Here is a 97,659-nt window from a genome sequence, read left to right as displayed (position 1 = left end):
ACCCGTTCGCCGCTCGAGTACCCCGAAGGGCCTTTCCGCTCGACTTGCATGTGTTAAGCACGCCGCCAGCGTTCGTCCTGAGCCAGGATCAAACTCTCCAACAAAAACTTGAAGAAACATCCCAGCAACAAAATATTTGCTGCCAAATCCAGCCCAAGCCAACCCACCAAACAGCAGGCCAACCCAGACCAAAACGGCACTGGCTTTCCAAACACCCTGTTGAGTTCTCAAAGAACAACCACACACCATCAGAACCCCAAACCAGGGCCCCTCCAGAGGCAACCGCTCCAGCCCGCCACTCTCGCGCCAGGCACTTTTACTACTTTACCTCACCGTCTCCGCCGTGTCAAACCGTTTGTCCCGGTCTGTCGTGCTTCGCACGGTTCAGCACCCGTTGAGCGCACACGACGTTGCCGTGCGTGCGATCCTCGGATTTGGCAGACCGGCCGCCCGCGGTTTCCCGCTAGCTCGCCCGGTTCCTGCCGGCCGTTACCTTACCCGGTCGGTTTCGCCGCACCAAATCGGCCTCTCGGCAGACTCGGCGGGCACCGCCCGCCCGGCGACTCAAAGGCGAAACCTTCTTGGCGCCGGTGCCGCTTGGATCGGGCCTCAGGACTTTCATCCTGTTTGCCCCGTTCCGCGCTGGCAGAGAGAAAGTTACGCGGATTCGGGTTCGCTCGTCAAATCGAGGGGGTGCGGCCCCCGTCACACCGCCATCCCGCACCCGCGACAGCCCGGTCAGTCCGACTGCCCACCGCCCTCGGTGGCAGCCCGGTAGAAGACGTACCCACCCAGTCGGGCCCGGCCGTAGCCGTTCTCCCGCGCCCCGCGCAGACCGGCCTCAGCAAGCGCCGCCAGCACCTGCTCGGGAGAGCTTTCCGCGGTATGGCCGAAGCGGTGCGGACGGCCCCCGTTCTGTCCGGACTGGCTCCAGCCAAGGTCAACCAGGTGCAGCTCGCCACCGGGACGCAACACCCGCCGGGCCTCCCGCAACATCGACACCCACTCGGCTACGGGGATGTGATGCAACACGAACGAGGAGAGCACCCGGTCGACGCTGTCGTCCGACTGCGGTAGGTCGTCGGCGAACGCGTGCTCGTACCGGATCTGCAGCTTGCCCCGGGTCGCCTTGCGACGAGCGCGGCGCAGGGCGCTCAGATCCGGATCAATGCCCAACGCATCTACGTCCGGATACCGTTGCTTGAGCGTCCCCAGCAGTTCGCCGGTGCCGCAGCCGACCTCCAGGACTCGTTGTCCCGGCTGCAGGTTTGCCCGATCCAGCAGCTTCTCATGAGCCCGCCTGATGCCCATGAACCGGGCAAACGGATCGTAGATGGGCAGTAGCCATTGCCTGCCCATGGCGGACAGATAGCCCCGACCCTCGGAATGGAAGTTGTGGTGTCCGGTCATGGCACGCTCCGGTATTCGAGTGAAACTCGGTCGTACCCTCAGCCTCATGGCGGGTGAAGCTGCGGACAATGGCGGAACTGTGGACGGAGTACGACGAAACTTGGCTCTCACAGGTCCAGCCGCAGCGCGCGCAGCCCACCATGTCGGCGTCACCGGGCAGGGCGTGCCGGTCTTCGGCTTCGACCATGTGCCTGGCATCGTCCCGGTCGCGGTCTCCCATCACCGCCGTGGCGAGCCGGCCCCCAACCTCGGCGCCGTCGGCACCCACACCCATGACTTCCTGGTGCTCTTCTACGCCCACCGGGCCCACGGGACGGTACGCATCGACGACTACACCTGGACCGTGAACGACGGAGACCTCTTCGTCATCGCACCGGGACAGGTAGTTTCCGCCGTTGACCCGTTCGAGGAGGCCACCACCGACGGCTGGACCGTGTGGTTCCCGGCCGACGTGGTCCGGCCCGGGATGCCCGGCGCCTATTCCTCCTGGCGGACGCACCCGCTGCTCTTCCCGTTCGCCCAGGGCCTCAACCGGGCGCAGCGGCTACCGGTCCCGCCGGTCGACCAGGCCAGCCTGGTGGAGCGCTTCGCCGCGCTCGACGCGGAGCTCCGGGCCCGACGCGACGGTCATCAGGAGGCCGCCCTCGCCCACCTGACCCTGCTGCTCGTGACCGTGGCCCGGCTGTCGACCGACCTCGCCGATCACCTACGTTGCGCCGACGAACCGCTGCTGGCAGCCGTCTTCGAGGCCATCGAAGAGCGCTACCACCAGCCCATCTCCCTCGCCGACATCGCCGCGGACCTCGCGCTCACCGCCGGTCACCTCACCACCGTGGTGCGTCGCAAAACCGGCCGAACCGTCACTCAATGGATCACCCAACGGCGGATGCAGCAGGCCCGCCTGCTACTCGCTGAGACCGACCTAACCGTGGGCACGATCAGCCGCCGGGTCGGCTACCCCGACACCAGTTACTTCAGCAAACGCTTCCGCGCCCGCCATGGGGTCACCCCCACCCAGTGGCGGGACGGAGCACCGCCCACCGGGTGAGGTCAACCCGCGTGGCAAGACCCCGCTGCGGTGGCTACCAGGGTCACGCGTCGTCCGACGACGCCAAGACGACCGAATCGATCCAGCCCAGCGCCGCGACGGCGGTGGGAAAGCCACAGGTGGTGATGGCAGCGAGCGCAACGGCTCGCACCTCATCCACGGTCGCCCCGTGCTGGAGCGCCTTGCGGACATTGGAACGTACCGCTCCCTCCGCCTCGGCACCCACAGCCACCGCCAGTTTGATCAAACGGTCGGTTCGGTCGTCAAACGAGTTGCGCTCCCGCACCGTCCGCGCCAGTACTCCCTGTGCCTCCGCGATCTCCGGAAAGCGTTCCAGGAACTTCACGTAGATATCCGGAAGATACTGCTGCTGCATATCACCCTCCGCTACTGACCGATATTCACACATTAATCATCGCGCCATGCTCACGTGGTTCGCGGAGGCATCTGGGAAGAATTCACACCTCGGCCGCCGTCGCGTCGGTAGGGGCTGCGGTCGGCGGTAGCCACGCTGGGTGAGTCCCACCGGTCGGCCCCGCGGCGGTCACCGCCGGACCGACGGCTCCCGGGCAGCGTCCCGTACCTGGTTCGGCGAGGCCGTTGGCGACGGAGCCGGACCGCGGCGAGCGCGGTAGACGACGTACGGACGCCACAGGTACGCCAGTGGGGCCGACCAGACGTGCACCAGACGGGTGAACGGCCAGAGCGCCAAGAAGAGGAACCCACCGATCGCGTGCAGCTGGTAGACCAGGGGAGCCCCACTCATCAGCGCGGCATCGGGCTGGAACCAAAAGACCCCACGGAACCAGACGGCGACCGTCTCCCGGTAGTCGTAGCCCCCGCCGAGCAGGTTGACCCCGACCGTGGCGATCATGCCGAGTAGCGCCATGCCGGCGAGCGCGGCGTAGAGCACCTTGTCCATCCCGGTGGTGACCCGACGAACCCGCCCGTTGATCATGCGCCGGATGATCAGCAGGACCAATCCGGTCACCAGCATCAGGCCGGTCACCGTGCCGCCCCAGACCGCGATGAGGTGGTAGGCGTGCTCGCTGATACCGATCTTCTCGGTCACCGACGCGGGTACGACCAGGCCCATGAGGTGCCCGCCAGCAACCCCGAGAACGCCGAGGTGGAACAGGGGTGAGCCGAGCCGCAGAAGGCGGTTCTCCAGTACCTGGCTGGTGTGCGTGGTCCAGCCGAACTGGTCGTGGCGCCACCGCCAGACGTGGCCGGCGACGAAGACCGCGAGGCAGAGGTACGGCAGGACGGTCCAGACGAAGTTGGTCATCGCGACGCCTCCGACGGGGAGCAGGCGGGGTAAGGGGCAAGCGCGGCAGCGTGCAGGTCCGGACCGTCGCCGAGAGAGTCCAGCCCGACGGTCTCCACCGGCGGTCCGTCAACGGCGAGCGCCGCGATGGCGGCCCGGTCGGCGTCGGTCAGCGCAGGCAACACCGCGCAGACAACGTCCAGCAGTAAGCGGTAGGGGGTGCCGCATTCGGTCAGCGCAGCGCGGAGTAGCTCGATGCCCTGCCGATGCTGGCGTAGGGGCGCCTCTCCCTCGCCGGGACCCACCATGGCGGCGAACTCGAGCACCACCGGTAGCAGGTCCGGCAGCTGGCCATCCACGAGCCGCAGTCCGTGCGCCCGGTAGCGCTGCTTGAGCACCAGCAGCGCCATTCCCCGCTTACGGGTGTCTCCGTGCAGGTAGTAGGTGAGGTACAGGCCGGAGCGGCGGCGCAGGTCAAAGGTCTGTACGAAGTGCTGCTGTACGTCGATCAGCGTGTTGCCCAGCAGCCAGTCCAGGAATCCGTCGATCCGCTCCCGTGCGTCCGGTGCCGCGATCTGCGCGGCGGCGCCGCGCAGATCGGCTCCGGCACCGAGCAGCTCGTCGTCGGGGTAGGTGAGCAGCAGCGAGACCAGCTCGAAGATGCGGGTCCGATCGGTCGCGGCGGTCATGCGCCGCCTCGCAGCGGGTTGATCGTGAAGCCACGCCGCCCGTCGGCGCGACGAGAGAAGAGTCCGGGCCGGCCGGGACGAACCTGCTCGCCCTCAACGAGGTGGAAGCTCTCCGCGGAGGCCTGCGTGGTCATTCCCGGGCCGCCCTCGCAGTCCAGCGCGCAGTCCTGGTTTGCGGTGGCCTGCGCTTCCAGCGCGGCGGCGTCCTTGCTGTAGGCGACCGGGATCACGTAGCGCTCGTCGTACTTGGCGATGGCCAGCAACCGGTACATGGCCTCGACCTGGTCCGCGGTCATCCCGATTCCGTCGAGCAGATCGTCGGCGACGGTTCCGTCGAGGGTGCGAGCGCGCATGTAGGAGCGCATGGCCGCCAGCTTCATCAGGACCCCGGCGGTCGCCTCCACGTCCCCGGCGGTGAAGAGCTCGGCCAGGTACTCCACCGGAATCCGCAGCTCCCGGATGGTGTGGAAGATGTCGTCGGCGTCGGTGTCGTCGCGGCCGGCCTCCCCCACCGCGTCCAGCACCGGCGACAGCGGCGGGACGTACCAGACCATAGGTAGCGTCCGATACTCCGGGTGCAGCGGCAGCGCCACCTTGTACTCGCTGATCAGTCGCCACACCGGGGACCGTTCGGCGGCGTCCAGCCACTCCTGTGGCATGCCGGCGGCCCGGGCGGCCTCCTGCACGGCCGGATCGGTCGGATCGAGGAAGACCGCCCGCTGCGCCTCGAGCAGGTCATGCTCGTCAGTCACCGAAGCGGCAGCGAGCACAGCGTCCTCGTCGTAGAACACGATGCCCAGGTAACGCAGCCGACCCACACAGGTCTCGGAGCAGATCGTCGGCTGCCCCGCCTCAATCCGCGGGAAGCACAGGGTGCACTTCTCCGCCTTACCGGTGCTGTGGTTGACGTACACCTTCTTGTACGGGCAGGCGGAGACACACATCCGCCAGCCCCGGCAGCGGTCCTGGTCGACCAGGACGATGCCGTCCTCCTCCCGCTTGTACATCGCGCCGGAGGGGCAGGCCGACACACACGCCGGGTTGAGGCAGTGCTCGCAGATGCGCGGCAAGTGAAACAGGAAGGTCTTCTCGAACTCGAACTTCACCCGCTCCGCGGCCTCCGCCGACATCTTGGCGAGGTTCGGGTCACCGGTGGCGTGCTCGTGGGCCCCGCCGAGGCTGTCCTCCCAGTTGGCCCCCCAGGTGAGGGCCATCGGCTCGCCGGTCAGCGCGGAGTGGGGCTGCTGCACCGGGGTGTCCTTGAGCCCGGCGGGGGCGTTGACCAGGATGTCCTTGTCGAAGGCCGCCGGCTCGTAGTAGTCGTCGATCGAGGGCAGATCCGGGTTGACGAACAGCCGGCTGAGCCGCTTGACCCGGCCGCCGGAGCGCAGCTTCAGCCGGCCCTTCTCGTCCAGCTGCCAGCCCCCGTGCCAGCGGTCCTGATCCTCGTAGTGCTTGGGGTAGCCGATGCCCGGCTTGGTCTCGACGTTGTTGAACCAGACGTACTCGGTGCCTTCCCGGTTGGTCCAGGTCTGCTTGCAGGTTACGGAGCAGGTGTGACACCCGATGCACTTGTCCAGGTTCATCACCATGGCGACCTGCGCTCGGATCCTCATCAGTACTCCACCTCCTGGTCGCGGCGGCGGATCACCGTGATCTCGTCGCGTTGGCTGCCGATCGGGCCGTAGTAGTTGAAGGCATAGGTGAGTTGGGCGTGTCCGCCCGCCAGGTGAGTGGGCTTGACCAGCAGCCGGGTCAACGAGTTGTGGTAACCACCCCGGCGACCGCTCTTCTCGGCCTTGGGCACGTTGATCGTCCGCTCCGGCGAGTGGTACTGGAACACCGTGCCCTCCGGCATCCGGTGACTGACCACCGCCCGGGCCACGATGACTCCGTTGCGGTTGTGCGCCTCAACCCAGTCGTTGTCCCGGACGCCGACCTTAGCGGCGTCCGGCACACTCATCCAGATCACCGGCCCACCTCGCGACAACGCCAACATCAATTCGTTGTCGTGGTACATCGAGTGGATAGACCACTTCGCGTGCGGGGTCAGGAAGCGTACGGTGACGCCGCCGTCGACCAGCTCACCCGGCGTACCGAAGTGCCGGGCCATGTTCAACGGTGGCCGGAAGCCCGGCAACTGCTCGCCCAACTCCGCCACCCAGTCGTGCTCCACGAAGAAGTGCTGCCGACCGGTGATGGTGTGCCACGGCTTAAGCCGCTCCACGTTGAGGGTGAAGGGCGAGTAGCGACGGCCGCCCTTCTCCGAGCCGGACCACTCCGGGCTGGTAAAGACCGGCTGCGGTGCCTGCTGGGTGTCCGCGTACGTGATGTGGTCGGTCTCGTGCCCGGCGATCAGATCCGTGAACGGCTGCCCGGTCCGCTGCTCCAGCGCCGCGAACCCGGCCGCGGCGACCCGACCGTTCGTGGTGCCCGAAAGGGCCAGGATCGCCTCACACATGCGGTCGGCGGTGGCCACCGACGGCCGGCCGGCGAACGGCCCCTCGGTGACAGCCCCGTTTCGCTCCCGCAGGTACTCCACCTCCGCGGTCACGTCCACGGTGAGTGCCTTCGTGGTGGTGCCGAGCCGGTCGAGGAGTGGACCTACGGCACGCATCTTCGCGCCGATCTGGGCGTAGTCCCGCTCGATCTCGATGAGCTTCGGCATGGTGGAGCCGGGGACCGGCTCGCACTCGCCGGCCTTCCAGTCCCGCACCCGCCCGCTGGGCATGGCCAACTCGTCCGGGGTGTCGTGCTGCAGCGGTGCGGCCAGCACGTCCCGCCGCACCCCCAGGTGGTCGACGGCCAGTTCACTGAACCGGTCGGCGAGCGCCAGGAAGGTGTCGTAATCGGAGTGGGCGTCGGCGGGCGGCTCCACCGCCGGGCTGAACGCGTGCACGAACGGGTGCATGTCCGTGGTGGAGATGTCGTGCTTCTCGTACCAGGTTGCGGTCGGCAGCACCACGTCGGCGTGCAGGCCGGTGTTGGTCATCCGGAAGTCGATCGCCGTGAGCAGGTCCAGCTTCCCGGTCGGCGCCTCATCTCGCCACACCAGGTCCCGGGGGCGGTGCTCCGGGTCGCACTCCGAGGCCGTGGTGGTCGAGTCGATCCCCAGCAGGTGGCGCAGGAAGTACTCGTTGCCCTTGCCCGAGGAGCCGAGCAGGTTAGCCCGCCACAGGGTGAGGCAGCGCGGGAAGTTCGCCGGGTCGTCCGGGTCCTCCGCCACCGACCGCAGCCGGCCGGCCTTCAGCTCGGCGACGACGTGCTCCTGCACTGTCACCCCGGCCGCCGCCGCCTCGTCGGTGAGGTCGAGGGGGTTGCGGTTGAACGACGGGTGGCCGGGGCTCCAGCCCATCCGCTGCGCGGCGGCGACGGTGTCGGCGAAGGCCATCCCCGCGAACCGGCCGGTGCCCAACGGGGAGGAGAGCTCATCGGCCGGGACCCGCTCGTACCGCCACTGGTCGGTGTGCAGGTACCAGAACGGGGTACTCGCCTGATGCCGCATCGGCCGTTGCCAGTCGAGCCCGAAGGACATGTGCTGCTGGCCGGTAATCGGTCGGGCTTTCTCCTGCCCCACGTAGTGCGCCCAACCACCGCCGTTGACGCCCTGGCAGCCGGTCAGGGTGACCAGGGAGATGAGCGCCCGATAGGTCATGTCGGAGTGGAACCACTGGTTCGCGCCGGCGCCCAGGACGATCAACGACCGCCCCTGGCTACGCTCGGCGTTGCGGGCGAACTCCCGGCCGATCCGGGCCGCCACCGTGGCCGGCACCCCGGTGATCCGCTCCTGCCAGGCCGGCGTGTTCGGAGAATCCGCGTCGTCATAGCCGGTCGGCCACTCCCCCGGTAGGTCGCCGCGGCGCACCCCGTACTGCGCCAGCACCAGGTCGTAGACCGAAGTGACCAACTGCTCGCCGACCCGCATAACCGGTACGCCGCGGCGGATGGTGGACCCGCCCTCGGTCTCCCCGACATCGAAGCGAGCCAGCTCGACCTCGATCGCCTCGTCACTGCGGTCGAGCAGCCCAAGGGCGGGAAGCACGTCGCCCAGGTCGAGGTTCCAGCGCCCCTGGCCGGCCTCGCCGTACCGGAAGCCCAGCGACCCGTTCGGTACGACCAACTCACCGGTGCGCTCGTCCACCAGGACGGTCTTGTGCGTGCCGTCCTCCTGGCCCAGGTCCGCCGCGGTCAGGAACCGGTCCGCAGCCCACCGGCCGTCCGCGGCAGGTCGGAGCGTGACCAGGAACGGCAGATCGGTGTAGCGGCGAATGTAGTCGGCGAAGTAGTCGACCGTGCGGTCCCGGAAGAACTCGGTGAGCACGACGTGGCCCATCGCCATCGCCAGTGCGCCGTCGGTACCCGGATGCGGGGCCAGCCAGTCGTCGGCGAACTTGACGTTGTCGGCGTAGTCCGGGCTGACCGCAACGACCTTCGTTCCCCGGTAGCGGGCCTCGGCCAGGAAGTGGGCGTCCGGCGTACGGGTGACCGGAATGTTCGAGCCCCACATCATCAGGTAGGTGGAGTTCCACCAGTCGCCGGCCTCGGGCACGTCGGTCTGGTCGCCCCAGATCTGCGGCGAGGCGATCGGCAGGTCGGCGTACCAGTCGTAGAAGCTCAGCAGGGTGCCGCCGAGCAGGGCGTGATAACGGGTGCCAGCGGCGAAGGACGCCATCGACATCGCCGGAATCGGCGAGAAGCCCACCACCCGGTCCGGCCCGTACGTCTTCGTGGTGTGGACGTGCGCGGCGGCGACCATCGTGGTCACCTCGTCCCAGCTGGCGCGGACGAAGCCGCCCCGTCCCCGCTGGGTCTTGTAGGCACGCGCCTTGAGCGGGTTCTCCACGATCTCCGCCCAGGCGGACACCGGATCACCCAGGCGCGCAAGCCCGTCGCGGAACATCTCGGCCAGCACCCCCCGTACATAGGGGTGGCGCACCCGGGAGGGCGAGTACTCGTACCAGGAGAAGGAGGCACCGCGGGGACAGCCACGCGGCTCGTAGTCCGGCGAGTCCGGCCCGGTCGTCGGGTAGTCGGTGGCCTGGTGCTCCCAGGTGATCAGGCCGTCCTTGACGAAGACGTTCCACGAGCACGAGCCGGTGCAGTTGACGCCGTGGGTGGAGCGCACCACCCGGTCGTAGCGCCACCGGTCACGGTAGAACCGGTCCCAGTCGCCGTCGGCGATCTGGTGCAGCGTCCGACCGTGGTCACCGACCGACTCCCGGCGGAGGAAGCGCCGAGCAGCCAGCAACGGCGCCGCACCGGGGACCTGGTCCGTCGCAGGATCATGAACTTCTGGCGGGCGGTGCGCTGACACGTGGGCACTCCTCCGGCGGCGAGCGACAACGCGAGGGCTGTCGGCGGCACACGGCAGTGCGCCACGCATACCAGGATTCGCGAAGTCAACCGTCAGATCGGGAGGCCGCGGTCCCGACCCGTCGGGACCAAGGTCCCGGCCATCCCGCCATTCCACCGCGTGGAGCACACCCGACGGGACCTGCTGCCGGCCAGACGGGGGAGAAGGTCCCTACCCGCTGCCGATAAACGACAGCAGCCTTGGGTAGACAGTCGCGCCAGTGACGCTAGCGCCGACCTCCGTCTACCGCGGATCGAGGAATTTGCTGTGCACGTCAAACCCGCTCCAGACGACCCGACGCCGGACGAAGCGGCGGCCGGACAAAACAGCCATAGCGATCGTGGGCGGACCCGGGTCCTGACCCTGTCCACCATCGGATTCACCGTCATGTTCGCGGTGTGGCTTATGTTCGGCATCCTCGGCAAGCCGATCAGTGAGGAGTTCGGGCTCTCCGAGGTGCAGCTGTCCTGGATCATCGCCGCCGCCGTGCTGAACGGCTCGCTCTGGCGGCTCCCCGCCGGCATCGTGGCGGACCGGATCGGCGGACGCCGAGTGATGACCGCGATGCTCCTCGTGACCGCGGTCGCCTCATTCCTGGTATCCCTCGCCAACTCGTACGCGATGCTGTTGGCGTTGGCGTTCCTGGTCGGTTTCGCTGGTAACTCCTTCACCGCGGGTATCGCCTGGAACTCCGCCTGGCAGCCGCGGGAGAAGCAGGGCTTCGCGCTCGGCCTCTTCGGCGCCGGTAACGTCGGCGCCTCCGTCACCAAGTTCATCGGCCCGCCGCTGATCGCCGGGACCGCCGGTGCCACCTACCTCGGCGTCATCGAGGGCGGCTGGCGGCTGGTCCCCGTCGTCTACGCGGTGTTGCTGCTCATCCTTGCGGCGGCTACCTGGTTCCTCACGCCGCACCGGGATCGGGTGCCGAGTCACGGCACCCCACTGCGGGCACAGCTCGAACCGCTCAAGCAACTGCGAGTGTGGCGGTTCAGCCTGTACTACGTGGCGGTGTTCGGTGCCTACGTGGCGCTCGCCGCGTGGCTGCCGACCTACTACATGAACAACTACGATGTCTCCCTGCAGACCGCGGCCTACCTGACCGCCCTGTACATCTTCCCCGCCTCGCTGCTGCGACCGGTCGGTGGATCGCTCTCCGACCGGCTGGGCGCCCGTCGGGTCATGTACTGGACGTTCGGCATGATGCTGCTCAGCACGGGCATTTTGATGATGCCCCCGGGCCACATCGTCGTTAACCACCCCGACGGCACCCAGACCACCCACCTTGCCTACCAGCTCGGCATCGTTCCCTTCACCCTGCTGGTCGTCCTGCTCGGCTGCGCCATGGGCATCGGCAAGGCCGCGGTCTACAAGCACATCCCGGAGTACTTCCCAAGCCAGGTGGGAGCGGTCGGCGGTCTGGTCGGCATGCTCGGCGGTCTCGGCGGCTTCTTCCTGCCCCCGCTGTTCGCCTACACCAAGGCCTGGACCGGGCTCCCGTCGAGCACCTTCCTGGTCCTGTTCGTGCTCACCCTCATCTGCGCGATATGGATGCATCTCACCGTCGTGCGCATGCTGCACGGTGAATCACCGCAGCTCGCTGACCACTTCGAAAAGCCCGACTTCACGAACCGATCGGCCACGCCCGCTTCGGCGGCGACCCGGGCGCCCAAGGAGGCCCACGAATGAACACCACGAGTTCCACCCGGAGATCCGGGAACCGCGAGTGGCTGGAATCCTGGAACCCGGAGGATGCGGACTCCTGGGACAAGGGCTTGGCGTGGCGGACCCTCTGGATCAGCACCTTCACGCTGACCCTCTGTTTCACATCGTGGTTCCTCGCCTCGGCGATCGCCCCGAAGCTGACGAACCTCGGCTTCGACCTCAGCACCAGCCAGCTCTACTGGCTCACCGCCATGCCCGGCTTGGCCGGCGGTCTCATGCGCCTGATCTGGATGGTGCTGCCGCCGATCATGGGCACCCGCAAGATGGTCACCCTGACCACCGTGCTCCTGCTCCTGCCCGTCCTGGGTTGGGGAATCTTTGTTCAGGACCCGTCCACGCCGTACTGGGTGCTGCTGTCGCTGTCATTCCTCTCCGGTATCGGTGGCGGAGCGTTCTCCGGGTTCATGCCGAGTACCTCCTACTTCTTCCCCCGCCGACTCCAGGGCACCGCGCTGGGCATCCAGGCCGGTATCGGCAACTTCGGCGTCTCGCTGGTTCAGCTGCTGACCCCGTGGGTCATCGGCTTCTCGCTGATCGGCTTCCTCGGCAGCTCCCGGCCGATGGCCACCTCGCCCGGTGAACCCGCCCGGGACGTTTGGTACCAGAACGCGGCGTACATCTACATCCCATTCATCATCGTCGGTGCCGTGCTCGCCTGGACCATGCTGCGGTCGGTTCCCGTCAAGGCGAACATTCGGCAGCAGTTCGACATCTTCCGCAACGTTGACACCTGGTGGATGACGCTGCTCTACATCATGACCTTCGGCACCTTCGCCGGGCTGTCCGCCCAGTTCGGGCTGCTGATGAAGAACCTCTACGGTGCCGGCAACCCCGACATCGTGCAGGGCACCGGGGCCGCCGCACAGCTTCTCGTGGACGGCTACTCCGTACCCGACCCGGTCAAGTTCGTCTTCCTCGGCCCGCTGGTCGGTGCCGCGGCCCGCGTCGCGTTCTCGCCGCTGACCGACAAGTTCGGCGGCGCCCGGTGGACCCTGATCTCCGGAATCGGCCTCGTCGTCTCCATCGCCTTCACCATCACCGCACTGCGACCCGACACCACCTCGGCCGCGGCGCTGGATGCCGGCTTCGACCGGTTCCTTTGGGGAATGCTCGCGATCTTCCTGTTCAGCGGGATCGGTAACGCGTCCACCTTCAAGCAGATGCCGATGATCTTCGAGCGCCGGCAGGCCGGTGGCGTCATCGGTTGGACCGCGGCGATCGCCGCCTTCGGCCCGTTCTTCTTCGGAATCGGCCTGACGCTCATGTCCCCGACCGCGTTCTACCTCATCGGGCTGGCATTCGCCGTCCTCTGCGTCGTCATCACCTGGCAACGCTACGCCCGCCCGGGAGCGCCCAAACCCAGCTGACCGTCCTGGTCCCGCTCCGACCGACTGTGGATCCGGGGCGCGGTAACGGCCGGGCTGACCTCGTTGAACCGGCAACGAGGTCAGCCCGGTTTCCTGTTCCGCACCCGGTCGTCTCACGCGCGGCACCCGGGCTGACACCGACCGGGCCCGCGCCACGCTGCTCGAGTACGACCCACGGAACATCGTCGCGGCACAGGCCCGAGCAGCCGCGGCGAACCTCGAATCGGTGACCGTCCGCCAGGTCTGGTCGTAGAGCAGGAACTGGTCGAGGACCGCCGACGGCGGCGATCTGATCTTCTATCGGGGACGCCGTACCCGCCGACCTCGTCCTCATGGCCGGAGTCCTGGGCACCATCAGCGACGCCGACATCCGTGCAACTGTCCGCATGCTGTCGCAGTTCTGCGCGGCCGGCGCCACGGTGATCTGGACCAGGACCGGAACCGCCGGGTCCGGCTCGGGCGCCGCGACGGCCTCAGATCAGGGTGCTCCAGTAGTCCCAGAAGCGGTGCAGGATCGCGACGACGATGAACGCGAACCAGATGACGAGGACCAGGCTGTGGTAGAGGGCGACCTGTTCCGTTACCCGCCGCAGCGCCCGCGGCAGTACGGTCGCGTTGTCCCGCAGGGTCTGCAGCGTGGTGTAGAGGAAGATCGGAATGGTGACCGCCCAAACCACCATGCAGTACGGGCAGAGCGCGCCGATCACATAAAGGCTCTGGTAGATGAGCCAGTGCACAAAGACGACACCGAAGGTGACGCCCCCCTGCAGGCCGAGCCACATCCACCGGGGGAGGCCTCCGGTGGCGAGCAGGACGACGCCGAGCGTGGTGACCACGGCGAATCCCGCGATGCCGAGCAGCGGATTGGGGAATCCGAAGACCGCGGCCTGCGCAGTGTTCATCACCGAGCCGCAGGACAGGACCGGGTTGATGCTGCAGGTGGGGACGTACCCAGGGTCAGCCAGCAGGTTGATCTTCTCGACGGTGAGGGTGGCGGCGGCAAGTAGGCCGACGCCACCGCCGACGGTGAGGATCCACGCCGTGACGACAGTCAGGAAGTGGCGCTCAGCGGGGGCGGTGACGGGCCGGTCGGCGGTGGCGGTCGTCACCGGGCCAGGGCAGTGTCGATAATGGCGATCAGATCGTCCTTGCTGCGCAGGTCGGAGAGGGGCTCCCCGTTGAGGAAGAAGGTCGGGGTGCCCTGCACACCGGCGGCCTCACCGTCGGTCCGGTCCTTCGCCACCCGGGCAGCCGTGGCGGGGTCGTCCAGGTCGCGCTGGAAGCGGTCGATGTCCAGACCGAGGGTACGGGCGTAGTCGACGAAGACCTCGGTCTGTGGCTCTTCCTGGTGACCCCAGACGTCCTGGTTCTCGAAGAGCAGCTGGTACATCTCGGCGAAGCGGTCCTGGTTGGCCGCGGACTCCGCGGCGCGGGCAGCGAGCTCGGCGTTGGGGTGGCTGGAGATGGGGAAGTACCGCACCACGAAGGTGATCTTGTCCTCGTAGTCGGCGAGGATCTCCTTGACCGTCGGGTACACCGCCCCGCACGCCTCACACTCGAAGTCGAGGAACTCCACCAGGGTGACCCTGCCGTCGGAGGCGGAGGTCAGTCGGTGGCTGTCCTCCCGGACCAGCACCGCAGGTTCGACCGTGCCGCCGGTCGTCTCCGCGCTGGGAATCGCGTCCCGCCGGTTGAGCGCCAGCACGCCGACCACCACCAGAATCAACGCCACGACCGCGGCGAGGGTCAGCCGGATGTTCCTCGTCATATCTCCGTCTCCTGTCGGTCTATCCGATCCCGCGGCGACCGCCCTGAGCAGGCAAGGCGCCGGACGCAAAGGTACCGGGCGCACCACCGCAGAGCACTGCGAATCATCTGTTCAGCGCGGAACGGGCCGGGCCGCACTGAGCGACGCGGCCGGCATCCGGCTCGCTGACGCCCGCGGACGGGCGAGCCAACCGCCCACTCACCGACGGACCTGCCGATCGCGGTCGGCCAGATCCGCCAGCATCCGGTTGTACGCGGCCAGCTCGGCGTCCTCGCGCCCTTCGGCTTCGGCGCGGTCGGCGGCCCGGTCCCGGCGGCGGGCCTCCCGCTCGTCGGCCTTCATCCACTGGCGCATCAACGCGCCCAGCACGACGACGGTGGGCAACTCACCGAAGGACCAGGCGATGCCGCCAGCGGTGCGTTGGTCCTCCAGCGGGGTGGCGCCCCAGGGTCGGTCCAACGCGATCCACCAGGTCTCTGCGATCAAGGTGGTGGACTGCATGAGCGTGACACCGAGGAAGGCGTGCAGCACCATGCTGATCAGGACCAGGATCAGCTTCAGCGGATGCGGGATACGACGAGGCGCCGGATCAATACCGATGACGACCCAGAAGAACAGATAGCCGGCGCCGAGGAAGTGTCCGACCATGGCCAGGTGCGCGGCGTGCGAGCGCAGTGCCAGCTCGTACAGGCCGGTGAAGTACATCAGGTAGAGGCTGGCGACGTAGATCACCAACGCGACCACCGGGTTGGTGAGGACGCGCGAGAGCCGCGAGTGCAGCGCCACCTGCAGCCACTCGCGGGGGCCCGGCCAACGCGGGTCGGTCGACGGGGCCAGGGCGCGCAGCGCCAGGGTGATGGGCCCACCAAGCGCGAGCAGAATCGGGGCGATCATCATCAGCAGCAGGTGCTGAATCATGTGGATCGAGAACAGCAGCGGCCCGTAGCGGGCCAGGCCGCTCGAGGTGGCCACGATGATGAGGGCACAGCCCACCAGCCACATGGCGGTACGGGAGACGGGCCAGGCGTCGCCGCGGCGGCGGAGCCGCCACACCCCGGCCAGGTAGAACCCGGCGGCGACGAGCGCGGCCGTCATGATCAACGGCTCGGGCAGCCACGCGGTGGCGAGGTTCTCGATGGTCATCGGCGGCGGCATCGGGAAGCCGAGTAGCGCGGTGGCGAGGTCGTCCGTGTCCTCACCAAGGGGTGCCGGGGTGCGGGACAGGGCGACCGAGGTACCGATCGCAGCGGCGAAGAGCAGTGTTTCGACGACCGCAACCCGCAGGAACGGCCCGCGTCGACCTGCCGCCAGGGCCGGCAGCGCCCGACGACGGTGCGCCAATCCCGCGGCGGCGATCGCGACGAGCGCAGCAGCCTTGATCAGAAGCACCTGCCCGTAGCGGGTGCCCAGCAGGTCGGCGGTGCTCGGGAGCCGAACAGCGGCCGACAGCAGCCCAGACAGACCCACTGCCGTCAGGCAGCAAACGGCGAGCGGGGAAAACCTGCGCACGGCCCGCGCCAGGTCGGCGGTCGTGCCGCGACTGGTAACGGCCAGGGCGAGCAGGCCACCGGCCCAGATGGTGACCGGCAGCACGTGCAGAAGCAGACCGGAGACCGCCAGCTGGTGGTCGCCGCTGGCCGCGGCGTGGCCGGTGAAGACCGGCGGCACCAGGGCACCCAACGCCAGCAGCAGGGCGGCCAGCGCGCCACCGGGTCGCAGGCTGGTCGCGGCGACCACCGCCGCGGTCAGGGCCAGAACGCCGCTCAGCGCCAGGGACTGCCCGAGCGAAACTGTGGTGGCGAAGTTGAGCACCGCCCGCAGGGACAACACCTGCGAGGCGGGAAGGCCGAAGAGATCGACCAGGGTGTAACAGACCGCAACCGCAGACGCCGCAGCCCACACCGAGGCCGCACCGGCGGCGGCGCGCATGCGCCGGTAGCCGACCGGGGACAACCGCCCACCGCTGTCCCGGGGCGAGAGCACCACCGCTGCCAGCAGCAGACCGACCGTGGCGACCGCGCTGACCTGCATGCCCAGCCGGGAGGCTGGCAACAGCCAGGCCGTGGTTGGTCCTGGGTCCGGAAGCCCGGGCGGGGCCTCCGCGACGGCACCGCCACCCCACCACAGCAGCACCGCACCAACGGCCGCGGCCACCAGCACCGTCCCCGCCGACAGCAGAAACGGCCGGCGCCGAAGAGCGGCGAGACTCATCACCGGGTCGCCAACCGACGCGGGTGGCGGGGGAGCGGCCGGAGACCGGCGACTACCCGCCAGACGGGGGCGCGGCGGGTAGTCAGGCTGGATGGGCGGTTCACGAACAGCTCCCAGATAGAGGGCGAAACATCAGGTAGTCGGCCTGTTGCGCCCGCTGGTTCCCAGGAGCGACGCAGGTCACCATCCGCTCCCGTGGCAGACAGCGTCCGCGTCGGCCGGCTCCGCCGGTTCGGCTTGCAGGGTGGCGTGCTCGATTGCGAAACGATCCTGCAGCAGCCGCCGGGACCGGGCCAGCACTGCGGCAAGATCGGCATCACGCTCGAGAACCAGGTGCGCCGAAGCAACGTCCATCCCTGAGGTTAGCGTCCATACGTGCAGGTCGTGCACATCGGCTACCCCGTCCTCGGCGAGTAGCGCCGCCCGTACCGCGGAGATGTCCAGATGTGCCGGCGCGGCCTGCACCAACACCCGCAGCGCAGCGCGACCCAACTGGTACGCCCGGGGCAGGATGAACAGCCCCACCGCCACCGCGATCAGCGGGTCGGCGTACCACCAGTCGGTCACGGCGATCACGACCGCGGCGACGATCACGCCGACGGAGGTGAACAGGTCTCCCAGAACCTCCAGGTAGGCGCCCCGTACGTTCAGACTCTCCCGCGAGCCCGCGCGCAGGAGGAAGAAGGCGACGACATTGGCCACCAGGCCCGCTACCGCCACCGCCAACATCGGCCCCGCCAGCACCTCCGGCGGTTGACTGAACCGACGCACCGCCTCGACCACCACGTAGCACGCCACTCCGAACAGCAGGACGGCGTTGGCCAGCGCTGCCAGCACCTCCATCCGATAGAGCCCGAAGGTGCGCTGGCCAGACCGGGACGCCCTGCTGGCGGCGGTGATCGCGGCCAGGGCCATGCCGATACCGAGGACGTCGGTAAACATGTGGCCGGCATCGGAGAGCAGTGCCAAGGAGCCAGTCATAACCGCTGCGACCGCCTCTACCACCATAAAGGTGAGGAGCAGCCCGAAGGCCGCCCAGAGCCGACCCCGGTGCTTCTCACCGGCCCGCGCTGCATGTTGACCGTGATCGTGCCCCGCACCCATCCGCTTCTCCCTCCTCGTCCATCAGTGCCGTCATGAACATATGCTCACATCGCTATACATGCAAGTGTGGCGGGCACCACCAGCAACAGCCTGAGAGCCACATCGGGCAAACGAGCATCCATCCCCCGGAGCGGACCGCACCCAGAAGTGACAAGTGCCAGAACAGCCGCCACTTTTGATCAACCTGGATTGATTTCGTAAGGCGCGGTAGCACCAGACATTTCTTCACGCAGTCGTACACCCTGCGCCGACAAATGGCGATATACCCGCTGAAACCCGCCTCCGGATTAGACAGCAGCGAACCCCCGCACGCGACGCAGCGTTGAACTCCGGCACGAAAGGTAGGGAGAACCCCAAGCCGGAAGTAGGGATAGCCCTGCCGGATTTCGGCGGGCTGACCGCCATGGACGAACGCCTTTCGCCGCCACCAGAATAGGCCCGAAGCCAGGGGCCAGCACATTTTGCGAGGAGTTGAACGACATGGGCGGTGGCGCCACACAGAACCGGCCGGGTCCACCAAGGCAGCGACCCAGCACATCCGCCCTGGCATCGACCGATCTGCCGGCGCAGTACTCGCTTGCGAAAATCCTGGGAATCTGGGCGGCCGCTGCCCTACCCATGGGACTGGGGTATTGGGTAATTACTCCCGCAGTCGCGGACGGCCCCTACGACACCGTGGTGCTGGCGACCATCACGCTAGCGGCCGGCCTAATCTGGCAGTTCGTGCTGGCAATGTTGATCCTCTGGCGCGAGGAGGGGACGGTAAGTCTCTCCGCCATGGCTCGCCGGCTGTGGCTACAGGTCCCCAGAGACCCGGTAAACGGCCGGCCACGCAAACGTCTCCTCTGGCTGTTGGCGCCACTGGGGATCGCGTTCGTGCTCAACATGATGTACGTGGCACCGGTGTTTGAGAACCTGCAGCAGCACCTGCTACCCGGACTAACTCCGCTGCCCTTCCAGAACGCCGAGACGCTTTTCTCGGCCGAAGTTGCCCCACAGATGGAAGGGGCATGGTGGTTCCTCGCGCTATTCCTGACGCTCAGCATCTTCAACGTCTTCCTCGGTGAGGAGTTCATCTTCCGCGGAATCCTCCTACCCAGGATGCAAGGCGTGTTCGGGTCAGCGGACTGGTTCGCCAACGGCGTTTTGTTCGGCCTGTACCACCTACATCAGCCCTGGACTATTGGTGGCATCATGCTGACCAGCGGACTAATCATGTCGCTACCGGTGAGGCGCTACCGGAGCATGTGGCTCGCGGTCATTCCGCACTCGATCCAAACGGTGATCGTGTTTGGGATGCTACTCGGCCTCATGCGGGGCACGGTGTGACACCGCCGGCGCCGCCGGGGAAGCTCAACGCCCGTCACCAACACCACATCTACCTGGGGGAGGCTTGGGGAGTGCTGCCCCGACGCGGGCAGCACTCCCCAAGCCTCAATCTCACGCCGTAGTATCCTGGAATCGACCGGCAGAAGTCACAGCAACCGTGGTCCAGCAAGCCCGGCGGACGCTCTCGCCCGACTCATCCAACGCACCCCAGCACAGCGTTGACGAGGCCGAGGACAGAGTCGACTTAGTTAGCTGGAATGGTCACCAGGTCTGCCAGCGACTTCTCTGTTGCATCTTTCCGCGGCCGCGAGAGGTAGAAGTCGGCGTACAAATATCCCGCGCTCTCCATGTCGGCTGGGTCGACGCCCCGCGCCGCCAGCTCCGCCATTGCCCACTCCCGTTCGGTATCGTCGATAAAACGCCGCTGCCGAACCGCCTGGTCCGCCTTCTCGGTAACGAGCCCGTACTGCGCGAGCACGTCTGAAATCGGCTCATAGTCGTACGTCCGAAGGCAGAACGCGGCAACCCAGGGCGGGGCTTCGGTGCAGGTGAGTAGCCGCTCAAACGTCCGCTCGGTGACATAGCCAATGCCACCCGTGGTCGTGATGAGATCAACCTCCGACATCTTCTTGGCCAATTCTGACGACGGCTCTGTCGCCTCCAGGTTCTCGACAAAGGCATCGTCGAGCGCACCGACTGCTACACCGTGCCGGGCAGCATTTTCGGCGACGTCCAACCCGATGACGTGCGGAGCGTCTGGCCGGGCCCGCTGGCCCAGAAATTCGTTCTCGGCGCGGCGCACCTGGTCCACGGTACGCCCGTCGTCACTGGCACCCTGGTAGTACGTGTACACGTCGTCCAGCTCAAGATCGGTCTTGGTGAGCACCCCAACGATGCCGTAGGAACAGCACACGTCGAGCACGGTGGGACGATAGCCGTCGCCCCATGGCTGAGCATCGATCAGCTGGTTGAATACCGTAGCCCCATGCTGCGGGATCTCGTATTTCAACCGTCGCAGGTTAGCGTAATACGCGCACGGCGTCTCCTGGTTGTAGATTCCACTGAAGTTGGCCTTACCGGACTCGTCGGTCAACGCTTTGACTCCCTTTACTCCGGATGCAAACTCAGGGCCCAAACACAGCCTCCGACCTGCGGCGGCCGGAGGCAACGGGTGCTACACCAGTAGGATATGGTGAATTTGTAGATTAGCCAAGCCGGCAAAACAGACAACCTACTCCAGCCACGGGGGCTGCGTAGTGCGCTGATCCCGCGAGATCGCAGGCAGGGAACGGGAGGAGCACGAGTACGCCGCACTGTGTTGCTGATTGTGATCGGGTGACAGTGACGCGCTGCAGTACTCTCCGGCGTCACTGTCCGGCGCTCTTTCCACCGGGCGAAACCGCGGACGTACGGACGCCCGGCGCCCCGAGGCGCGGCCACGACGTGCGGACGCCCAGCGCCCCGAGGCGCGGCCACTCGGTGCCGCTGGTGTTCTAACTCGCCGAGTCTAAAAGCGTGTTGATCCTGGCAACCGCGTTCGCGACACCATCCTCGGCCGCGAGGCTCCTGCCCAGACTGGCCGCGGTGGCCCGGATGTCGGCGTTGGTGGTGACCGTACGGATCGCGGTCGCCAGCCGCTGCGGGGTGAGCTTCCGCTGCGGTAAGGGCGCACTACCCGCGCCGAGCGCGAAGACCTGCCGACCCCAGACGAATTGGTCCAGGAGGAACGGGCAGACCACCGAGGGTTTGCCAGCGCGTAGCGCCGCCGCGGTGGTGCCGGCCCCGCCGTGGTGCACAACGGCGGACATCTGCGGAAAGAGCCAGTCGTGTGGGGCCTGCGTGAGGTGCCAGATTCTGTCTGACGATTCGGTCTCCGCCAGACCACCCCAGCCGGCGGCGATGATGCCCCGGACGCCGGCCCGGCGCAGCGCCTCGCTGACGAGACTGGCGAGTCGGCGCGGGTCACGCCCGGCCATGCTGCCGAAACCGACGTACACCGGTGGGTCACCAGCCGCTATGAAGTCGACCAGGTCGGCCGGGGGCTGCCAGTGGGCGGCGTCGTCAAGGAACCAGTAGCCGGTGAGGTGCGCGTGCCCGGGCCAGTCGGCGGGGCGCGGCAGGACGTGCTCGCTGATGCCGTGCAGCACCGGGATCGGCCGCCCGTCGGGGAGCCGGGTGGTCAGCGCGGCACCGCTGGTCTTCGCGAGTCCGAGCGTATCGCGACGAAACGTGTTCACCATGCCGTCGTACATTCGATATCCGGCACCGGCCAGGCGGTAGGTCAGTCGGTTGTACCAACGGCCGAGCGGCAGTTGGGGCAGCCCGACGAGGGGGAAGTCACCGGTCGGTACGGCGACCGGCACCGGCAGCGCCAGCACTACGGGCACGTCTAGCTTCTCGGCGATGTGCGGACCGGCCAGCACCTTGGGGTGATAGATGACCAGATCCGGCTTGGCCTGCCGGGCTACCGTCCAGGCGTCGGAGAGCAGCCTCCGGTTGATCGGATTCGCCTGACGGGCCAGCTTGATGTTGGTCTTGACTGCGCCGAGCACCCCGGTGGCGTCTTCCATCGCGGCCCGACCCGCTGCCGAGTCCAACAGCAGCAGGATGTCGTCGCTGAGCTGGCCGTACGCCAAACCTTGATCGGTGACGAACGACTGGAACCGGGCGCAGGTGGCCAGGGTGACGTCATGACCGGCCAACTGGAGGCCCTTACCGAGGGCCACGTACGGCTGGACATCCCCGCGAGACCCCACGGTGATCACCAGGATTCGCATCCTAACTGTCCTTTCGTGCTTGTCGGCGAAACTCCTCCATCAGGGCCGGTGTGCGCTCGACCATGAAGCTGTAGAAGTCGCGGGTATGCCGTAGCCGGCTGGCCTCAGGTGCCGCCGCGTCGCCGAGCAGGTCGATCCCGCGCTGCATCAGATCGATGAAAGCCCGCATCCTCTCAGTTGGGTCGATGGCGCGGGCGAAGGCGTCCGGATGCATCTCATACGCGTGTCCCCGGCCCTGGCTCGGCACCCGTCGAACCAGGCCGGACTGTTCCAGCACCCGCATGCCAGTGGACACCGAAGCCTTGGACAGCCCCATCGCCTCGCACAACTGCGCGGTGGTCTGTTTCGGCGGTTCGCAGATGAGCAGCCAGCCCAGCAACTTGCCGAAGGCGGGGGTGGTGCCCATCTGAGCCAGGACGACGCCGACCTCCTCGGCGTACCGCCGGCCAGCCTCCGGGTCCATAAACTCCCCTTCCTGACGCAAAAGTCTCGAACGTTCAGAACTTTCTAAACGAAAATATTAAGCCTTGACCGGAAACCAGACCAGAGCGAAATACGAAAATTTCCACTACGGATACATCCACGATGGAGATGTTGACGGTCCGCCCCGTCACCTGAGCTCCGTAAAGCACTTGAGATCGAGCACCTCGCAATGCTCCACCGGCGAGCATCAGCCGGTATGGTCCGGGCTTATGGGACAGGAGATGATCGATCCCGTCGATGTCCGGCAGGATTTCGCACGGTTCTCGCTCCGCAGCTCGCTCCTCGTTCCCGCCTCGGCGCAGCAGGCATTTGAGGTTTTCACTGGCGCGATAACGGACTGGTGGGTCATGGAGTACACCTGGTCCGGTCCCGGCCTACTAACCACGCTGGGGATGGAACCACGGGCCGGCGGGATGCTGTACGAAATCGGCCCGCACGGCTTCCGCAACGACTGGGGCCGAGTACTGACCTGGGCCCCGCCCCGCCGACTCGTCTTCACCTGGCAAATCGGGGCAGACCGCGTCCCAGCACCCGATCCGGCCCAGGCCAGCGAGGTCGAGGCGCTCTTCCGGCCCGACCCGTCGGGGCAGACCCGGGTAGAGGTGGAACACCGACACTTCGATCGGCATGGCCCGGCAGCGGAGGGCTACCGCCGGGCGCTGACCACTGGCTGGTCCGAACTCCTCGCTCGCTACGCGAGCGTAGTCTCGCAGCGGGCCGTCGATTAGGACACTAACTTGACCATTCCCGCCGCTATTGCAACACCTTGTATCACCAACTACCTGCGGATAGCGATACAACCCGGGCCCCAGGCGCGGGCAGGGCGAGCTACTCGCAGCGCAATCTTCACCTGAGGAAGGACTGCGATGCTGATCTCACGCGCCACGCGAGCTGCCGCCCTGGCCGCCTGCGCGACGTTTCTGCTCGCCAGCAGCGCCTGCGGAACCGACGAATCGGACGAACCCACTGCTACCTCGGTGCGCCTCTACGGCACCGACGGCAATATGCTCAATTCCTTTCCCACCGAATTGGGGGACCGGGCCGACCTAGTCGATGGGATGAAGGGCACCACACCGCTGACCCCGCTGCCGGCGGACTTCAAGGACCGGTTGCGGTCAATCGACCCCGACCTGACCAGCTTCGTCTATGCGGCAGAGGCCTACGATGCGGTGCTGATCAGCGCGCTCGCCGCGCAGCTCGCCGGCACCACTGATCCGGCAGCTGTGGCAGCACAGATCATCGGAGTCACCAACGGTGGCCAGCGGTGTGAGACCGCCGTGGCCTGCCTCGCGCTGGCCCGAGACGGGCGGAACATCGAGTACCGCAGTGTCTCGATCACCCGAAGTGGGTTCACTGCAGCCGGCGAGCCCTCCACCGCCAGCTACGCCACCCTGCACTTCGATGGGACGCAGATCAACGACGCCAAGACGGAGTTCGTCGGTGCGGGCTCCGAGTCCACCGCGAGCAGTGCGCCCCCACCGGGCGCCGGGGCGGCCGAACAGAACGACGACGCCCCGCTGGTCCTGGGCGGCCTGCTGCCACAGACCGGTGACCTCGCGCTGTCCAATCCGCCCCTCGCCGCCGGCGCTGCCCTCGCAATCCAGGAGATCAACGCCGCCGGTGGCGTCCTTGGCGCCCCGGTAACCTGGATCGACGGCGATGATGGCACCAATCCGGCGGTCGCCAAGGCGACCGTGGCGAGCCATGCCGCCGCCGGCGTCCACGTCATCATCGGTGCCGGAGCGTCGGGAATCTCCCGGGCGGTGCTACCCGACGTGGTGCAGGCCGGACTGGTGCTGTTCTCCCCGTCAAACACCGCCGCGAGCCTCACCGACCTGAACGACGAGGGCCGCTACTTCCGAACCGCGCCACCCGACAGTTTGCAGGGCCGGGCGCTGGCCGACGTCATCCTCCGGGATGGCCCGCAGCAGATCGCCATCGTGGCCCGGCAGGACTCGTACGGTGCGGGCCTACAGGAGATCGTCCGGTCCGAGCTGGAACGGGCTGGCCTCGGCGCGGACCAGCTCAACCTGAGCACCTATCAGCCACCGGAAGACGCCGAGGCGGCACCGGTCGACTTCACGTCCGTGGTCCGCGAGATCAAGGAGTCGGGGGCCGACGCTGTCCTGATCATCGGATTCAGTGAGTCAGCCGGGCTGATCCGGGCCCTCACCGACGCAGGGGTGCCGCTGCACCACTGAGCCACAATCGGGTGCTGGCCAGACCGGAGGCACGGTGCGGCCCGCACCGGAACATGGCGCGGGCCACCAGCCGTCTACGCACCTCTCACCGCTGCCGACATCACCCGGTTCAGGACCGGCGCCGTCGCTCGAGAAAGTCGGTCATTCGCCGGTGCTTCTCCTCGTCTTCGAAGAGCACCGCCTGACTGACCAGATCCAGGTGGGGGTGCGCGGCGGCGGGAGCGTCCACGGCCAGCTTGGTCAGCCGCAACGCGAGCGCGGAGCCCTTCGCCACCTCGTCGAGCAGGGTATGCGCTGCCGGCAGCAGCTCGGCGGGCTCGGCGACCACCTGGTTGACCAGACCGATCCGCAGGGCCTCTGCAGCGTCCACCCGCCGGCCGGTGAAGAGCAGTTCCTTCGCCCGCGCCTCGCCGACCAGCGCCGGTAACCGGTGCGTCGCCCCCGCCCCGGCCAGGATGCCGAGCCGCACCTCGGGCTGTCCGAAGACAGCACGCGAGGTACACACCCGTAGGTCGCCGGCGTACGCCAGCTCGGCCCCGCCACCCAAGGCCGGCCCATCGACGGCTACCACGGTCGGCATCGGCAGCGCCCTGATCCGGGCGAAGACAGCTGAGTTGATCGCGGCGAGGGCATCCAGCCGGCCGCGCTCGCGGAGCTGCCCGATATCGGCACCCCCGGCGAAGATGCCTTCAGCGCCTCCGGTGAGCAGCAGCAGCCGTGGCCGGGCTTCCAGTTCGGCGCAGAGTTCGTGGAGCGCGTGGACGAGGTCAACGTCGATGGCGTTGCGCTTCTCTGGGCGGTCCAGCATCGCCACCACCCGATCGGCCTGTTCGTCGATCCGCAGGCCCTTCACGCCTTCACCCCGTTCTCCCATCGGTAGAAGCCCTGGCCGGACTTCTTGCCGAGGTGTCCGGCGGCAACCATCTCGACCAACAGCGGCGGCGGCGCAAACCGCTCCCCGTACGCGGCCGCCAGGGTACGGGCGATGTCAAGCCGCACGTCCAGCCCGACCAGGTCGGTTAGCTCCAAGGGCCCCACCGGATGCCGGTAGCCAAGCACCATCGCCTTGTCGATGTCGGCTGGCTCCGCCACCTTGTCGGCGACCATGCGAATCGCCTCCAGTCCGAGCGTCACCCCCAGCCGGGAGGTGGCGAAGCCGGGCAGGTCACGTACGACGACCGGATCCTTGCCCAGCCGGGCGGCGAGTGCAACCGCCGCGTCCGTGCTCTGCGGTGCGGTCCCTGGGCCGACCACGACCTCGAGCAGCGTCATTGCCCAGACCGGGTTGAAGAAGTGCAGGCCGAGGAAGCGGTCCGGGCGGGTCAGCCCCTTGGCCAGCTCGGCGATCGAGATGCTGGAGGTGTTGCTGGCCAACAGCGCCGGGCTCAGGTTCTCGGCGTCGCACAGCACGGAGCGCTTCAGGTCAGCCCGCTCCGGGACCGCCTCGACCACGACCTCCGGGCCAGCGCTGACCTCGGTAAGGGCTCGCCGAACAGTCACCCGGGATCGGTTGGCGTCGGCCTGCTCAACCGTCATCCGACCGCGGCCGACTGCCCGGTCCCACAGCTCACCGAGGCGCACGGCGGCGGCTTCGCCCCGGGCCGAATCGACCTCGACCAGATCCACGTCATAGCCGGCACCGGCGGCCACGTACGCGATCCCGAGGCCCATCGTGCCGGCCCCGATCACGACCCAACGGTCACCCATGGTGCCTCCTCCCTTCGGGGATGACTGGTGTCACCCGCATGTCCCGCCTACCCGTGTCGCTCGTCCCCGCGACCCTATTGGTTGGGAGGCGTCGCGCGGCAGCCCGGCATCGGGCAGAGGGAAGCTCCCAGATGGACATCGCCGCGGCAGCGTCCCGGCCTGCTCTGCGACGCACGGCACGCCGGTCCGGCTTACTGCCCGGTCAACCGGCTGCGGGGTCGTATTCTGGCGGCGTGACCACGCTGGACCGACTCGCGACCGAGAAGTACATCCTGCTCACGACCTTCCGCAAGGACGGCCGTGCGGTGCCGACCCCGGTCTGGGCGGTCCGTGACGGCGACGCGCTCGTAGTGTGGACCGTTGCCAACTCCGGCAAGGTAAAGCGGATCCGGCGCAGCGGCGATGTAACCATCGCTCCCTGCGATGTCCGAGGTCGACCGCACGGTCCGGCGGTGCCTGGTTTCGCCGCGCTCGCCGACTCGGCGGGCACCCGGCGGGTCCGCGGCCTGATCAAGGAGAAGTACCGGGTACTCGGCCGGTTGACCCTGCTGGGGAGCCGGTTACGCCGGGGCGAGCAGGGCACGGTGGGGATTCGGGTCACGCTCAAGGACTGAGCCGCATTCGCACCTCGAAGGAGACGCCCAGTCTGAGCCGCGTTCGCCAGTCTGAGCCGCGTTCGCCCATCGAAATGCCGTAGGGCGGTGGACAGATTGTCCACCGCCCTACACACATTGTCCGTTGCTTCGCACTCGGTCAGTCCCCCTGGCGCTGCTGTGGGATCTGCCCCTGCAACAGCGCCCTGACCTCCGACTCCCGGTATCTGCGGTGCCCGCCAAGGGTCCGAATCGCACTTAGCTTGCCGGCCTTAGCCCAACGGGTCACCGTTTTCGGGTCGACACGGAACATCGACGCCACCTCGGCCGGCGTGAGCAGCGGCTCCGGTTCGTGCGTTCGCGATGCCATGGGTCACTCCTCCACATGTATAGACATCGGCCGGGGTCCCGCCGGCCGACGCGTCTCCCATGGTCCGGCTAGTCCCCGATGTCCGACATGGGCCGAACGGCCGAACGTCCCTAGACGGACGGATGAACCATGACCGAATTATTCGGCTTTATTGTGACAGGAGGTGCCTTATCTACTCTCATGATCACGGATCGTGATGTGTCAAACGCGAATGGTCCCCCGACTGGCGAGAGGGAATCGACTGTTTGGGCGTCAGTTCCACCGCTCGAGCAACTGCACCGCACGCCACCGCGTTACCAGCTTGTCGTAAGCTGCGGACGCCTCCTCCGCCTCACCTCGAGACAGCCCGGCCAGGCCGGCGGCGACCAACTCCGGCGAGTCGTCCGCCGCGAGGGTCTCGTCGGAGAGCAGCGACACCAGACCGCCGTAGTCCAGTTCCACCACCGACCGTGGATGAAACTCCTCCAGCCAGCGCGCGGCCTCCTCCACCGCCTCGGTGATCGGCGCGGCACCAACCGACTTCCGCAACACGGCAAGGGCCCGCGACGAGCGACGGCGGGCCTTGGAAATCTCCGTCCGGTACCGCAGCGCCCGCCGGCCGGGCTCGGTGACCTGGTGCCGCTCCGCCGGCTCGAAGAGAACAAACCACCGCAGTGGCACCCCCCAGGTGGCGATCTGCTCGTGCACCCGGGGAACGCCGTGCTCCAGGACCCGCGCCCCGCTACGCCAGTCGTCAACCACCGCCTTGGCCTTCCCAGCGAGCACCGGCGGCACAAATGCGTCTGCCAACACCGGGGGTACGCCGTCGCGGGCGTTCAGTGCCGCCTCGGCGACTCGGATGCGCAGATTCCACGGGCAGACCAGCAAGGCGTCGTCGGCCTCCAGGACGTACGCCTCGTCCGGCAGGTTCGGCAGCCGCGTCCAACCCGCTCCGAGCGCCTCGATCACCGACGTGAGCTGCCGGCCGGGCCCCTCCACCGGGGCCACCGCCCGTCCCTGCTCGACGTAGCTCCGCCAGTACGCCTGGCGGTCACGGTCGAAGGCGGTCAACGGTTCGTACACGCGCAGGTATGCGGCGAAGAGCGAGGGCACGGCGCGATCCTCCCATGAGTCGGATGCGAATCCCTGGTGGCACCGTTTCGCGTGCGCTCCGGAGAGTCGCCGAGCAGCTGGTCCCGCCGTACGGACGCACACTCCGGTGACGACGGAGACGATGTCGGCCGATACTAGGCTCAGCGGCACCGGCAGCATCCCGCCGGCGTCCGCAGGTCCGCGGCCCACAAGGCCGCACACCACACCAGGAGTGAGTCATGGGCGTATTCGCTACCACCGACGACCCCGGGTCGGTCGGCCACGAGCAGGTCCTGTTCTGCCAGGACAAACAGTCCGGCCTTCGGGCGATCATCGGCATCTACTCCACGGCGCTGGGGCCCGCGCTCGGCGGCACCCGGTTCTACCCGTACGCGAGCGAGGAGGCTGCCCTCTCCGACGTCCTCGACCTCTCTCGCGGCATGGCGTACAAGAACGCCCTCGCCGGACTGGACCTGGGCGGCGGTAAAGCCGTCATCTGGGGGGATCCCGAACAGCTCAAGAGCGAGGCGCTGCTGCGCGCCTACGGCCGCTTCGTGGCCACCCTGGGCGGCCGGTACTACACCGCCTGCGACGTTGGTACCTACGTGGCCGACATGGACGTGGTGGCCCGGGAGACCCGATTCGTGACCGGCCGAAGCCGTGAGCACGGGGGCGCCGGCGACTCCTCGATCCTCACCGCCTGGGGCGTGTTCCAGGGCATGCGCGCCGCAGCCGAGCACGCCTGGGGCACGCCGACGCTCCGCGGACGACGAGTCGGCGTAGCCGGCCTGGGCAAGGTCGGTAAGTACCTGGTCGGCCACCTCTTGGACGACGGCGCCGAGGTCGTGGCGACCGACGTGAATCCACGGGCCCTGGCCTGGGCGCGGACGAATCATCCGCAGGTGACGCTGATGGATGACGCCACCGCACTGACCGCTTCCGACATTGACGTGTACGCCCCGTGTGCGCTGGGGGGCACGCTCAACGACGACACCGTCCCGGCGCTGCGGGCGAAGGTGGTCGCCGGGGCGGCGAACAACCAACTCGCCCACCCGGGCATCGAAAAGCTCCTCGCCGATCGGGGCATCCTGTACGCGCCCGACTACGTGGTCAACGCCGGTGGCGTGATCCAGGTGGCCGACGAGATCGAGGGCTTCAACTTCGAACGCGCCAAGCTACGGGCAACCAAGATCTACGACACCACCCGGGAGATTTTGGGGCTCGCCGATGCCGAGGGGGTGCCACCCGCGGTGGCCGCGGACCGGCTGGCCGAGCGACGGATGGCTGAGGTGGGCCGGCTGCGGACCATTCTGCTGCCCTGATCACGTCCCGGGGGCGGACCAGGCTGGTTCCGCCCCTGGGCCGCCACAACGACGCGGCGCAGTTAAGCTGGATTCACGGTGATTCGCCTGCTGTTAGGGGCGCTCCCCGGATTGGCCCTTACCGAGTACACTGGGTGACGACCGGCCCGCCGCGACGCGCGGAGCCGGGCGACGGTAACCCGAGGTGCCGAACGATGGCATCTCCATGTACCGTAAGAGCCACGAGAGATGCCTGACGTCATCGGGGCCCGCCTTCGGGCTGCCCCGCATTCTGTGCGAGGGGGTCGAGCCATGGGGCGCGGCCGAGCTAAGGCCAAGCAGACAAAGGTGGCCCGGGAGTTGAAGTACCACTCCCCGAACACCGACCTCGCCGCCTTGCAACGCGAACTCGGCGGCAGCCACAAGTCGGACCACGACTTCGACGACGACTACAAAGAGTATGTCGACGACGATGACGAGGACCACGTGGACGACGACCCGGACAACCGGGCTCGTCCAAACCGCTGACCCCTGGTCGCAACTGAGCACGCGGTCGATCCGCGTGCTCATGTCTGTGCCCATCGGTCAGCGGTCCCCGACGGAGGCAGGGCGGGTATCGGAGTACTGGCAGTGGCTCCGAAACCCGCCCTGTTCGGCAGGGGGCGCCGACGCGTGGATGGCTCGGCGTAACCAAGCAGCTCGGCGTAGCCAGTCAGCTCAGCGTGGACGGTTGTTCCAGTTGTAGAACGTCGGGATGTTCTCGAAGTGGTTCCAGGCGCAGACCGCGCTGGAGGTGCCGTCTCCCGCCGCCTCCGCCCGTAGGTGGCGGGCCGCCTCGGCCTCACGAAGCAACGTGGTGAGGTCGGTGCCAGCGGCGCGGACCCGATCAACCACGTCGTCCGAGACAGCGCCCACCGTACGCTCAGCTTGCCGGGGACCGGTGTTCTCGGGCATGCTCCAACACTCCCTCCAGTAGGCGGATCTTGCTGTTACGGCAATGCTCGGTCTCCGTACCGTCGAAGCGTCCCTGCTCGAAGTAACGATTGGCTGCGTGTCCACCGCCGCAGAAGCCGAAGTAGGAACACGATGCCCGGCAAGCCTCTACCCCAGCGAGGAACTCCCCGACCCAGGGGGTCTCCGCGGCCTCGGCCAGGATCTCTGCCAGCGGAGTGACCAGCACGTTGCCGCTGCTGAAGTCGCCGTATCGGGGGTTGGCGAAGCCGGCCAGTTCGGGCGAGAGCACGGTCACCGAACCGTCGTGACCAACCGTGGGGATCGGATCCAGCCGGCGGGGCAGCAGCTGCTCCTCGACGCCGTCCAACACCGCCGCGGCGTACCGCAGGGACCACTCGATCTCCCGCAGGTGGATACGGGGGTTCCGGCGCCAGGCCGCCACCAGCTCTGACCAGAAGGCGGTCACCGCAGCCGCGTCGTGGCGGTTGGCCCGCGTATTGACACCCTCGGTCTCCTCGATGTTCACGCCCAACACGTCCGGACCGAGATCGAGGAAGTAGTCGTACAGTTCGCGGGCGAGACCCGGCTCGGGGCGTCCCACCACGGCCAACGCCGAAAACGGCAGCCCATGCCGACGCAGCGCCTCGACGCCCCGCATGATGTGGGCGTACGCGGGACGCCCGCCCCGGGTGACCCGATCGGCGTTGCGCTCCCGCGGCCCGTCCACGCTGATACTCACCCGGACCCGATGCTCCGCGAAGAACCGACACCAGGCGTCGTCGATCAGCGTCGCGTTGGTCTGGACGTGATGCTCGACCTCCGGCCCGAACGGAGCAATCAGCGCGGCGAGCAGCTCCTGCCCGGCGGCGAGCGGCTCACCACCATGCCACACCACGGAGAATCGTCCGGCTCGCGCCCACGGATTGACCGATCCGGCGACTGCCTCCGCCACGCCGACCGACATTCGCCGATCGGCGTGGCGGAACGGGAGATAGCAGTACTCGCAGTCGAGATTGCAGAGCGTGGTGGGCTGCATAACCACATAAGCTGGGACGGCGGCCAAGCCGCGCATCCCACCGGTCGACTGCCCCCGTACTGCCATCGCCCTCCTCTGCCAGGCCTGGGCGCTTTACCGACACCCCGACGTGCCCGGCGACGTTGAGGGTGCTCCTCAGGCTAGGCGGAGTCGGCCACCCGGGTGAAGCCCTGGTCGGCGGTCCGGGGCACCGAAGCGATCAACCACGGGTGTGCTGCCCGACCATCTGCACGTTGCCGGTACCTTCGATAATCTCGCCAACCTGCCACGCGTCCACGCCGCGGCCGGTGAGGGTGGCCAGCGCGCGGTCGGCGTCCTCGGCGGAGACGATCGCGAACATACCGACGCCCATGTTGAACGTCGCTTCCATCTCCGGGGCTTCAATCCGCCCCTTGGACTGCACCAGGTCGAAGATCGGCTGCGGCTTCCAGGTAGCGCGATCGACCACCGCGTCCACGTGCTCCGGCAGGACCCGGACCAGGTTCCCCGGGATACCGCCCCCGGTCACGTGGGCGAATACCCGGACCTCCGCCTCAGCGATCAACTTCAGACAGTCCTGCGCATAGATCTTGGTCGGGGTCAGCAGCTCCTCGCCGAGGGTGCGTTGCCGGCCAAAGTCCTCGATGACCACGTCCAGCCGCATTCGGCCGGCGCCCAACAGCACGTGCCGGACCAGGGAAAATCCGTTCGAGTGTAGGCCAGACGCGCGCATCGCGATCACGACGTCGCCGACCTCCACCCGCTCGGAGCTGAGGATTTCGCTCTCCTCCACCACTCCCACGCCGGTGGCCGAGATGTCGTACTCATCCGGCCGGAGGACACCAGGGTGCTCGGCGGTCTCCCCACCCAGCAGGGCGCAACCGGCGTAACGGCAGCCATCGGCGATGCCGGCGCCGATCTCGGCCACCCGGTCCGGGACGACCTCACCGGTGGCGATGTAGTCGAGCAGGAACAGCGGCTCGGCACCGCACGCCACCAGGTCGTCCACGACCATGGCGACCAGGTCGATGCCGACCGTGTCGTGAATGCCGAGCTGCTGCGCGATCACCAGCTTCGTGCCGACCCCATCGGTGGAGGAGGCCAGAATCGGGTTCTTGTACTTCTTCGTGTCCAGCCGGAACAGACCGGCAAAGCCACCCAGATCGCCCATAACCTCCGGCCGTCGAGTCTGCTTCACCTTCGACTTAAGCAGCTCAACGGCACGGTCGCCCGCCTCAATCGAGACACCGGCATCCAGGTATGAGGCCGAACGTTTGCGCACCGGACGCCCGGTGGCGGTGGTCCAGGGCTGGCGGTCGCCGCCGGCACCGGTCTGGCTACTTCCTGCGCCGCTGCGCTCGGACACGTGCGTCACGCTTCTCCCCTTAGATGGTCCTGGTGCGAACCGGCGATGGCCGGGCCGCACCCGGGTGGTGCTACCGGATGTGGTTTGTCGGCTCTTCCGGGTCGGGGCGCGGCACCCGCGCCGAGCTGAACGCGTCGTAACCGCTGTGGGCGGCGACGAACGGAGTGGCGTGCGGTTCAGAGGACTCGGCGGCAACCCGCCGACCAACCCCCTCGAGCACGTGCTTGCCGATCAAGCTGTCGGCGGGCAGTCCGATGGGATACTCACCGTCGAAGCACGCCCGGCAGAGCCGGCTCTTCGGTTGCTCGGTGGCCGCGATCAGACCGCTGAGCGACACGTAGCCAAGCGTGTCGGCGCCGATCGACCGCCGGATGCCCTCGTTGTCCAGGCCGTTGGCGAGCAGCTCGGCGCGGGTCGCGAAGTCGATGCCGTAGAAGCATGGCCAGGCGACCGGCGGTGAAGAGATCCGAACGTGCACCTCCAGCGCGCCGGCCTCGCGCAGCATTCGCACAATGGCCCGCTGGGTGTTGCCGCGGACGATGGAGTCATCCACGACGACCAGCCGCTTGCCCCGTACGTTCTCTCGCAGCGGGTTGAGCTTGAGCCGAATACCGAGCTGCCGCAGCGTCTGCGACGGCTGGATGAAGGTGCGTCCGACGTACGGATTCTTCATCAGACCGGCCCCGAAGGTAATGCCGGACTCCGCCGCATAGCCGATCGCGGCGGGGGTGCCCGATTCGGGCACGGGGATCACCAGATCGGCCTCCACCTGGTGCTCCCGAGCGAGCTGACGGCCAATCTGTACGCGACCCGCGTGCACGTTCCGGCCGGCGATCGTGGCGTCCGGACGGGCGATATAGACGTATTCGAAGAGGCAGCCCTTCGGCTCCGGCGCGGCGAAGCGGGCAGAACGCAGCCCGTCCTCGTCGATGGCGATCAGCTCACCCGGCTCGACCTCGCGGACCACGCTGGCACCGACGATATCGAGCGCGGCCGTCTCACTGGCCACCACCCAGCCGCGCTCCAGCCGGCCCAACACCAGCGGACGGACCCCGTGCTGATCACGGGCCGCGTAGAGCGTCGACTCGTCCATGAAGACGAAGCTGAACGCTCCCCGTAGCTGCGGCAGCACCTCCAGCGCGGCGGCCTCCACCGAAAGGTCGGGCCGGCTGGCCAGCAGCATGGTCACCAGCGAGGTGTCGTTGGTGGCCCCGTCACCGGCCAAGGCCCGCTCGCCGGCCTCCCGCTGCAGCTCGGCCGTGTTGACCAAGTTGCCGTTGTGGGCCAGGGCGATTGTTGTGCCGGAGGCGGTGGAACGGATGGTCGGTTGGGCGTTCTCCCAGGTGGAGGCGCCGGTGGTCGAGTAACGCGCGTGGCCGATCGCCACGTGCCCACGCAGACTGGCCAAGGTCGGCTCGTCGAAGACCTGGGCGACCAGGCCAAGGTCCTTGTAGACCACCACGCCCGTGCCGTCACTGACTGCGATACCAGCCGCCTCCTGCCCTCGGTGCTGCAACGCGTACAGCCCGAAATAGGTCAGGTTGGCGACCTCCTCGCCGGGGGCCCAGACACCGAAGACGCCACAGGCGTCCTGGGGGCCGGGACGTTGGGGGTCAAGGTCGTGGCTCAACCGGCCATCGCCTCGGGGCACCTGCCGCTCCCTCTTGCTGGACTGGCCAGGCGAATCACGGGATCCGCTCCTCGGCCGGGACCGCTTGTCGTCGCTGACAGTGTACGCGAACCCCTACCTACACAGAAAGTCACGAAATCACTGCGTCCTGTAATACCCGAGCCGCTGCCACCTACTAAAGTGGCAGGTACGCGGCCAGGTCTGCCCGGACCCCACTAACCCGTACGTGACCCTCGGCGACCGCTTCGGCCCAAGAGACACGTCCCGTCGCCACCCGCAGCCAGGTCTCCGGGTCGGTCTCGACCACGTTCGCCGGGGTGCCCCGGGTGTGCCGGGGGCCCGGAACGCACTGCACTGCGCCATAGGGTGGGACCCGCACCTCCACCGAACGACCGGGTACCCGCTCCGCGAGCACGGACAACAGGTCACGGACCGCCGTCCGAAGTACCGGACGATCGGGGGTGCACTCCGCATCGAGCGCCGACAGCGCTGCCACAACGGCCGGCGTCCTAGCGTGCGAAGGGGTCACAGCGGGACGATACGGCGCGCGCGCGGATGCTCTCACACCGGCCCTGGGTCGCGCTGACCCGACTAGACAAGGCATAGTAGCCCACGGCGTATTCGTACCGTGATGATCCCCGGCCCGGCGACTGCCGGCCATGTGGGACTCCAGTGGAAGGCGGTGGACGTGTCAACACACCGACGTGCCTGGAAGCAGCGGGCCGGTGTGGTCGTGGCGTTGCTGGTCGGCGCCCTGCTCGCCGTCCCCGCCACCCCGGCCTCCGCCGCCCCCGGGGTCACCAATGTCTCGGCCTCACCGAGCCGGGTCGAGGCGGGCGGGAGCGTGACGGTCAGCTACTCGATCGAGGTCTCGGAGGGCGAGACCGCCAACGTGTCGGTGACATCCAGCAACGGAAAGCTCACCTGCGTCAACGGTTGCAGCCGCGGCAGCGTTAATCAAAGCAAGGACTACCAGGCCACCTTCCGACTGGCGAATGACGCGGCCGACGGAGAGGCGACGATTACCGTCACTGCGGACTTTTCCGACAGCGACGAACCGGGGACCGGGAGCACCAGGGTCACCCTGGTGGGCAAGCCGGAGCCGCAGCCCAACCCGACCACCGAGCCCCCCCAGGTACAGACGGTGAAGTCGGTCTCCGGCGAGGTGGTCAACAAGAGCACCGGCAGTGCGGTACCGGGAGCCCAGGTCATCCTCAAGGACTCCGAGAACAACAGATTCAACACCATCACCGACAACGGTGGAAACTTCCGGTTCACCGGCAGCACCCAGAACCCGATCGCCCCCGGCCAACTCGCCATCGGCGCAAGCCACGACGGCACCAACGCCAGCAAGACGCTGAATGCCTCCGCCGGGCAGAGCGTCTCCGGCCAGCGAATCTCACTCGAGATCGAAGAGCCAACCCCGAGCCCCACCTCCTCATCGAGCCTCGAGCCGGCCCCGACGGTCGGGGTGGAGGAGGTGACCGATGAGCCGGTCGAAGCCGTCGTGGATGTCCCCGTTGCGGACGCCAGCGAGGAGGGGTCCGGCGGCACCGGCTCACTGCTGATCATCCTGCTCGGTGGCCTCCTCGTGGCAGCCGGCGTGGGCACCATGGTGCTGCTGTGGCTACGCCGCAAGGAGAACGACGACGAAGACGAGGCGGGCGTCGACCCCTCCGGCGCGGCCACGGGTGCCGTCCCGGTCGCCCGCGCTGGCTACGGCGGCGCCGACGATCAGACGCGGATCGTGAATCCGACCGCGGCGCCGACGATGGTCGGCGGGGACCCGTCCCTCGCCGAGGCTCCCACAATGATGCACAGCCCGGTGATTGACGATGTCCCACCGGACCCCTACGGCGCTCCGCCGCAGCCCTATGGCGCGTCCGCCGGCCAGTCCGGCTGGGCCGGCAGCGGCTACGGTGACCAGCCAGGCGGCTACGGCACCGGGGACTTCGGTGCCACCGAGCCGGCCGGCAGCGGCTACGGCACCACGTCACCCGCCTCCGGTGGCGGCTACGGCACCACGTCACCCGCCTCCGGTGGCGGCTACGGCACCACGTCACCCGCCTCCGGTGGCGGCTACGGCGCCAGCGACTACGGCATGTCCTCGCCGGCCGGAACCGGCTACCCTCCCACCTCCGGCGAGTCCTACGGCTACGGCGAGCGGTACGACGAAGCGACCGGCCGCTACCAGGCGGACGCCACGCAGTACCCGGCCCCGGCCGACCCCTACCCCACGGGCAGGTATCAGCAGGACGCTGGCTACAGCCAGACCGAGCCCGGGTACGGACATGGTGCCGAGCCGGCCGGTGGCTACGACCAGCAGGGCGGCTACGACGGCTACGGCTACGGACAACAGGGCTACGGCTACGGCCAGGAAGCGCCCGCCCAGTACGGCAGCTACGGCCAAGAGCTGCCAACCCAGCACGGCGGCTACGACGGTTACGGCCAGGAAGCACCCGCCCAGTACGGCAGCTACGGCCAAGAGCTGCCAACCCAACGCGGCAGCTACGACGGTTACGGCCAGGAAGCACCCGCCCAACACAGCGGCTACGACGACCGTGGGTATGGCCAGGGCGGCTACGGTAGCGGCTACGGAGACCCGACGCAGGCTGATCGGGCTCGGTCCGACGCTCCCCCGCCGGACCGGGGCGGTCGCCGGCTGGACTGGCTGGACGACTGACGACATACGGTTGAGGGCCACCCGAAGCCGGGTGGCCCTCAACCGTATGTCCTGGGGTGTGTCGATCCCCCGATAGCAAAGTCCGGCCCGGCTGAGATCAGCCGGGCCGGATCGCCTTACTCGGATCGGGTGCCAGGACCGGACGGGGCCGGTGCGGCGACGGTCACGCCGGTTCGCTCGGTCCCTCCGGCTGCGGCTCGGAGCTGGCGGGCGTCGCCACGTCCGCTCCGCCGAAGAGGCGAGGCAGGGTGGCGCTGTGTGCCGCACGCAACTCCGCCAGGCTGAGCTGGAACTGCCCGTGCAATTCCAGCGCACCACCCGCCGGATCGGTGACGCCGATCCGCTCGCACGGCACGCCCTGCTCGGCGGCCAGCCCGGTGAACGCCTTCTCATGCCCGCGCGGCACCGAGACCAACACCCGGCCAGCGGACTCACTGAACAGGAAGACGAACGGCATCGAGCCGTCGGCGAACTGCTCCGGCAGGGTCACCCGAGCACCGACGCCCCGGCGCAGGCAGGACTCGACCAGGCCCTGCGCCAGACCGCCGTCGGAGAGATCGTGCGCGGAGCTGAGGTGCCCGCCCCGGGCTGCCACCGCCATCAGGTCGGCGATCGCCCGCTCGCGGTCGAGGTCCACCCGGGGAGGTACGCCACCGAGGTGTTCGTGGGTAGCCCACGCCCACTCCGAGCCGGAGAGCTCCACGTGCGTCTCGCCCAGCAGGTAGATCTGGTCATGACCGTCGTCGCGCGGAACAAAGCCCATCGGGACCCGGTCGGCCACATCGTCCAGCACGCCGAGGACGCCTACCACCGGGGTCGGATGGATGGCAGCCGCACCGGTCTGGTTATAGAAGCTGACGTTACCCCCGGTCACTGGGATGCCCAGCTCGCCGCAGCCGTCGGCGATGCCCCGAACAGCCTCGGCGAACTGCCACATCACGCCCGGGTCCTCCGGCGAGCCGAAGTTGAGGCAGTCGGTGACGGCGATCGGCTTGGCGCCGCTCACCGCCACGTTCCGGTACGCCTCGGCCAGCGCGAGCTTGGCGCCGTGGTACGGGTCGAGACGCGCGTACCGGCCGTTGCCGTCGACGGAGAGCGCGATGCCGATCCCGCTGCGCTCGTCGATCCGGATCACACCCGAGTCCTCGGGCTGAGCGAGCACGGTGTTACCCAGTACGTACCGGTCGTACTGCTCGGTGACCCAAGTCTTGTCCGCGAGGTTCGGTGAGGCGATCATCCGCAGGACCGTCTCCCGCAGGGCCTCCGGGTTACTCGGCCGGGGCAGGGTCTCCGCTCGGTCGGCCTGGAGCAGGATCAGGTCGGCCGGCTCCCGCATCGGCCGGTTGTACACCGGGCCGTCGTCCGCCAGTGAGCCCGGCGGGACATCAACGACCAGGTGGTCGCACCAGGTGACGACCAGACGGCCCGGCTGCCCGTCCGCTGCCGGCGGGGTGACCTCACCGATCGCGGTGGCGAGCACGCCCCACTTCTCGGCGGTCTTGAGCACCGCCTCCAGCTTCTCCGGCTCGACCACCAGCAGCATCCGCTCCTGGGACTCGCTGGCGAGGATCTCGTGCGGCTCCATCGAGGCTTCCCGCAGCGGGACCCGCTCGAGCCAAACCCGCATGCCGGTGCCCGCGGCAGCGGCGGTCTCGGCGAGGGCACAGGTCAGCCCGGCACCGCCGAGGTCCTGGATGCCGACGACGAGCTGCTCGTCGTAGAGCTCCAGGCAGGCCTCGATGAGCAGTTTCTCGATGAACGGATCACCCACCTGCACCGAGGGGCGGCGCTGCTCGCTGCCCTCGTCGAAGGTGGCGCTGGCCAGCACCGACACGCCGCCGATGCCGTCCCGGCCGGTCTTGGCGCCCATCAGCACCACGACGTTTCCGTCGCCGGCGGCGGCCTTGTTCTGGAGTCGGTCGATCGGTAGTACCCCGACGCAGAGGGCGTTGACCAGCGGGTTGCCCTGATAGCAGGGGTCAAAGACGACCTCGCCGCCGATGTTCGGCAGGCCGAGGCGGTTACCGTAGCCGCCGACCCCGGCGATCACGCCGGGTAGCACGCGGGCGGTGTCGGGGTGGTCGGCCGCACCGAAGCGCAGCGGGTCCATCACCGCGACCGGACGCGCGCCCATCGCGAGGATGTCCCGGACGATGCCGCCGACGCCGGTCGCCGCACCCTGGTAAGGCTCGACGAAGCTCGGGTGGTTGTGCGACTCGACCTTGAAGGTCACCGCAAGCTCGTCGGAGACTCGGACCACGCCCGCGTTCTCCCCGATGCCGGCGAGTAGTCGGTCGCTGGACGGGGCCTTTTCCCCGAACTGGCGCAGGTGCACCTTGCTCGACTTGTAGGAGCAGTGCTCACTCCACATGATCGAGTACATGGCCAGCTCGGCCTGGGTCGGCCGCCGGTCGAGCACCTGCCGGATCCGCTGGTATTCGTCGTCGCGGAGGCCGAGGTCGGCGTAGGGCTGAAGCTCGTCCGGGCTGTCGCCGGCATGGGGGACGGTGTCCACGCCCCCGGCCCAGCCGGTGACGGCGGCGCCTCGGTCAGGCGCGGCCGTCGGTCCGGCTGCTGCGGTGTCTGAGGTGTCCCGGACCGGGTCCTGGGTGGTCATGACCTCTCCTTGTTACGCACCGGACCGCCCGTCGGGCGGGTGAGCCGACCGATGATGCCGCCTGTGGTCACGCCGCGGTCCCCACCAGGTGCTTGAGCGCCGAGGTGAAGAAGCCGAGGCCGTCCAGGGAGGGGCCGGTGAGCTCCTCCACGGCGTGCTCCGGGTGCGGCATGATGCCGACGACGTTTCCGGCGGAGTTAGTGATCGCGGCGATGTCCCGCTGGGACCCGTTTGGGTTGCCCACGTAGCGAGCAACCACCCGACCTTCGGCTTCGAGCTGGTCCAGCGTCGCGGCGTCCGCGACGTAGCAGCCCTCACCGTTCTTGACCGGAATCAGCACCTCCTGGCCGGGCTGGAACGCGTTGGTCCAGGCGGTGCCGGCCGACTCGATACGCAGGACCTGGTCCCGGTTACGGAAGTGCAGGTGCTGGTTTCGGGTCAACGCACCGGGCAGTAGGTGAGCCTCGCAGAGGATCTGGAAGCCGTTGCAGATGCCGAGCACCGGCAGGCCCGCTCGGGCGGCGTCCACGATCGTCTCCATCACCGCGGCGAACCGGGCGATGGCGCCGCAGCGCAGATAGTCGCCGTACGAGAAGCCGCCGGGCAGGACGACGGCGTCCACCCCGTGCAGCTGCGGGTCTGCGTGCCAGAGGCGGACCGGCTCGGCGCCGGCGAGCCGGACAGCTCGGGCAGCGTCCCCGTCGTCGAGCGAACCGGGGAACGTGACCACGCCTACTCGGGCGGTCACGGTTGGGCGTCCACGGTTTCGCCATCCTCGGCCAGCCGGATGGTGAAGTCCTCGATGACCGGGTTGGCGAGCAGCTTGTCGGCGATCTCCCGGGTCTGGTTCAGATCTGGCTCCCCGGTGAACTCGATCTCGATCCGTCGGCCGATCCGGACTGAGGCGACGTCGGTGACGCCGAGCCGGGGCAGCGCGTTAGCGACGGCCTGTCCCTGCGGATCGAGGATCTCGGGTTTGAGCATGACGTCGACGACGACGCGAGGCACTGGGCACTCCTGACTGTGTACGCAGTTGGGTGCCGACCCACTAGGGGCGAGCGCAGCCAGCCTACCTGGCAGATATCGCGTGGGCCGCACCGGCCGCACGCGGTTTGGGCGATCTCGGGCGCAGTTAAGGCGGAGCACCTAGACCGATGCCTTTCCGTTGTACTCCCGATGCGATTTCGTTGTCACCTACCGAGTAGTAGAAAGGTCCACCACTAGGTGATACCAACAAGCCAATCCAAACTCTTCAATGCAAATCCCGGAAGCCAGCACGGGAGTCCCATCAATCAGGAGGTCGGCGTCGCCGGCGGCGTGCGCCTCCGGATCCGCGGCGGTGTCGCGTACAACCGTTCCTGGATCGCCTCGATTTCCGATGTCTGACGGTTAACGCCACCACGACGCAGGTGGCCGGCCAAGCGCCGACCGTCCGCGCCGCGCTGTTTTTCACCATCCGATCAGGTGAACAAGGCCCACGTTCGACCCCAGCGCCGGCTGACAGCATCAGAACCGTGCTGGTCGTGACGACGGATCAACTACCCGGTTATGAGGTCCGCCAGATCCTCGGCGAGGTGGTCTCCTCGATGGCCAGGACCCGCAACCCGTACCGCGAGGGCGTGAAGAACCTCCGGGGCGGCGCGTACGACCCGATGGCGCCGGACAACCTCACCCGGTGGCGTGCCGACTCGGTGGCCCGGCTCGGCGAGGAGGCCCGCCGGCTCGGCGCGAACGCGGTGATCGGGATGCGGTTCGACAGCCGGGACTGCGGCGAGATGTGGATGGAGATCTGCGCCTACGGCACGGCGGTGATCGTGGTGCCCCGGGTCCCCGACGTCATGCCCCCCGACCAGCCCCTGGTGGCGGCGGAGACCGCAAACGAGCCGAAGATCACGCCCGAGCCCAGCGGCGTCGGCGAGCCGGCCACCGCGCCCGACCTGCGCAGCGCGGCCGAGACCCCCACCCCCGAGCCCTGACCCACCGCGTCCCGACACGCGACGTCGGCGGCCCGGGCGGGGACGGCGGTGATCAGAGGATCGGCGGCGGGTTGTACGCGGCGGCGCCGGGGTGGCGGTCGAGAACCTCCGCGACACGCTGCACCACCGCATGGACCTGGGCGGGCGCGGCACCGACGAAGGCCGTACGGTCGGCCACCAGGTCGGCGATGTCAGCCCGGGTCAGGTTTAGCCGGTCGTCGGTGGCGAGCCGGTCAAAGAGGTCGTTCTCGGTGGCGCCCTTCTCCCGCATCGCCAGCGCGACCGCCACCGCATGCTCCTTGATCACCTCATGGGCGACCTCCCGGCCGACGCCCCGCCGTACCGCCGCGACCAGGATCTTGGTGGTGGCCAGGAACGGCAGGAAACGCTCCAACTCCCGGTTGACCACCGCCGGGTACGCGCCGAACTCGTCCAACACGGTGAGGAACGTCTGGAACAGCCCGTCAGCGGCGAAGAAGGCGTCCGGCAGCGCCACCCGGCGCACCACCGAGCAGGAGACATCCCCCTCGTTCCACTGGTCGCCGGCGAGCTCACCGACCATCGACAGGTAACCCCGGAGGATCACCGCGAAGCCGTTCACCCGCTCCGACGACCGGGTGTTCATCTTGTGCGGCATCGCACTGGAGCCGACCTGGCCCGGCTGGAAGCCCTCGGTGGCCAGCTCCTGGCCGACCATCAGCCGGATCGTGGTGGCCAACGACGACGGCCCGGCCGCCACCTGGGACAACGCCGAGAGCACGTCGAAGTCGAGCGAACGCGGGTAGACCTGCCCGACGCTGTCCAGCACCCGGCCGAACCCGAGGTGCTTCGCCACCCGTCGCTCCAACTCGCCCAGTTTGCCGGCGTCCCCGTCGAGCAGGTCGAGCTGGTCCGCGGCGGTGCCGACCGGGCCCTTGATCCCCCGCAGCGGGTACCGCCCGATCAGGTCGTCCAGCCGCTCGTACGCGATCAACAGCTCCTCCGCCGCCGACGCGAACCGCTTGCCCAACGTGGTGGCCTGTGCCGCCACGTTGTGCGAACGCCCCGTCAGCACCAGGCCGGAGTGCTCGACGGCGAGCTGGGACAGCCGGGCCAGGGTGGCGACCACCCGGTCCCGGATCAGCTCCAGGGAGGCCCGCACCTGAAGCTGCTCGACATTCTCGGTCAGGTCCCGGGAGGTCATGCCCTTGTGCACGTGCTCGTGCCCGGCGAGCGCGCTGAACTCCTCGATCCGCGCCTTCACGTCGTGTCGGGTGACCCGCTCCCGCTGCGCGATCGAGGCCAGGTCGACCTGGTCGAGCACCCGCTGGTACGCCTCGACCACCCCGTCCGGAACGTCCACGCCGAGATCCCGCTGGGCGGTGAGCACGGCCAGCCAGAGCCGCCGCTCCATCCGAATCTTCTCCTCCGGGGACCAGAGGGTGACCAACTCAGGGGAGGCGTACCGGTTGGCGAGCACGTTCGGGATCGTCGTCACGACCCCATTCTCCGGTACCCGGGCACAGCACTCCCGGCCGGGCCGCCGCCGACCACGCGACTCGAGCGCGCGGCCGGCGTGGCCGGGCGCTACATCCGGTCGGGGGTGGCGATGCCGAGTAGATACAGGCCCTGCCGGAGGACCCGGGCGGTGAGGTCGCAGAGGGCGAGCCGGCTGTCGCGCACCGCGTCCTCGGCCCGCAGGACCGGGCAGGCTTCGTAGAAGCCGCTGAAGGTGGTGGCGAGGGTGTGCAGGTAGCCGGCGAGCCGGTGGAACTGCAGGGTCTGCTCGACGCCGGCCACCACGGCTCCGAAACCCGCCAGTTCGAGGGCGAGGGCGTGTTCGGCCGGATGCCCGACCGTGATCGGGGCGGGGGNGAACCGCTCGATCTCGGCCCGACGGAAGATGGACCGGATCCGGGCGTGGGCGTACTGCAGGTACGGGGCGGTGTTGCCGTCGAGGGAGAGCATCCGCTGCCAGTCGAAGACGTAGTCCTTGTTCCGGTCGGTGGACAGGTCGGCGTACTTGATGGCACCGATGCCGACCGCGCGGGCGACGTCAGCGACCTCCGTTGCGGAGAGGTCGGGGTTCTTCTGCCGGGCCAACTCGGCGGCCCGGGTCACGGCCTCCTCGAGCAGCCCGACAAGTTTGATCGAGTCACCGGTCCGGCTGCGCAGCATCCTGCCGTCCGAGCCGAGGATCGAACTGAAGCCGAGGTGCTCGGCCCGTGCCGGTGGGCTCAGCCAGCCGGCCTGCCGCGCGACCGCGTACACCAGCTCGAAGTGCTGACGCTGCGGCAGGCCGACGACGTAGAGCAACCGGGTCGCACCGAGGTCCTGGGTGCGGTGACGGATCGCCGCGAGGTCGGTGGCGCCGTAGCCGTAGCCGCCGTCCCGCTTCCGCACAATGATCGGCAACGGCTGCCCGTCGCGGCCGGCGAAGCCGGCCGGAAAGACGCAGGCGGCGTCGCCGCTCTCCTGCAGCAGACCGAGCCGATCCAGCTCGTCGGTCACCGGGGCGAGCTGGTCGTTGTAGTAGCTCTCCCCGCAGAAGTCCCGCTCGGTCAGGAGGATGCCGAGCTGGTCGTAGACGGTGAGGAAGTACTTCTCCGACTCGGCGACGAGCAGCCGCCACAACCGCAGCGTCAGCTCGTCCCCGTGCTGCAGGGCGACCACCCGCCGCCGGGCCCGCTCCCGGAACGCGTCGTCGGCGTCGAACTTGGCCCGGGCCGCCTTGTAGAACGAGTCCAGGTCCCCGACGGACAACTCGTCGGCGGCCTCCGACTCACCCAGGTCGAGCAGGTGCTCGATGAGCATCCCGAAGGGGGTGCCCCAGTCACCCAGGTGGTTGGCCTTGATCACCTGATGTCCGCACCATTCGAGCAGCCGTACGGCGGCGTCGCCGATCACGGTCCCCCGCAGGTGCCCGACGTGCATCTCCTTGGCCACGTTCGGGGACGAATAGTCGACCACCACCGTCTCGGTGACGACGCTGGGCGCGGCACCGAGCCGGGTGTCGGCGGCCGCGGTCGACAGCAGCATGCCGAGTGCCGAGTCGGCGACTGTCAGGTTGATGAAGCCGGGTCCGGACACCACCACCGCTGAGCAGAGGTCCGCCAACTCCACCTGGCCCAGCACCTCGGCAGCGATGTCCCGGGGCGGGCGACCAAGCCGACGCGCGAGGGCGAGGGCCGCGTCGCACTGGTAGTCCGCGTGCTGCGACCGCCGCAGAACCGGGTCGACCGGCGCCCCGGCCACCGCCGAGAACGCCGGTGCCAGCCGGCCCGCCAGCAACTTCTCAAGATTCATGAAAGGTACGCCAATCTCGGGGGAGCGGATCGACGACCAGGGTGTCCGGCGGATCGATCCGCCGGGCACGAAGAGTCAACTCAGGCGGTCGAGGACGGTTCGCCGGAGTTCGAAGCTGGACACGGGCCGAAACCTACCGAAACTCCGGCGCACCATCGACCGATTTCCGCCCGCGATGCGCCCGAAAATCGGGCCCGGGACTACCCCCGCTGGTCGTAGTGCAGCTCGTGCCGGTGGCTGCCCTTGATGAGGATCGACACCTCGACCGGTCTGTCGTCACCCGATCGGATCACCCGTAGCTGGCGGAGCACCGGTACGTACGGCGGCAGGTCGAGCGCTTCGACCTCCTCCGTCGTGGGCATCCGCGCGGAGACCCGGTCCCGCGTCTGCCGCTGCGGGTACCCGAGATCCGCCAGCACCCGCGGGGCGCCACCCGGGATCTTGCGCCGCACGGCGAGCTCCGTACCGCTGGCGATGGCCGCCGGGTAGTACGACCAGGACAGCTCGACCGGTTCATCACCACACATGAGCAGCCGATGCCGCAGGACCGCTCGTTCGCCCGCACCGATCCCCAGTTCCCGCGCCACCTCGGCTGGCGGCACCACCTCTGCCACCGAGCGGAGCCGGTAGGCGTACCGGTCGGAGGTGGGAGCGAGGTAAGCCGACGCCTCCACCACCAGCGGTCGCCTCGGTCGGACGTAGACGCCCTTTCCCACCTCGCTGTAAACAGCGCCCTCCGCCTTCAGCGCATTGAGGGCACGCTGGACTGTCGCGGTGGCAGCGGAGTACTGCTGCACGAGCGTCGGGATCGACGGCAGCGCTGATCCCGGCGGCAACTCGCCGGACGATAGCCCACCGCGGCGAGAGGTCGGCCCGGCGCGGTTGCGGCTCGGTCAGCGTTCCAGGATCGCTGTTACGCCCTGCCCGCCGGCGGCGCAGATCGAGATGAGTCCGCGGCCGCCGCCGCGCTCGTCGAGTAGCTTGGCCAGGGTCGCCACGATCCGGCCGCCGGTCGCGGCGAACGGGTGCCCGGCGGCCAGCGACGAACCGTTGACGTTGATCCGCTCCGGGTCGATCGCTCCGAGTGGGGCGTCCAGGCCGAGCCGGTCCTGACAGAACTCCGGCGACTCCCAGGCGGCCAGGGTGGCCAGCACCTGCGCGGCGAACGCCTCGTGGATCTCGTAAAAGTCGAAGTCCTGCAGGGTGAGCCCGGCGCGGGCCAGCAGTTGGGGCACCGCGTACGCGGGGGCCATCAGCAGCCCCTCCTCGCCGGGTACGAAGTCCACGGCGGCCGTCTGTGACCAGGTGAACCATGCCTGTACCGGCAGGCTGTGCGCCCGCGCCCACTCTTCACTGGCGAGCAGCACGGTCGACGCGCCGTCGGTCAGCGGCGACGAGTTGCCGGCGGTCATGGTGGCCTGCTCGGCGTCCGGGCCCTTCGTGCCGAAGACCGGGCGGAGGTTGCCGAGCTTCTCCAGGCTGGTGTCGGGCCGCAGGTTCTGGTCCCGGGTCAGCCCGAGGTACGGCGTCATCAGGTCGTCGAAGAACCCCCGCTCGTACGCGGCGGCCAGCCGGTGGTGCGACCGCAACGCCAGCTCGTCCTGCGCCTGCCGGTCGACCTGCCAACGCAGGGCGGTACGGGCGGCGTGCTCCCCCATGGACAGACCGGTGCGGGGCTCGGCGTTGCGGGGAAGCTCCGGCCGGAACGGGTGGGAGGGGCGCAGCCGGGTGGCGGTCCGCACCCGCTCCCCGAGGGTCCGGGCGCTGTTCAGTTTGAGCAGCGTGCGCCGCATCTGCTCGTTCACGGCGAGCGGCGCGTCCGAGGTGGTGTCGACGCCACCGGCGATACCGACCTCAAGCTGTCCCAGAGCGATCTTGTTGGCCACCAGGATGACGGCTTCCAGGCCGGTGCCGCAGGCCTGCTGGATGTCGTAGGCGGGGGTGTGCGGGTCGAGCTTGGAGCCGAGCACCACTTCGCGGGTCAGATTGAAGTCCCGGGAGTGCTTCAGCACGGCGCCCGCCACCACTTCGCCGACCCGCTGGCCGGCTAGGCCGTACCGGGCGACCAGCCCGTCGAGGGCTGCGCCGAGTAGGTCCGCGTTGGACGCCTCGGCGTACCGCGAGTTGGAGCGGGCGAAGGGAATGCGGTTGCCGCCGATGACCGCGACCCGCCGGATGTTCTGCACGTTTCCCGCCTCCTCTGGGGTTGCTCTCAACCTACTCGCCAGTAGGCTACGCCTATGACCGACAGGTACGCGAGCTTCGTCCAATCAGGGGTCGGCCGGGGGCTGGTCAAGCGCCTCGGGCTGCCCGACCCGCCGCAACTTCGCCGGTACCGGAGCGGTGACCCCCTCATCCCCGGACCGGTCCTGCTCGGTGCCGCCGCCGGTGGCCGGCTCGCCGGCAGCATCGGCAAACTCCTGACCGCCGCCGGCGTCGAACTCCGGGACCCGGCCGATGTCGCTCCCGGGGCCCGCCTCGGCGCTCTCGTCTACGACGCCACCGGCATCACCGACTCGACCGCGCTGCGCCAGCTCTACGACTGTCTCCACCCGCACGCCCGCTCGGTGCTGCCCAGCGGCCGGGTGATCGTAGTCGGCACCCCGCCCGCCGAGTGCTCCACACCTCGGGAGGCCACCGCGCAGCGGGCGCTCGAAGGGTTGACCCGCAGCATCGGCAAGGAGTTCGGCCGGGGTGTCACCGCCCAGCTGGTCTACGTGACCGACGCCGCCGACCCGGGCACCGCGACCAGCCTTGAGGCCACGCTCCGCTTCCTGCTCTCCGGGCGCTCCGCGTACGTCTCCGGCCAGGTGATCCAGATCGGTGCCGGGCAAGCCGCGCTCCCGACGGACTGGGACCGCCCGCTGGACGGCCAGGTGGTGCTGGTCACCGGTGCGGCGCGGGGAATCGGCGCGGCGCTGGCCCGGGTCCTGGCCCGAGACGGCGCCGAGGTGGTCGCCCTGGACATCCCGGCCGCCGGCGACGAGCTGGCCACTGTGGCCAACGACATCGGCGCCACCGCCGTGCAGCTCGACCTCACCGCACCGGACGCCCCGGCCCGGCTGGCCGATCACCTCTCCGCCCGCCACGGCCGGGTTGACGTGGTGGTACACAACGCGGGCATCACCCGGGACCGGACCCTCGGTCGGATGGACGTTGACCGGTGGGACCAGGTGATCGATGTCAACCTCTCCAGCCAGGAACGAATCAACGACCTCCTGCTGGAACGCGAGTTGATCCCGGCCGGGGGTCGGATCGTCTCGGTCTCCTCGATCGCCGGAATCGCCGGCAACCGGGGGCAGACCAACTACGCCACCAGCAAGGCCGGCGTGATCGGTCTGGTCGAGTCGCTCGCCCCGGCGCTGGCCGAACGCGGCATCAGCGTCAACGCGGTCGCCCCCGGGTTCATCGAGACCCGACTGACCGCCCGGATCCCGCTGGTGCTGCGGGAGGCCGGCCGGCGGATGAACAGCCTCGCCCAGGGTGGCCTGCCGGTGGATGTCGCCGAGACGATCGGCTGGCTGGCCTGGCCGGCCACCGGCGCGGTCAGCGGCAACGTGGTCCGGGTCTGCGGCCAGAGTCTGCTGGGGGCGTGATGGGAGGCCCGCAGGAGCCGTCCGACGCCGGGCAGACCACCCGGTCCCGGATCCAGCTGGCGACGCTGCCGACGGTCGGCGCGCTCTACCGCCGGGCACTGCTCGGCGCACTGCCCGGGACCGGGTCCCGCCGGGCCGAGCAGCCCCCGGCGGTCGAGTTGGGGGTGGCCGGAATCGCCATCGACCGGGGGCGTCTCGCCGACTACGACCGGGTCTGCGGATTCCGACTCACCGACCGGCTGCCGGCGACGTTCCCGCACGTCCTGGGCTTCCCACTGGCGCTGCGCCTGATGACCGCACCGGACTTCCCGATCCCGCTCGCCGGAGTGGTCCACGTCGGCAACCGGATCACTGTCCACCGCCCGATCGACGCCGCCGAGACGCTCGACTTCGTCGCGTACGCGACGAACCTGCGCCCGCACGACCGGGGCCGGCAGATCGACGTGGTGCTGGTGGGTGCCGTCGGCGACGAGGAGGTCTGGCGTGGTGTCTCCACCTACCTGGGCCGGGAGCAGACATCCGGCGATGGCGAACGAGCCAACCGGGGTGACCGGCCCCCGGCGCCGCGCGCCTGGGCGCACTGGCGCGTCGAGCGCCAGCTTGGGCCCGCGTACGCCCGGGTCTCCGGCGACCACAACCCGATCCACACCTCCCAGCTCGGCGCGCGGCTCTTCGGCTTCCGGCGCCCGATCGCGCACGGCATGTGGAGCAAGGCCCGCTGCCTGGCCGCGCTGGAGCCACGGCTGCCGGATGCGTACACCGTTGACGTGGCGTTCAAGCTGCCGGTGCCGTTGCCGAGCACTGCCGCCTTCGGCAGTACCTCGGCGGGCGACTTCGCGCTGCGCGACCTGCGGGACCGCCCCCACCTCTTCGGCACGCTCCGGGAGCAGTGAGGGCACCCCTTATCCTGCCTTTTGTGGCGGAAGGGCCCCCTTTCCATTCCGGCACCCCGAGCATGAGGAGATGGAGTCCGCGCTCGACCTGCTGCGGCAGCTGATCACCTCACCCCTGGTGTATCTGCTGCTGTTCGCGCTCACCGCAGTCGACGCGGTCGTCCCGATGGTGCCGGCCGAGACGGCGGTGATCACCGCAGCGGTACTGGTCAGCGGCGATGTGCCGGAACTAGCGGGAATCTGGGTCGTCGCCGCCCTCGGCGCGCTGGCCGGCGACCACGCCTCGTATGTGATCGGACGGGGTGGTGGCGCGCGCCGGCTGGCCAGATTTCCGGCGCAGAGCCGGCGGAGAGCCAGTTCGGAGTGGGCCCATCGGGCGTTGCATCGCCGGGGCGGGTTTGTCCTCACCACCGCCCGCTTCCTCCCCGGCGGACGGACGGCGGTGACCCTCACGATGGGCGCGGTGCGCTATCCACTGCGGTCATTCCTGCTCTTTGATGCGATCGGCGCGGGAAGTTGGGCGCTGTACAGCGTGCTGCTGGGCCACTTCGGCGGGCTGGCGTTCCAGCAGGAGCCGCTGCGTGGCGTGCTCGCTGGCCTGGCCCTGTCGGTCGCGGTGACCGGCCTGCTCGAGTTGATACGGCGACTACGCCGGCGCTCGCGTCGCCGGGAGGCCGCCCGTCGGTGAGCGGTGACGCTGCCCGTCGATGACCGATGACACCGCCCGTTGGTAGGCGGTGACACTGCCCGCCGATGATCGGTGACGCCGCCTGTCAGTGACCCGATGGCGATCCGGAGGGCGCGTCAGGAGGAGGCTTCTCCCCGCCGGGCGGGCGGGCGCCAGCTAATCCCGGCGAGCAGTTGGGCAGCGCCGACCCAGGCGACGTTCATCATCCGGGTGGCGGTCTGCTCCGGGTCCGCCTCCGGGTGGTCGACTAGCCAGTCGGCGACTGACTCGGTCGCGCCGACCAGGGCGTACGCAACGACTTCCAGGTCGGTCTCGGTCACCTCGCGCCCCTCGCTGCGCAGGGTGTGCTCGAGCATCCCGGCGACCACCTCGACGATCCGCCGCCGCAGGGCGGTGAGCTCCCCGGCGAAAGGCTGCTCGCCCCGGGCCTGCCGGTAGAGCACCGCCCAGCCGTCGCGGTGGGCACCGACGAAGCCGAGGAAGGCTTGCAGACTCCGCCAGAGCCGCTCGTCGGCCGACAGGTCGGGGGCGACGACGTCGGCGATGGCCTGCATCATCCGGGTTCCCTCGCGGTGCAGGCAGGCGACGAAGAGCTCCTCCTTGGTGCCCAGGTACGCGTAGACCATTGGCTTGGAGATGCCGGCGTCGTCGGCGATCTCATCCATGCTGGCCCCGTGGTAGCCCCGCCGAGAGAAGACCTTGACTGCGGCATCGAGCATCTGTTGCTCGCGGACGGCTCGGGGCAGACGGCGGAAGGTGGGGGTACTGGACACCCTTGCGAGCATACCTACTCGTGCGTAGGGTTACGCGCGAGTAGTCAATTCCCGGAAGGTGTCCCACATGACTGACTTCGACCCGGCCAACTTCGCCAACGTCGGCCCCAAGGAGTTCGCGCAGCTGGTCAAGTCCACCCCCGATGCCAAAATCGCCGAGGTGATGTCGGGTGACCTCCGCGGCAAGGTGCTCGACGAGGTCTTCGGCCGGATGCCGCAGCTCTTCCGCGCCGATCGGGCGGGCTCGACCAACACGGTCATCCACTGGAACATCACCGGCGGCGCCGACGGCGGCACCGACACCTACGAGGTGGTCATCGCCGACGGCGCCTGTACTGTCAACCAGACCTCCCAGCAGGACCCGAAGCTGAGCCTCACCCTGGGCCCGGTGGAGTTCCTCAAGACCGTCTCCGGCGGCGCCAACCCGGTCATGATGTTCATGAGCGGCAAGCTGAAGGCCAAGGGCGATCTGGGGTTGGCCGCCAACATCGCGAACCTCTTCGACATTCCCAAGGCCTGACAGTGGCCGAGTTCTCGCTCGATCTGACCGAAGAGCAGCGAGACCTTCGTGACTGGGTGCACGGCTTCGCCAGCGAGGTCGTCCGCCCAGCCGCAGCTGAGTGGGACGCGCGGGAGGAGACCCCGTGGCCGATCATTCAAGAAGCGGCCAAGGTCGGCCTCTACGGCTTCGAATTCCTCGCGACCTGCTGGGGCGACCCCAGCGGTCTCTCCCTGCCGATCGCCTGTGAAGAACTTTTCTGGGGCGACTCCGGCATCGGCCTGAGCATCTTCGGCACCGGCCTCGCCGTGGCCGCCATCTACGGCACCGGCACGCCGGAGCAGCTGATGGAGTGGGTGCCGCAGTGCTTCGGCGACCTCGACTCCCCCGCCGTGGCGGCGTTCTGCACCAGCGAACCCGAGGCTGGCTCCGATGTCGGCGCGATGCGCACCCGCGCGGTCTATGACGAGGCCGCAGACGAGTGGGTGTTGAACGGCCAGAAGTCGTACGCGACCAACGGCGGAATCGCCGGCGTGCACGTGGTCACCGCCTCGGTCGACCCGGAACTCGGCTCCCGTGGACAGGCGGCGTTCGTCGTACCCCCGGGCACCCCCGGGCTCGCCGCGACCCGCAAGCTCCGCAAGCTGGGCCTACGCGCGTCGCACACCGCCGACGTCTTCCTCGACGAGGTCCGCGTACCCGGCCGCTGCCTACTCGGCGGCAAGGAGGCGCTGGACGAACGGCTCGCCCGGGCCCGCTCCGGCCGACGAGCCGCCTCCCAGGCGGCGATGCGTACGTTCGAGCTCTCCCGGCCGACCGTCGGCGCGCAGGCGATCGGGGTAGCCCGGGCCGCCTACGAGTACGCGCTGGACTACGCGAAGGAACGGGTCCAGTTCGGGCGACCGATCATCGAAAACCAGGCGGTGGCGTTCGCGCTGGCCGACATGAAGATGGAGATCGACGCAGCCCGACTGCTGGTCTGGCGCGCCTCCTGGATGGGGCGCAACAACCGGACCTTCACCGCCGGCGAGGGCTCGATGTCCAAGCTGAAGGCCAGTGAGGTCGCGGTCCGCGCGACCGAGAAGGCGGTGCAGTTGCTCGGCGGTGCCGGCTTCCTCCGCGACCACCCGGTCGAGCGGTGGTACCGAGACGCCAAGATCTACACCATCTTCGAGGGCACCTCCGAGATCCAGCGGCTCGTCGTCGCCCGCGCCATCTCCGGCGTCCAGATCCGCTGACCCGCGGCGGGCTCTCCGGCCACCCCACGGGCTCGGATTGCTCCCCGGGCCCGGATTGCTCCCCGGGCCCGGGTGCGGCCACCCGGCGCGCCGCACTCGAGGGTGACCGCAACCCGAGTTCCCATGGCCGGCCGTTCGCCGCCGATCGGACCCGCCAACACTGCGATCCGCCGCTGCCAGTCCCGACGGACTGGCTACGATGATCTTCGTATGACTCGAACCGAACACCGCCGGCGGACACCGTTGCTGCTGGTCGAAGCGGCGACACTCCTCTCGGCCACCGGCAACGGCGTGGCTATCGTGGCGCTACCCTGGCTGGTCCTGGAACGCACCGGCAGCGCCACCGCAGCCGGTGTGGTGGCCGCCGCCAGCGGACTACCGCTCCTGCTGTCCAGCCTCTTCTCCGGCACGGTCGTTGACCTGCTCGGGCGTCGCCGTACCGCGCTGGTCTCCGACGCCCTCTCCGCCGTCTCGGTCGCCGCCATTCCCCTCGTCGACACCCTGATCGGGCTGAACCTCGGCTGGATCGTCGCGCTCGCCGTCCTCGGTGCGGTCTTCGACCCGGCCGGGATGACCGCCCGCGAGACGCTGCTGCCCGCCGCCGCGCAGGCCGCCGGCTGGCGGATCGAACGGGCGAACGGCGTACACGAAGCGATCTTCGGGCTGGCCTTCCTGATCGGCCCCGGAATCGGCGGCCTGCTCATCGCCACGGTCGGCCCGGAGGCGACGTTCTGGGTCACCGCCGCCGGCTTCGCGCTGTCGGTCCTCCTGGTCGCGGCCGTCCGACTGCCCGGCGCAGGCCGACCCGACCGGCCCCCCAACGGCCTGTGGCGGGGCACTCAGGAAGGGCTGGGCTTCGTCTGGCGGGACCCACTGCTGCGCACCCTCTCCCTGATCACGATGGCGCTGGTCGCGCTCTACCTGCCGGTCGAGGGAGTGCTGCTGCCCGCCTGGTTCGTCGCCGAGGGAGAACCCGCCCGGCTCGGTACCGTCCTGATGGCGATGAGCGCCGGAGCCGTGGCGGGTGCGCTTGGCTCGTCGGCGGCCGGTCGGTTTGTCCGCCGCCGGACCCTGATGGCTGCCGCCCTCGTGATCACCGGCCTGGCCCTACTCGGGCTCGCGTTCCTGCCCCCATACCCGGGGATGCTCGCCTTCGCCGGCCTGGTCGGGCTCGCGTACGGGCCGGTCAACCCGCTGGCCAACTACGCCATGCAGACCCGTACCCCGGAACGGCTCCGCGGCCGGGTGGTCGGGGTGATGACCTCGTTCGCGTACGCCGCCGGGCCCGCCGGTTACCTGCTGGCCGGCCCGCTGGTGGAGTGGCTGGGCCTGGCCACCGCCTTCCTGGTGCTCGCCGGTGCACTCCTGGTGGCCGTGCTGGTCGCCGCGCCGCTGCCGGTGCTGGCGGCGTTGGACGACCCACCCCGGTACCCGCCCGCCCCGCCCGGTGGGACGACGGGGCGGAGTGAGGGGCCGGTGCCGCTCGGCGAGCAGTGGTTGCCCGCCGCGCACCGCGACCCGCCAGCTTCCCGATAGATCGGCGCTCCGCCGGCGGGGTGTGACGGCGGTCAGCTTGGAATGGTGATCCGGCCGTCCACGGCCGCGGCGGCGATGTCGGTGCGGTGGTGCGAGTCGGCCAGCTCGACGCCGCGAACCAACTCGTAGGCGGCGTCACGCGCAGCGGCCAGGTCGGAGCCGGTGGCCGTGCAGCTGAGGACCCGGCCGCCCGCGGAGAGCAGCGCGCCGTCGGCAGCCCGGCGCACCGTACCCGCGTGGATGATGCCCGAGACCTCCGCCCCGTGGATCACGTCGCCCGTGCGCGGCTTCGCCGGGTATCCCTCGGCGGCCACGACGACGGTGACCGCCGCGCCCTCGCGCCACCGCAGCGGCGGGTGCGCGGCCAGCTCACCGGTGGCGGCGGCGTGCAGCAGCCCGGCGAGCGGTGTCTCCAGCAAAGCCAGGACAGCCTGCGTCTCCGGGTCGCCGAAGCGGGCGTTGAACTCGATCACCCGAGGGCCGGTGGCGGTGATCGCCAGGCCCACGTAGAGCAGCCCGGCGAACGGCGTGCCGCGCCGACGCAGCTCGACCAGGGTCGGGTGGACAATGTCGCGCATCACCTCGTCAACCAGGCCGGGCGGCGCCCACGGCAGCGGCGCGTACGCCCCCATGCCGCCGGTGTTCGGCCCGGTGTCGCCGTCCCCGACCCGCTTGAAGTCCTGCGCCGGCAGCAGGGGGACGGCCGTCTCACCGTCGGTGACGACGAAGAGGGAGACCTCGGGGCCGGCGAGGTACTCCTCGATCACGACCTGGCCGCACGCCCGCGCGTGCTCCTCGGCCGCCCGGCGGTCCTCGGTGACCACGACTCCCTTACCGGCGGCGAGGCCGTCGTTCTTGACCACGTACGGCGCGCCGAAGTCATCCAGCGCCTTGCCGACGCTCTCGGCGTCGGCGCAGCTGTACGCGCGGGCGGTCGGCACCTCGGCGGCGGTCATCACGTCCTTGGCGAACGCCTTCGACCCCTCCAGGCGCGCGGCCGCCGCGGACGGCCCGAAGACGGGGACGCCCTCGGCCCGCACGGCATCGGCGACCCCGGCGACCAGCGGCGTCTCCGGCCCCACGACCACCAAATCCGCGCTGCACTCGACCGCGAGCGCCGCCACCGCGGCCGGATCGGTAAAGACCACGTCCCGCATCCCGGCGACCGTGCCGATCCCCGGATTCCCCGGCGCGGCGAACAGCACCTCGACCGAGGGATCGGCCACCAACCCGAGCGCGAGGGCATGCTCCCGCCCACCGCTACCAATCAGAAGTACCCGCACGGGATGATCCTACGACCTCCACTCGCAGCCCACTCGGTCCTGGGGTAGGGACGACGACCGGGGAACTCAGGGCAGGAGCGGGTGGTAGACGACGTTCTCCTCCCGGCCGGGGCCGACGCCGACCACGCTGACCCGGGTACGGCAAAGCTCCTCGATCCGGGCGATGTAGCGGCGGGCGGCGGCGGGCAGCTCCGCCTCGGTCCGCGCCGTGCTGATCTCCTCCCACCAGCCGTCGAGCTCCTCATAGATCGGAGTCGCGTGGTGGAAGTCCGTCTGCGTCATCGGCATCTCGTCGACGCGCTTGCCGTTGATCTCGTACCCGACGCAGATCGGCACCTTCGGCAGGCCGGTCAGCACGTCGAGCTTCGTGACGACCAGGTCGGTGACCCCGTTGAGTCGACACGCGTACCGGGCGACGACCGCGTCGAACCAGCCGCACCGACGTTCCCGACCGGTGGTGGTGCCGTACTCGTGGCCGATCTTGCGCAGGTGCTGGCCGTTGTCGTCGTGCAGCTCCGTCGGGAACGGGCCGGCACCGACCCGGGTGGCGTACGCCTTGCTGACCGCGATCACCTTGGTGATGGCGGTCGGCGGGACTCCCGCTCCGACGCAGGCCCCACCGGCCGTCGGGTTCGAGGAGGTCACGAAGGGGTAGGTGCCGTGGTCCATGTCGAGCATGGTCGCCTGGGCGCCTTCCAACAGCACGGTCTCGCCGCGGTCCAGCGCATCCCAGAGCATCGCCCGGGTCTCGGCGATGTACGGCCGAAGCCGCTCGGCGTAGCCCAGGTACTCCTCGACGGTCGCCTCGACGTCGATCGCCTTGCGGTTGTACACCTTGAACAGCATCTGGTTCTTCTCGCGCAACGCGAGTTCCAGCTTCTTGCGGAGGATCCCCGGGTCGAGCAGGTCCTGCACCCGGATCCCCATCCGAGCGACCTTGTCTCCGTACGCCGGGCCGATGCCCCGGCCGGTGGTGCCGATCCGAGACGACCCCAGGTACCGCTCGACCACCCGGTCCAACGCCCGGTGGTGCGGCATGATCAGGTGGGCGTCGCCGGAGATCCGCAGCCGGGAGACGTCCACACCGCGCTCGGCTAGCCCGTCGATCTCGGCCAGCAACACCTTCGGGTCGACCACCACGCCGTTCCCGATGACAATCTTCGCGTTCGGCGAGAGCGCCCCCGAGGGCATCAGATGCAGCGCATACTTCTGCCCATCCGGGGTGATGACCGTGTGACCGGCGTTGTTGCCACCGGAGTAACGCACCACGTGGTCGACCCGCTCCCCCAGCAGGTCGGTAACCTTGCCCTTGCCCTCATCGCCCCACTGGGCCCCAAGAAGCACGATCGCTGGCATCTTCTTCAGCCTCCAGAAGGCTCGGGTGCCAGGCGGCGACCGGTCGGCGAGCCCGGGGTGTCAGGCTAACAAGAAGTGACAGCGCGGCCGGCAGGGGTTCGCGCGTGAGGTCAGGAGGGCTGCGACCCGTGTACGACGTGGTGCTGCTCACGCTCGGCTCGGAGCGGGACGCGCCGGGCACCTGCGGCAGCGACGGCGCCTGCTGCAGCGAAACCGACAAGACCACCGGCGAGCCGTCGACCGAACGCTGTGAGACCCCCCGCGTACCGGTGCTGGCCTGCGCGGACGCGCTCACCGCCCGGGGCGCACGGGTCGACCTGGTGACCGCCCGCTCCGAGCGGGAAATCGACGAGGTGCTGAGCCGCCTCGATGGCCCACCTCGACCGGACGGCCTCGGCTGGCCCGACCCCAGTTCCCGCACCCGACTGATCGTCGGCACCGCCAGTGACGCACAGTTGCGCACTGTCCTACGTCGCCTCGTCCGGCGGTACGCTCCACCACCGAGCCGCCGCCCGGCGGATCTGCCGGTCAACCGGACGGTGCCGGACCTGCCACCGGTCGGCGTGCTGCCGCTCGACCCAGCCCGCGGTGGCGGTCAACCTCGAGATCTGGCAGCGCAACTCGGGCTGCCCCGCGACCCGGTGGCGGTGGCGGCGGCGGTGTTGGAGGGCACGCCCCGCCGGCTCGACCTGCTGCGCAACGACGCCGGCTCGGTCACGCTGGACGGCGCACTGCTCGGCGCCGCCGATGAAGGGGGCCAGCCGCTGCACTGGCGAGGCCGGGTCGAGGTCGACGACACACTCCTGTCCGCCGGTGACGACCCGCTGCTGGCCTGCGCCATCGGCAACGCCGGTGGGTATGCCCGGCTGGCCGACGTGACTCTGCTCGCCACCCCCGACCCGGGGGACGGCCTGGTCGAGGTCGCGGTGGCCGTCCCGGTCCTCACCTCGTCCCGGTGGGGCCGTCGCCGGGTACGCCTGGAGGTTCGCCGGGCCCGTGGTCGGGCGGTGGCCGTGGTGCCCCGGGAAGGGGCGATCCCGTTCCTTGACGACGGCGCCGAGGGCCAGCTGAAACGGAAACGGTCCTGGTGGACCGAGCCGGGTGCCTGGGCGGTCTGGTCTCCCCGGACCGCCAACCGGTAGGCCCCTCGGTCCGTTCCCGAGGCATATCCTCTCAGCAGGAGGCATGGGGAGGAACCATGGTGGACGAGAACGCCGACCGGTCGTACGCGTCCGGCCAGCTGCCGGCACCGGAGCGGGACATCGAACCCTTGTGGCCGGTGGCCGAGGCCGAACCGGTGTCCTGGTCTCCCGCGCCGGATGACCAGAACCAGCCGCCGTCGCCGCCCGACAGGACGCCGGTCGTCACCGGGTGGACGAGCGTTCCTTCCGACGCAGCGAGCGCCTGGGCGCCACGCCCGGACGGCGATCCGCGCGGCGCGGTAGCCGATGCTCCCCCAGCGCCCCCCGCCCCCAACCTGGTGCCGAATCCCGGCGTCAATCTTCACCAACCGTTCAGCCTCGACCCGACCGGTCCGGCGCCCGGGGCATTGACCGGAGGTAGACCGCCCCCCGAGACACTGACGGAGAGCGGTCCCGCCGGCGACAGAGCCGCCTGGGCTGGCCGCGGCGGCACCTCGACCGAGTCGCCGTGGGGGGCGCCACCGCAACGCCCAGCACCGGAAGAGATCGGCTACGACCCGGGCCAGGCCAGCAACAACCCGAGCCAGGCCAGCAACGACCTGGCCGGCGCCGGCGAGGACCGGCACGGTCCAGCCGGGCCCCCCGGCACGCCCGTTTCCCCCGGCCCGGAGTCTGGCGCGCCGCCAGCGCCGACACTCGAATCGGCCACCGGTAGGGCAGCCGTCCCAACGCCCTACCCAACCGCTGGCCTGCCACCGGCGGGACCACCAACCACCGGCCTGCCACCGGCAGGGCCGCCAACCGCAGTACTGCCACCGGTAGGGCTGGCTCCGGGTCCCTACCCACCAACGCACGGCAGCCCGGTACCTCCGCCGGCCGGGTGGACGCCCACAGGGCAGGCGCCACCAACCGCCGAGGACTTCGCCCGGCGCCGGCAGGTACGCCCGGCGGATCCGATGGCCACCATGGGCGTTCGGGCGATGGTCAACAGAATGGGGCTCCGCCTTCCGCCCGGCCGCCAGGAACAGGAAATGCGCCGCGACGTGGAGATGGTCCGCCGCAACTTCGGCGGGCTGCGCCAGGTGACCGTGGTCAATCCGAAAGGCGGCGCCGGCAAGACGGTGGCGATCCTGCTACTCGCCATGACCTTCGGTCAGAAGCGTGGCGGCTACGTCCTGGCCTGGGACAACAACGAGACGCAGGGCACCCTGGGCATGCGGGCCCAGCAGGACTTCCATGCCCGTACGGTGCGAGACCTGCTGCGCGACCTGAATCAATTCCACGGCTCACACGGGCGGGTCGGGGACTTGTCGCAGTACGTCCGGGCCCAGGGCGAGGGGATGTTCGACGTCCTCGCGTCGGACGAGTCGGCCACCGGCGGGGGGATGCTCACCGCTGCGGCATTCGCGGAGATCCGCGAGGTGGTCAGCCGCTTCTACAAGCTGATCTTCGTTGACACCGGCAACAACGTGCGGGCGCAGAACTGGCAGGCCGCGATCGACGCCACCGATCAGCTGGTGGTGACCATGTCGGCCCGCAACGATTCAGCGGAGACAGCCGCCCGGATGCTCGACCATCTGGAGCAGAGTGGCCGGCAACGACTGGTGCGACAGGCGGTGACCGTCGTATCGATGCCGCCGTCGAGAAAAGAGATCGACCTACCGGCGATTCAGGCGCACTTCGCGGCGCGGACCCGGGCAGTGCTCCTGGCCCCGTACGAGCGGCTCATTGACTCCGGCGAGCCGCTCCGCTACGGGGCGCTCTCGTCGGCCGCCCGGGACGCCTGGCTCAAGATCGCAGCCGCAGTGGCCGAGGGGCTCTGAATCGCCGAGACGAACCGGTGCGCCGGGCTGGCCGCGACCAGCCCGGCGTCGGTCATCCGAGGGTAGGTCAGTCGCTCGCCAGCGCGTCCGCCGCGGCCGGGTCGCAGTCGCGGAGGAACTGGGCACAGCGGGCCGCCTCATCGGCCTCGCCGATGGCGTCAGCCGCCCGGGACAGCACCCAGAGGCACCGCAGGAAGCCCTGGTTCGGCTCATGCGACCACGGCACCGGACCGTGCCCCTTCCAACCGTTTCGGCGTAGCTGGTCCAGGCCCCGGTGGTAGCCGGTGCGGGCGTACGCGTACGCCTGGACCACCTGGTCCGCTGCGAACGCGCGGACCGCGAGCGCGGCCCAAGCGGCACTGAACGTGGGGAAACGTGCCGCCACCGCGGCGAAGTCCTCGTCCGCGCCGCTCTCCTCAGCGGCGGCGATGGCGCGGTCAGCCTCATCGTGCACGGGCAGGAGGGTGGCCGGTGGCTCCGGCAACAGGTTCTGCATCGCCCTATTCAACCCGCTTCCCTCGACATCCCGCGAGCGGGTCGTCTGACCAATCGCACCACGCCGCGCGAACAACCCACCGCCGCCGGCCGGCCGCGCTGCTGGTCACCGACTCCGACTCCGATGCTACGCGGGCAGCCCTCGGGCTGCCGGAGGATGCACCAAGAGCAACGGCCGGCTCCCGGTGCGGGAGCCGGCCGTCGACTACGGCGATCAGGTCACTTCATCCGGGTGCCGGTGGAGCGCAGGTCCTCGCAGGCCTCGACGATGCGGGCGGCCATCCCGGCCTCGGCGGCCTTGCCCCAGACCCGCGGGTCGTACTTCTTCTTGTTGCCGACCTCACCGTCGACCTTCAGCACTCCGTCGTAGTTGCTGAACATGTGGTCCGCGACGGGACGGGTGAAGCAGTACTGGGTGTCGGTGTCGATATTCATCTTCACCACCCCGTAGTCCAGCGACTCACGGATCTCCGACAGGAGCGAACCGGAGCCGCCGTGGAAGACCAGGCTCAGCGGCTTGTCCTTGCCGTACTTGGCCCCGACCGCCGCCTGAATCTGGTTGAGCACCTCGGGACGAAGCTTGACGTTGCCCGGCTTGTAGACGCCGTGCACATTGCCGAAGGTCAGCGCCGCCATGTAGCGGCCCTTCTCCCCCAGGCCAAGCGCCTCAACCATGGCCAGGCCGTCGTCAACGGTGGTGTAGAGCTTCTCGTTGATGGCGTTCTCGACACCATCCTCCTCGCCGCCGACCACACCGACCTCGATCTCGAGGACGATCTTGGCCTTGGCGGCCTCACCGAGAAGCTGCTCGGCGATCGTGAGGTTCTCCGCTACCGGCACCGCCGAGCCGTCCCACATGTGCGACTGGAACAGCGGCTCCTGGCCGGCCCGCACCCGCTCCTGCGAGATGGTCAGCAACGGCCGGACGAACTTGTCCAGCTTGTCCTTCGGGCAGTGGTCGGTGTGCAGGGCGATGTTCACCGGGTACTTCTTGGCGACCTCGTGGGCATACCCAGCGAAGGCCACCGCGCCGGTGACCATGTCCTTCACCGAGGGGCCGGAGAGGTACTCGGCGCCACCGGTGGAGACCTGGATGATGCCGTCACTCTCCGCGTCGGCGAAGCCCTTCAACGCCGCGTTGAGGGTCTGCGAGGAGGTCACGTTGATCGCGGGGTAGGCGAACCGGCCTGCCTTGGCACGGTCCAGCATCTCCGCGTAGGCCTCGGGGGAAGCGATAGGCATGTCGAACGCTCCTTACTTAACGCTCTCGGCCGTCGCCGGCCGCTGTTGTCCATGGGTGCGCCGGACCGCGCTGTCCACCGCCGGCAGTATCCCGCAGTTGATTACGGTCGGCACCACCGGCCCGGGCACGCCCGGTCTCGTCGCCCCTGGTTCGACCCAGCCCAGCGACGCTGATCAGAAAGGTCCGGACCGCCCGTTCGCACCCCGGTGGAGGCCATGCCCCCATCGTGGCACCGGGGCACCACACCGGGGAGGCATTCCCGTTTCCGAACGGATCGGCTCGGTCCACGCCACCCCCCGACGCGGAGCGTGACCAGCCCGTACGGTGTGGGTAGCTGCCCGCACGAGATCCAGGGAGGGACCATGGGCCTACCCGACGAGGACTTCGCCCCGGGCGAGCACCTCACGCCGGACGAGCGGAACCCAGAGGCCGAGCCGGCGGACGCGCTCGAGCAGGCCACGGTGGTCCTCCCGGGCGAGGTGGAGGTCGAGCCGCAGCTCGGTCTGGAGGTCAACGGCTGGGACGCGACGGAGCAGGCCCGGGCCGTCGGGGGCGACGAGGACGACTACCGCTGAGCGGGCGACCGACTGGCCGGGCATCGCGCCCGGAAGCGCAGCCAGACGCAACTGACCAAAAGGTGGATTCAACTCAGTTCTTTAGCTGGCATCGGCCAGCAAGACCTGCTCGGGGCAGCCAGGCGTCGAGAGGTCGATTACGATCCACAAACCGACTTTGGTGTGACCCCCAGCCGAAGGAATTCCATGTTCAAACACCCCACCCGGCGCTGGCTCGCCGGGATCGGCCTCGCCGGCGCGCTCGTCGCCACCGCCACTCCCGCCGCGGCGGCCGAGACCGACATCACGCTCGGTGTCTACTTCGACAACGTCACCCTCGCCGCCGGCTCCGCCGGCAAGGACAGGTCGTCGACCATCTCCGCCTCGGCGCCGGTCACCCTGCAGGACCTGACCGTCCAGTACGACTTCAGCGACCTCGCCGGCAAGGTCGATGTCTCCTCGGCGAGCCTGGGCAACGACTGCACCACCCCGGAACCACATGTGTTGCGCTGCGTCGAACCCCTTGCCCAGCACATTGAGGACAGCCGAGGCGCCTACAGGGTGCTTCTCGTACCCATCGCCGCCGCCGCGAACGGCGACGAGGGGATGCTGAAGGTCAGCTTCAGCGCCAAGGGCTTCTCACCGGTCACCCATGAAGCGACAGTACGCGTCGGCACCGGCGTCGACCTCGTCGCCGGGGCAGAGCACGAACTCTCCGCCGCACCCGGTGAGACGTTCACGGAACCGCTGACGGTCAGCAACATGGGCGAGGTCACCGCCGACGGGGCGGTCGCGTTCTTTGACCACGACTACGGGATCCGGGCCGACCAGCGCTTCAGCAACTGCAACTACGACGGCGACCATCTGGTCTTCTGCCGCTTCGATGAAAAGCTGACGTCAGGGGCCAGCTACAGCGCCCCCCTCACCCACACGCTCGGGGCGGACACCTACGCGCCGAGTTCCTTACACGGCAATGTCTACTGGCAAACGCCGGCCGAATTCGAAGCCTACGAGGCGCGTCTGCACCACCTGGGTATCTCCCTGGGAGAGCCCGGCACCGGTGGGAAGCTCACGCTGACCGAACAGAACCGCACCCAGTCGGCTCGGGAGCCACAGGCCGATACCGACCCGTCGAACAACTGGTCCTATATATCCATCTCGGCCACCGGGGAAAACGGCACCGACCTGGAGGCGATCGGCGCCGAGCTCTCGGGGGAGAAGGACGCCGAGATCCACGCGACCATCGGCTTCCGCAACAACGGTCCGGCCACCCTCAACTACAGTCGACCCGGATCGTCGGTGACCTACCTTGAGGTCGACATCCCGCAGGGAACCACGGCGGTCGGAGTGCCCGACAACTGTGCCCCGATACAAGGCGACCAACTGGGCGACCGGGGTGAACCGGGGGCAGCGAAATACCACTGCTACGCCCCCATCATCAGCAAGGTGGGCGAGCAGGAGACGTACGACTTCACCCTCCGGATCGACGAGGTCATCGCGGATGCTGCCGGCGCGGTGCGGGTCAACGTGCCCTGCCAGTGCGACGGCGGCTTCTACGACGACATCAAGCCGGCCAACGACGAGGCCGCGATCCTGGTCAATGCGAGCGGCGGCAGTGGGGGCGGCGGTGACGGTGCCGACCCGAGCCTGCCGATCACCGGTGACTCCACCCTGCGGGTGGTTGGTCTCGGCGGCCTGCTGCTCGCCATCGGCGCGGCCGGCTTCGTGGTCGCCCGCCGCCGGCGGAACAGTTTCGTCGCCTGATCTACCCAGCAGCACCGCGCTGCCCCGTCAACCTGCCCGGTTGGCGGGGCAGCGTGCATGAGAGCGCATTTCTGGGCGGCTTAGTCCGTGCCGGTGGCGCGCGGCGGCTGCTTCTCCGGCGAAGGTAGCCCCAACCGGCGGCGTGGGTGCAGCTCTGACGTCAGGCATCGGACAGACCGGGCTGCCACCTAGACTACGGACATTCCCGTCGCCGCTGGCGACATCCACCGCCCGGCAGCCCCACGGAGGTCACCGCGTGCCGACGCCCACCACTACCCTGGCTCTCGGGCCGGACTGGCTCGATCCCGAGGTCCTGATCTCGACCTTCGGCCTGCTCGGCATCCTGGTGATCGTCTTTGCCGAGTCGGGGCTACTGATCGGCTTCTTCCTGCCCGGTGACTCGCTGCTCTTCACCGCCGGCCTACTCACCGCCGACGGGAAGTACATCACCTGGCCGCTCTGGCTGGTCTGCCTGCTCATCACGCTGTCGGCCATCGCCGGTGACCAGGTGGGGTACGCCTTCGGGCGCAAGGTCGGGCCGGCGCTGTTCCGGCGGCCCAACTCGAAGCTGTTCAAGCAGGAGAACCTGCTGAAGTCGCACGAATTCTTCGAGAAGTACGGGGCCCGTTCAGTAGTCCTGGCCCGCTTCGTGCCGATCGTCCGGACGTTCACCCCGATCGTGGCCGGGGTCAGCCGGATGAACTACCGCACGTTCGTCATCTACAACGTGATCGGCGCGATCCTCTGGGGCACCGGCGTGACGGTGCTCGGCTACTTCCTCGGCCAGATCCCGTTCGTGAAGGCGAACATCGAACTGATCCTGATCGCGATCGTGGGTCTCTCGGTGGTCCCCATCGTGGTCGAGTTGCTGCGAGCCCGTTGGGCGGCGAGGCGCGGCACCACCGCGGCGGAGCGGGCCGCTGCCGAGGAGGCGATCCGGGAAACCCGGGAGCACTACGGCAAGCACTGACCTGGCCAGGGCGCGGCACCGAGTGGCCGTGCCCCGGTACCCTGCGGTGCCCGCGCTCGAAGCGGCACGTCTGAGGGTGCGCCCCGTCGCGCGACGGGGCGCTGTGTCGGCCGCGGCGCCACCCCTCGGCGCACCCCGAGTCGCGCTCCGACCGGCGAGCTGTCAGCCAGCCGGCCGCAATCCGCGAAACCGACCGTCCGACGCCACCCGCTCGGAGGGCGTCGGACGAGCGGTACGGTCAGCGCGCCTTCTTGCCGGCACGCTTACGCGGCGGCGTCAGGAGGTCGGCGATCGTCGCGATCGCGGTCGGCACCAGCCGGTAGTACGCCCAGACGCCGCGCTTCTCCCGCTCCAGCAGGCCAGCCTCGGTGAGGATGCGCAGGTGATGGCTGACCGTCGGCTGGGAGAGGCCGAGAGGCGCGGTGAGATCACACACGCACGCTTCGCCCTCCGGGGCCGACTGGATCAGGCTTAGCAGCCGCAGTCGAGCGGGGTCGGCAAGGGCCTTGAGGACCCCGGCCAGCCGCTCCGCGTCTGCTCGTTCGATTGGCTCGCCGGCAAGCGGCGAGATCTGAGGCATTGTCATTTCCGCCAACGCAGTTCCCACGTATTCCATCCTTCCACCAGCAGCATTGACTCGCCTGCATATCGGCGAATCCAAATCGGCAGACTTTTACGCCACAAGGCCGAGGTCAGCCAACGTATAGGCCGCCCGGTACGGCAGTCCGGCGGCTCGCACCGCGGCGCCGGCACCTCGATCAACAATAACCGCTACCCCCACCACCTCGGCCCCGGCCTCACGTAGGGCCTCGACAGCAGTCAACACGCTCTGACCCGTGGTGGAGGTGTCTTCCACCGCAAGCACCCGGCGCCCAGCCACGTCGGGCCCCTCGATCCGGCGTTGTAGCCCGTGCGCCTTGCCGGCCTTACGGACTACGAAGGCATCCAGCGGACGGTCGGTACCGGCGGTGGCGTGCAGCATCGACAGCGCGACCGGGTCGGCGCCGAGGGTGAGCCCACCCACCGCGTCGTACGCCCAGTCGGCGGTCAACTCCCGCAGCACCCGGCCCACCAACGGTGCGGCCTCGTGATGCAGCGTTACGCGTCGCAAATCCACATACCAGTCCGCCGCACGCCCTGAGGAGAGCACCACTCGACCATGGACCACTGCCAGGTCGGTGATGAATTTACGCAGGTCGTCGTGGTCCCCCATGGCGAAGAGGGTACTGCTCGATGCTGGGAGCTGTGTGTCGGGGCGGCCTAGGTCAACCCTGCGGGCGATGTGACAGCGGGCGATATATCGCCACGCTCCGCAACCGGAACGGTCGTCGGCACCGCCGACGGCCGTTCGGGCCCATCACTGTTCCCCGCGGCTAACCTGCCCCCGGGCGTCCTGCGAGAAGGCCTCCACCAGCCGCCGGGGCGCGTGCCGTATCGCCGCCACGAGCAGCTTGTACTTCCACACCGGGACACTGACCAACTTGCCTTTTCGCAGGTCACGCAGAGATTCAGCGACGACATCCTCCGCCCGCAGCCACATCCACGCCGGCGTCTTCGATCGGTCGATACCGGCTCGATCGTGGAACTCGGTCCGGGTGTAGCCCGGGCAGAGAGCCATCACCTGGACACCGAACTCCCGTACCGACAGACCGACCGACTCGGTGAAGCTGGTCACCCACGCCTTGCTCGCCGGGTACGTCGAACCGGGCATGACCGGCCCGAACCCCGAGACCGAAGAGACATTTATCACTGCCCCACTGCGCCGCTCGGCCATCGGCTGGACGGCGGCGAGAGTGAGCCGCATCACTGCGTGCACGTTGAGCCGGAGCAGACGCGCCTCGTCCTCCGGCGACGACCGCAGGAACGGCGTGTTGAGGCTGATCCCGGCATTGTTCACCAGCAACTCGACCGGAGAACCCGTGGTGAGCCGGCGCTCCACCTCCGCGCAGCCATCGTCGGTGGACAGATCGGCGGAGATTGTCTCGACCTCTCGGCCATGCTGGGAGGTCAGCTCGGCGGCGACCTCCCCCAGTCGGGCCGCGTCTCTGGCAACCAGCACCAGGTGCCAACCTTCCGCGGCCAGTTGGCGCGCGAACTCCGCGCCGATGCCGGCCGTCGCACCGGTGATCAAGGCACGCCGCTCGGTGGTCGGCTGGTCACTCGACACGTGCGGCTCACCTCGGAGGGTACGGGGGCACATACGGCCCGTGCGGGGAGGGAACGGGCCGGCGGAACCAGGTGGCTGCTGGCGGCAAGGCCAGCAACGTTGCTACCACAAGGTAACCGAGCACCTGCCCAACCGAAAGACCTGCGCCGAGCGAGATCCACCAGTCCGGGTACGCCTCGGGCAGCTGGGCGAGAAGCTCGATAGTGGAGCGGTCGTCGGCACCCGGCTGCATGGGGAAAGCCCGCATCCCGCCCAGGACGGTGAGCCCGCAGCAGCCGGCGAGCACTCCCAGCCCGGCGACCACCCAGGTCACTACCCGCGCACCGGAACGGCCAGTGCGCACCGTCCCAGCGAGCGCAGCCAACAGCACCCCGGCGAGCAGACTGACTACCGCGCCGGCCACTGTCCAGACACTGACCAGCAGGACTATCGCCTCGACCTCATCCGACGAGGCCGCGCTTCCCGCCGCCGACCGGAAGGCGTTGACCGTACTGAACAGAACGAACAGGCCGGCAACAGCGTATGCGATGGCGACCACCGCCATCAACGCCAGCAGCACGACAGCCGCGGTCACCGCAGCGGGGCGGCGGGCCGGTTCGGGGTACGACACGACTGGTCCCTCCGGTAGGCGTCGGGTTGCACGCTATCCGGAGGGACCAGTCGTGTCGCGTTCTCCGGCGGGGAGGTCGCCGGGCACTAGCGGCTAGCCGTGCCCGCCGGACTGCCCGCCGCCACTGGAGTCTGACGATCCCGGGTTCCCCGAGGAGCCCGAACTCCAGTCGCCCCCCGAGGAGCCCGACTGGCCCGAGGAGCCTGCACCCGGATCGGCCTGCGGATAGCCAGACTGGCCCGGGGCCGGGGGATACGCCGGACCCCCCGGGGCCTGCGGATACCCCGGACCACCCGGAGCCTGCGGATACCCCGGGGCCTGCGGATACCCCGGACCACCCGGGGGCATGGGGTAGACGGCGCCCGGGACCGGGGGCTCCCACTGCTGCTGCGGCTTACGGAAGAACTCATTCGACTTCGGCAGCGCAAGCAGGATCAAGCCCACCAACAGGGCGATAGCGCCGAGCGTCGAGGCCAACACCGGTTGGTGCCAGGCTGGTAGGGCTTCCTCCAGCCGAAGGTTGACTTCCTCCTGGCTGACCACGTCGCCGGAGACCTCGCTCTCCACGGCGCTACCCGCCAGTCCAATCCCCATGCAGCAGAGCGCGATACCGCCGACGACCCAGGTGACGATCCGGGCCGGGTTCATCCCCCGGTTGTTGAGCAGGGCGAGAACAACTAGTCCGACCGCGAAGAGCAAGCTGAGCGCGCTTGCCGCGGCGATCACGAACACCGCGAAGCCCTCGGTACCCTCGGCTTCGGTACCGGCGTAGGCGTCCCGGATGATCTCCTGGAACTCGCCCAGGACGGTGAGCATGACGACTGTGTCAATCAGTGTCAGGGCGCCATAGAAAATAAGCAGGTAGCTGGAAATGGTGACGATGCCCGGACGCACCCGTACGGGCTGTTGCGGATTTACCACGAGTCTCCTTCCCTCATTCGCGCCCACACCGTACGGCCTCGGGCCAACACCGACGGTACGAGGATCTCAGTACCCGCGCCATTCGGCACGCGCGTACTCGAGCACTCGGGGTTGCAGTAGCGTTGATGCCGGCATGTTGACTCGACGCCGGTCCGGCGGGAAAACCTCGGCGGCGGCCAGCGTGGCCGGGTTCAGAAAGCGCAGGGTTGGCGCGTCGCTCGGTACGGCCAGCATTGGCGGGGTCTCCTCGGGTGCGGCGAGCAGAAAACCCCAGTCACCGAATGAGGGAACGTCCACATGGTATGGCGTGGTGGCGAATCCGGCCTCCCGTAGTGACGCCTCAATGGACCAATACGACCGGGGTGCAAAGTACGGGGAGCCGGCCTGCACGACCAGCCGACCCTCGGTGGCCAACGCGTTGCGGACCAGCGTGTAGAACTCCACCGAATAGAGCTTCGCGGTAGCCGTCTCGTCTGGGTCGGGTAAATCGGCGATTATCACGTCAAATTGCTCGGCAGTGGAGCGCAGCCACCCGAACGCGTCGGCATACAGAACCCGCACCCGAGGGTCATCGAGCGAACCGCCGTTGAGCTGCCGCAATCGCGGCTCTGTGCGGGCCAACGCCACCACCGCCGAATCCAGGTCGACCACGGTGATCCGGCGGACGTCCGGGTAGCGCAACAGCTCCCGAACCGCGAGTCCGTCACCGGCGCCGAGCACAAGCACCTCACCGCGCGAACCAGCGAGCGCCGGATGCACCAGCGTCTCGTGGTACCGGTACTCGTCGACCGAACTGAACTGGAGATCCCCATTGAGGAAGAGGCGCAAGTCGGTCCCACCGCCGGGCTCGGCCACCGACCGGGTGAGGACGATTTCTTGGTAGCGGCTTCGCTCCGCGTGCACCACCGGATCGCGATAGAGCTGTTGACGGGCGGTCACCTCAAAATCATGGGCGGTCAGCCACGCGTACCCGAGACAGACAGCGACCAGCACGGAGCCGGCGGTTAATGCCATCCGCGCCCGGCCGCTGAGTTCTCGCCGAAAGACGGTGAAGACCAACGCCAGGCCGGCGACCGCGTTCACCCCGCCGACCACAAGCGCGCCCTTGAGCTGGCCGAAGAGCGGCAGCAGCAGGAACGGGAAGGCCAGGCCGCCGAGGAGGGCGCCGACGTAGTCGGCGGCGAACAGGTCGGCAACCGCGCTGCCGGCCGCCTGCCGGCGAATCCGTTGCAGCAGCACCATCAGCAGCGGGATCTCCGCGCCGATCAACAGTCCGAGCACGAAGGCGGTGCCGACCAGGGCCGGCAGATACAGGTTCAGCCAGGCGAACGCCGCGTAGAGGCCGAGTACTGACAGGCCACCGAGCAGCGCCAGGGCCAGCTCGATCGCGGCGAAAGCGGCGGCGGCCCGCGACTGCAGCGGCTTCGCGGCGAGGGCTCCCACGCCCATCGCGAAGACCATGACCCCGAGCACGATTGACGCCTGCCCGACCGTGTCGCCGATCAGGTAGCTGCCGAGCGCGACCAGGGCCAGTTCGTAGACCAGGCCGCAGGCCGCGCAGACGAACACCGCGGCCAGCACGGCAGCGCGAGCCGGTCGCCACCGGACCGGCGCGTCCACGTCCACCGTCACGCCCGCTCCACCGTCCGCACCGAGGCCGCGCCCGCACCGCGCCCGTTGGCAACCGCCGCCTCGCCGCGCCTCCGACGCCACTGAACCAGGCCGACCACGACCAGCAGCACGGCGATCAGAAACATCCCGGTGGCCCCGATCAGCCAGCCTGAGCGGTCCCGCCATAGATCGCTGCCGGCTGCCGGCAGCGGGCTCGGCGCCTCGGCGGGCTCGCTCGGGATCGTCGGCTCCGGACTGGCCACCCCGCTCTCGACAACGAGTAGTGGAAGACTCACCGCGGCCCGCATCGCCGCCCATCCGGGCTCCTCAACGAAGGTCGCTTCATCGAGGCCGAAACGGGACAACCCAGCCACCAATCCGGGTAGCTCGGGGAAGAATTCGGACGACCCCTCGACCGCCACCGTGGCGTAGTCCTCGGCCTCGCTGCTCTCCGGGGTGTAGACAACGGTCGCGGCGACCCGTAGCCAGCGGGGGCACCGCGGGTGGTCGACCACCGAGATGCCGGCACCGAGATTCGAGCCGACGCTGACCACGTCCCCCTGCTGGAGCTTCCAGCCGTAGCAGATGCCCTGTTGCTCGGCGGCGTCATGCAGGAGGGCCACGGTGTCGTTCCGCTCGATGGTGGCGGACGGCGACACGACGGTGCTCTCACTGTCGGTCAGGGCGACGACGACCGGAATGACGACGATGACCGCCAAGGCGATGGCACCCCACACCAACCCGCCCCGCTCGTCGGACCTCCGCGGCTGCGCCCCCGGGGCCATCAGCTGATCGCGGCGGCGATGATCGCGCCGGCAGCGAGGTGGATGGCGACGGTGACCCAGACCGCGGGGTGCGGTTCCGGGTCGACGAGGATCTCGCCCAGCCGCCCGGGGGTAGCGAGATCCAGCAACAGGAACGCGGCTGCCATGATGACCAGGCCCAGGAGCCCGTAGGACGCCGCCCCGACCAAGCCGACGACGAAGTCGTCCTCGCTGGCGGCGATCGCGGCAACCACGATGATGCCGACGCCGAGCAGATTCGAGGCGAGCAGGAGCGCGGCGTTGCGGTTGCGTTCATTCCAGATCAGCTGATTGAGCCGGCCCGGGGTGGCCAGGTCAACCAGGCCGTAGCCGACGCCCATCAGAGCGATCCCGACTACTCCGTAGGCGAGGGTGAGCAGCAAGTCGGTGACGAGGGTCTGCACAGGGGTGCTCCAGAGTTCGTTCGGTCGGCGAAGGTCCTACTTGCCAGTGCCCGGGCCACCACCCCGGACGGTGTTGCCCCGACCCCAGCCCCAGTGACTACCGACCTGGGAGTAGTAGCGCGGGTACGCGGTGGTAAGCCGTTCCAGGAGGATCAGTGAGCCAGCGGCGACCGGCCGGATCACCACCGAGTCATCGTCGTAACGCAGGTAGACGCCGGTGCTGTCGATGTATTGGTCCGCCGGCTGCCAGGCGTCGGTGAGCTCCTGGGCCACCTGGCTCGGTTGTTTCGTCGAGCTGTAGGCCAATGCCTCGCGGCCGAGGTCGTGCGCGGCGGCCCGCTGGTAGTGATCCTCGACGAAGCCGCGCGGGGAGAAGCTGCCGTAGCTGATGGCGACGGCCACGACCAACGCGCCGAGGAGAGCGAACGCCACCCCCACCACAAACCAGCGCCGATACGTCACTGCGGAGTCACCACCGTCTCAGTCAGGACCAGCTCCCTGGTCTGCGGGTACGCGTGCCAGGTGCGCCAACCGAGGGCGCCGCCCGATAGGTCCGGACGTACCGCCAACGCGGTCACCGCGTCGGCGTCACCGGGGAAGACCCCGACCAGGGCGTACGGGTCGTCGGCCAGGTCGGCGCGCAGCGCCGCCACCCGTTCCCGCAGGCCCTCGTCGCCGGTACGCAGCACGGTGGCGGTGAACCGGTAGCCGGTGGACTCGTCGTGGACCCGATCGGGCAGGTCGGGGCGGTGACCGGGCAGGCACGCCACGGTCTCGGTCAGCGTGGCACCGGGGGCACGCAGCACCACCTGATGCGAGGCGCCGAGCAGGCGTAGCCGCACCTGGACCGCGCCAGGCAGGTCGACCTGAAGCACGTGCAGGGCGGGGCGCAGGGCACCGCCGAGCGTCAGGCTGAGATCGGCGGCGCAGGTGTCAACATAGGGAGCGACCAGGGTGACGAGCACTCAGGCCACCTCGCCCCGCGGATAGATCATCACCTCGGAGCGGTGTAGCTGCTCGCCCCGGGCCACCTCCCAGCCCGCCTCGCCGTACGCCTCGAACGACAGCCGCGCTCCACCGGATGCCTGGTAGTCGTGGTAGCGCAGAGTGCCACTCGGGTCGAGCGTGGTGGCGCCGACCGCGGTGTAGCGGGCCTGGCCGGACTCGCTCCAGCGGTAGCGGCGGCCGGCGAAGTCGATGGTCGGCGCCCCAGGAGTGATCGTCGTGCCGGGTTCAGCCGCCCAGAGCACCAGTTCCAGCTCTGGATCCTCCGCAACGGAGAGCCAGCGCCGGGTGCCATCCGCGTCGTCGAGCAGGTGTTCCGTCCAGCTCCACGCGCCTTCCACCAGGCGGACGGATCCACGAACCACGTACGTGATGCCGCCGGAGAACTCGACGAGATCCCCGGGCTTGAGCCGCCGCGGGTCGCCCCGAAGGGCATCCACGTCGCGATCGTGCAGCGGATCTTCGGCGACCGGCGCACCGAGTGGACGGCCGCTGGTCCGGCGCTGCACCCATGCGGCGACCGCCACCCCGGCTGCCACCACCAGGCAGCCCATCGTCGCCAGCAGATACGCCACCGACCCGTCCACCGGCCACCTCCCCAGGTATGTCGACCGGAGACGATAACAACCCGGTGCACCTCGGGGCGCTGGCAAGCAGCCGCCCCTTGGTGCAGAAGGGGGTCTAGGCGGCAGTCACGGTGAGGGCGTCCTTGCCGTCCGTCAGGCCCACCCGAACAGTGTCACCGTCGCGGATTTGACCGGCCAGCAGAGCCTTCGCCAACTGGTCCCCGATGGCGGTCTGCACCAGGCGACGCAGCGGGCGGGCACCGTAGACCGGGTCGTAGCCGTGCTCGGCGAGCCACCCCCGAGCCGGCTCGGTGATCTCCAGGCCCAGCCGGCGGTCGGCGAGCCGGCGGCGCATCCGGTCCAGCTGAATGTCCACGATAGCCCGCAGCTGTTCGCCGTGGAGGGCGGCGAAGACCACGGTGTCGTCGAGGCGGTTGAGGAACTCCGGCTTGAAGTGCGACCGGACCACCGCCAGGACGCCCTCGCGGCGCTGCTCCTCCGGCACGGTGAGGTCACCCACCACCGACGAGCCGAGGTTGGAGGTGAGGATCAGGATGGCGTTGCGGAAGTCCACCGTCCGGCCCTGGCCATCGGTGAGCCGGCCGTCGTCGAGCACCTGGAGGAGGAGATCGAAGACGTCCGGGTGGGCCTTCTCCACCTCGTCGAGGAGGATCACCGAGTACGGCCGACGACGTACCGCCTCGGTGAGCTGACCGCCCTCCTCGTACCCGACGTAGCCGGGTGGGGCACCGACGAGGCGGGCGACGGAGTGCTTCTCGCCGTACTCGCTCATGTCGATTCGGACCATCGCCCGCTCATCATCGAAGAGGAACCCCGCGAGCGCCTTGGCCAACTCGGTCTTGCCGACCCCGGTCGGGCCGAGGAAGAGGAAGCTGCCGGTCGGGCGGTCCGGATCGGCGATGCCGGCGCGGGCCCGCCGGACCGCGTCGGCGACGGCGCCCACCGCACGGTCCTGGCCGACCACCTGCTCGCCCAGCGACTCCTCCATCCGCAGCAGCTTCGCCGTCTCACCCTCTAGCAGCCGGCCGGCGGGGATGCCGGTCCAGGAGGCGACCACGGCGGCGATGTCGTCCGCGCCAACCTCCTCCTTGAGCATCGCGCCGTCGGCCTGGAGCCGAGCCAACTCCTCCGCCGCCTGGGCCAGGTCGGCCTTGAGCGCCGGGATCCGCCCGTACCGCAGCTCGGCGGCGCGCTCCAGCTCGCCGTCGCGCTCGGCCCGCTCGGCCTCCCCGCTGAGCCGCTCCAGGTCCTCTTTGGCCGTCGAGAGGCGGGTGATGTGCTGCTTCTCGGTCTGCCAGCGCGCGGAGAGGGCGGTGAGTTGCTCCCGTTTGTCGGCTAGTTCCTTGCGCAGCCGCTCCAGCCGCTCGACGGAGGCGGGGTCCGCCTCCTTCGCCAGCGCCATCTCCTCGATTTCGAGCCGGCGCACCGCCCGCTCGATCTCGTCCACCTCGACCGGCCGTGAATCGATCTCCATCCGGAGTCGGGACGCGGACTCGTCAACCAGGTCGATGGCCTTGTCGGGCAGGAACCGGTCGGTGATGTAGCGGTCAGACAGGGTGACGGCGGCGACCAGCGCACCGTCGGTGATCCGCACCCCGTGGTGCACCTCGTACCGCTCCTTGAGGCCCCTCAGGATGCCGACGGTGTCGGTAATGGTCGGCTCGCCGACCATTACCGGCTGGAAGCGGCGTTCCAGAGCCGGGTCCGACTCGATGTGCTCGCGGTATTCATCCAGGGTGGTCGCGCCGACCATCCGCAGCTCACCCCGGGCCAGCATGGGCTTGAGCATGTTGCCGGCATCCATCGAGCCCTCACCCTTGCCCGCGCCGACGACGGTGTGCAGTTCATCCAGGAAGGTGATGACCTGGCCATCCGAATTCTTGATCTCCTCGAGGACGGACTTCAGCCGTTCCTCGAACTGACCCCGGTACGACGCGCCAGCCACCATCGCGCCGAGGTCCAGGGAGACCAGCTTCTTGTCCCGTAGCGACTCGGGGACGTCGCCGGCGACGACCCGTTGGGCCAGACCCTCGACGATCGCGGTCTTGCCGACGCCCGGCTCACCGATCAGGACCGGGTTGTTCTTGGTCCGCCGAGACAGCACCTGGATCACCCGACGAATCTCGGTGTCCCGGCCGATCACCGGGTCGATTCGGCCGTCCCGCGCGCTGGCGGTCAGGTCAACGCCGTACTTCGCGAGGGCCTGGTAGGTCTGCTCCGGGTCGGCGCTGGTGACTCGGCGGTCCCCGCCCCGCACGGCCGGGAACGAGGCCACCAGGGCCTCCTCGGTGACCCCGGCGGTCCGGAGCGCCGCCGACACCGCACCGCCCACCTGGGCCAGGCCGGCGAGCAGGTGCTCGGTCGAGGTGTACTCGTCACCGAGCGGACGGGCGATCTGTTCGGCGGCGCCGATGGCATTGACGAACTCTCGGGCCAGGGTTGGCTCGGCGACGCTGGACCCGCGCGCGACGGGTAGCGCAGCTACCGCGCGTTCGGCGGAGCGGCGCAGGTCATCGGGGTCGGCTCCGGTGGCGCGCAGCAGGCCGGCCGCGGTTGATCCCGCGGTGTCCAGCAGGGACAGCAGCAGGTGCCAGGGCTCCACAGTGGCGTGCCCGCGCTGACCGGCGAGGGCGACGGCGCCGGCGATGGTCTCGCGACTCTTCGTGGTGAGACGTTCGGTGTTCATGGGCTCCCCCGGGTCGGCGTGTCCACTAGTACGGACACTGCCAAAGTTGAGCCCATTCCGCTCAACTTTGGCTGTGTGAAGTAAGTCACCCGTTCGGGTATCCCGCTGACACTGACCCGCATCCCGCTCGATCATCTCGACCCGACGCGCGCGGTAGCCTTAGTCACGTGCGAGTACGTGTCGAACAGACTGCCCTTCCGGGGATCGGTGTCCGCCACGATCTGATGACGGAGTCCGGACGGCGACTCGGGGTGGTTTCCCACCGCAATGGCCGGCGAGACCTCGTTCTCTACGACCCGGATGATCCCGACGCCTGTCAGGCCGACATTCCGCTGACCGACGACGAAGCCGAGGCACTCGCCGACATCCTCGGTGCGTCGCTGCTGCTCGGCCAGCTCTCCGGGCTGCGGGAGCAGGCCGCTGGGCTGCTGACCGAGCAGGTCGCCATCCCCGCGGCCTCGTCGTACGTGGGCCGCAAGCTCGGCGACACGAAGGCGCGTACCCGCACCGGTGCCTCGATTGTGGCGGTGCTCCGCCATGGCGAGGTGATCGTCTCCCCAGAACCCTCATTCCGCTTCGCGGCCGGTGACGTCGTAGTCGTGGTTGGGACTCGACAGGGTCTCGACGGGGTAACCGCCATCCTCGCCGACGGCGATCCGGACGGCTGAGGCGGATGCACGACACCACCACACTGCTCATCGAAGTCGGTGCGCTGCTATTCCTGCTCGGACTACTCGGCCGGCTCAGCCGACGGATCGGGCTCTCCCCTATCCCCCTCTACCTGCTCGCTGGGCTCCTCTTCGGACACGGCGGAGTCTTCGGATTCAAGGCCAGCGAGGAGTTCTTCGCGATCGGCGCCGAAATCGGCGTAATCCTCCTGCTGGTCATGCTCGGCCTGGAGTATTCCGCCAGCGAGCTGGTCGGCAACCTCCGCGCCGCGGCACCGGCCGGGCTGATCGACGGGCTGCTCAATGCATTGCCCGGCGCCGCCTTCGCACTGCTGCTCGGCTGGGACTGGGTAGCGGCGATCGTGCTCGCCGGAATCACCTGGATCTCGTCCTCCGGCGTGGTCGCGAAGGTCCTCAGTGATCTGGGCCGGCTCGGCAACCGGGAGACCCCGGTGGTGTTGTCGGTGCTGGTCATCGAAGACCTGGCGATGGCGTTCTACCTGCCGCTGCTCACCGCCGTCCTGGCGGGGGCCGGGCTGGTCGCCGGCGGCGCCGCGCTCGCCGTCGCGGTCGCCACGGTGCTGGTCGTGCTGGTGGTCGCGATCCGGTATGGCCGGACCATCTCGAACGTCATGTCGGCCCGTGATCCGGAGGCGCTACTCCTGGGCGTGCTCGGCCTGACTCTGCTGGTCGCCGGCGTGGCCGCGAAGCTCCAGGTCTCGGCCGCGGTCGGCGCGTTCCTGGTCGGCATCGCGATCTCCGGACCGGTCGCGCACCACGCCACCGAACTCCTGACGCCGCTGCGGGACCTTTTCGCCGCGGTGTTCTTCCTCTTCTTCGGGCTGGTCACCGACCCGCGCGACATCCCGCCGGTGCTACTGCCGGCGCTCGCGCTGGCGGTGGTGACGATGGGCACGAAGACACTCACCGGGTACCTCGCCGCCCGACGGGCCGGCATCGCCGAGCCCGGTCGCTGGCGCACTGGGCTCACCCTGGTACCGCGCGGAGAGTTCTCCATCGTCATCGCCGGGCTGGCGGTGGCGGCCGGAAGTGTCGATCCACAACTGGCCGCGCTCGCCACGGCGTACGTGTTGATCACCGTGGTTGTCGGGCCGACGCTCGCCCGGGTGCCCGACCTCGACTGGTTCAAGGGCTGGCTGCGACAACGTGCCGCGAAGCAGCAGGCCCGGCCGGTGCCCGTCGGGGACTGATCCGCCCGTCTCGGTGGCCTGCCGGCGCAGGCCACCGACGGGTCGGCCGGCCCGTCGGTGAACGAATCTGCCACGGCTAGGGCTACCGCCGTCGGCATGCTCACGTTACCGTTTTCGCCCAACAGCGGGAGGGGTACGCGGGGCCGTCGCCCAGGTCGAGAGCGGAGGGTTGGCCGGTGAGCGCGCAGGATCCGACGTTCCACGGCTTCGCGAACCCGGTTGACCCGTCGCCGGCGGAGCTACGAGCCTGGGCCTACCACCCCAACTCGGTGCCACTGGCCTCCATGCCGCAGGACTGGGACCTCCTGGTCTCCGGCAACGGGCTGGTAGCCACCCTCTTCGACCTGGCGATGGATCCGGCCTGTCCGGCCCGCCGCTTCGCGCTGCACTGCCTCTACATCTATGCCGCAGACGGAATCCGAACGCGGTTTCGTGCCCACCCGAAGCGGCGCTTCTGGAAGCTGGTGGAGCGGGCCGAGCGGGAGGGGGACGAGCTGATGCGGACGTGGGCGCAGAACAGCCGTACCCTGCTGGCCCAGCCCGATGTTTTCGTCTACCGCGACTGGTGCGAGGGGGGACTGGTCCGGGAGAACCGCCGCCTCCCCTGACTGGATGGGCCGGGACCCCCCGTGGATCCCGGCCCGCCCATCGGCCGACCGGCTCGGTCAGCGACGCTGATGCTGGTCCGCAGGGTGCTCCTGGTCGGTGCCGGAGTCACCCGAATCCGCGAACCGTCCTTCCTTGATCTGGTCGCTGAACCTTCCCTCAGTGAGCTCGTCGAACCGCTTTCGGACCGCCTCGGCCACCTGCTCGAGGCTCTCCTCCGCCTGCTGGGCGAGACTCTTGGCTAAATCCGCCATGATCCCCTACCAGTGAAGTCCGATTTGTGTGGATTTGTGAGCTGATCCTGAGATTAGCTGACCCGGCTACCCCACGGGGGCCGAACCCCAAATCTGGCGCGGCTCACCGCTCCGGGTTCCGGCGGGGACGCCAGACCACCAACGCGGTGGAGGTACGGCTGGCGGGCACCAGATCGCTGCCGGGGAAACGGGCCACCGCCTCCAACTCGGCGATTCGGCGGTACGCGGCCTCCAACTCCACCTCTAACCGGGCCACCCGCTGCTGCGCCTGCTCCAGCAGCCGCTCCAACCCGATGATCCGTTTCACCCCGGCCAGGTTGATGCCGTCGTCCTGGCTGAGCCGCTGCACCTCGCGGAGCAGCACCACATCCCGGACGCTGTATCGACGACCGCCCCCGGCCGCCCGGCCGGGCTGCACCAGACCAAGCCGGTCGTACTGGCGCAACGTCTGTGGGTGCATGCCCGCCATCCGGGCAGCCACCGAGATCATCAGTACCTTGGCCTCGTAGGCAGGGTCATCCGCGCCGACGAAGTTGTCCGCCATCCCCGCTCACCTCCGCGTGCACTTCACCGAGCCCGCCGCCCGGTCAGCTCCCCCGACGCACTCGCGCGTCGAGATGTTCCCGAGCAGCCGGCGGGGTCTGGGCAACGAACGTCTCCAACGCCGCCCGCGCCTCCTCCGACAGCTTCGCTGGCACCACCACCTCAAGGGTGACCAACAGATCACCGGCCCGTCCATCCGTACGGACCACCCCCTTGCCCCGGGCCCGGAGGACACGTCCACTCGGCGTGCCCGGAGGCACCCGGAGAGTTACCGCGCCATCGAAGGTGGGTACCCGGAGATCGGTGCCGAGTACCGCCTCCGCGAAGGTGATCGGCACCGACAGCGTCAAGTCCTCACCGGCCCGTCCGAACAGGTCATCCGGACTGACCTTGACCTGAATGAACAGGTCACCGGCGGGTCCGCCCCGCGCCCCGGGCTCACCCCGCCCGGCCAGCCGGATCCGCTGGCCGTCGGCCACCCCGGCGGGGAACCGCACGTTCAACGTCCGGTTCTTGGTGACGCCGCCGGTGCCTTGGCACTCCGGGCACTTCTCGTCCACCACCGTGCCGACGCCCTGGCAGTCCGAACAGGGCTCAGAGAAGCTGAACGAACCCTGATTACGGGTGATCACGCCGGCGCCGCGACAAGTCGGACAGGCACGCGGCTGCGTACCAGGCTTCGCACCGTCACCGCGACAGGTGTCACACACCCCCGGTGTCCGCAACGTCAGCGGCAGGGTCACCCCACGAATCGCGTCGTCGAAGTCGAGCGCGACCTCCGTCTCCACGTCCCGGCCGCGCGCCGGGCCACGCGATGCAGCCCCGCCCCCACCCGAGAACATCGAACCGAACAGGTCCTGAAACCCTGCCCCACTGAACCGTCGGTCGCTGCCGGCCGCGCCACCAAACAGGTCGCCAACATCGAATGGCACCCCGCCGGGCTGGCCCGCTCCACGGGCGTTACGCCGAAACGCGCCCGAGCCGAACAACGAACGCATCTCGTCGTACTCCCGACGCTTCGCGTCGTCGCCGAGCACCGTGTACGCCTCGGAGGCCGCCTTGAACCGCTCCTCGGCCGACGCGTCGCCAGGATTGCGGTCCGGGTGCGACTCGCGCGCCAGCTTCCGGTACGCCTTCTTGATCTCCTCAGCGGAGGCGGCTTTGCCCACTCCAAGGGCGGCGTAGTAGTCCTTCTCGATCCAGTCCTTGGAACTCACCGGTCCGCCCCCTTCCGTCGAGTGATCGTCCCGCCCGCCCCGGTCGGGCAGGCGGGACGATCATGCCGTCGTGTCACCCGTTCACTCCGGGTCGGCGACTCCGACCAGCGCCGGCCGCAGCAACCGCTCACCCACCAGGTAGCCCCGCCGCATGACCTGTACGCAGGTCGGCTCGGTAACCTCGGTCGAGGTCTGGTGCGTCACCGCCTCGTGCTGGGTCGGGTCGAACGGGTCGCCTTCGGCACCGAACGGGGTCAACCCGAACTTGCCGAGCGCGGTGGTGAGCTGCTCCGCTACCGATCCGAACGGCCCCACCAAGTCGCCGTGCTCACGAGCCCGGTCCAGGTCATCGAGGATCGGCAGCAGTGCGGCGAGCACCGAGCCGGTGGCCTGCTCAGTGACGAGCGCCCGGTCTCGGTCGACCCGCTTGCGGTAGTTGGCGTACTCCGCGGTCACCCGCTGGAGGTCCCGAGTCCGCTCATCCAGATCCACCCGCAATGCCTCCAACTCCGCACCGAGTGAAGTCGCCGTGGCGGCGTCAACCGGCTCGGTCGGCGCGTCCACCACCGGTGGGCTATCGGGCGTCCCCTCGGTGGTCTCGGCCTGGATCTCGTCAACCACGACATCCGCCTCCTCGACCAGCCCTGCTGCCGGGACATCCGACCCGGCGTCGGTGGCGGCCGCGTCGTCCGAGCCGGAGCCCGCCGCGTCCGAGGCGGTACTCGCCGCGTCCGAGGCGGTGTTCGCCGCGTCCGCGGTGGATTCCCCGTCGGCTGCATCCGAGCCAGAGCCCGCAGCGTCGCTGATCTTGCGGTTGTCACGGATCACGACCCGCGGCTCCGCACCGGCCTCGCCGGCGGAGGCGGAGCCACCCGGCACCGACCCGGCGTCCGGGTCGGTGGCTCGTGGCTTGTCCGTCATGCGGCTACCTCATCCCTGTACGTGGAGTCCGTGTCCGAGAACGGTCACTTCTTGTCCTTGTCCTCGTCCACGATCTCCGCGTCGACCACGTCGTCCGGGCCACCGGCCTGAGCGCCCGCCTGGTCGCCGGCCGCACCGGCCTGCTCACCCTGCTGCTGGTAGAGCTGGGAACCGGCCTGCTGGGAGACCTGAGCCAGCTGCGCGTGCGCGGACTTGATCTTCTCGGTGTCCTGACCGCCGAGGGCGCTACGCAGCTCGCCAAGCGCCTCGTTGATCTGGTCCCGGGATTCGGTGGGCAGCTTGTCGCCGCTCTCGGCGAGGAACTTCTCGGTCTGCCACTGCAGCGCCTCGGCGACGTTGCGGGTCTCCGCCTCCTCGCGCCGCTGCTTGTCTTCCTCGGCGTGCTCCTCGGCGTCCCGACGCATCCGCTCGATGTCCTCCTTCGGCAGCGAGGAGCCAGCGGTGACCGTCATCTTCTGTTCCTTGCCGGTGCCGGTGTCCTTGGCGTGGACGTTCACGATGCCGTTGGCGTCGATGTCGAAGGTGACCTCGATCTGTGGCATACCGCGCGGCGCCGGCGGCAGGCCGGTCAGCTCGAAGGTGCCGAGCTTCTTGTTGTAGGCGGCGATCTCCCGCTCACCCTGGAAGACCTGGATCAGCACGGACGGCTGGTTGTCGTCGGCCGTGGTGAAGACCTCGGAGCGCTTGGTCGGGATGGTGGTGTTGCGCTCGATCAGCTTGGTGAAGATGCCCCCCTTGGTCTCGATGCCGAGACTCAGCGGGGTCACGTCGAGCAGCAGGACATCCTTGACCTCGCCCTTGAGCACACCGGCCTGCAGGGCGGCACCGACGGCGACGACCTCGTCCGGGTTCACGCCCTTGTTCGGGTCCCGGCCGGTGAGCTGCTTGACCAGCTCGGTCACGGCCGGCATCCGGGTCGAGCCGCCGACCAGGATGACGTGTTCGACGTCGGCGACCTTGATCCCGGCGTCCTTGACGGCCTGCTCGAACGGGACCTTGCAGCGGTCCAGCAGGTCCTGCGTCATCCGCTGGAACTCGGCGCGGGTGATCGTCACGTCGAGGTGCAGCGGGCCGGCGGAACCAGCGGTGATGTACGGCAGGTTGATGTTGCTGGTGGCGGCGGCGGACAGCTCGATCTTGGCCTTCTCCGCCGCCTCCTTGAGGCGCTGCATCGCCATCTTGTCCTGGGCCAGGTCGATGCCGTGCTCACCGTTGAAGGTCTTGACCAGGTGGTCGATGATCCGCTGGTCCCAGTCGTCCCCGCCAAGGAGGTTGTCGCCGCTGGTCGACTTGACCTCGATGACGCCCTCGGCCAGCTCCAGCAGCGACACGTCGAAGGTGCCACCGCCGAGGTCGAAGACCAGAACGGTCTGCTCCTTGGAGCCCTTGTCCAGCCCGTACGCCAGGGCGGCCGCGGTCGGCTCGTTGACGATCCGCAGCACGTTGAAGCCGGCGATCTCCCCGGCTTCCTTGGTGGCCTGCCGCTGGCCGTCGTTGAAGTACGCCGGAACGGTGATCACCGCGTCGGTGATCTGCTCGCCCAGGTACGCCTCAGCGTCCCGCTTGAGCTTCATCAGCGTACGGGCCGAGATCTCCTGCGGCGTGTACTTCTTGTCGTCGATGTCGACGAACCAGTCGGTGCCGATCTCCCGCTTGACCGACCGAATCGTCCGGTCCGGGTTGGTCACCGCCTGCCGCTTGGCGACCTCACCGACGAGCACCTCGCCGTTTCGGGCGAAGGCGACGATCGACGGGGTCGTCCGCGAGCCCTCGGCGTTGGCGATTACGGTGGGCTCACCGCCCTCCAGGACGCTGACGCAGGAGTTCGTCGTGCCGAGGTCGATGCCGACCGCACGTGCCATCTTCGCTTCCTCGCTTCGTTCGATTGAACCGGTTACGGGCGCCGCCGCAGCGCACCCGCACAAGTTGAGTGGACCAGACTCAATACTGCCATGCCGCCAGCGATCGTCAAGTCGGGGTTGAGCGTACCCGGCGCAAGTCACCCTCCGCCGCCGCACGGCCGTCCGACCCGTCGCCCTTTGTCGCCGCACGGCCGTCCAACCTGCCACCCCGGCTCCACCCCCTAGCTGGTCGCGGCATGGGTGGTCGCAGGACCCATCGGAGGGTGGCGGGATGCCCGAGAACTTCCGGTGCCATCGTGAGCGGATGGCAGCGTAGGGTCGGTGAATGGGAACTGCGCAGACCCCCTACGACGCGGTGCTTCACGCGGCCCGTGACGTGGCCGAGCTCGACAACGCACTGGACGCCGAGCGGCTGGGCGCAGCGCTGCTGGGCAGCGTCTATGCGGTCGCCGAGACCCGCCGAGATGACGCGGTCCGCGCGTTCGTCAGCGACTTCCTCGCCGCCACCTCCCGCCGCCGGTCGGCGGCGGCCACCACCATCCGCTCGGTCTTCGCCGCGTTGGTGCCGGACGCCGCCGGGGCCGACCGAGTCCGGCCGGGCGCCGCCGCACCCGCCTGGTCGGGGCAGCTCGGCCGGGTCCACCTCACCGGCTGCTGGGCGTACGGGGATGTCTTCGGCGACCAGACCTCCTACCTGGCGACCTTCGCCTACGACGATCCGACGGGCGGACCAGAACACGCCCTAGTGGCCCTCGTGGACCACAACATCGGCATCACCAAGGACATTTTCGTCGGCGGCCCGCCGGCCCAGGTCCTCGACCAGATCCGCCAGATGTGCGCCGAAGACGAGCTGACCTGGTTTCGAGACGAGGCACCAGCCGCCATGCACACCGAAGTGGGCCGGCACCTGGCCATCACCGACGAGCTCAGCGAGTTGCCCGGAGAAGGGTCCCTCGCCACCGACCGTGCCCTGGTGGGGGCCCGGCTCGCCCTGCTGCCGCCCGGCCGGGCGGCAGCAGGGCAGCAGGCGGAGCCGCTCACCACGGCGGAGCGGACGGACCTGATCCGGCGGTTCCTCGCCGCACCGGAGGCCACCCAATTCGGGCTGGACTCCCTAGATGATGATCAGCTGGCCTCGCTGCACTTCTGCCTCGGGCTGCTGCTGGATCACACCGCCACCTTCACCGACCCCGACCCGCTGCGGTGGAGCCCGACGGTCGCCGGGTTGTTCCTGCTGGACTGGGTGCACCGGCGGGCCGTACTGGACATGGATGACGCGGCGCTACTACCCCGGGTGCTGCAGGGGTGGGCGGCGTATGCGGGCCGTAAGCGGGGGCTGTCGGCATCGGCGACGGCCCGAACCAACGCCGCCATTGAGGAAATGGTGCCGGAATTCGCCCGTCTTTACACCACCGGTGAGCGGCGCAGCCCGGCGACTGCGGCGGTCGCCCAGTTACTCGCAGACGGCGTCAACCCGGACGACCCGGCCGCACTCGACGCGTGGATCGAAGCGAACCGACACCACCTCACCGACGAAGGGTCCTGAACACCGACCCTCGAACGAAGGCCCGCAGCGCACCGATCCTCACACGATCGAAAGGCCCGCTACGCACCGGCCTTAACACCTCGAACACACTAGCGCCGAAGGCTTTGACGTATACCAAAGCCTTCGGTGCTAAGGAGCCGTCCGCCGCACCACTAAGGCACGCCGCCAGGATGTTGAGGATGGATGTGAAGAGATAGAACCACCAGTAGTCAGAACGACGAGCCCGCCCGCGAAATCCGACATACTGGGTAAGCACTGAACGAATAGCATCGACAAACACCATAACTTCGCCACGAGCAATGTCACAAAATGCGCCGCACAGATATCGATATCAATCGTCCATTAATGAAAAAGACCTGACATGCACCTATGAAGGTGTATATATCCGGTAGCTGGCTCCATGCTGGGACGATGTTCGACGCGCGTGGAAAGAGGGCGTAGGGGACGGAGAGAGTGCAGGGGAGGAAGGCGACACAACGGATGGCAAGGGTGATGGGGGCGGCGAGACCGCTGGCGCGGGCGACGACGGCGATGACCGGTCAGCCGACGGGGGAATGGTGACCGATGGAGGCACCATGGTCGAGCCAGCGCCGGCCGCGGCGAGCAGCGGCATAGAAGCGGTCCCGGCGAGCAGCGCCACCGTAAACAGGTAGCCGCGGAAGGAACGTGCGCCGCTGGGGGCACGGTGAGCGCCGACGACCCGTCGATAGCCGGGAGCCGAGTGGCGCCGGCCGGCCGGGAGAGGGCCCACCGCGTCACCCGACTCGGACACGCCACCCTCCTCGTCGTCCTCAGCCAACGGGAGTGACCCGACCGGGCAGCCGCGGCGCTGGCAGTACCCTCACTCTGACGTAGTAACACTGGGTACACCATCCAGCACAGCGTGTCGACACGCCAATGCCGTGGAAGTAGCACGAACCGGCTTGGGTTCGGCGATGCCCCGCAGCCACCGACACTCTGGAATCTAGATAACGAAGCGGGCACCCGGCAGGACGCGGACGGGCCGGACTGTGGGCGTGCTCACGTGTGATGCGAGTATGGACCACGACGGCAACGCAGCCGAAACCTCCGCGCACCCCGCAGGCGGTACGGCTGAGCGCCGGCGCTCCCGAACCGGATCCACTCCCCTGGATCCGGCTCACGCCGCGCGGCAACCCCCACCGGGGCTAGGCGTGGCCGCCAGGATCTTGTCCGGCAGCAGCCGGGCAGGCGCACGAGTTGCGCGTCGTCGGGTTACCCCCGACGCCGACGCAGACACAACAGGGAGAGACGGATGGCAAAAGGCGACCCCGGGGTCAGCACCCGCGGCCGGCGGGCCGTACCCCGATCCAGGAAGGGCGCGACCGGCGACCCCGAGCTGGTGCAGCTACTCACCCCCGAAGGTGAGCGCATCGAAAGTGTGACCGGGCCGGACGGTACCGAGTACCGGGTCGATTTCACCGACGAGGAGTACCGCAGCTTCTATCGGGACCTGGTGTTGGTGCGGAAGCTGGACGCCGAGGCGACCGCCCTGCAGCGGCAGGGCGAGCTGGGCCTCTGGGCGAGCCTGCTCGGCCAGGAGGCGGCCCAGGTCGGTTCCGGCCGGGCGCTGCGTACGCAGGACATGGCCTTCCCGACCTACCGGGAACACGGCGTGCTCTACTGCCGGGGCATCGACCCGATCATGCCGCTGGGCCTGTTCCGCGGAGTCGACCAGGGCGGCTGGGACCCGAACGAGTTCAAGTTCAACATGTACACGATCGTGATCGGGGCGCAGACCCTGCACGCGACCGGGTACGCCATGGGCATCAACATGGATGGCAAGACCGGCACCGATGAGGGCGAGGCGGTGATCGCCTACTTCGGCGACGGCGCCACCAGCCAGGGCGACGTCAACGAGTCGTTCGTCTGGGCCAGCGTCTTCAACGCGCCGATGGTCTTCTTCTGCCAGAACAACCAGTACGCGATCTCGGAGCCGCTGGAGCGCCAGACGCGCATCCCGCTCTACCGGCGGGCCGCCGGCTTCGGCTTCCCTGGCGTCCGGGTGGACGGCAACGACGTGCTGGCCAGCTACGCGGTGACCCGGCACGCGCTGGACAACGCGCGGCACGGGCAGGGCCCGAGCCTGATCGAGGCGTACACCTATCGGATGGGGGCGCACACCACCTCCGACGATCCCACCCGGTACCGGATCGCCAGCGAGGTCGAGGCCTGGCAGGCGAAGGATCCGATCGCCCGGATGAAGGCCTTCCTGGTGAAGCAGAAGATCGCCGACGACGACTTCTTCGCCGAGGTGGACGAGCAGGCCAAGCGCGAGTCGGTGCACCTGCGCGAGCGGGTGCTGGAGATGCCGAATCCGGAGCCGAGCAGCATGTTCGACCACGTCTACCCCAACGGGTCACCCCTGGTTGACCAGCAGCGGGCGCAGTTCAAGCAGTACCTGGAGTCGTTCGAGGGGAGCGCGCACTGATGGCCACGGAAACCCTCACCCTCGGCAAGGCCCTCAACGCCGGTATGCGCAAGGCCCTGGAGAACGACCCGAAGGTCGTGATCATGGGCGAGGACGTCGGCAAGCTTGGCGGCGTGTTCCGGATCACCGATGGGCTGCAGAAGGACTTCGGTGACCAGCGGGTGATCGACACCCCGCTCGCCGAGTCGGGCATCATCGGCACCGCGGTCGGCCTGGCCATCCGGGGCTACCGGCCGGTCTGCGAGATCCAGTTCGACGGTTTCGTCTACCCCGCGTACGACCAGATCGTGTCGCAGGTGGCGAAGATGCACTACCGCTCCCGCGGCAAGTTGAAGATCCCGATGGTGATCCGCATTCCGTTCGGGGGCGGTATCGGGGCGGTGGAGCACCACTCCGAGTCGCCGGAGGCGTACTTCTCCCACACCCCCGGGCTCAAGGTCGCCACCTGCGCCAACCCGCAGGACGCGTACGTGATGATCCAGCAGGCCATCGCGTCGGACGACCCGATCGTGTTCCTGGAGCCCAAGCGTCGCTACTGGGAGAAGGGCCCGGTCGAGGTTGACCAGCCGCTGCCGGAGGCCTACCCACTTCAGGCCGCCCGAGTCGCACGGCCGGGCACCGACGCCACCCTGATCGCGTACGGGCCGATGGTGCGTACCTGCCTGGACGCGGCGACCGCCGCCGCCGAGGACGGCCGTGAGCTGGAGGTCATCGACCTGCGCACGCTCGCCCCGCTGGACCTGGGCCAGGTGTACGAGTCGGTCCGCCGCACCGGTCGGGCCGTCGTGGTACACGAGGCACCGTCGAACATCGGCCTCGGAGCCGAGGTCGCGGCCCGGATCACCGAGGAGTGCTTCTACTCCCTGGAGTCTCCGGTGCTGCGGGTGACTGGCTTCGATATCCCCTACCCGGCCTCCCGGGTGGAGGAGGAGTACCTGCCCGACCTCGACCGGGTGCTCGACGCCGTCGACCGCACCTTCGGCTGGTGAGCGAAATGTCGCGAGTCAAGGAGTTCAACCTGCCCGACCTGGGCGAGGGCCTGACCGAGGGGGAGATCCTCAGCTGGCTCGTCAAGGTGGGCGACACCATCGAGCTGAACCAGCCCATCGTCGAGGTGGAGACCGCCAAGGCGGCGGTCGAGATCCCGGCGAAGTGGGCCGGCCGGGTGCAGTCGATCTTCCACGCGGAGGGCTCGACCGTCGAGGTCGGAACGCCGATCATCGCGATCGACACCGACCCGACCGCCGGTCCGCTGGAGACACCGGCGCCGACCGGCGACGTCGCGAAGGCGTCGTCGGCGGCGGGGGAGGCCGCGAAGGCCGCGGCCGATTCCGGCCAGAGCGGCGATGCCGCGTCCGGTGGGCGCACTCCGGTACTGGTGGGTTACGGCCCGCGTACCACCGCCGCGAAGCGCCGCCCCCGCAAGGGTGTCGCTCCGGCCGCGCCAGCCCAACCGGCTCCCGTACCGGCCCAGCCGGCCGCCGCTCCGGCCCGGCCGGCTCCCGCGCCGGTGCCCAGTGGGCCGAGTAACACCGGCAACGGGCACAGTGGTCCGGCCGGTGGCGCTCGGGTGCTGGCCAAGCCCCCGGTACGCAAGCTGGCGAAGGATCTCGGGGTCGACCTGTCCACCCTGACCGGGTCGGGTCCGCTCGGCTCGATCAGCCGGGAGGACGTACGGCAGGCAGCGAGCGGCACTCCGGCGACGGCGGAACCGCTGGCGGCGGCGCTGGTCGGTGGCACGGCGGCGAACGTCGGTGTGCACCGCGAGCAGCGGATCCCGGTCAAGGGGGTCCGGAAGCTGACCGCGGAGAACATGTCCCGCTCGGCGTTCACCGCGCCGCACGTGACGGAGTTCCTGACCGTCGACATGACCCGGGCGATGAAGGCTCTGGACCGGCTCCGCCAGCGGCGGGAGTGGCGGGATGTCCGGGTCTCCCCGCTGCTGCTGGTCGCCAAGGCCGTGCTGTTGGCGGTCCGGCGCCATCCGATGGTGAACTCGACCTGGGCGGGCGAGGAGATCGTCGTCAAGGACTACGTCAACCTCGGCATCGCGGCAGCGACCGAGCGCGGCCTCATCGTGCCGAACGTGAAGGATGCGGGGCGGCTCACCCTGCGGGAGTTGGCGGATTCGCTGACCGATCTCGTTCAGACCGCCAAGGCCGGGAAGACCTCCCCGGGGGACATGTCCGGGGGCACGCTGACCATCACCAACGTGGGGGTCTTCGGCGTGGACACCGGTACGCCGATTCTGCCCCCGGGTGAGTCGGCGATCCTGGCCTTCGGCGCGGTCCGCAAGATGCCGTGGGTACACAAGGGCAAGGTCCGCCCCCGCCAGGTCACCACGCTGGGTCTCTCGTTCGACCATCGGATCATCGACGGGGAGCTCGGGTCGCGGTTCCTGCGGGACATCGGTGACTTCCTCGCCGATCCGGAGGCGGCGCTGCTCGCCTGGACTTGACCGGTAGCGATCGGCTGATCCACTGACGGCCGGTGTGCCCGGGGTTGACGCCCCGGCACACCGGCCGTCGCCTTTGACGAGACACCTTCGGCTAAACGGCCTAGCTGCCTTAGATTTTTCGGCTCGTGTCCCAGCTCACCTAAGAATCGTTGGCGATCTCGGACCCACTTGCGCTTCAATTGGTGTCAGCAGGGGCTACCGACAACCGAATAGCCAGGAGTGAGACCCATGAGCATGATCGACCGATTCCGCAGCCGTCGCGACGCCAGCCGCCGCGCCCGTGCCATCGAGCGCGCGCTGCGTACCGCCAATTCGCCGGCGGTCCGCGACGAGATCCTCACCATCGCGCAGCGTCAGATGTACTGACCTGCCCACGACTTTTCTCGCCTCCTCATGGAAGGCCCGTCCGGCTCTGCCGGGCGGGCCTTCGGCGTTCTACGACGCGCACACGTCCATCGGGCCCCGTACCGGCCTGACACCGGGATTTCGCCATCACCCGCCGCCCGGTACGGTGGTGTCCGGTCGTCGCCCGCCGATGCGGCAGGGCGGTTCCGGATCGAACGCAATCGAAACCGCCCGACAACACGGAGTAGCGGTCCGACGCTCCCGAAGCCTCCCTTCAGGAGGACCGGATACGGTGCGGAGCGGCCGGGGTGCACGGTCGGCGATGCCGGTTGCCGTGCCGGGCACCGGCGTCCGCGGCCAAAGCTGATGGAGGAGGCGCACGCATGACGTCCGAAGGCACGCACCACCCCGGCCAGCAGCCGGAAGAGGCGTCGCCGGGCGCTGGCGGACCGACGCCATACGGCGACCGGCCGGCGAGGCAAGACAGCGGGTACGCCGCCGGCCAGCCGGATCTGGGCTGGGCGCCTCCGCCCCCCGCGCACCCGACCCCGGCCGGGCCCGCCTGGCCAACGGACGCACCGCCAGCCCCCGCGTGGGGCACCGCTCAACCGCCGGCACCGAACCCGGCACCCGCTCCGGCGCAGTGGGTCCCGGACGCGGGAGTGCCGCAGCCGGAGCCAGGGCGTGGCGGCCCACCCGAGGCGACCTGGGGCCCGCCCCCGGCCGCCGAACCGGGTTGGACGCAGCAGCCACCCCCGGTCGTCCGGGCCACCGCGCAGGTGCCCCCGCCCGCACCCAGCCAGCCCATGCCGGAACCCCCGGCGCCCAGCGCGCCCATGCCAGAGCCCCCAGCGCCCAGCCAGCCGATGCCGGACGCCCCGACGGGCGGCCGGCCGGCGCCGACACCCGAGTGGAACGCCGGTGCCGGCCAACCAGATCCGGCCCAGTCGGGCGGCTGGGCACCGCCGGCAGCCGCCTGGGCGCCCGGGAATCCCGCTGTCGCCACGAGCAACGAGGGCGGCTGGCAGCCCGGGGAGCCATCGAGCCATGCCGGCATGGCCGCGCCCGGCGAGCGCCCCCCGCAGCCCTGGGTCCCAGCGCCGCGCGGCGCCAGCGATGGGCTGAATATGCCCGGCGTCGAGCCGTGGGCGCCGGAGGAGGCCTGGGGTAACGCCGAACGTTCAGCGGCTGCCGGACAGGAGCCGGCGGGCCGCGGGGAGCCTCCGGTCTACCAGCCAACGCCGGGCCCCGGTATCTCTGCCGCCAATGCGGTCCCGCTGCCCCCGCAGGAACAGCGGGTGCCCGGCGCCAGCCTGGCGGCCGACTTCGCCGCACCACTACCGGCCGCCGTTTCATCACCGCCGGCCGACTTCACCGCACCACCGCCGGCCGACTTCGCCGCACCAACACCGGGCGCCGTTCCGCCGTTGGGCGCCCCGGAGGCCGCTCGCCCGGACCTCGGATACGAGGCGGACCCGCACGGGTGGCCCCCACCGGCCGGGCCTGGCGAGCCCCCCGCGCCCCCGGTGATGCCCGCACCGCGTACCTCCCCCGAGTCCGCCGAACACCCCGCACCCCCGGCAGTGTCCGGCGGCTTCTCGGCCAGCGCCGCTGTGCCGCTCGCCAGCCGGGTGATGCCCCCGGCCGACCAGGCTCAGGTGCCTCCCACACCGGCGCCACAGCCACGCGTATACGGCCGTCCTGCTCCGCCGGAGCCGGCAGAGCCCGAGGGCTACCAGGCCGACCCGCAGCGATTCGGCCCGGAGGGCCCGCCGGAGCACGGCCAGGACGTCGGGTTCGGCGCCAACCGTGGCTTCGGCCCGGACAACAGACTCAGCCCGGATAGCGGCTTCGGTCCGGATGGCGGCTTCGGTCGCGGCAGCGAGGGTCGGCCCACGGACGCGGAGCCCGCCGGCTACGCGCCCGTCGTGCCGGCTCCCGCGGCGCCCTTTCCACCGAGCATCCCCGCCTTCACCGACGCCCCGGCCAGCGACCGGCCGGTCAATGGCACGCGGCCACACCCGGGCGAGGAAGGGGCCGCCGACCGCTTCGGCGAGCCGGTGACGGGTGCTGCCAACGTCAACAGCACCACCGCCTTCCCCCCGCAGCCCGAGTCGGCATTCCCACCGCCGGCCCAGCCCGTGGCCCCGGCCTGGGACCAGGCACCACCCCCCACCCAAGCGTGGGACCAGGCCCCGCCCGCGACCCAGGCGTGGGATCAGGCCCAGCCGACGGCGCAGCCTCCAACCCAGGCCTGGGACCAGGCACGGCCCCCGGCACAGGCATGGGACCAGAACGGCCCGGCCAATCCGGACCCGGACCAGAGCCGCTTCGACGCGTTCCAACCGATCGCCGAGCCGGCGGCCGACGCACCCACTCCGAAAGTCCGTAATGGCCGGGTGCTGGCTGCGGTACTCGTCGCCGCGATAATGATCCTGGCCCTACCGCTGGGCCTGCTCATGCTGCTCGGCCTAGTCGGCGGGGACGATTCGGCCCAGAGCTTCGACCCGGCGGTCGGAAGCTGCGTCAAGCAATCGGGGGAAACGGCGGCGGCGGTGGACTGCGGTGACGCCGAGGCGCACACCGTGGTGTCGAAGGTGAGCACCAAAGAGGAGTGCACCGACCCGAACCAGCCGTACGTGACGCTCACCGGCTCCGGCGGCAACCGAGTGCTCTGCCTCGAAAAGACCAACTGACCAGCCCGACGCGATGGTGGGGCCACAGTCGACCTGTGGCCCCACCATCGGTCGTTTCGGCAGGGAAACCGGGGGAACCTCAGCTCCAACGCCAGCCAGCGGTACTGCCACTGGTTGAAGCGGCGGTACTACCCGCTGAGCCTGGGATGTCCGCGATGCGCCGACCAATCTTCGGCGAGGAGTGCCATGAGGTGAGCGTCGACCCAGTCACCCTGCCAGTGCAGTGCCTGACGCTTCGTACCTTCGTGGACGAAGCCGACCTGCTCGTAGACATGCTGGGCCCGAGGGTTGAAGGCGAAGACCTCCAGCGTCACCCGGTGCATGCCGACAGCCCCAAAGGCATAGGAGAGAACCAGGCGGGTGGCCTCGGTGCCGTAGCCACGGCCAAAGACCCGAGGGCCCACCAGTGCGATCCGGAACGAACAGGACCGATTGTCGGCATCCAACTCGTTCAGGACCACCTCACCCACGTAGCTGTTGGTGCGTTGTTCGACGATCGCCAGGTCCAACCGGTTGTCGTACCCGGCGCGAGAGGAGTACCACTGCTCGGCGCGTTCCAACTCCGCCCCGGACGACGCCTGGCTATGTGTTCCGGTCAGCCGCCGAACCTCGGGGTCGTTCAGCATCTCGACCAGGCCCGCGGCGTCCTCGGCGGCGACCGGACGTAGCAGCACCCGCTCTCCGACCAGGGTGGGCTTGACAGCGAACGAGGGGACGAGAGATGCCATGGCCAGCGACACCGTCACTTATCGGAGTCGCTGGCGCTATCCGGTGCTGCCGATGGCTGGAACGGGGGCCGGACTTCACCGTCGTTGGCCGGGTCTTCCCCCGCTGCCGGCAGATAGCAGGCGCTGCCCAGAATCAGAGCGAGACCATCTCTATTCTTGTTGGTGGTGAGGCTCATCGTGATTCCTGTTTCGGAGTCACGCATCGAAATATCACCCCGGGTACCATCATCAAAAGTGCGGTCTTGGGTGATCTCGTAACCCTGTTGCCGCCACATGTCGCGGATCCGATTCAGGGTAGGAAGCTGATCTTCTGCAGACACCCACATATGAGCGAAGCCGGCGAGAGACCAGCTGCCATTCTCGGCAGTTTCCCCGAATCGCCCCATACAGGGAGCGGCACCGAAGCGCCAGCTCTCCAAGGACACCCCGGCAGCAGTAGCAGCAGCCTGAGCGCGCGCCTCAGCCTGGGCAGCCACCTCGGCGACAGGCTTGGTCTCCAAGGGTTCGTCCTTTCCTAGGGGGGAGCTGGGGCCGCCGGTACAGGAAGCGGTAAGGAACAGCAGGGTCGAGAAGACCACGGTTCGCTGCCATGCCTTGTGGCGCCTGAAACTCATGATGCTCTTCCATGCTCAAGGACAGCTGACGAGTAGTATCCGGCGACCACCGCCGCCTGTGATTTCAAGCTCTGACTATCCTCTTCCCAATACCCACTGTGGCCGGAGGTGTCGACATCAAGGACATTGCCACCAAAGTCGGTGGTGTGCGGTGCGGGGCCATGAATTCCGTCGATATCATCGGCCACCCAGTCCCCAATGAACGGCACCTTCCGGATGTGAGTAGTGTACGTCTCCGGCCGAGCGACGAAGGTGTCATCGACTGCGGCACCTGCCCACACGTGTTGGGCATCCACGTTGAACTCCCCAGCGGTATCAACGCGCATACCGGGGCTGCCAACCGCGATCAAGTCGTCTGCGGCGAGACCGTCACCGGTGCTGGCCGCCTCTCCCAGGACAGTCGAGCCGTAGCTGTGCCCGATGACAGTGACATGGGAGGCGGTCCCATCATGGGAGGCACGCAGCCCGTTGACGAAGCCGTCGAGCGCCTTGGCGCCAGCTTCCGACTTGCTGCCAAAGGCCGCGGAGAAGATGTCGGTGTCGAGCGACGGAGTGTCGTAGCCGAGCCACGCCACGACAGCGGTGTCGAATCTACCGGGTTCGAAGGCGAAGGCAGCCTCCTGCAGGAGCTCGGCCCGGCGGATTTGTCCACCAATATCGTCGAGCTCGGTGCCGACGCCGGGGACGAGGACGGCGGTGTGGGCAGCCGCGTCCGGGTCACCAATGGAGACGGCGGCCTTCCCATCGCCGCCCGGGTCAACCGAGAGCAGGTACAGACGCTTGTGCCGCGGGTTGCTCTCCGCGCCCTCGAGCTTGTCCAACAGCATCAACGCGGTCGCGTGCTGCGGGTCGCCCTGCCTGCCGTAGTTGACGTTGTCGCCGATGAAGTTACGCAACACCAGCTGGTTGGCCCTATCCCGATCTGCGGCGGGCAGTCCGTCGAGAGCGCCGATGCGTTCCGGGTAGCCGGTTAGGTAGATCTGCCGATCGTCGTCGGAGAGCTCCCGCCACCACGCCTGCACGTCTGCCGGGTCGCTGTCCGGGGCCGGGATATCGCTCGCGGAGAGCCCAAGAGCTTCGGCGGCGGCCAGGGCACCGTCACTGGCCTTGTTGTATTCCCACGCATGCTGCCCCGGAAAGTCGTACGGAAACTGGGCCAACACACGGGCGATACGAGTATCGGCCTCGGTAGCCTCCGCGACGAGCTTCGCGATCAAATCACTGTATATCGATGCGTTCTCCGCATCTCGCTGGTAGATGGGCTCCGCATCCGGGTCATTCCTGCCCACCGCCGCAATCGGTGGTGGGAACACGCGGCCGGTGTCGCTCACGACCAGGCCCAGGAAGCGGGCTGCCTCGACGGCCGACAGTAGTCTCCGCTGCAGTTCCTCGAACTCCTCGGCTGCTTGCCGCAGCACACTGGCGGCCGTTCGGATGCGCAAGCTCGCGACCTCAAACTCGTCATCGAGCTGGTCACACCGGAAGAACGCCGCATGGGCAGCCGGCCCCTCCCAGCCCGACGAGCGCAGCGGACCGGTCAAGTCAGCACCGCACCGCTGCTCTAGCTTCGCGCAGGCCAGGGAGAGCTCCGTCCAGGCGTGCGCGGCGTAGCGAAGCGGGGTCAGGCGGGCCTGGTGCAGATCGGCGTAGGTAACCACCGAGCGCTCACCGCCCGCGGATGTCGAAGTGAGCGGCGTTGGCCTCGTCGCTGTAGCGGTAGTCCCGCGCGCAGTCGCCAAAAGCGTCACCGAGCTGGTCGAGGTAGCCGGTCATCTTGGTCAGATCGGCCAGCCAGGACTCGTGAAGCTGCTCTAGTGCTGCTCGGGTCTGCCACCCCGGCAAACCGGAGACAGCCATTCCTGTCTCGTCCCCGATATCGGCCGCTTCGCGCCGCAGGTCCTCGCGGAGGTCCACGCAGACGCGAGCTGCCCTGTCCAACAAGTCCGGTGCTACCCGAAGCTCCGTCACCAGCGCTCCCCCAAGCTTGATTTTGGAGCTCATAGTAGTGGCGCTGTCGCGAATGGGATGTCCCGTAACTGCCGCCAGCGAGGCTGACCGCCGGAGACGACTCGGAGCTCGGCCGCAACGACGAACGCGCCCGCCTCAGGTCGGGACGGGCACGTTCGTGGGAGTAGGTCAGTCGCGTCCTGGAAGCTGGGTGACGAACGCCCGCCACGACGGCGGCCCGAAGACCAGCACCGGGCCGGTCGGGTCCTTGGAATCCCGGATCCCCACCACACCGGGCAGATTGTCGGCAACCTCGACGCAGTCGCCGCCGTTGCCGCTGCTGCGGCTGCTCTTGCGCCATCGCGCCCCGGTCAAGTCCATGATTCAGCTACTTCCCTCAGAAGATCAACTGACTGCCAGTGGGACAACGCCTCGCCCCGCACGTTCTCCCACACCTCCAGTATCGCCGCCACATCGTTCGGGGTGCTAACCATCTCTCCCTCCAGCTGGCTGTCCAGGTAGACCGCCATCCGATGATCCGCACGGGTACCGATGACGAACGGCCCGTTGAGGCCCGCGTAGGCGCCGACGGTCAACGGCACGACGTGCAACCGGACGTGCGGGGCCGCGCACGCTGCCAGCAGCGCCGACACCTGCTCGCGCATCGTCTCCCGGCCGCCGACCGGGCGCCGGAGGGCGACCTCGTCAACCACGGCCGCGAACTGCGGCGGATCTTCCCTGGTGAGGATGGCCTGCCGTGAAAGCCGGGTGGCGACGAGCCGGTCGACCGCCGTGCGCCCCCGCAAACCCCCACTGGACAGCACCGCGCGTGCGTAGGCCTCGGTCTGCAGCAAGCCGGGAACAACCAGCGGCTGAAATGACCGCAGCGACGTCGCCTCGCGCTCGAATTCCTGCCACGGGCGGAACCAGACCGGATTGCGACGTCTCGAAGTGTCCGGCCATATGTCCTCCTTGTCCACACCGAGCGCATCTGCCGCCGCCGAGCGGTGCGCCGGGTGCGGAACATGATCCTTTACGAGCCACCGCGTCGTTGTCTTCCGGTCAACTCCGACCCGTTCGGCGAGCGATTGAGCGGTGTGGCCAGCCTCGTTCATGGCCAGCCGAAGTGCCTCGTTCATGGGCCCCTCCGGTAGGCATTTCGGATGTCTTCGGACCATACGTCGATGGGGTTTTACTGTCCACTACTGATAGCAAGACTGACTCCACTAACGGCGTAAGCCGGTGGAGGGCATTCCCGCCGGAGGCGCTGTCGGGCCGCCCCCATCTGTGGGGGCGGTCCTCCACCAATACCAAGGAGACCCAAATGCGAATCCGCTGGTTCACTCGACGTCGGAGAAACACCGCACCGTCCCGCCCACACGGCACGAACGCGCCGTACCGCGCCGGCGGAGCACACCGGGCGAACGGGCCGCACCGGGCGAACACTTCACAGCACCCAGCCGCTTCAAGGCGCCCGGCGGCGGCGGAGCGGGCCCGGCCAACCCACCTGCCCGTCACCCTGCCCACGTGGATGACCCAACCAACCCTCGCCGACCCCCAACCCGGACGCGTCGGCTGGCTCACCCCCACCCAACAATGGCGCGCCAACGGAGGCCACTGGTGAACCCC

The 97,659-nt window shown here is 69.0% G+C and carries 89 protein-coding genes, 1 rRNA gene and 1 pseudogene; 32 read left to right on the top strand and 59 right to left on the bottom strand.

Translation table 11 applies throughout. The features are described from left to right. Nucleotides 1-104, bottom strand: a 16S ribosomal RNA gene (locus B116_RS0115355); the annotation flags it as partial. Nucleotides 105-738: 634 nt separating this feature from the next. Then, entirely contained in the window at nucleotides 739-1,410 is a 672-nt protein-coding gene (locus B116_RS0115350) for a class I SAM-dependent methyltransferase (RefSeq protein WP_018723749.1), read from the bottom strand. A 163-nt stretch (nucleotides 1,411-1,573) separates the two neighbouring features. Here B116_RS0115350 and B116_RS0115345 point away from each other — a divergent pair, with 163 nt between their 5' ends. After that, nucleotides 1,574-2,458 carry an AraC family transcriptional regulator gene (locus B116_RS0115345; protein WP_018723748.1) on the top strand — a complete coding sequence of 295 codons (885 nt, stop codon included), beginning with the start codon at nucleotides 1,574-1,576 and terminating at the stop codon, nucleotides 2,456-2,458. A 43-nt stretch (nucleotides 2,459-2,501) separates the two neighbouring features. Here the strand turns inward: B116_RS0115345 and B116_RS0115340 are convergent, their stop codons facing one another. The 5 genes from B116_RS0115340 to B116_RS0115320 form a co-directional block, all read right to left on the bottom strand. Continuing rightward, on the bottom strand, nucleotides 2,502-2,834 hold the full coding sequence (locus B116_RS0115340) for a carboxymuconolactone decarboxylase family protein (protein WP_027660587.1): 333 nt from the start codon (nucleotides 2,832-2,834) through the stop codon (nucleotides 2,502-2,504). Between the two features lie 168 nt (nucleotides 2,835-3,002). Next, the gene (gene narI, locus B116_RS0115335; RefSeq protein WP_018723746.1) at nucleotides 3,003-3,746 is read right to left on the bottom strand and encodes a respiratory nitrate reductase subunit gamma; all 744 of its coding nucleotides are present in this window, start codon (nucleotides 3,744-3,746) and stop codon (nucleotides 3,003-3,005) included. Continuing rightward, the gene (gene narJ / locus B116_RS0115330; protein ID WP_027660586.1) at nucleotides 3,743-4,414 is read right to left on the bottom strand and encodes a nitrate reductase molybdenum cofactor assembly chaperone; all 672 of its coding nucleotides are present in this window, start codon (nucleotides 4,412-4,414) and stop codon (nucleotides 3,743-3,745) included. The genes narI and narJ overlap by 4 nt, the downstream gene beginning before the upstream one ends. Continuing rightward, nucleotides 4,411-6,030, bottom strand: coding sequence for a nitrate reductase subunit beta (gene narH, locus B116_RS0115325; RefSeq protein ID WP_018723744.1), 1,620 nt, complete (start codon nucleotides 6,028-6,030; stop codon nucleotides 4,411-4,413). Before narH ends, narJ begins: the two co-directional genes overlap by 4 nt. Then, complete coding sequence (locus tag B116_RS0115320; RefSeq protein ID WP_033665655.1) at nucleotides 6,030-9,728, bottom strand: nitrate reductase subunit alpha; 3,699 nt, start codon at nucleotides 9,726-9,728, stop codon at nucleotides 6,030-6,032. Before B116_RS0115320 ends, narH begins: the two co-directional genes overlap by 1 nt. A 306-nt stretch (nucleotides 9,729-10,034) precedes the next feature. Here B116_RS0115320 and B116_RS0115315 point away from each other — a divergent pair, with 306 nt between their 5' ends. Then, nucleotides 10,035-11,453 (top strand): MFS transporter, encoded by a 1,419-nt coding sequence (locus B116_RS0115315; protein ID WP_027660585.1) that lies wholly within the window; start codon nucleotides 10,035-10,037, stop codon nucleotides 11,451-11,453. Continuing rightward, entirely contained in the window at nucleotides 11,450-12,856 is a 1,407-nt protein-coding gene (locus B116_RS0115310) for an MFS transporter (protein ID WP_018723741.1), read from the top strand. Before B116_RS0115315 ends, B116_RS0115310 begins: the two co-directional genes overlap by 4 nt. 473 nt (nucleotides 12,857-13,329) lie before the next feature. Here the strand turns inward: B116_RS0115310 and B116_RS0115305 are convergent, their stop codons facing one another. The 4 genes from B116_RS0115305 to B116_RS0115285 all read right to left on the bottom strand — a co-directional run bounded on the left by B116_RS0115305 (nucleotide 13,330) and on the right by B116_RS0115285 (nucleotide 17,939). Next, nucleotides 13,330-13,965 (bottom strand): vitamin K epoxide reductase family protein, encoded by a 636-nt coding sequence (locus B116_RS0115305; protein ID WP_027660584.1) that lies wholly within the window; start codon nucleotides 13,963-13,965, stop codon nucleotides 13,330-13,332. Then, nucleotides 13,962-14,624, bottom strand: coding sequence for a DsbA family protein (locus B116_RS0115300; RefSeq protein ID WP_018723739.1), 663 nt, complete (start codon nucleotides 14,622-14,624; stop codon nucleotides 13,962-13,964). The genes B116_RS0115305 and B116_RS0115300 overlap by 4 nt, the downstream gene beginning before the upstream one ends. Before the next feature lie 198 nt (nucleotides 14,625-14,822). Beyond that, a complete protein-coding gene (locus tag B116_RS0115295; protein ID WP_027660588.1) occupies nucleotides 14,823-16,835 on the bottom strand; it encodes a cytochrome c oxidase assembly protein in 2,013 nt (670 codons plus the stop codon). Nucleotides 16,836-17,015: 180 nt separating this feature from the next. Continuing rightward, nucleotides 17,016-17,939 carry a cation diffusion facilitator family transporter gene (locus tag B116_RS0115285; protein ID WP_018723737.1) on the bottom strand — a complete coding sequence of 308 codons (924 nt, stop codon included), beginning with the start codon at nucleotides 17,937-17,939 and terminating at the stop codon, nucleotides 17,016-17,018. A gap of 480 nt (nucleotides 17,940-18,419) precedes the next feature. Between B116_RS0115285 and B116_RS0115280 the strand changes: the two genes are divergently transcribed. Further along, nucleotides 18,420-19,268: a CPBP family intramembrane glutamic endopeptidase gene (locus B116_RS0115280; protein ID WP_027660583.1), complete on the top strand. Its 849-nt coding sequence runs from the start codon at nucleotides 18,420-18,422 to the stop codon at nucleotides 19,266-19,268. Nucleotides 19,269-19,512: 244 nt separating this feature from the next. Here the strand turns inward: B116_RS0115280 and B116_RS0115275 are convergent, their stop codons facing one another. The 3 genes from B116_RS0115275 to B116_RS0115265 form a co-directional block, all read right to left on the bottom strand. Then, nucleotides 19,513-20,361 (bottom strand): hypothetical protein, encoded by an 849-nt coding sequence (locus B116_RS0115275; protein WP_018723735.1) that lies wholly within the window; start codon nucleotides 20,359-20,361, stop codon nucleotides 19,513-19,515. 400 nt (nucleotides 20,362-20,761) lie between these two features. After that, nucleotides 20,762-22,045 carry a glycosyltransferase gene (locus B116_RS0115270; protein WP_027660582.1) on the bottom strand — a complete coding sequence of 428 codons (1,284 nt, stop codon included), beginning with the start codon at nucleotides 22,043-22,045 and terminating at the stop codon, nucleotides 20,762-20,764. A gap of 1 nt (nucleotide 22,046) precedes the next feature. Next, the gene (locus B116_RS0115265) at nucleotides 22,047-22,508 is read right to left on the bottom strand and encodes a GbsR/MarR family transcriptional regulator (protein WP_027660581.1); all 462 of its coding nucleotides are present in this window, start codon (nucleotides 22,506-22,508) and stop codon (nucleotides 22,047-22,049) included. A gap of 229 nt (nucleotides 22,509-22,737) precedes the next feature. On the opposite strand from B116_RS0115265, the gene B116_RS0115260 reads away from it, so the two are divergent. Continuing rightward, complete coding sequence (locus tag B116_RS0115260; protein WP_018723732.1) at nucleotides 22,738-23,256, top strand: SRPBCC family protein; 519 nt, start codon at nucleotides 22,738-22,740, stop codon at nucleotides 23,254-23,256. A gap of 138 nt (nucleotides 23,257-23,394) precedes the next feature. Further along, on the top strand, nucleotides 23,395-24,729 hold the full coding sequence (locus tag B116_RS0115255; protein ID WP_027660580.1) for an ABC transporter substrate-binding protein: 1,335 nt from the start codon (nucleotides 23,395-23,397) through the stop codon (nucleotides 24,727-24,729). 109 nt (nucleotides 24,730-24,838) lie between these two features. Here the strand turns inward: B116_RS0115255 and B116_RS0115250 are convergent, their stop codons facing one another. Together B116_RS0115250 and B116_RS0115245 are read right to left on the bottom strand one after the other, a co-directional pair. Then, nucleotides 24,839-25,582: an enoyl-CoA hydratase/isomerase family protein gene (locus B116_RS0115250; protein ID WP_018723730.1), complete on the bottom strand. Its 744-nt coding sequence runs from the start codon at nucleotides 25,580-25,582 to the stop codon at nucleotides 24,839-24,841. Further along, nucleotides 25,579-26,436: a 3-hydroxyacyl-CoA dehydrogenase family protein gene (locus B116_RS0115245; protein ID WP_027660579.1), complete on the bottom strand. Its 858-nt coding sequence runs from the start codon at nucleotides 26,434-26,436 to the stop codon at nucleotides 25,579-25,581. The genes B116_RS0115250 and B116_RS0115245 overlap by 4 nt, the downstream gene beginning before the upstream one ends. Nucleotides 26,437-26,669: 233 nt before the next feature. Here B116_RS0115245 and B116_RS0115240 point away from each other — a divergent pair, with 233 nt between their 5' ends. After that, nucleotides 26,670-27,050, top strand: coding sequence for a PPOX class F420-dependent oxidoreductase (locus tag B116_RS0115240; protein ID WP_018723728.1), 381 nt, complete (start codon nucleotides 26,670-26,672; stop codon nucleotides 27,048-27,050). 139 nt (nucleotides 27,051-27,189) lie between these two features. On the opposite strand, the gene B116_RS0115235 is transcribed toward B116_RS0115240, so the two are convergent. Both B116_RS0115235 and B116_RS0115230 read right to left on the bottom strand, forming a co-directional pair. Beyond that, nucleotides 27,190-27,399, bottom strand: coding sequence for a BldC family transcriptional regulator (locus B116_RS0115235; protein WP_007073996.1), 210 nt, complete (start codon nucleotides 27,397-27,399; stop codon nucleotides 27,190-27,192). A gap of 252 nt (nucleotides 27,400-27,651) precedes the next feature. After that, complete coding sequence (locus B116_RS0115230; protein WP_027660578.1) at nucleotides 27,652-28,491, bottom strand: hypothetical protein; 840 nt, start codon at nucleotides 28,489-28,491, stop codon at nucleotides 27,652-27,654. Between the two features lie 218 nt (nucleotides 28,492-28,709). Between B116_RS0115230 and B116_RS0115225 the strand changes: the two genes are divergently transcribed. Further along, nucleotides 28,710-29,792 (top strand): Glu/Leu/Phe/Val dehydrogenase dimerization domain-containing protein, encoded by a 1,083-nt coding sequence (locus B116_RS0115225; protein ID WP_027660577.1) that lies wholly within the window; start codon nucleotides 28,710-28,712, stop codon nucleotides 29,790-29,792. Nucleotides 29,793-30,083: 291 nt separating this feature from the next. After that, a complete protein-coding gene (locus B116_RS0115220) occupies nucleotides 30,084-30,299 on the top strand; it encodes a DUF3073 domain-containing protein (protein WP_011904080.1) in 216 nt (71 codons plus the stop codon). Nucleotides 30,300-30,488: 189 nt separating this feature from the next. Here B116_RS0115220 and amcA read toward each other — a convergent pair whose 3' ends face one another. The 5 genes from amcA to B116_RS0115195 form a co-directional block, all read right to left on the bottom strand. After that, nucleotides 30,489-30,725: a multiple cyclophane-containing RiPP AmcA gene (amcA, locus tag B116_RS0115215; protein ID WP_018723724.1), complete on the bottom strand. Its 237-nt coding sequence runs from the start codon at nucleotides 30,723-30,725 to the stop codon at nucleotides 30,489-30,491. Next, entirely contained in the window at nucleotides 30,694-31,797 is a 1,104-nt protein-coding gene (amcB, locus tag B116_RS0115210) for a cyclophane-forming radical SAM peptide maturase AmcB (RefSeq protein ID WP_317888966.1), read from the bottom strand. Before amcB ends, amcA begins: the two co-directional genes overlap by 32 nt. 163 nt (nucleotides 31,798-31,960) lie before the next feature. Then, nucleotides 31,961-33,115, bottom strand: coding sequence for a phosphoribosylformylglycinamidine cyclo-ligase (gene purM, locus B116_RS0115205; protein ID WP_026321985.1), 1,155 nt, complete (start codon nucleotides 33,113-33,115; stop codon nucleotides 31,961-31,963). A 61-nt stretch (nucleotides 33,116-33,176) separates the two neighbouring features. Then, nucleotides 33,177-34,757 (bottom strand): amidophosphoribosyltransferase, encoded by a 1,581-nt coding sequence (gene purF, locus B116_RS0115200; RefSeq protein WP_027660575.1) that lies wholly within the window; start codon nucleotides 34,755-34,757, stop codon nucleotides 33,177-33,179. Between the two features lie 154 nt (nucleotides 34,758-34,911). Continuing rightward, on the bottom strand, nucleotides 34,912-35,265 hold the full coding sequence (locus B116_RS0115195; protein ID WP_027660574.1) for a sterol carrier family protein: 354 nt from the start codon (nucleotides 35,263-35,265) through the stop codon (nucleotides 34,912-34,914). 132 nt (nucleotides 35,266-35,397) lie between these two features. Here B116_RS0115195 and B116_RS0115190 point away from each other — a divergent pair, with 132 nt between their 5' ends. Further along, a complete protein-coding gene (locus B116_RS0115190) occupies nucleotides 35,398-37,419 on the top strand; it encodes a carboxypeptidase-like regulatory domain-containing protein (RefSeq protein WP_027660573.1) in 2,022 nt (673 codons plus the stop codon). 163 nt (nucleotides 37,420-37,582) lie between these two features. Here the strand turns inward: B116_RS0115190 and purL are convergent, their stop codons facing one another. The 3 genes from purL to purS all read right to left on the bottom strand — a co-directional run bounded on the left by purL (nucleotide 37,583) and on the right by purS (nucleotide 41,044). After that, the gene (purL, locus tag B116_RS0115185; protein WP_027660572.1) at nucleotides 37,583-40,036 is read right to left on the bottom strand and encodes a phosphoribosylformylglycinamidine synthase subunit PurL; all 2,454 of its coding nucleotides are present in this window, start codon (nucleotides 40,034-40,036) and stop codon (nucleotides 37,583-37,585) included. Between the two features lie 67 nt (nucleotides 40,037-40,103). Continuing rightward, entirely contained in the window at nucleotides 40,104-40,784 is a 681-nt protein-coding gene (gene purQ / locus B116_RS0115180) for a phosphoribosylformylglycinamidine synthase subunit PurQ (RefSeq protein ID WP_018723717.1), read from the bottom strand. Further along, nucleotides 40,781-41,044, bottom strand: coding sequence for a phosphoribosylformylglycinamidine synthase subunit PurS (purS, locus tag B116_RS0115175; RefSeq protein WP_018254791.1), 264 nt, complete (start codon nucleotides 41,042-41,044; stop codon nucleotides 40,781-40,783). Before purS ends, purQ begins: the two co-directional genes overlap by 4 nt. Nucleotides 41,045-41,445: 401 nt before the next feature. Between purS and B116_RS0115170 the strand changes: the two genes are divergently transcribed. Beyond that, nucleotides 41,446-42,012, top strand: coding sequence for a YbjQ family protein (locus B116_RS0115170; RefSeq protein ID WP_018723716.1), 567 nt, complete (start codon nucleotides 41,446-41,448; stop codon nucleotides 42,010-42,012). 52 nt (nucleotides 42,013-42,064) lie between these two features. Here the strand turns inward: B116_RS0115170 and purB are convergent, their stop codons facing one another. The 4 genes and pseudogenes from purB to B116_RS0115150 form a co-directional block, all read right to left on the bottom strand. Beyond that, nucleotides 42,065-43,489, bottom strand: a complete 1,425-nt coding sequence (gene purB / locus B116_RS0115165; protein WP_027660571.1) for an adenylosuccinate lyase — start codon at nucleotides 43,487-43,489, stop codon at nucleotides 42,065-42,067. Nucleotides 43,490-43,578: 89 nt separating this feature from the next. Further along, nucleotides 43,579-45,297 carry an arginine--tRNA ligase gene (gene argS, locus B116_RS0115160; RefSeq protein ID WP_027660570.1) on the bottom strand — a complete coding sequence of 573 codons (1,719 nt, stop codon included), beginning with the start codon at nucleotides 45,295-45,297 and terminating at the stop codon, nucleotides 43,579-43,581. A 200-nt stretch (nucleotides 45,298-45,497) separates the two neighbouring features. Beyond that, nucleotides 45,498-46,157 (bottom strand): annotated as a pseudogene (locus tag B116_RS0115155) (GntR family transcriptional regulator); the annotation flags it as partial. 33 nt (nucleotides 46,158-46,190) lie between these two features. Beyond that, a complete protein-coding gene (locus tag B116_RS0115150; protein ID WP_018723711.1) occupies nucleotides 46,191-47,483 on the bottom strand; it encodes an acetyl-CoA C-acetyltransferase in 1,293 nt (430 codons plus the stop codon). A gap of 54 nt (nucleotides 47,484-47,537) precedes the next feature. Here B116_RS0115150 and B116_RS0115145 point away from each other — a divergent pair, with 54 nt between their 5' ends. From B116_RS0115145 to B116_RS0115135, 3 genes are all read left to right on the top strand, one after another. Further along, nucleotides 47,538-48,893: a 3-oxoacyl-ACP reductase gene (locus tag B116_RS0115145; RefSeq protein ID WP_027660568.1), complete on the top strand. Its 1,356-nt coding sequence runs from the start codon at nucleotides 47,538-47,540 to the stop codon at nucleotides 48,891-48,893. Continuing rightward, complete coding sequence (locus B116_RS0115140) at nucleotides 48,893-49,786, top strand: MaoC/PaaZ C-terminal domain-containing protein (protein ID WP_027660567.1); 894 nt, start codon at nucleotides 48,893-48,895, stop codon at nucleotides 49,784-49,786. The genes B116_RS0115145 and B116_RS0115140 overlap by 1 nt, the downstream gene beginning before the upstream one ends. Before the next feature lie 70 nt (nucleotides 49,787-49,856). Continuing rightward, nucleotides 49,857-50,474, top strand: coding sequence for a DedA family protein (locus B116_RS0115135; protein WP_027660566.1), 618 nt, complete (start codon nucleotides 49,857-49,859; stop codon nucleotides 50,472-50,474). A gap of 116 nt (nucleotides 50,475-50,590) precedes the next feature. Here the strand turns inward: B116_RS0115135 and B116_RS0115130 are convergent, their stop codons facing one another. After that, nucleotides 50,591-51,247: a TetR/AcrR family transcriptional regulator gene (locus B116_RS0115130; RefSeq protein WP_018723707.1), complete on the bottom strand. Its 657-nt coding sequence runs from the start codon at nucleotides 51,245-51,247 to the stop codon at nucleotides 50,591-50,593. Nucleotides 51,248-51,314: 67 nt separating this feature from the next. Here B116_RS0115130 and B116_RS0115125 point away from each other — a divergent pair, with 67 nt between their 5' ends. The 3 genes from B116_RS0115125 to B116_RS0115115 all read left to right on the top strand — a co-directional run bounded on the left by B116_RS0115125 (nucleotide 51,315) and on the right by B116_RS0115115 (nucleotide 54,520). Next, nucleotides 51,315-51,767, top strand: a complete 453-nt coding sequence (locus B116_RS0115125) for an SCP2 sterol-binding domain-containing protein (RefSeq protein ID WP_018723706.1) — start codon at nucleotides 51,315-51,317, stop codon at nucleotides 51,765-51,767. A gap of 2 nt (nucleotides 51,768-51,769) precedes the next feature. Then, nucleotides 51,770-52,984: an acyl-CoA dehydrogenase family protein gene (locus B116_RS0115120; protein ID WP_018723705.1), complete on the top strand. Its 1,215-nt coding sequence runs from the start codon at nucleotides 51,770-51,772 to the stop codon at nucleotides 52,982-52,984. A 210-nt stretch (nucleotides 52,985-53,194) separates the two neighbouring features. Beyond that, nucleotides 53,195-54,520 carry an MFS transporter gene (locus B116_RS0115115; protein WP_027660565.1) on the top strand — a complete coding sequence of 442 codons (1,326 nt, stop codon included), beginning with the start codon at nucleotides 53,195-53,197 and terminating at the stop codon, nucleotides 54,518-54,520. Nucleotides 54,521-54,552: 32 nt separating this feature from the next. Here the strand turns inward: B116_RS0115115 and purD are convergent, their stop codons facing one another. Continuing rightward, on the bottom strand, nucleotides 54,553-55,803 hold the full coding sequence (gene purD, locus B116_RS0115110; protein ID WP_027660564.1) for a phosphoribosylamine--glycine ligase: 1,251 nt from the start codon (nucleotides 55,801-55,803) through the stop codon (nucleotides 54,553-54,555). A 66-nt stretch (nucleotides 55,804-55,869) separates the two neighbouring features. Continuing rightward, complete coding sequence (locus tag B116_RS0115105; RefSeq protein ID WP_018723702.1) at nucleotides 55,870-57,159, bottom strand: adenylosuccinate synthase; 1,290 nt, start codon at nucleotides 57,157-57,159, stop codon at nucleotides 55,870-55,872. Between the two features lie 128 nt (nucleotides 57,160-57,287). Between B116_RS0115105 and B116_RS0115100 the strand changes: the two genes are divergently transcribed. Together B116_RS0115100 and B116_RS0115095 are read left to right on the top strand one after the other, a co-directional pair. Then, nucleotides 57,288-58,301, top strand: coding sequence for a hypothetical protein (locus B116_RS0115100; protein WP_027660563.1), 1,014 nt, complete (start codon nucleotides 57,288-57,290; stop codon nucleotides 58,299-58,301). A 56-nt stretch (nucleotides 58,302-58,357) separates the two neighbouring features. Further along, on the top strand, nucleotides 58,358-60,124 hold the full coding sequence (locus B116_RS0115095; protein ID WP_027660562.1) for a MinD/ParA family ATP-binding protein: 1,767 nt from the start codon (nucleotides 58,358-58,360) through the stop codon (nucleotides 60,122-60,124). Nucleotides 60,125-60,191: 67 nt separating this feature from the next. Here B116_RS0115095 and B116_RS0115090 read toward each other — a convergent pair whose 3' ends face one another. Together B116_RS0115090 and fbaA are read right to left on the bottom strand one after the other, a co-directional pair. Continuing rightward, nucleotides 60,192-60,620 (bottom strand): DUF3151 domain-containing protein, encoded by a 429-nt coding sequence (locus B116_RS0115090; RefSeq protein ID WP_018723698.1) that lies wholly within the window; start codon nucleotides 60,618-60,620, stop codon nucleotides 60,192-60,194. A 218-nt stretch (nucleotides 60,621-60,838) separates the two neighbouring features. Continuing rightward, entirely contained in the window at nucleotides 60,839-61,861 is a 1,023-nt protein-coding gene (gene fbaA / locus B116_RS0115085; RefSeq protein ID WP_018723697.1) for a class II fructose-bisphosphate aldolase, read from the bottom strand. Nucleotides 61,862-62,224: 363 nt separating this feature from the next. Between fbaA and B116_RS0115080 the strand changes: the two genes are divergently transcribed. The 3 genes from B116_RS0115080 (at nucleotide 62,225) to B116_RS0115070 (ending at nucleotide 65,150) form a co-directional block, all read left to right on the top strand. Next, nucleotides 62,225-62,437 carry a hypothetical protein gene (locus B116_RS0115080; protein WP_027660561.1) on the top strand — a complete coding sequence of 71 codons (213 nt, stop codon included), beginning with the start codon at nucleotides 62,225-62,227 and terminating at the stop codon, nucleotides 62,435-62,437. Between the two features lie 186 nt (nucleotides 62,438-62,623). After that, entirely contained in the window at nucleotides 62,624-64,180 is a 1,557-nt protein-coding gene (locus tag B116_RS0115075; protein WP_027660560.1) for an LPXTG cell wall anchor domain-containing protein, read from the top strand. Nucleotides 64,181-64,436: 256 nt separating this feature from the next. Beyond that, on the top strand, nucleotides 64,437-65,150 hold the full coding sequence (locus tag B116_RS0115070) for a DedA family protein (protein ID WP_018723694.1): 714 nt from the start codon (nucleotides 64,437-64,439) through the stop codon (nucleotides 65,148-65,150). A gap of 238 nt (nucleotides 65,151-65,388) precedes the next feature. Here B116_RS0115070 and B116_RS0115065 read toward each other — a convergent pair whose 3' ends face one another. The 12 genes from B116_RS0115065 to clpB all read right to left on the bottom strand — a co-directional run bounded on the left by B116_RS0115065 (nucleotide 65,389) and on the right by clpB (nucleotide 75,944). Next, nucleotides 65,389-65,766: an ArsR/SmtB family transcription factor gene (locus tag B116_RS0115065; protein ID WP_025618262.1), complete on the bottom strand. Its 378-nt coding sequence runs from the start codon at nucleotides 65,764-65,766 to the stop codon at nucleotides 65,389-65,391. A 57-nt stretch (nucleotides 65,767-65,823) separates the two neighbouring features. Next, nucleotides 65,824-66,363, bottom strand: coding sequence for an orotate phosphoribosyltransferase (locus tag B116_RS0115060; RefSeq protein WP_018723692.1), 540 nt, complete (start codon nucleotides 66,361-66,363; stop codon nucleotides 65,824-65,826). Between the two features lie 144 nt (nucleotides 66,364-66,507). Continuing rightward, entirely contained in the window at nucleotides 66,508-67,317 is an 810-nt protein-coding gene (locus tag B116_RS0115055; protein ID WP_027660559.1) for an SDR family NAD(P)-dependent oxidoreductase, read from the bottom strand. Between the two features lie 7 nt (nucleotides 67,318-67,324). Then, entirely contained in the window at nucleotides 67,325-67,927 is a 603-nt protein-coding gene (locus tag B116_RS0115050; protein WP_018723690.1) for a hypothetical protein, read from the bottom strand. Between the two features lie 93 nt (nucleotides 67,928-68,020). Beyond that, nucleotides 68,021-68,821, bottom strand: coding sequence for a hypothetical protein (locus tag B116_RS27520; protein ID WP_033667645.1), 801 nt, complete (start codon nucleotides 68,819-68,821; stop codon nucleotides 68,021-68,023). Between the two features lie 93 nt (nucleotides 68,822-68,914). Next, entirely contained in the window at nucleotides 68,915-70,474 is a 1,560-nt protein-coding gene (locus tag B116_RS0115040) for a polyamine aminopropyltransferase (protein WP_188116034.1), read from the bottom strand. Between the two features lie 2 nt (nucleotides 70,475-70,476). Further along, nucleotides 70,477-71,196: a hypothetical protein gene (locus tag B116_RS0115035; RefSeq protein ID WP_027660557.1), complete on the bottom strand. Its 720-nt coding sequence runs from the start codon at nucleotides 71,194-71,196 to the stop codon at nucleotides 70,477-70,479. Nucleotides 71,197-71,243: 47 nt separating this feature from the next. Continuing rightward, nucleotides 71,244-71,666, bottom strand: coding sequence for a DUF350 domain-containing protein (locus B116_RS0115030; protein ID WP_018723686.1), 423 nt, complete (start codon nucleotides 71,664-71,666; stop codon nucleotides 71,244-71,246). 36 nt (nucleotides 71,667-71,702) lie between these two features. Next, a complete protein-coding gene (locus B116_RS0115025) occupies nucleotides 71,703-72,128 on the bottom strand; it encodes a DUF4247 domain-containing protein (protein ID WP_027660556.1) in 426 nt (141 codons plus the stop codon). Beyond that, a complete protein-coding gene (locus B116_RS0115020; RefSeq protein ID WP_027660555.1) occupies nucleotides 72,125-72,631 on the bottom strand; it encodes a DUF2617 family protein in 507 nt (168 codons plus the stop codon). The genes B116_RS0115025 and B116_RS0115020 overlap by 4 nt, the downstream gene beginning before the upstream one ends. Next, a complete protein-coding gene (locus B116_RS0115015) occupies nucleotides 72,632-73,258 on the bottom strand; it encodes a DUF4178 domain-containing protein (RefSeq protein ID WP_027660554.1) in 627 nt (208 codons plus the stop codon). It lies immediately after the preceding gene. A gap of 94 nt (nucleotides 73,259-73,352) precedes the next feature. Continuing rightward, complete coding sequence (clpB, locus tag B116_RS0115010; RefSeq protein ID WP_027660553.1) at nucleotides 73,353-75,944, bottom strand: ATP-dependent chaperone ClpB; 2,592 nt, start codon at nucleotides 75,942-75,944, stop codon at nucleotides 73,353-73,355. A 167-nt stretch (nucleotides 75,945-76,111) separates the two neighbouring features. Here clpB and B116_RS0115005 point away from each other — a divergent pair, with 167 nt between their 5' ends. The 3 genes from B116_RS0115005 to B116_RS0114995 all read left to right on the top strand — a co-directional run bounded on the left by B116_RS0115005 (nucleotide 76,112) and on the right by B116_RS0114995 (nucleotide 78,431). Then, nucleotides 76,112-76,612 carry a cation:proton antiporter regulatory subunit gene (locus B116_RS0115005; RefSeq protein ID WP_018723681.1) on the top strand — a complete coding sequence of 167 codons (501 nt, stop codon included), beginning with the start codon at nucleotides 76,112-76,114 and terminating at the stop codon, nucleotides 76,610-76,612. A 5-nt stretch (nucleotides 76,613-76,617) separates the two neighbouring features. Continuing rightward, nucleotides 76,618-77,823, top strand: a complete 1,206-nt coding sequence (locus tag B116_RS0115000) for a cation:proton antiporter (protein WP_027660552.1) — start codon at nucleotides 76,618-76,620, stop codon at nucleotides 77,821-77,823. A 176-nt stretch (nucleotides 77,824-77,999) separates the two neighbouring features. Further along, a complete protein-coding gene (locus tag B116_RS0114995; protein ID WP_018723679.1) occupies nucleotides 78,000-78,431 on the top strand; it encodes a hypothetical protein in 432 nt (143 codons plus the stop codon). 57 nt (nucleotides 78,432-78,488) lie between these two features. Here B116_RS0114995 and B116_RS0114990 read toward each other — a convergent pair whose 3' ends face one another. From B116_RS0114990 to dnaK, 5 genes are all read right to left on the bottom strand, one after another. After that, nucleotides 78,489-78,683 (bottom strand): hypothetical protein, encoded by a 195-nt coding sequence (locus tag B116_RS0114990; RefSeq protein ID WP_018723678.1) that lies wholly within the window; start codon nucleotides 78,681-78,683, stop codon nucleotides 78,489-78,491. Nucleotides 78,684-78,786: 103 nt separating this feature from the next. After that, nucleotides 78,787-79,227, bottom strand: coding sequence for a heat shock protein transcriptional repressor HspR (locus B116_RS0114985; RefSeq protein WP_018723677.1), 441 nt, complete (start codon nucleotides 79,225-79,227; stop codon nucleotides 78,787-78,789). A gap of 43 nt (nucleotides 79,228-79,270) precedes the next feature. Next, nucleotides 79,271-80,443 (bottom strand): molecular chaperone DnaJ, encoded by a 1,173-nt coding sequence (gene dnaJ / locus B116_RS0114980; protein WP_027660551.1) that lies wholly within the window; start codon nucleotides 80,441-80,443, stop codon nucleotides 79,271-79,273. Nucleotides 80,444-80,524: 81 nt separating this feature from the next. Further along, nucleotides 80,525-81,364 (bottom strand): nucleotide exchange factor GrpE, encoded by an 840-nt coding sequence (gene grpE, locus B116_RS0114975; protein WP_027660550.1) that lies wholly within the window; start codon nucleotides 81,362-81,364, stop codon nucleotides 80,525-80,527. A gap of 44 nt (nucleotides 81,365-81,408) precedes the next feature. Next, entirely contained in the window at nucleotides 81,409-83,247 is a 1,839-nt protein-coding gene (dnaK, locus tag B116_RS0114970) for a molecular chaperone DnaK (protein WP_018723674.1), read from the bottom strand. A 325-nt stretch (nucleotides 83,248-83,572) separates the two neighbouring features. Here dnaK and B116_RS0114965 point away from each other — a divergent pair, with 325 nt between their 5' ends. Next, nucleotides 83,573-84,793: a hypothetical protein gene (locus B116_RS0114965; RefSeq protein WP_027660549.1), complete on the top strand. Its 1,221-nt coding sequence runs from the start codon at nucleotides 83,573-83,575 to the stop codon at nucleotides 84,791-84,793. Here the strand turns inward: B116_RS0114965 and B116_RS28645 are convergent. Beyond that, on the bottom strand, nucleotides 84,774-85,076 hold the full coding sequence (locus tag B116_RS28645) for a DUF805 domain-containing protein (RefSeq protein ID WP_082312818.1): 303 nt from the start codon (nucleotides 85,074-85,076) through the stop codon (nucleotides 84,774-84,776). The genes B116_RS0114965 and B116_RS28645 overlap by 20 nt on opposite strands. A gap of 109 nt (nucleotides 85,077-85,185) precedes the next feature. Here B116_RS28645 and B116_RS28780 point away from each other — a divergent pair, with 109 nt between their 5' ends. From B116_RS28780 to B116_RS25165, 6 genes are all read left to right on the top strand, one after another. Further along, nucleotides 85,186-85,446 carry a hypothetical protein gene (locus B116_RS28780; RefSeq protein ID WP_082312817.1) on the top strand — a complete coding sequence of 87 codons (261 nt, stop codon included), beginning with the start codon at nucleotides 85,186-85,188 and terminating at the stop codon, nucleotides 85,444-85,446. Between the two features lie 620 nt (nucleotides 85,447-86,066). After that, complete coding sequence (pdhA, locus tag B116_RS0114955) at nucleotides 86,067-87,242, top strand: pyruvate dehydrogenase (acetyl-transferring) E1 component subunit alpha (protein ID WP_027660548.1); 1,176 nt, start codon at nucleotides 86,067-86,069, stop codon at nucleotides 87,240-87,242. Further along, nucleotides 87,242-88,231: an alpha-ketoacid dehydrogenase subunit beta gene (locus tag B116_RS0114950; protein WP_018723669.1), complete on the top strand. Its 990-nt coding sequence runs from the start codon at nucleotides 87,242-87,244 to the stop codon at nucleotides 88,229-88,231. The genes pdhA and B116_RS0114950 overlap by 1 nt, the downstream gene beginning before the upstream one ends. 5 nt (nucleotides 88,232-88,236) lie before the next feature. Further along, nucleotides 88,237-89,700, top strand: a complete 1,464-nt coding sequence (locus B116_RS0114945) for a dihydrolipoamide acetyltransferase family protein (protein ID WP_027660547.1) — start codon at nucleotides 88,237-88,239, stop codon at nucleotides 89,698-89,700. Between the two features lie 228 nt (nucleotides 89,701-89,928). Beyond that, complete coding sequence (locus B116_RS27845; protein WP_018723667.1) at nucleotides 89,929-90,066, top strand: hypothetical protein; 138 nt, start codon at nucleotides 89,929-89,931, stop codon at nucleotides 90,064-90,066. A 362-nt stretch (nucleotides 90,067-90,428) separates the two neighbouring features. Beyond that, entirely contained in the window at nucleotides 90,429-92,741 is a 2,313-nt protein-coding gene (locus B116_RS25165) for an LppU/SCO3897 family protein (RefSeq protein ID WP_027660546.1), read from the top strand. A 128-nt stretch (nucleotides 92,742-92,869) separates the two neighbouring features. Here B116_RS25165 and B116_RS0114930 read toward each other — a convergent pair whose 3' ends face one another. From B116_RS0114930 to B116_RS0114905, 6 genes are all read right to left on the bottom strand, one after another. After that, nucleotides 92,870-93,469, bottom strand: coding sequence for a GNAT family N-acetyltransferase (locus B116_RS0114930; protein ID WP_033667646.1), 600 nt, complete (start codon nucleotides 93,467-93,469; stop codon nucleotides 92,870-92,872). A 14-nt stretch (nucleotides 93,470-93,483) separates the two neighbouring features. Beyond that, nucleotides 93,484-94,083 (bottom strand): hypothetical protein, encoded by a 600-nt coding sequence (locus B116_RS28305; protein ID WP_223874586.1) that lies wholly within the window; start codon nucleotides 94,081-94,083, stop codon nucleotides 93,484-93,486. Then, nucleotides 94,080-95,741, bottom strand: a complete 1,662-nt coding sequence (locus tag B116_RS0114920) for an alpha/beta hydrolase (RefSeq protein ID WP_027660543.1) — start codon at nucleotides 95,739-95,741, stop codon at nucleotides 94,080-94,082. Before B116_RS0114920 ends, B116_RS28305 begins: the two co-directional genes overlap by 4 nt. A 7-nt stretch (nucleotides 95,742-95,748) precedes the next feature. After that, nucleotides 95,749-96,084 carry a WXG100 family type VII secretion target gene (locus B116_RS0114915; protein ID WP_223874585.1) on the bottom strand — a complete coding sequence of 112 codons (336 nt, stop codon included), beginning with the start codon at nucleotides 96,082-96,084 and terminating at the stop codon, nucleotides 95,749-95,751. Nucleotides 96,085-96,219: 135 nt separating this feature from the next. Beyond that, nucleotides 96,220-96,411, bottom strand: coding sequence for a DUF397 domain-containing protein (locus tag B116_RS0114910; protein ID WP_027660542.1), 192 nt, complete (start codon nucleotides 96,409-96,411; stop codon nucleotides 96,220-96,222). Continuing rightward, on the bottom strand, nucleotides 96,402-97,169 hold the full coding sequence (locus tag B116_RS0114905; protein WP_027660541.1) for a helix-turn-helix domain-containing protein: 768 nt from the start codon (nucleotides 97,167-97,169) through the stop codon (nucleotides 96,402-96,404). The genes B116_RS0114910 and B116_RS0114905 overlap by 10 nt, the downstream gene beginning before the upstream one ends. Nucleotides 97,170-97,659 lie beyond the last annotated feature (490 nt).

This window comes from Salinispora fenicalii (assembly GCF_000514815.1).
GTDB lineage: Bacteria > Actinomycetota > Actinomycetes > Mycobacteriales > Micromonosporaceae > Micromonospora > Micromonospora fenicalii.
Note: the sequence above shows the minus strand (reverse complement) of the source record. Positions and strands in the feature narration are given on the sequence as shown.

What these genes read in the sequence shown, in the direction of transcription:
- B116_RS0115350 (WP_018723749.1), bottom strand. Translation starts at nt 1,410, where the DNA reads ATGACCGGACACCACAACTTCCATTCCGAGGGTCGGGGCTATCTGTCC.
- B116_RS0115340 (WP_027660587.1), bottom strand. Translation starts at nt 2,834, where the DNA reads ATGCAGCAGCAGTATCTTCCGGATATCTACGTGAAGTTCCTGGAACGC.
- narI (WP_018723746.1), bottom strand. Translation starts at nt 3,746, where the DNA reads ATGACCAACTTCGTCTGGACCGTCCTGCCGTACCTCTGCCTCGCGGTC.
- narJ (WP_027660586.1), bottom strand. Translation starts at nt 4,414, where the DNA reads ATGACCGCCGCGACCGATCGGACCCGCATCTTCGAGCTGGTCTCGCTG.
- narH (WP_018723744.1), bottom strand. Translation starts at nt 6,030, where the DNA reads ATGAGGATCCGAGCGCAGGTCGCCATGGTGATGAACCTGGACAAGTGC.
- B116_RS0115310 (WP_018723741.1), top strand. Translation starts at nt 11,450, where the DNA reads ATGAACACCACGAGTTCCACCCGGAGATCCGGGAACCGCGAGTGGCTG.
- B116_RS0115300 (WP_018723739.1), bottom strand. Translation starts at nt 14,624, where the DNA reads ATGACGAGGAACATCCGGCTGACCCTCGCCGCGGTCGTGGCGTTGATT.
- B116_RS0115295 (WP_027660588.1), bottom strand. Translation starts at nt 16,835, where the DNA reads ATGAGTCTCGCCGCTCTTCGGCGCCGGCCGTTTCTGCTGTCGGCGGGG.
- B116_RS0115285 (WP_018723737.1), bottom strand. Translation starts at nt 17,939, where the DNA reads ATGGGTGCGGGGCACGATCACGGTCAACATGCAGCGCGGGCCGGTGAG.
- B116_RS0115280 (WP_027660583.1), top strand. Translation starts at nt 18,420, where the DNA reads ATGGGCGGTGGCGCCACACAGAACCGGCCGGGTCCACCAAGGCAGCGA.
- B116_RS0115270 (WP_027660582.1), bottom strand. Translation starts at nt 22,045, where the DNA reads ATGCGAATCCTGGTGATCACCGTGGGGTCTCGCGGGGATGTCCAGCCG.
- B116_RS0115265 (WP_027660581.1), bottom strand. Translation starts at nt 22,508, where the DNA reads ATGGACCCGGAGGCTGGCCGGCGGTACGCCGAGGAGGTCGGCGTCGTC.
- B116_RS0115260 (WP_018723732.1), top strand. Translation starts at nt 22,738, where the DNA reads ATGGGACAGGAGATGATCGATCCCGTCGATGTCCGGCAGGATTTCGCA.
- B116_RS0115255 (WP_027660580.1), top strand. Translation starts at nt 23,395, where the DNA reads ATGCTGATCTCACGCGCCACGCGAGCTGCCGCCCTGGCCGCCTGCGCG.
- B116_RS0115245 (WP_027660579.1), bottom strand. Translation starts at nt 26,436, where the DNA reads ATGGGTGACCGTTGGGTCGTGATCGGGGCCGGCACGATGGGCCTCGGG.
- B116_RS0115235 (WP_007073996.1), bottom strand. Translation starts at nt 27,399, where the DNA reads ATGGCATCGCGAACGCACGAACCGGAGCCGCTGCTCACGCCGGCCGAG.
- B116_RS0115225 (WP_027660577.1), top strand. Translation starts at nt 28,710, where the DNA reads ATGGGCGTATTCGCTACCACCGACGACCCCGGGTCGGTCGGCCACGAG.
- B116_RS0115220 (WP_011904080.1), top strand. Translation starts at nt 30,084, where the DNA reads ATGGGGCGCGGCCGAGCTAAGGCCAAGCAGACAAAGGTGGCCCGGGAG.
- amcA (WP_018723724.1), bottom strand. Translation starts at nt 30,725, where the DNA reads ATGCCCGAGAACACCGGTCCCCGGCAAGCTGAGCGTACGGTGGGCGCT.
- amcB (WP_317888966.1), bottom strand. Translation starts at nt 31,797, where the DNA reads ATGCGCGGCTTGGCCGCCGTCCCAGCTTATGTGGTTATGCAGCCCACC.
- purL (WP_027660572.1), bottom strand. Translation starts at nt 40,036, where the DNA reads ATGACCACCCAGGACCCGGTCCGGGACACCTCAGACACCGCAGCAGCC.
- B116_RS0115145 (WP_027660568.1), top strand. Translation starts at nt 47,538, where the DNA reads ATGACCGACAGGTACGCGAGCTTCGTCCAATCAGGGGTCGGCCGGGGG.
- B116_RS0115140 (WP_027660567.1), top strand. Translation starts at nt 48,893, where the DNA reads ATGGGAGGCCCGCAGGAGCCGTCCGACGCCGGGCAGACCACCCGGTCC.
- B116_RS0115135 (WP_027660566.1), top strand. Translation starts at nt 49,857, where the DNA reads ATGGAGTCCGCGCTCGACCTGCTGCGGCAGCTGATCACCTCACCCCTG.
- B116_RS0115125 (WP_018723706.1), top strand. Translation starts at nt 51,315, where the DNA reads ATGACTGACTTCGACCCGGCCAACTTCGCCAACGTCGGCCCCAAGGAG.
- B116_RS0115115 (WP_027660565.1), top strand. Translation starts at nt 53,195, where the DNA reads ATGACTCGAACCGAACACCGCCGGCGGACACCGTTGCTGCTGGTCGAA.
- B116_RS0115105 (WP_018723702.1), bottom strand. Translation starts at nt 57,159, where the DNA reads ATGCCAGCGATCGTGCTTCTTGGGGCCCAGTGGGGCGATGAGGGCAAG.
- B116_RS0115095 (WP_027660562.1), top strand. Translation starts at nt 58,358, where the DNA reads ATGGTGGACGAGAACGCCGACCGGTCGTACGCGTCCGGCCAGCTGCCG.
- B116_RS0115090 (WP_018723698.1), bottom strand. Translation starts at nt 60,620, where the DNA reads ATGCAGAACCTGTTGCCGGAGCCACCGGCCACCCTCCTGCCCGTGCAC.
- fbaA (WP_018723697.1), bottom strand. Translation starts at nt 61,861, where the DNA reads ATGCCTATCGCTTCCCCCGAGGCCTACGCGGAGATGCTGGACCGTGCC.
- B116_RS0115080 (WP_027660561.1), top strand. Translation starts at nt 62,225, where the DNA reads ATGGGCCTACCCGACGAGGACTTCGCCCCGGGCGAGCACCTCACGCCG.
- B116_RS0115075 (WP_027660560.1), top strand. Translation starts at nt 62,624, where the DNA reads ATGTTCAAACACCCCACCCGGCGCTGGCTCGCCGGGATCGGCCTCGCC.
- B116_RS0115065 (WP_025618262.1), bottom strand. Translation starts at nt 65,766, where the DNA reads ATGGAATACGTGGGAACTGCGTTGGCGGAAATGACAATGCCTCAGATC.
- B116_RS0115060 (WP_018723692.1), bottom strand. Translation starts at nt 66,363, where the DNA reads ATGGGGGACCACGACGACCTGCGTAAATTCATCACCGACCTGGCAGTG.
- clpB (WP_027660553.1), bottom strand. Translation starts at nt 75,944, where the DNA reads ATGAACACCGAACGTCTCACCACGAAGAGTCGCGAGACCATCGCCGGC.
- B116_RS0115000 (WP_027660552.1), top strand. Translation starts at nt 76,618, where the DNA reads ATGCACGACACCACCACACTGCTCATCGAAGTCGGTGCGCTGCTATTC.
- B116_RS0114990 (WP_018723678.1), bottom strand. Translation starts at nt 78,683, where the DNA reads ATGGCGGATTTAGCCAAGAGTCTCGCCCAGCAGGCGGAGGAGAGCCTC.
- B116_RS0114985 (WP_018723677.1), bottom strand. Translation starts at nt 79,227, where the DNA reads ATGGCGGACAACTTCGTCGGCGCGGATGACCCTGCCTACGAGGCCAAG.
- grpE (WP_027660550.1), bottom strand. Translation starts at nt 81,364, where the DNA reads ATGACGGACAAGCCACGAGCCACCGACCCGGACGCCGGGTCGGTGCCG.
- dnaK (WP_018723674.1), bottom strand. Translation starts at nt 83,247, where the DNA reads ATGGCACGTGCGGTCGGCATCGACCTCGGCACGACGAACTCCTGCGTC.
- B116_RS0114965 (WP_027660549.1), top strand. Translation starts at nt 83,573, where the DNA reads ATGGGAACTGCGCAGACCCCCTACGACGCGGTGCTTCACGCGGCCCGT.
- B116_RS28645 (WP_082312818.1), bottom strand. Translation starts at nt 85,076, where the DNA reads ATGGTGTTTGTCGATGCTATTCGTTCAGTGCTTACCCAGTATGTCGGA.
- pdhA (WP_027660548.1), top strand. Translation starts at nt 86,067, where the DNA reads ATGGCAAAAGGCGACCCCGGGGTCAGCACCCGCGGCCGGCGGGCCGTA.
- B116_RS0114950 (WP_018723669.1), top strand. Translation starts at nt 87,242, where the DNA reads ATGGCCACGGAAACCCTCACCCTCGGCAAGGCCCTCAACGCCGGTATG.
- B116_RS0114945 (WP_027660547.1), top strand. Translation starts at nt 88,237, where the DNA reads ATGTCGCGAGTCAAGGAGTTCAACCTGCCCGACCTGGGCGAGGGCCTG.
- B116_RS27845 (WP_018723667.1), top strand. Translation starts at nt 89,929, where the DNA reads ATGAGCATGATCGACCGATTCCGCAGCCGTCGCGACGCCAGCCGCCGC.
- B116_RS25165 (WP_027660546.1), top strand. Translation starts at nt 90,429, where the DNA reads ATGACGTCCGAAGGCACGCACCACCCCGGCCAGCAGCCGGAAGAGGCG.
- B116_RS0114930 (WP_033667646.1), bottom strand. Translation starts at nt 93,469, where the DNA reads ATGGCATCTCTCGTCCCCTCGTTCGCTGTCAAGCCCACCCTGGTCGGA.
- B116_RS28305 (WP_223874586.1), bottom strand. Translation starts at nt 94,083, where the DNA reads ATGAGTTTCAGGCGCCACAAGGCATGGCAGCGAACCGTGGTCTTCTCG.
- B116_RS0114915 (WP_223874585.1), bottom strand. Translation starts at nt 96,084, where the DNA reads ATGAGCTCCAAAATCAAGCTTGGGGGAGCGCTGGTGACGGAGCTTCGG.
- B116_RS0114910 (WP_027660542.1), bottom strand. Translation starts at nt 96,411, where the DNA reads ATGGACTTGACCGGGGCGCGATGGCGCAAGAGCAGCCGCAGCAGCGGC.
- B116_RS0114905 (WP_027660541.1), bottom strand. Translation starts at nt 97,169, where the DNA reads ATGAACGAGGCACTTCGGCTGGCCATGAACGAGGCTGGCCACACCGCT.